Here is a 114,887-nt window from a genome sequence, read left to right on the forward strand (position 1 = left end):
TCCGGGTGCGGGTCCACCTCCGGCTCGCGACCACTACCAGCCGCGACAGTGACGTGGAGGTAGACCGTTGTGCCGTCGGCGCATCTGATCCTCAGCGCCGAGGGCGACAGCCACACCCCGGGAAGGTCGCACGTGTCCCACTCCGCGAACGCGGAGGGTCGTGCGAAGTCGAGTAGCCGGGTAGTGAAGGCGAGCATCCGGATTGCCCGCTGAGCGGGGGGCGGCATCTCCGCCGGCAGGGGCACCGACTTCGGTGCCGGGCGCGGCGATGACGTCGCGGCCAGCAGAGCTGACGAGCCGGATCGGTGGGTGACCCGTACTCCGGGGGGGAGACTGTTCACCAGCGGTCTTGTCCCGCCCGTACCGCTCCACCGCCTCGTGGTCCGGGTGATCACTGGCGCGATACAGGGTCGCCAGGACGTCCAGAACTTCGGTCACCTGCATTCCGTCTCCGATCTCCACTGCTCAAGCCGGGCCAAGTCTAGGCGCGCTCGGCGGCGGCGCCCTTGCCCTGCACACGTTCAACGACATCACCCTGCCCCTGGATGAGTGGCCAGCTCAGCGGCGGGGCTCTCGCTTAGACCGCACCAGCGCGGACAGACCGGATCTGCCGGGCCAGCAGGAGTTTGTGATTCCACGGGGTGCCTCCTCGTCTTGGTCGATCGGATGGTTGATCCATCGCATAAACCGATCGTTGAGCGCGGCGAGATCGGGAGTGAAGCCGAGCGCGACGATGTCGGCCACGGCATCCCGCATCGAAAGCGCGAGGTAGAAGACAATCGCCAACGTGTGGCCCGCGTACTCGTGGAGAAGAGCCAACTTCGCCGGGCTGCACGGCCAGTGTGCCCCGCAGGCGCGGCACCGCCAGAGTGGCCGACTGGGAACGTGCTCGCGGCTCACGATGCACGCCCCAGGCCGCGCAGGGTCTGACCGAGGGTCCTCAGATCCCCGGCCTGGTCCCAGATGATCTGCGTCGAATCGTCCCCTGGCCGCGGCGGGAGCCGAGCGGCCAGGCCGCCCTCCCTGTCACGCTGATGTGAGACAGCCCGTCTACCAGGGGATACTCTTCCTGGACGGCCCTGAGGAGAGCACATCAGCATGACGTCGAGGCCCCATGAGAGTCTGGATCCGGACGCCCGGCCCCAGCGGCGGACATTCACCGCGGAGTTCAAGGCGAGGATTCTGGACGAGTACGAGTCGGTGCCGGATGCGGCGGCTCGCGGGGCGATTCTGCGCCGGGAACGGCTGTACGGTTCACACCTTCTCGACTGGCGCAAGGCGCGGGATGCCGGAGCCGCGGCCGGCCTGACGGACCGGCGGCAATCGGCTGCGCGGGCGGCGAAGAAGGCCGAGAACGCTGAACTTTCCCGTCTTCAGCGGGAGAACGCCCGCCTGCAGGCCGAGTTGAACAAGACCCAGACCGCGTTGTCGATCATGGGAAAAGCTCACGCGCTCTTGGAACTGCTCTCCGAGAGCGCGGATGCCGTGGCGATGCCGAACTCGTCCTCGCCGAGGCGCAGGCGGCGCTGACGCCGTTGTGGGGCATCGCGCCCGCGTGCCGGCTGACCGGCCTGTCCAGGGCGACGCTGTATCGCCGTAGTGCCCCGCCGCTGGTCTCCCGGCCGAGAGCACCGCGTAAGCCGCCGCCGTCCGCGCTGACCGAGCCTGAACGCCGGCAGGTCCTGGACCTGCTCAACAGCCCGCCATACGTGGATCTGGCCCCGGCGCAGGTGTGGGCCCGCGAACTCGACGAGGGCCGCTGGTGGTGCTCGGAGTCCACGATGTACCGGATCCTGCGGGCCGCCGGGCAGACCGGCGAACGCCGCAGCCAGGCCACCCATCCGGCCCGGACCAAACCCGAACTGGTCGCCGACGCCGCGAATCAGGTGTGGTCGTGGGACATCACGAAGCTGCGCGGCCCGGTCAAGGGCGTCTGGTTCCACCTTTACACGGTGATCGACATCTGGTCCCGCTACGTCGTCGGGCACATGGTCGCCGCCCACGAGGACGGCCAACTCGCCGAAGCGCTGATCGCCGACGCCGCCGCCCGCGAACGCGTGAACCCCGATCAGCTGACCGTGCACGCCGACCGCGGCGCCGCGATGACCAGCAAGACCGTCACCCAGCTGCTGACCGATCTCAAAATCGGCCGCAGCCACAGCCGGCCCAAGACCTCCAACGACAACCCGTACATCGAGGCCAGCTTCAAGACACTCAAGTACGACCCCACGTTCCCAGAGCGGTTCGGATCGATCCAGCACGCCCGACAGCACTGCGAAGCGTTCTACAGCTACTACAACCACGAACACCGGCACTCCGGGATCGGCCTGCACACCCCGGCATCGGTCCACCACGGCACCGCCGGACAGATCCGTGAACAGCGGCAACGCACCCTCGACGCCGCCTGGGCCGCACATCCCGAACGGTTCGGACGCCGCCGTCCCCAACCACCCCGGCTACCGGACCGGGCATGGATCAACAAACCCGACAACAGCCACCCGGAACAGGCCGTGACCTCGGCCGGAGCCCCTCTTCCACCAGCACAAAGCTAAACAAAATCAAGAAATTGTCTCAGTTGACTTGACAGGTTCCGCCGGGTGCACGACTCGGCGTCAGGACCGGGCCGGGGACCGCGCTGTCGGGCCGCTGCCGCACACGCGTCGGTGTGCACCTGTCACAGACGCAGGCGCGCCCGCGTCTGCGCCGATGACGACCCGACATGATGCCCCCTCGATCACTTGAGGAGGGGCACCCCCGACCGTGCCGACGACCGGGGGCACCCCCTCGACGAACGCGACCGCCGGTTCGGGTGTGCCCACCGGTCGCGCCGCCCTGAAGACACACTGCCAACCAGTAACGGGACCAGTACACGACGTTCATCTATTCTCAGAGGACGTTCGGGACGTCGATGTTGGAGGCGGGATGAACCATGCACTTCGGGCAGCCATGGCCGAGGCTGGCGTTACGGCCGAACAATTGGCAGCCCAGACTGGTGTGGATCCCAAGACCGCATCGCGCTGGATCTCCCCAGGACGTGTACCGCAACCACGTCGGCGCAGCACGATCGCATCGATGCTTGGCCGGGACGTTGGGGACCTATGGCCTGACGTCCTGAAGCGCAGCGAGCCACAATGGCTACGCGATTGGGTCGACTGGGAGCGGGAGGCAGTTGCCATCCGCTGGTTCGAACACTGCTGGGTGCCGGGCCTGCTCCAGACCGAGGCGTATGCGCGGGCCACGCTGGCGGATGAGGCGCTCACGCCGAGCGAGGTCGATAACCTCGTTGCGTCGCGCATGAACCGGCAGGCGATCCTGCGCCGGGAACGCCCGCCCCTGCTGGTCGCAGTCATCCACGAGCATGTGCTCTACCAGTCGGCGTACGGTGACCGCAGTCTGATGCGCGAGCAATGCGAGCATCTCGCCGCCTGTGCTGAACTGCCGCACGTCAAAGTGCTCATTGTTCCCCGTGACCTCGGCATGTATCCCGGTCTGGGCGGTGGATTCATCATCGTCGAGTTGCCGGATGGCGAGCATGTCGCACATGTCGATAGCCAGGGACCAGCGCAGATAGTTAAGGACGCTGCGTCGGTTGCTACCCTCAGTGGGAGGTGGGAACGCATCAGTAGCGAAGCCCTATCCCGTCCCCAATCACTGGACCTGATCAGGAAAGCGGCAGGATCATGGACATGACCGGCGCGCGGTGGCGCAAGAGCACGAAGAGTGGCAACAACGGCGGATCGTGCGTCGAGGTGGCCGACAACCTGCCCGGTGTCGTTCTGGTCCGCGACACCAAGGACCGCGACGGCGGCACCCTCCACTTCAGCCCGCACAACTGGCACGGGTTCGTCAACCTGGCCAAGCAGATCGGCCCCCTGGGCTGACCCGTACGCAGAAGCCCCCAGCGCGATGCTGGGGGCTTCTTCATGCGCCCCCGCCTCCCTTGGGCAACAGCGTGGCAGCGTAGCTGTTCGACACGCCGGGCCTGGAGCAGTTGCACTGCCACGATCCCGGCAGTGCCGACCACCGTCGTTAGTCGACTGGGTCGGTGCGTCAGCTCGGGCGGGAGGTGGATTCGGCCTCGCGGATGGCCTCGGCGTGGGCGAGGGTGGCGCGGCGCAGGGCGGTCTCCGGGTCCAGGCCGGCGTCGCGGGCCTCGGACACGGCGGTCAGCAGGGCGGTGCCCAGGACCGCCTCGGCGTCCGGCTGGGCCTGCGGCGACGGGAGCGGCACACCGAGCCCGGCCCGGGTGGCGCGTTCCAGGATCTTGGCGGCCAGGGCCAGCGCGGGCTGGCTCACCGCGATGCCGTCGAGCACCGAGTCCCGGGACTTCTCGGCCTGCTTGATCCGCTCCCAGCTCGCGGTGATCTCCTCCAGGCTGCCCGCCTGGGCGTCCGCGAAGACGTGCGGGTTACGCCGGACCATCTTGTCGACCAGCCCACCGGCCACGTCGTCCACGGTCCACCGCTCGCCCTCGGGCAGTTCCTCGGCCAGCCGGGCGTGCAGCACCACCTGGAGCAGAACGTCACCCAGTTCCTCGCGCAACGCGTCGGTGTCCCCTGCGGCGATCGCGTCGTACGCCTCGTAGCACTCCTCCAGCAGGAACCCGGCCAGACTCCGGTGGGTCTGCGCCCGCTTCCACGGATCGCCGCCCGGCGAGAGCAGTCGGTCCAGCACCGCCACCGCGTCGAGCAGCCGGGCCCCGGGCGGATCCCAGGAGCCGTACATCAGCTCCAGCTCCGCCTGCCCCGGTTCGCGGGCCAGCCGCAGCCCCAACTCCCGGGCCAGCGACTCGTCGCCGGCCGGGCCGGCCAACCACACCACGGTCTTGTGCGCCGCCGCCGCGTCCAGCAGCGCGGGCACCGCCGGGCCGTCGGGCACCCGCACCTCGGCGCCTGCCACACGCAGCGCCGTGACCAACTCGCTCTCCGCCCCGGCGAGCACCGGCGCGGCGCGTACGACGTCCCAGGCGGTCGCCGTCAGCAGACCGGCCGGCAACCGGGGTGAGGTCACCAGCAGGACGATCCGGGGCACGGTCAGCCGTCGGCCGGGCCGGTCTGTGCCGGCCTCGGGGTGGACACTTCGGTGACCGCGTCGGAGCCCCGCTCACCCAGCGGCACACCCACCGCGACCGCCTGACCGGCGAAGCTGAGCACCGGGAACTCCAGCGGACGGTAGCGCGGGTTGACCGTCACGTCGTACGTCTCGACCGCCTCGGCCAGGGCGTTCCGGGTGGCCAGGGCGGACCGGAGCTGTTCGCCGTCGAGCTGCGGGGCGGCCTGCTCGACGGTCACGTCGGCGGGTACGGCACCGGCCCGCTTGCCCGCCGCCACGAGATCGGCCAGCTCCTGCTCGGTCGGCACCACGGGTGAGCCGACCGGGATGCCGGACAGGCAGGTGTACATCTCGGCGACCTGGCGCGCGTACGTCGCCTCCGGGCTGATGCCGAGCTGCTGGGCCACCTGCGCCGCCTCGGCCTGCCCCTGGGGGCGGTAGCCCTCGGCGGCGGAGACCCGCTCGCAGACCTGACCGAGCACCAGGGTGCTCACCACCTCGCTGCGTCCGGGCAGTCGAACCTGCTGGCCGGGCACCGGCTCGGTCGCCTCGGTCGGCGCCGGGTTCTTGGCCCGGGCGTCGTCGATGACCTCGGTGACGGCGTCCTCGGTGATCCGGTGGTCACCGACGTACGCGGCGACACCGGGCTCGGAACGGCAACCGGAGAGGGCGACGAGGCCGACCGCCACGCTGGCGACGGCGACAAGACGGCGAGCACGCATGCCCGTCACTCTCTCATGCCCCCTACCCACCGGTGCCACCAGCACCCACGGCCACCGCAGGGGTGCCGAGGACGTCGGAGAGCAACTGCGCGCACCACTCCAGCAGCGCCTGGTCGCGCAGCGGCTCGCCACCGATCCGACGGGTCGTCGGCCGGGGCACGCTGACCTGATCGAGCGCGGCCTTGTAGACCGAGTCCGGGTGGTAGCGCTTGAGCCGCATCTGCTTCGAGTCGGGCAGCGGCAGCGGCCCGAAGCGCAGGTGCTTGCCCTGCATGCTGACGTCGGTGAGCCCGTACCGCCGGGCCAGCAGCCGGAACCGGGCCACCGCGATCAGGTTCTGCACCGGCGCGGGCGGCTCACCGTAGCGGTCGGTCATCTCGGCCGCCACCTCGCGCAACCGTTCCTCGTCGCGCGCCTCGGCGAGCTTGCGGTACATCTCCAGGCGCAGCCGCTCCACGCCGACGTAGTCGTGCGGCAGGTGCGCGTCCACCGGAAGGTCGATCTTGACGTCCGTCTCCTCCTCGGGGCGTTCGCCCTTGAACGCCTGCACCGCCTCGCCGACCATCCGGACGTAGAGGTCGAACCCGACGCCCTCGATGTGCCCGGACTGCTCGCCGCCGAGCAGGTTGCCGGCGCCCCGGATCTCCAGGTCCTTCATCGCCACGTACATGCCGGCGCCCAACTCGGTGTGCTGGGCGATGGTGGCCAGCCGCTCGTGCGCGTGCTCGGTGAGCGGCTTCTCCGGCGGATAGAGGAAGTACGCGTACGCCCGCTCCCGACCCCGGCCCACCCGGCCCCGGATCTGGTGCAACTGGGCCAGGCCGAGCAGGTCGGCCCGCTCCACGATCAGCGTGTTGGCGTTCGGGATGTCGATGCCGGACTCCACGATCGTGGTGCAGACCAGGACGTCGAACTCCTTCTCCCAGAAGCCGACCATGACCTTCTCCAGGGCGTCCTCGCCCATCTGGCCGTGCGCCACCGCGACCCGGGACTCGGGCACCAGCTCACGCAGCCGCCGGGCCGCCCGCTCGATCGACTCGACCCGGTTGTGCAGATAGAAGACCTGCCCGTCGCGCAGCAGCTCGCGATGGATGGCGGCGGCCACCTGCCGGTCGTCCTGCGCCCCGACGGCGGTGAGCACCGGGTGCCGCTCCTCCGGCGGGGTGGCGATGGTGGACATCTCCCGGATGCCGGTGATCGCCATCTCCAGGGTGCGCGGGATCGGGGTCGCCGACATGCTCAGCACGTCGACGGCGGCCCGCATCGACTTGAGGTGCTCCTTGTGCTCGACGCCGAACCGCTGCTCCTCGTCGACGATGACCAGCCCGAGGGACTTGAAGCGGGTGGCGGCCGCCAGCAGCCGGTGGGTGCCGATGACGATGTCGGCGGTGCCGTCGGCGACCATCGCCAGCGTCTGCTCGGCCTCCTTGGGCGTCTGGAAGCGGGAGAGCTGCCGGATCGTCACCGGGAACTGGCTCATCCGCTCGGCGAACGTGTTGTAGTGCTGCTGCACCAGCAGGGTGGTGGGCACCAGCACGGCCACCTGCTTGCCGTCCTGGACCGCCTTGAACGCCGCGCGTACCGCGATCTCGGTCTTGCCGTAGCCGACGTCGCCGCAGATCAGCCGATCCATCGGGACGCTCTGCTCCATGTCCCGCTTGACCTCCTCGATGGCGGCGAGCTGGTCGGGCGTCTCCTGCCAGGGGAAGGCGTCCTCCAGTTCCCGCTGCCACGGGGTGTCCGGGCCGAAGGTGTGCCCCTTGGACGCCTTCCGGGCGGCGTAGAGCTGGATCAGCTGGGCGGCGATCTCCCGGACCGCCTTGCGGGCCCGCGCCTTGGACTTCTGCCAGTCCGAGCCGCCCATCTTGTGCAGCGTCGGCTGCTCACCACCGACATACCGGCTGAGCTGGTCGAGCTGGTCGGTGGGGACGAAGAGGCGGTCGCCGGGCTGGCCGCGCTTGCTCGCGGCGTACTCGATGACCAGGTACTCCCGGGACGCGCCGTTGACCGTACGCTGCACCAGCTCCACGTACCGGCCGATGCCGTGCTGCTCGTGCACCACGTGGTCGCCGGCCCGCAGCTCCAGCGGGTCGATGGTGTTGCGCCGCCGGCTCGGCATCTTGCGCATGTCCCGGGTGGAGACGCCCCGGCCACCGGTGACGTCGCTGCCGGTGAGCAGCACGAACCGGGCCGCCTCGTCGACGAAGCCGCCGGTGAGGCTGCCGCAGGTGACCAGCACGTCGCCCGGCGCGGGCGCGTCCGGGACCCGCTCGGTCATCCGGGCCCCCAGGCCACCGTCGCGGAGCACCTCCACGGCCCGCTGGGCGGGGCCGTGCCCCTCGAAGACCAGCGCGATCGACCAGCCCTCTCCGGTCCAGCGCGTCAGGTCGGCCACCACCCGGTCGGTCTCGCCGTGATAGAGCGGCGCGGGCTGGGCGCTCAGGCTCACCCCGATGGCGTCGTCGGGGGTGACGTCGACCGCCTCCGGCGCGTCCTCCCACGGCTGCCGGTCGGGGGCAGCGTCCGGCTCGGCCAGCCCGAACGGGGACAGCGTCCACCAGGGCCGGCGCTGGGTGGCGGCGGTCGCGCGGACGTCGGCCAGGGTGCGGAAAGCGGCCGCGCCGAGGTCGATCGGGGCCTGGCCGCCGACGGCCGCGGCGGCCCAGCTCGCCTGGAGGAACTCCTCCGAGGTACGCACCAGGTCGTGCGCCCGGGTGCGGATCCGCTCCGGGTCACAGAGCAGGACGTGGGTGCCCTCGGGCATGCAGTCCAGCAGCAGTTCCATCGAGTCGTCGCCGATCAGCACCGGGGCGAGGGACTCCATGCCCTCCACCGGTACGCCGCCGGCCAGCTTGTCCAGGATCTCGGCCAGCTCCGGGTGCTGCCCGGCCAGCGCGGCGGCCCGTTCCCGCACAGCCGGGGTGAGCAGCAGTTCCCGGCAGGGCGGCGCCCAGAGTTGGGGCACCTGGTCGATGGTGCGCTGGTCGGCGACGGCGAAGGTACGGATCTCCTCCACCTCGTCGCCCCAGAACTCGACCCGGGACGGGTGCTCGTCGGTGGGCGGGAAGACGTCCAGGATGCCGCCACGTACCGCGAACTCGCCCCGTTTGGTGACCAGGTCGACCCGCGCGTACGCCATGTCGGTCAACCGGCGCGCCACCTGCTCCAGGTCGGCCTCGTCCCGGGCGGACAGCCGCACCGGCTCCAGGTCGCCGAGCCCCTTGAGCTGCGGTTGCAGCATCGATCGGACCGGTGCCACGACCACCCGCAGCGGCCCGGTGCGCCCGTGCGCGTCCGCCGAGTCCGGGTGGGCCAGCCGGCGCAGCACGGCCAGCCGCCGGCCGACGGTGTCCGAGCGCGGCGAGAGCCGCTCGTGCGGCAGCGTCTCCCAGCTCGGGAAGATCGCCACCTGCTCGGCGGGCAGCAGCCCACCCAGCGCCGCGACCAGGTCCTCCGCCTCGCGGCTGGTGGCGGTGACCGCCAGCACCGGCCGCCCGGCACCGCCGGCCGCCGTGTCCCGCCCCTGGTCGGTGGGGTCCGCGGCGACGGCGGCGACCGCGAACGGGCGCAGCGCCGGTGGCGCGGTCAGGTCGAGGCCGTCGACCTGAGCCGCACCCGAGCGCGCCAGGTCGCGCACACGGGCCAGCCCCGGGTCGGCCAGGGCGGCGGCGAACAGTCCGGTGAGCGCAGTCATGATCACTTCCGCGGGTGAGGACACGACGATCACCCCGCGTCCGTCTGGACGGGGGGTTCCACCGGTCGACACTATCTCCCCGGCCCGACGGTCCACCGCCGTCCACGGCGGTCGCGGGTCCGGCCGCCTGGTCGGGCCAGCGGAGAGATCTTGACGGCTGTCCACCGCTGTGGTCGGCTCCCCGGCATGAACGGGGAATTTCGCGCGCAGTTCGACGCGGACGTCGCCTTTGCCAACGGCGGCGGGCTGCGTGCCGAAGGGTTCCGGCTGGACATTCCGGGCCAGACCATCACCGACGAGGACCTGGCGGCGCTCTTCGTCCGGCACCTCGGGCTGCTGATGGTGGCCGAGGTACGGATCGCCAACACCGGGACGTACCTGGACACGCCCGCGCACCGGTACGCCGACGGCAGCGACCTGGCCGGCGTCGGCCTGGACCGTCTGGTCGACCTGCCCGCGCTCGTGGTGCGCCTGCCCACCGGTGCCGAGGCACTTGTCGACGCCGGTGTCGCCCTGGTCGGCATCGACTCCGTCAACATCGACGACATGAGCCCGGCGGCGGGCGGTACCCGTCCCGCCCACAGCACCCTGCTGGCCGCCGGAGTGCCGATCGTGGAGCACCTGACCGGACTCGATCAGCTCCCGCCCGACGGCTTCCGATTCACCGCCGCCCCGCCGAAGGTCGCCGGCATGGGCACCTTCCCCGTCCGCGCCTACGCCCGTATCGACTGAGACCGGAGAACCGTGACCTACCCGCCCCCCGGATACCCGCCCCAGCCGCCGTACGGCGGTCAACCGCCGCAGCCGCCCTACGGCGGTCAACCGCCGGGTCCACCCCCGACCCCCGTCGTCAAGCGCATCCCCGAGGACCAGCCCTTCGTCGTACGCCCCAACCTCGTCAAGCGTGGTCTGCTCCTCGGCGGGGTCCTCCTGGCCGCCCTCGGCCCGATCATCTGCTGCGTCGGCCTCGGCCTCCTGGGCCCGATGACCGTGGAGGTGATCTCCAGCGACTTCCTCGGCTTGGTGATCATCCTGGGTTGCCTGATCGCCCTGATCGCCCTGCCGGTCGGCCTCCAGCTCTGGCTGATCGGCTCCGGTGGACCGGTACTCGCGCTGAGCTACGAGGGGCTCTGGATCCGGAGCCGCCCCACCCGGGGTCAGGCGATCTGGCTGCCGTGGGAGGCCGTCGCGCTGATCTCCCGCCGCCGGTGGAGCCTGGAGAAGATGCTGGTGATCAAGCCGCACAGCCCGGCGACCATGCCGAACCTCGGTGGCTACACGGCGTTCGACAGCGCGCCGTTGAACCTGCTGTACGGCTCCGGACTGGTCGCCACCCTAAACTTCGCCGACAAGCCCGAGGCGGAGATCCTGGCGGCCGTCGCCCACTACAGCGCCGGCCGCTGCCACCTCACCTGAGCGTCGACGGGGTGACGGGCCGCCCGCCACCCCGCGCTCGGACCGTCAGTAGCGGACCGAGATGCGGCGGTCGACCGCGTCGGGGGCGTACTCGGCGAACGCCCGGGTCACCGCGGCCCGCTGCTCCCGGGCGTGGCTTCGGCGGGTAGCGCAACGACGACATGGGCCGACGGTACCGCCCGCCGCAGCGTGGCCTTGATCACCGCAGCTGGGCGGGCTTACCCCCGCAATCGGCGTCTGCACCCGTCGCCACCAGCGCGGACACTCCCCACCCCACCCCCGGGTGTAAGGAGGGGACCCTTCCTATACAAAAGGCGATAACAAGGGTCCCCTCCTTACACCCGGGTGCGCGCGGATACGATCGGGGGAGTCGGACAGCGCTGTCCTTCGTACTCACGTAAGGAGCGCACGGTGACCGACCAGCACGATCACGACGGCCCCGACGCCGCCCTGCGCGCCGACATCCGCCGGCTGGGCACCCTGCTCGGGCAGACCCTGGCCCGCCAGGAGGGCCGCCCCCTGCTCGACCTCGTCGAGGAGATCCGCGCCCAGGTCCGTACCGACGCCCCCGCCGCCGCCCGGCGGTTGGGCGGGCTCGACGTGACCACCGGCACGAAACTGGCGCGCGCCTTCTCCACCTATTTCCACCTGGCCAACATCACCGAGCAGGTGCATCGGGCGCGGGACCTGCGACGCCGCCGCGCGGTGCAGGGCGGCTGGCTGGACCAGGCGGCCAAAATGATCGCCGAGCGCGGCGTACCGGCCGAGGAGATCGCGTCGGTGGCCCGCCGGCTGGCGGTACGCCCCGTCTTCACCGCCCACCCGACCGAGGCGGCCCGCCGCTCGATCCTGTCCAAGCTGCGCGCCATCGCCGACGAACTGGACACCGAGACGGCCAACGCGATCCTCTACGGGGCCAGCGACGAGGGCCCGGCCAACCGTCGGCTGGCCGAGCTGCTCGACCTGATGTGGCAGACCGACGAGCTGCGGCTGGACCGGCCGGACCCGACCGACGAGGCCCGCAACGCCATCTACTACCTGCGCGACCTGTACGCCGAGGCGGCCCCGCAGGTGCTCGACGACCTCGCCGAGACGCTGCGCACCCTCGGTGTGGAGACCTCGCCGACCGCCCGGCCACTGACCTTCGGCACCTGGATCGGCGGCGACCGCGACGGCAACCCCTTCGTCACCCCGACGGTGACCCGCGAGGTGTTGGCCATCCAGCACGAGCACGGGCTGACCGCCACCGAGGCGGCGATGGAGGAGCTGATCAACGAGGTCTCCGTCTCCCGTCGGCTGCGCAACGTGTCGCTGGACCTCTCCGCCAGCCTCGCCGCCGACCTGGACGCGCTGCCCGAGGTGGCTCCCCGGTTCCGCCGGGTGAACGCCGAGGAGCCGTACCGTCTCAAGGCCCGCTGCGTCCGCGCCAAGCTGGCCAACACGCGGGCCCGGCTGCGCCAGGGCACCCCGCACGTGCCGGGCCGCGACTACCGGGGTTCCGCCGAGCTGATCGCCGACCTGGAGCTGCTGCGCGCCTCGCTGGCCCGCAACTCCGGGCAGCTCACCGCCGTCGGCCGGCTCGCCTCGACCATCCGCACGGTCTCCGCGTTCGGCCTGCACCTGGCGACCATGGACGTCCGGGAGCACGCCGAGAAGCACCACGAGGTGCTGATCCAGCTCTATCGGGCGGTCGGCGAAGTCGAGGACTACCCGGCGTTGACCCGGTTGGAGCGCACCAAGCTGCTCGCCGACGAGTTGACCGGACGCCGGCCGCTCTCCACCGCCGACACCCCGTTGACCGACTCGGCACGCAAGACGTTCGACGTGTTCGGTGCCATCCGCGAGGCGCAGGACCGGTTCGGCACCGAGGTGATCGAGTCGTACATCATCTCGATGACCCTCGGCGTGGACGACGTCCTCGCCGCCGTGGTGCTGGCCCGCGAGGCCGGTCTGGTCGACGTGCACAGCGGCCGGGCGCGGATCGGGTTCGTGCCGCTGCTGGAGACTCCGGCCGAGCTGAACTCCGGCGGCGAGTTGCTCGACGAGCTGCTGTCGCTGCCCGCGTACCGGGCGCTGGTGGCCGCCCGGGGTGACGTGCAGGAGGTGATGCTGGGCTACTCCGACTCCAACAAGGAGGCCGGCATCACCACCAGCCAGTGGTCCATCCACCGGGCGCAGCGGGCGCTGCGGGACGTGGCGGCCCGGCACGGGGTACACCTGCGGCTGTTCCACGGGCGGGGCGGCACGGTGGGGCGTGGCGGTGGGCCGACGCACGACGCCGTCCTGGCCCAGCCGTACGGCACGCTCGACGGCGCGATCAAGGTGACCGAGCAGGGTGAGGTCATCTCCGACAAGTACACGCTGCCCGCGCTGGCGCGGGAGAACCTGGAGCTGACCGTGGCCGCGGTGCTCCAGGCGACCCTGCTGCACACCGCGCCCCGGCAGCCCGCCGAGATGCTGGAGCGCTGGGACGCGGCGATGGACGTGGTCTCCGAGTCGGCGTTCCGGTCCTACCGGTCGCTGGTGGAGGACCCGGACCTGCCGGCGTACTTCTGGGCGTCCACCCCGACCGAGTTGCTCGGCGCGTTGAACATCGGTTCCCGGCCGGCGAAGCGCCCGAACACCGGCGCCGGGCTGGGCGGGCTGCGGGCCATTCCGTGGGTGTTCGGCTGGACCCAGACCCGGCAGATCGTGCCCGGCTGGTTCGGGGTGGGGTCAGGTCTGGCCGCCGCCAGGGAGGCCGGCTTGGCCGACGTGCTGTCCGAGATGCACCGCAACTGGCACTTCTTCCGCACGTTCCTGTCGAACGTCGAGATGATGCTGACCAAGACCGACCTCGGCATCGCCCGCCGGTACGTGGAGACCCTCGTGCCGAAGAAGCTGCACCCGATCTTCACCAAGATCGAGGAGGAGTACGAGTTGACCCGGCGGGAGGTGCTGGCGGTCACCGACTCGCCGGACCTGCTGGAGAACTCCCCCGTGCTGCAACGCACCCTGGCGGTCCGCGACACCTACCTGGAACCGCTGCACCACCTTCAGGTGGCGCTGTTGCAGCAGTACCGCGACTCCGGTGCCGCCATTCGGGCGGTGGCCACCGCGCCGGGCGGCCGACGGGCCCCGGGTGACGGTACGGTGCTGGAGCGCGCCCTGCTCACCACCGTCAACGGCATCGCCGCCGGGATGCGCAACACCGGCTGACCGCCGCGAGGTTTGGGAAGCGCTGAAAGGAAGGGTCCCCTCCTAACGCCTGGTGTATAGGAGGGGACCCTTCCTAACATCTGCGGGCGCTGCCACGACACATCTGCGGGCGCTGCCGCGATGTCAGAACGCGACGTCAGAAGTCGCCGCCGCCGAAATCACCACCACCGAAGTCGCCGCCGCCGAAATCACCACCACCGAAGTCGCCGCCGCCGAAATCACCACCGCCGTAGTCACCACCACCGAAGTCGCCACCGTCGCTGCCGTCGCCGCCGTCGCCACCGAAGTCGCCGCCCTGGTCGTCCAGGCCCGCCGCCGCACCGGCGTCGTAGCCGGGGTCGCCGAACGAGGGCGAGAAGAGGGCGTCGGCGATCAGCATGCCGCCGAGCACGCCGACCCCGGCTCCCAGCGCCGTCTTCCACCAGGGGGTGGAGTACCAGCCGGCCGGTACCGGCCGGCCCTGCATCCGCCCGCCCGGGTAGTAGTACGGCGTGTCGCCGCCCGGCTGCGGGCCGGCCTTGAACGTCTGGCCCTGCACCTGGACCTGGCGCGGCACCGTCAGCTCGCCGGCACCGCTCGCGGCTGCCAGCGGCGGCAGCGGTGGCCCGGGGTCGATGCCGAGCGCCGTCCGGGCCGCCCGGACGTAGGTCAGTCCCTCCACCGCGGTCTCCCGGGCCAGCCGGTACTGCGTGATGCTCCGGGCCTGCTCCAACTGCGAGCCGGCCGCGTGATAGCGCTCGGCCGCGTCGGCCAGCGACTGGCGGACCGCCGGATCGTCGCCACTGAGCGTCATCACCTGCCCACCGAGGCGTTCGTACCAGCGTCGGGCGTCGGCTTGGACATCGGCGAGGTTCCGGGCGTCCCGCGCGGCGCGCTCCCGCTGCCACCAGACGAACGCGCCGACGAGACCTGCGACAAGGAGTACGACCAGCAGAAATTCCACCACTCCAACGTACCCGCCAGCTGCCAGCGACCCACCTCGTGACGAGGTCGAACGCGGCACGCGGTACCGGTCGAGGCGCGAAGCGCTCATCTTTGGCAAGCTCGTCAGGATGGAGCTTTCGACCCTGGCCGTTGTCGTCGTCTGTCTCGGTGCCGGCGGTGCGGTGGGCTGGTTCGCCGCGCGGGCCCGTTCGGCGACCGAGATCGCCCGGCTGGACGCCACCCTGCGCGCCACCCGTGAGGGCGAGGGGCGGCTGGAGCAGTCGATGCGGGCGTTGAGCTACGAGGCGACGGCCCAGTCCCAGGAGGCGGTGGCCCGGGCGGTGGCACCGCTGCACGACACGTTGCGCCGCTACGAGCAGCGGGTGGCCGAGTTGGAGCGGGACCGCGTCGACGCGTACGCGGAGCTGCGCGAACAGGTGCGGTCGATGAGCACGGTCTCCGGTGAGCTGCGTACCGAGACCAAGCAGTTGGTGGCGGCGCTGCGCGCTCCGCAGGTACGCGGCCGGTGGGGCGAGCACCAGTTGCGGCGGATCGTGGAGGCTGCCGGGATGCTGGAGCACTGCGACTTCTCCGAGCAGGTCACCGCCGCCACCGACCACCAGACGGTCCGTCCCGACATGGTGGTCCGGCTGCACGGTGGCCGGAGTGTGGTGGTGGACGCGAAGGTGCCGTTCGACGCGTACCTGACCGCGATGGAGGCGCGCGACGAGCGGGGGCGGGACACCCATCTCGACCTGCACGCCAAGCACCTGCGGGCACATGTGGACGCGCTGGCGGCCAAGTCGTACTGGGCGGCCTTCGAGTCCACCCCGGAATTCGTGGTCCTCTTCGTACCTGCCGACCCGTTCCTGGACATGGCGTTGCAGCGCGATCCCACGCTGCTGGAGCACGCGTTCACCCGCAACGTCGTGCTGGCCACGCCGGCCACCCTGGTCGCGCTGCTGCGTACGGTGGCCTGGTCGTGGCGGCAGGAGCAGCTCGCCCGCAACGCCCTGGCGGTCCACACGCTGGCCCGGGAGCTGTACGGTCGGCTGTCCACACTCGGCGACCACGTCGGCAAGCTCGGCGCGTCGCTGGGCGGCGCGGTGACCGCGTACAACCGGGCGGTGGGTTCGCTGGAGGCGCGGGTGCTGGTCAGCGCGCGCAAGCTGGCCGAACTGGGCGTTTCCGACCAGGAGCTGGCAGTGCCGCATCAGGTGGAACTGGCGCCCCGGCAACCGCAGGCGCCGGAACTGATCGGCGATGGTCCCACAACAGACGGTCGATCTCGACCGGACTAATCAGACTCTTACCACCTTCGATGTGACATTGCGCGTCTCGCGTATCACGAGATGGTCACAACGTACCTGCCGGTAGTGACATCGATGGTCGGCACCACGAAGGATTCGCCTCACGCGTGCCCTGCATCTGAGGGCGCCTGAGTTCTCTGGAGGAAAGAGAACGTGAGTAAACCCCGAATCCTGAGCCGGCGTACCTCCGCCGCGCTCTTCGCCTCGGTCATGGCGGCCGGCGCCGTGACCGTGGTGGGCGGTACCGCCACCGCGAGCGCCGCCCCTGCCGGATCCGACACCGCGCAGGCCACCCCCGCCGAGGTGCTCGGCGACCACGACGCCAAGCTGCTCTCCGAGGCGGAGGCGAAGAAGGCCCCCACCGTCACGATGATCGTCGCCACCGACAAGGGCAAGGCGAAGGACGTCGCGGACGACCTCAAGGACCTCGGTGCTGCGGTCACCGAGCGCTACGACACCATCGGCTACGTGCTGGCGAAGGTGCCGACCGGCAAGGCGGTCAAGGCCGCCATGCTGCCCGGCGTCGCCGAGGTCGACCTGGACGAGACGATCCAGTTGCCCGACCCGAAGCCGGAGGTCGTCCAGGGCGCCAAGAAGGCCGCCAGACAGGGCGCGACGCTCAGCGGCCCCGGCGCTGGGACGCCCGCCGACAACCCCTACATGCCGTCCGGCGAGATCGGTGCGGTCAAGTTCGTCAAGCAGAACCCCACGTGGGACGGGCGCGGCGTCACCATCGGCATCATGGACACCGGTGTGGACCTGGAGCACCCGGCGCTACAGGTGACCACCACCGGCGAACGCAAGATCGTCGACTCGGTGACCGCCACCGACCCGTTCGAGGACCCCACCTGGCGGCCGATGATCACCCAGGTCACCGGGCCGACGTTCACCGTCGCCGGTCGCACCTGGACCGCACCGGCCGGCACGTACCGGTTCAACCTGTTCAGCGAGAGCATCACCGCCAACAGCGAGCCGGCCGGTGACGTCAACCGCGACGGCGACACCACCGACCAGTTCGGCATCCTCTTCGACCCGGCGACCAACAACGTCTGGGTGGACACCGACCAGGACGGCGACTTCACCGACGAGGCCCTGATGCGGCCGTACAAGGAGAAGTTCGACGTCGGGTACTTCGGCACCGACGATCCGGCGACTCCGGTCACCGAGCGGATGTCGTTCGTGGTCGAGTACCGCAAGAACGTCGACACCACCCCGCTCGGCGGCCCCGGCCTGGTCGACTACGTCAACATCGGCATCATCGAGGGCGCGCACGGCACGCACGTCGCCGGCATCACCGCCGCGAACAGCATGCTGGGCAACAGCGCCTTCAACGGCGCCGCCCCCGGCGCCAAGATCGTTTCCTCGCGCGCCTGCTCCTGGGGCGGCGGCTGCACGTACGCCGCGCTCACCACCGGCATGGCCGACCTGGTGATCAACCGCGGCGTCGACGTGATCAACATGTCGATCGGTGGCCTGCCGGCGCTCAACGACGGCAACAACGCCCGCGCCACCCTCTACAACAACCTGATCACCACCTACGGTGTCCAGATGTTCATCTCGGCCGGCAACTCCGGCCCGGGTGTGAACACCATCGGCGACCCGTCGGCGTCGAGCAACGTGGTCAGCGTGGCGGCCAGCATCAGCAAGGACACCTGGCTGGCCAACTACGGCTCGGTGGTGAAGAAGAAGAACGCGTTGTTCAACTTCTCCTCGCGCGGCCCGCGTGAGGACGGCGGCGCCAAGCCGAACATCGCCGCGCCGGGTTCGGCCATCTCCGCCACCCCGGTCTGGCAGGCCGGCAGCCCGGTGCCCGAGGCCGGCTACACCCTCCCGCCGGGCTACGGCATGTTCAACGGTACGTCGATGGCCTCCCCGCAGGCCGCCGGTGGTGCCGCGCTGCTGCTCTCGGCCGCCAAGGCCACCGACAAGGGCGTGACGCCCGCCGCGCTGCGTCGGGCGATCTACAGCTCGGCCAAGCCGATCGCGGACACCCCGACCTTCGGGCAGGGCTACGGCATGTTCAATGTGCCGGGTGCCTGGAAGCTGCTGCGCAAGAGCAGCGAGCCGAACGACTACACCTCCGAGGCCCCGGTCTGCACGGTGCTTTCCAACCAGCTCGCCACGCCCAACCGCGGCACCGGTGTCTACAACCGGTGTGCCGCAGCCGACGGCGGTCACAGGATCAACCAGTCGAAGTCGTACCAGGTCAAGCTGACCCGGACCAGCGGCCCGACCGGCAACGTGCGGCACAACATCGGCCTGCACGGCAACAACGGCACGTTCAAGGCGCCGAAGAACGTCACGCTGCCGCTGAACAAGACCGTCACCATCACGGTGACCGCCAAGCCGAAGACCGCCGGGGCGCACGGCACGATCGTCACGGTCGACGACCCGAGCACCAACACGATCGACTTCGAGTTCTCCGCAGTCGTGGTGGCCTCGAACGACGTGAGCAAGCCCGCCTTCGCCTACTCGGCACGGGGCACGGTGGATCGCAACAACACCACCTCGTACTTCGTGACGGTGCCGCCGGGTGCCGGTGCGCTGCAGGTGAACCTCTCCGGCATCGCCACCGGGTCACAGACCCGCTTCATCGCCATCAACCCGTACGGCGTCCCGGTGGAGAGCACCTCCAGCCTGGCCTGCTACACCAACTTCGCCAGCACGGTCGTCTGCAACGCGTTCGAGCGTGACTACCAGAACCCGCTGCCGGGTGTCTGGGAGATCGAGGTGGAGTCGCGGCGGACCTCGCCAGCGCTGAACAACCCGTACCAGCTCCAGGCACGGGTGCAGGGCATCACGGTCGAGCCGGCCGTGGTCGAGCTGCCGGCGGTCACCGCCGGTGTCCCGACCCCGGTGACCTGGTCGCTGAAGAACGCCTTCGGCCCGGTCTCGGTGACCGGCCAGGGTGGCCCGCTGTCCAGCGTGCACACGGAGCGGCCGACCATCGTCGAGCTGGCCCAGCAGGAGTTCACCGTCGAGGTGCCGGCGGGCGCCACCAGCTTCACCGCCCGCATCGGCAACCCGTCGAACGCCAGTGCCGACCTGGACCTGTTCATCTACCGGGGCACCACCCTGGTCGGGCAGCAGGCCGACGGTGACTCGGAGGAGGCGGTGACCCTGACCAACCCGGTCGCGGGCACCTACCGGGTCGTCGTGGACGCGTACGCGGTGGACGGCGCCGGTGGCAGCACCGCGTACGACTACCGGGACTCGTTCTCGTCCCCGTCGCTCGGCACCCTCTCCGCGTCGGGCGGCACGCTCACCCTGAACAACGGCGCCACCGGCAGCCTCTCGGGCTCGGTGACCGCCCAGTCCGCCCCGCCCGCGGGCCGGGCGCTCTACGGTGAGCTGGCCGTGGTGACCACGGAAGGCGCGGTCGTCGGCCGCGGCGCGGTCTCCGTCGGCGCAGTGAACTGACACCACCACCGCACCACCAGGAAGCCCGTCTCCGGTCCACCCGGAGGCGGGCTTCCGCCTTCCTAGCCGGAGGACGGCACGCGGTTACTGGTCAGACCGGCGACGAGCAGGAGGTATGCGGCCAGCTCCACGGCGGCCGGCAGCGCCGGCACCGGCGCCGGCAGGGACGTGGTGGCGCCGATCGCGGTGAAGATGCTCCCGCGATCCGCCGAATAGGGCAACGGCACCATGCCGAGGGCCGCGTCCAGGTGCAGCAGGGCGGCCGGTGCCAGCAGGGCGACACCGACGGCGGCGAGCCGGTACCCGCGCCCGAACAGCAACGCGGCCAACACGATCGCACCCAGCGCGAGCACGAGCGGAGGCAACGCGACGACGAGCAGTTCCGTGACGGCTTACCGGTCGTCCCGGGGCCGGAGCGACTCGGAGTCCCGCACGGCGAGATGAACCTGCACCACCGAGGTTGACATCCGATGGGCCCGGCCGGAACACCTGCCACAACCTGCCGGTGGGCTCGGCGGGCATCGTGCGGTACGCGTCGACGACCGGCGCGACGAGGGCCAGCGGTACGGCCCAGCGAGCCACCCGCGCACCTGCCAGCAGCGCGTACGCCACCAGGAGCGCCAGCGCAGTCAGTTCGGCGTGCCGGAGGATCGGCACGCCGGTGAGCACACCGAGGACGTGGAGTACGGCGAGAACAGCCGTGGCGGCGAGGAGTATCGGCCGGAAACGCACCCGGCGCATCCTGCCAGCAATCGATCTTCGCCGTGGTCCCCTCGGTCGCTCACCACCGCGCCGATGATGGAGTTCTGGCGAGCGTTCAGGCGCGCTTGGCGGTGGCCACCTCGAAGGGGATGCCCTGCTGGCACGTCGTCATCAGGGTCGCGTTGGGGCGGCCGGTCACGATGACCGAGGCACCGGCGCTGAGCACGTCACGTGCGCCGCCCACCAGCAGGTAGCCGTCGAGCAGCAGGCAGCCGGCCTCCACGCCGGCCTCGATCCGGCCGGTGAGCGTCATCTCCCCCGTCGTGGTCGGAGGCGAGGTCGGTACGCCCCGGGTCTTGCCGGGCGGCGGCGGGCTGGCCGGAGCCGTCGGGTCCACCGGGTCGGAGGGCGGGGGCACGGGGCCGGTCGGATCCGGGGTCGGCAGCTCGGTCACGGGTGACGCTCCCGTCGGGGTGGGTGCGGCGGGGCCGTTGCCGGCGTCCTGACCGCCGCAGGCGACGAGCGCCGTGCAGACGATCAGCGCGGTGGCGACGATCCGAATGGTCCTCATGCCAGCTCTGACGTGTCCGGAAGGTCAACCGTTCCATCGGCGCGGGCCGACGGATCAGCTCCGGGCCGCCGCGGCGGCCTTCATGTCGCGCTTGAGTTCCTGCGGCAGCGAGAAGGTGAGCCGCTCGTTGGCGGTCACCACCTCCTCGACGTCGCCGAAACCGCGCTCGGCGAGGTACGCCAGCACCTCCTGGACCAGCTCATCCGGCACGCTCGCGCCGGAGGTGAGGCCCACCGTGCGGGCGTCGGCCAGCCAGGCGTCGTCGATCTCGTGGGCGAAGTCGACCAGGTGTCCGGCGCGGGCGCCGGCGTCCAGGGCCACCTCGACCAGCCGTACCGAGTTGGATGAGTTGCGCGACCCGACCACGATCACCACGTCGCACTCGGCCGCGATCTCCTTGACCACGTGCTGCCGGTTGCTGGTGGCGTAGCAGATGTCGTCGCTGGGCGGCGACTGGAGCAGCGGCAGCCGCTTCTTGAGCCGGGCCACGGTCTCCAGGGTCTCGTCGACCGAGAGCGTGGTCTGCGACAGCCAGACGACCTTGCTCGGGTCGCGCACCGTGACGCCGTCGGCGTCCTCGGGGCCGTCCACAAGCTGGATGTGGTCGGGGGCCTCGCCGGAGGTGCCGATGACCTCCTCGTGGCCCTCATGGCCGATGAGCAGGATGTCGTAGTCCTCGGCGGCGAACCGCTTGGCCTCCTGGTGCACCTTGGTCACCAGCGGGCAGGTCGCGTCGATCGCCTTGAGCGACCGCTCCTTCGCCTGCTCGTGGACCTCGGGCGCCACGCCGTGCGCCGAGAAGATGACGGTGGCTCCCTCCGGAACCTCCTCGTTCTCCTCGACGAAGATCGCGCCCTGCCCCTCCAGCGTCCGCACCACGTGCTTGTTGTGCACGATCTCCTTGCGGACGTAGATCGGGGCACCGTAGAGCTTGAGCGCCTCCTCGACGGTCTGCACCGCCCGGTCGACGCCCGCGCAGTAGCCACGGGGCTTCGCCAACAGCACGCGCTTACCGGTCCCGGAAGTCCTCTCGCTCTCAGTCACGCCCCCCATCGTACGTGCCGCCCGCGCACCCGGCAGCGACCGCGCCCCTGCGCCGGGCCCGTCGATCATGCGGCCGCCGCGTGTCGTGGAGACAGACGCCGCCGCCCGGGTCATGATCAGCGAAGCGGTGGGTGGATGGGCTTAGGGTGGGCGGGTGAGTACGGGTGGGGGGACGGCGACGGGGAGCGGAACGGCTGCCGGCACAGCGGCCAGCACGGCGGAGGAGCCGTGGCCGGTGCGGGTGGTCAGCCAGAAGATCGGCGCCTGGGTGGCGCGTCTGGGCTGGGTCTGGGTCGACGGGCAGGTGGCGCAGATCAGCCGGCGGCCGGGCGCCAGCACCGTGTTCCTCACGCTGCGTGACCCGTCGGCCGACCTGAGCCTGACCGTCACCACCAATCGGGACGTGCTCGACACCGGCGCACCGGAGTTGCGCGAGGGTGCCCGCGTGGTGCTGCACGCCAAGCCGGAGTTCTACGCCGCCCGGGGCACGCTCAGCCTGCGCGCCGACGAGATCCGCCAGGTCGGTCTCGGCGAGTTGCTGGCCCGGCTGGAGAAGCTCAAGAAGCTGCTCGCCGCCGAGGGGCTGTTCGACCGGTCCCGCAAGCGCCGACCGCCGTTCCTGCCGCAGCGGATCGGGCTGATCACCGGCCGGGCCAGCGCCGCCGAGCGGGACGTGCTGACCAATGCCCGTCGCCGCTGGCCGGCGGTGGAGTTCCGGACGGTGAACGTGGCCGTGCAGGGTTCCGGTGCCGTGCCGCAGATCGTCGACGCGCTCAAGGTGCTGGACGGCGACCCGAGCATCGACGTGATCATCCTGGCCCGGGGCGGCGGCGGCATCGAGGACCTGCTGCCCTTCTCCGACGAGGCCCTGTGCCGGGCGGTGTTCGCCTGCCGTACGCCCGTGGTCAGCGCGATCGGCCACGAGACGGACGCGCCGTTGGTCGACTACGTGGCCGACGTCCGCGCGTCGACTCCCACCGACGCCGCCAAGCGGGTGGTGCCCGACCTGGCCGACGAGGTACGCCTGATCGGCCAGGCCCAGCACCGGCTGCGGCGCGCGGTGCACAACCTGGTCGACCGCGAGTCGCACCGGATCGAGGCCCTGCGCTCCCGACCGGCGCTGGCCCGCCCGCAGGCGATGGTGGAGCAGCGGGCCGTCGACCTGGCCGCCCTGCGCCAGCGGGCCGCGCGCTGCCTGGACCACCGCATCGCCGCCGCCGACGACGACCTGCGGCACACCCTGGCCCGGCTGCGCGCGCTCTCGCCGGCCGCCACCCTGGACCGCGGGTACGCGATCGTGCAGCGCGCCGACGGTCACGTGGTCCGCGCCGCCACCGACGTCGCGCCCGGTGACCCGCTGCGGGTACGCGTCGCCGACGGTGAGCTGTCGGCCACCGTGAACCCCTGACCGTGCCGGCCCTGTGGAGAGGGAAGCGATGACTGACGAGAAGACCGACGGGTCGGACGAGCGGCTCAGCTACGAGCAGGCCCGCGCCGAGCTGGCGTCGGTGGTGGAGCGGCTGGAGGCCGGTGGCACGTCGCTGGAGGAGTCGCTGGCCCTGTGGGAGCGCGGCGAGGCGTTGGCCGTGATCTGCCAGCGTCGGCTCGACGGCGCCCGCGCCCGGATCGACGCCACCCGCCAGGAGTCGACGAACTGACGTCGTACGTGCCCGGACACGGCGCGGCGGGAGCCTCCAGGCTCCCGCCGCGTCTCGTCGTCCCTGCGGAGACCGCTTACCTGAACAGGTTGTACAACTCCGGCGGCGCCTCGACGACCTGGTCGGCCGGCGGCTTCTGCGCGGCGGTCGCGCTGCCGTAGTCGCTGTACGTCATCTTGATCTCCTGGCCGGCGGCCTGCCCGGTCGGCGGCATCCGCAGCACCAGTTCGGTGAGTCGGCCCTGCTCGTCGGTGGTGGCGGTGAAGGGCACCGCGTTGGCCTCGGGGCCGAGCGCGGTGATCACGCCCTGGTCCAGCGAGCCGGCCTCGGCGGCCTTGGAGGCGTCGATGGTGCCGGCGAAGTTGCCGTCGCCGGTGCGCTGCACCTCGGTGACGGCCTGGGTGAGCACGGCGCTCCCGGCCGGGTCGACCTGGTCGAAGTCGAAGCCGAGGGTACGGTCGCCCTGGATCCGGTTCTGGTCGAGGTGCTGGAACTTGCCGAGGTTCAGCCGGTCGAGTCCGGGCACGCTGGTCGCCGCGCTTCCCTTCAGGTCCACCTTGACCCAGCTGTCCGGCTTGGCGTGGATCAGGTCGAGGCTGATCGCCAAATCGTCGGTCGGCTCGCCGAGGCGTACCCGGATCTCGGCGCTCTGGCTCGGTTGGTGCACCTGTCCCTCGGCGGTCGAGCCGACGCCGGACATGGTGAACCGGAAGTTGCCGTTGCTGATCTCCTTGGTCGAGTCCAGCAGCGCCTGCTTGGCCTCGGAGTCGGCGGCGGGTGCGCCGGAGCCGGTGGCGGACGGTGTGGCGGTGGTGGTGGGTCCGGCGTCACCGGAAGTTGTGCAGGCGGCGACTCCAGGCGTGAGCAAGGCGGCGGCCATGAGACCGGCGCTCAGTCTTCGGATGGTCATCGGTGTCTCCCAGCAGGGTCACCCGACGCTTTCCGCGCCGGTGGCTCCCCTCTCCTGTTCCCTGCCGACGCCACTCGCAATCATCAGTCGACGGCGCTGGCCATCTCGCGCAGCTCGTTGTCCCGGGCGTCGCCGACCACGATCACGGTCCGCTCCGGTTCGAGCAGCACCAACGCCTGCTCGTTGCCCCGCCCGGTGTACCGCTGCCAGGCGCCGGAACCGAGGTCGGCCTGCCCCTGCGGCCGTCCCTCCCCGGTCAACTCGGTGGGCAGCAGCCGCTCCGGCGGCACGTTGCTCTGCACGAGTTGCAGACCCCGGCCCTCGGGAGTGAGATAGCCCACCCGCAGGGTCGCGCCGTCCTCGGTGGTCCGGTACGTCGCGCGTACAGTCTTCCAGCCGTCGGGCAGCCCGGCCGGTTCGGTCACCGGGAAGGCGGCGGCCGAGCGCGCCTGCTCGAAGGTGGGCGTCGGGTCGACCGTGCTCGGCTCGTCCCCGCCGAGGAAGCCCCGGGAGAAGGCGATCAGCAGGGCGATCGGGACCAGCAGCACCAGCAGCGAGACGGCCATGTCCCGAGGTCGGCGCTCGGACCGGCCGGGCGCGGCCTCGGCCGTCGACGGCTGGTCTGCGGGTACGCGGTCGGCAGGCTGTGCGGGTTCCACCCGGCCATTCTCGCAGCCGCCCGACCGGCGGTATCCGGCCCATCACCGCCCCGCCCCGGTCACGCGTCCGCCATCGTGTGAGGATCAGGAACGAAGCCGGTAGCGCCGGCCCGGTCAACCCCGCACCGCCGCGAGGAGGAGCCGTTCATGACGACCACCAGGACGCGTACCCCACAGAACCTCGACCGCAACATCGCCCTCGACCTGGTCCGGGTGACCGAGGCTGCGGCCATGGCCGCCGGTCGCTGGGTCGGCCGGGGCGACAAGGAGGGCGGTGACGGCGCCGCCGTCGACGCCATGCGCAAGCTGATCAACTCGATCCCGATGAAGGGTGTCGTGGTGATCGGCGAGGGCGAGAAGGACAACGCCCCGATGCTCTTCAACGGTGAGGAGGTCGGTGACGGCACCGGTCCGGAGGTGGACGTCGCGGTCGACCCGATCGACGGCACCACGCTGATGAGCAAGGGCATGCCGAACGCGCTCGCGGTGCTGGCGGTCGCCGAACGGGGTGCGATGTTCGACCCGAGCGCCGTGTTCTACATGGAAAAGCTGGCGGTCGGCCCCGCGTACGCGGACGTGATCGACATCAACGCCGGGGTGGCCGACAACCTGCGCCGCATCGCCAAGGTCAAGGGCACCGGCCTCGACGAGGTGACGGTCTGCGTCCTCGACCGGTCCCGGCACGACAGTCTGGTGGAGGAGATCCGGCGTACCGGGGCGGGCATCCGGTTCATCTCCGACGGCGACATCGCCGGTGCCATCGCCGCCGCCCGGGGCGAGTCCGACGTCGACGTGCTGATGGGCATCGGCGGCACCCCGGAGGGGATCACCGCCGCCTGCGCGCTCAAGTGCATGGGCGGGATGATGCAGGCCAAGCTCTGGCCGCGGGACGACGCCGAGCGGGAGAAGGCGCTCGCCGCCGGGCACGACCTGGACCGGGTCCTCACCACCGACGACCTGGTCACCGGGGACAACTGCTTTTTCGTGGCGACCGGTGTCACCTCCGGTGACCTGCTGCGCGGCGTGCGCTACCGCTCGGGTGGGGCGTACACGCAGTCGATCGTGATGCGGTCCAAGAGCGGCACCATCCGGGTGATCGACTCGTACCACCGGTTGGAGAAGCTGGCGCTCTACTCGGCGGTGGACTTCGACGGTCGGCCGCTGGACGAGCAGGATTGAGTCAGGGGGCGACGGCGACCGGGCCGACGGTGTCGGCCGGTCGGCGGGCCGGCGCGGTGGCGCTGGGTGCCGTCGCCGGGGTCGCCGTCGCCGTCCAGTCCCGGATCAACGGCGAGCTGGGCGTACGACTCGACGACGGGGTCGCCGCCGCGCTGGTCTCGTTCGGCCTGGGGCTGCTGGTGCTGGTGGTCCTGGGGGTCGCCACCGCGACCGGGCGCCGGGGCCTGGCCGCGCTGCGCGCCGCGCTCGGCTCGGGCAGGCTGCGGCTCTGGCAGTGCCTCGGCGGGGTCTGCGGGGCGTTCCTCGTCTTCACCCAGAGCGCCACGGTCGGTGCGCTCGGCGTCGCCGTGTTCACCGTGGCGGTCGTCGCCGGTCAGTCCGGCAGCAGCCTGGCCGTCGACCGGGCCGGGGTCGGCCCGAGCGGGCGGCAGCCGGTGACTCCCGCCCGGCTCGCCGGTGCGGTGCTCACCGTGGCGGCGGTGCTGCTGGCCGTCGGGGACCGGCTGGCCGAGCCGGCCACCATCGGCCTGGCCCTGTTGCCGCTGCTGGCCGGGGTCGGGGTGGCCTGGCAGCAGGCGGTGAACGGGCGGGTCCGCGAGGCCACCCGGAGCACGCTGACCGCCACGCTGGTCAACTTCGCCGTCGGCACGGCGGCTCTGCTGGCCGTCTTCACGGTCAGCCTCGCCGTGCGCGGCGTGCCCTCCGGTGACCTGCCCGCCGAGCCGTGGCTCTATCTCGGTGGACCGATCGGGGTGGCCTTCATCGCGGTGGCCGCGGCGGTGGTCCGCCTCACCGGCGTACTGCTGCTCGGCCTGGCCACCGTCGCCGGCCAGGTCGTCGGCGCGGTCATGCTGGACGTGCTGCTCCCCTCGGTGGACACCCGCCCGGCCGCGAGCACGGTGCTCGGCGCGGCCCTCACCCTCGTCGCGGTGGTGATCGCCGCGCTCGGTGGGCGGGTCGGCGCGACCGCACGGGTCCGGCGGCGGCGCGGCGAAGCCGAGGTCAGGGCATCGTCATCGGCGACTCGGAGCGGTACGGCCCGTCGAGGTCGGACCGGCGGCGACGGAAGATGATCGCGGCCACGATGCCGCCGAGCAGCCCGAACAGGTGCCCCTGCCAGGAGATCCGCTCGTCGGTGGGCAGGACGCCGACCAACTGGCCGCCGTAGAGCAGACCGACCAGCAGGAAGACGGCGAAGTTCCACCAACTCCGCTCGAAGATGCCCCGGGTCAGCAGGATGCCGAGATAGCCGAAGATGACGCCGCTGGCGCCCACCACGATCGTGTTGGGCGAGCCGGTGAACCACACTCCCAACCCGCTGACCAGCACGATCACCAGGGTCGACCAGAGGAACCGCCGGGCGCCCGCGGCCAGCACGAAGGTGCCGAGCAGGATCAGCGGGATGCTGTTGCTGTACAGGTGGTCGAAGCCGTGGTGCAGGAACGGTGAGAAGAAGACGCCGTCCAGCCCGTCGATGCGCTGCGGGATGATGCCGGCGGCGGCGTCGAAGCCGGCGCCGAGCCACTGGTCGAGGCCCTCGATCAGGAAGAGGACCGGCACCACCGCGCACATGGCGACGAAGGCTCGGCCGATGGAGGCGTAGAAGGCATCGGTGCCGAACCGGTGAGGGTCGCCGCTTCCGGGCTGCAGGGTCACCTGTCAACAGCTATCAGCTATCGCGGGCAGCCGCCACTTTTCGCCCACCACCGAGACGACGGCGGCGGTACGCGAGTGCCGTGTACCGCCGCCGTCGAGGTGCTCAGGTGGGATTCAGTAGTAGCCCGAACTCTGCGACTTCGCCCAGGCGCCGCAGGGGTTGCTGTACCGGCCCTTGATGTAGCCGAGCCCCCAGGTGATCTGGGTGACCGGGTTGGTCTGCCAGTCGGAGCCGACCGAGGCCATCTTGTTGCCCGGGTACGCCTGCGGGATGCCGTACGCGCCGGAGGAGGGGTTGCGGGCCTTGTGGTTCCAGCCGCTCTCCTTGTTCCACAGCTTGTCGAGGCAGGGGAACTGGTCGATCTTGAAGCCTGCGTCGATCATCATCGCGCAACCGACCTTGCGGTTGCCGCTGTACTCCGCGCACGAGGCGGGGATGGGGCCGTCGTAGGGCCGTGCGGCACGAGCCGCCGCAGCCTCCTCCCGGGCCTTCCGCTCCTCCTCGGCCTTCTTGCGCGCCGCCTCTTCGGCCTTGCGGGCCTTCTCGGCGGCGGCACGGGCCCGCTTCCTGGTCTCGGTGGCCTGTTCCCGAGCGGCGCGCACCTGACGGGAGACCTGCTGCGGCTCCTGCCGGTACTCGACGTCGATCTCGGTGACACTTCCGGCCACCTGCGCGCCTGGGCCCTGGCGCTGAGACTGGCGGTCCTCGCTGAGGTAGAAACCGCCGGCCACGCCCATGCTCAACAGCGCGACGGCTGTGGCGCGGGCGGTGAACCGGCTCCATGGCCGACTCACGTGGTGATCCCTTCGTCGGGGTCAGGGACGTGGCGTGACCTACAGCCGTACCGGGCCGAGGCGCGCCGCGAGCGCCCGCCGCCGGTGAGCGCCCGCTGGACACCATCGCGCACGGTGTGGCTGATGGGAAACCGCCAGCCTCAATTGTGACATGGGTCACGGTAAATAACAGCCTTAAAACTCCCTAAACGGGTGTCATTGGGGGACATCCTCCAGCAGGTCGGTCACCATCGCGGCGATCGGAGATCGCTCCGAACGGCTGAGCGTGACGTGCGCGAACAGGTGATGATCCTTGAGCGCCTCGATCACGGCGGTGACACCGTCGTGCCGGCCGACGCGGAGGTTGTCCCGCTGCGCGACGTCGTGGGTCAGCACCACGCGGGAGCCCTGGCCGATCCGGGACAGCACGGTCAACAGGACGCCGCGCTCCAGCGACTGCGCCTCGTCCACGATGACGAACGCGTCGTGCAGGCTCCGGCCCCGGATGTGGGTCAGCGGCAGCACCTCGAGCAACCCCCGGGAGGTGACCTCCTCCAGCACGTTCTCGTGCACCACGGCACCGAGCGTGTCGAAGACCGCCTGCGCCCAGGGCGACATCTTCTCCGACTCCGAACCCGGCAGGTAGCCCAGCTCCTGGCCGCCGACGGCGTACAGCGGGCGGAAGACGACCACCTTCTTGTGCCGGCGGCGCTCCATCACCGCCTCCAGCCCGGCGCAGAGCGCGAGAGCGGACTTGCCGGTGCCGGCCCGACCACCGAGCGAGACGATGCCGATCGACTCGTCGAGCAACAGGTCGAGGGCGATCCGCTGCTCCGCCGAGCGCCCGTGCACCCCGAACGCCTCACGGTCGCCACGCACCAGCCGTACGGTCTTGTCGGGTAGCACGCGGGCAAGCGCCGAACCCCGGGCGGAGTGCAGCACCAGACCGGTGTGACAGGGCAGGCCGGCGGCGTCGTCCACGTCGATGGTCTCGCCGCCGTAGAGCCGGGCGATGTCGTCCTCGCCCAACTCCAGCTCCGCCATCCCGGTCCAGGTCGGGTCGCTCGCCTGGCCGTGCCGGTACTCGTCGGCCCGCAGCCCGACCGAGGCGGCCTTGACCCGCAACGGCATGTCCTTGCTGACCAGCGTCACCTCCCGCCCCTCGGCGGCGAGATTCAACGCGACGGAGAGGATCCGGGCGTCATTGGACTCGTTGCGGAAGCCGGGCGGCAGCACCCCGTCGTCGGTGTGGTTCAGCTCCACCCGCAGCGTGCCGCCGACGTCGTTGGCGGGCACCGGCCGGTCCAACCGGCCGTGGCGCACCCGCAACTCGTCCAGCGTGCGCAGCGACTGTCGGGCGAACCAGCCCAACTCGGGGTGGTGTCGTTTGCCCTCGAGCTCGGAGATCACCACCAGCGGCAGCACCACCTCGTGCTCGGCGAAGCGGTGGAACGCCGCAGGGTCGCTGAGCAGGACTGAGGTGTCCAGGACGAAGGATTGGCCCGCTGGTCGGGGCTCCCTGGTGTCCGCCGACCCGGCCGCGACGGTACGGCGGCTGCGGGTGGTGCGGCGAGTCGTGGCAGTCGAGGCCGGGGTCTGGTCAGCACCGGCGGTCGTACGGCGAGTCGTCACAGGCCTGCTCCGGCGGATGGGCACCCGGCCACCCGCGGTCCGCCTCCTCCGGTGCCCGACTGACACGGGGTCGGATGCGGGCCCCGTGTGCGAGGTCGCAGGCCGGGCGGGCCGGCTGGCCCGGGACAATCCCGCGCCATGCCTAGACGCTAGCCGCCCGCACCCGTCCCGGCTAGTGGCCTTTCGTTGACTGCTGGTGCCGTGAGCACGGTCGGCGGGCCGGTATCGGCGGACCGGCCGGGATGCATGCCCCCTGCGCGCATCCCGGCCGGTGGGCCACCGCGACCGGTCTCAGCCGGTTCGCCGGACCAGGGCGCCGGTCGGGTGCCGCCCGACGACCGAGGCGGCCGGCTCCGTGAACGACGATCCGGTGTACGTGGTGCCAGAGCGGACCACCGTGGCGGAGACCCGCTTGGCGGGTGCGGTGACCGCGAGGGCGGAGGCGATCGCCGCCTGCGCGTCCCGGCGGCGCCGGTTCCAGGCTCCCCGGTCACCGTCGAAGTACCCCTGCCGGTAGCCGAAGCGGTAGCCGATCCGGTAGCTGAGCTGCCCGTGCAGCCGGCCGGCGGCGTAGCTGGTCGCGGCCAGCGCCAGGACGAGGAAGATCGCGAGGGACGGGCTCATCCGGCGGCTCCGGTCCCTCGCCCGCGCGTCATTTCTCCTCCGGTTCGACAGTGGTGGGATCGGCGACCAGCAACCGGTCGAGATCGTCGGTGCCGATCTCCTCGACCAGCTCGACACTGATCCGGCAGCCGTCCATGACCACCTCGGCCACCGAGGACCGGCGGATCTCCCCACCGGCGTCGTAGACCCGGACACTGAGTTCCGGGCAGCCGAGGTGGGTCCGCCAGGCGTTCCACTCGGCCCGGTCGCCGACGGACAGCGACAGGTAGCGACAGCCCCGGGCGAGATAGAGCCGCCACGGCGCGATCAGTCCGGCGGCGACCCCCTCCGCGATCAGACCGAACGCCTGGGCACGGGTCGCGAGTTCGGTCACCACTCCTCCCTCGCACCGAGCGCGTGACGCAGCTGAGCACCAATCGTCTCATTCACGTGACACACCGTAGGTTGTCCCATGGGCGTGACAGTATCAGCTTTTCGTTCGTTTGCCTCCGCTCCCACGGACATCTATCCTGCGCAGGTGACACCCCTCAGGAGCGGCGCTTCATCCCGTATCGCCCGGTCGACATCAGCGTCACGCAAGCGTGACAGGAGCGCGCCCGGGACTCCCCTCAGGACACATTCGCCGTACGGTCACGAGGTGACCGAGACGGCCAACGCGCGGAAGATCGCCTTCGCCACCTTCGTCCGACGAGCCCTCGATGAGGCCCGGGCCACCCGGGCGTGGAGCGGCACTGAGGTCTCCCGGCGCACCGGCGTCTCGCGCCAGACCATCAACCGCTGGGTCCGCGGTGACTGGGCCAGCGACCCGGAGGCGGAACGCGTGGTGGCGTTCTGCGAAGGTCTCGGGCTCGACCCGGCCGCGGCCTTCGCGGCGCTCGGCTGGGACCGTACGGCGTCGCGTCGGGCTGCCCCGGCTCCGCCGCCGATGGACCCCGACGTCGAGGCGCTCCTGCGTCGCCTGGTCGACCCGGAGGTCTCCGACGCGGAGAAGTTCCACATTAGAGAAACCATTCGTTATCTCGCATATCGCCCGACCCTGCCGGCCGGTGACCGAAAACGAGGCGACGCCGCCAGCTAGTTCCTCAGATGGCGAAAGAACGCCAGGTCAGCCTCATTCGTTTCGCTACGGGGCCGGAACGGGCGCGCTAGCGTCCGTATTCGTACTGCTTGGGCTCGTCGTCGGCGGGGGGACGGGACAAGGCCGAACCCAGCCCTGCGGGACAGAAGGGGGTCTGTCATGACCCTGAAATGGATGGCGGTCGTGGTCGCGACGGTCTCGTTGACGCTGTGCGTCACCGGGAACGCGGTCACCCTGGCTCTGAACGGCGGGCAGCTTCCCCTGCTCGTGAACCTCTTCGCACTCGCCACTGCGGCCACCGCGATCGTCCTGGCCGTCCTCGCCGAACTGCACGACCGGCTCGACGACCGGCTCACCGCGCTCACCGAGTTCCTGGTGGAGCGGCTCCGGGAGATCGAGGCGCACACCGGCGACCGGAACACCGGTTTCGTGGAGGGCTACCTGCTCAGCCACGGCCAGGAAGCCGCCGTGGTGCCCTTCGTACGCCGGGGACGGGGAGCCGCCGAACGCTGACCCCGACCGGCGACCGCGCCGGATCCACGCCAGGATTGACCGGCCGAACGCGGGGTACGCTGACGCGCGTGCCACCGTTGAATCTGGGCAACCAGCCGCCGAAGACCCCGTTGAACGCCGACCAGGCCTGGCAGACGACCGCCGACCGGGCAGCCGAGACCATCCTCTTCTTCGACTTCGACGGCACACTCGCGCCAGTGGCCGACGATCCCACGCAGGTACAAGCCGCGCCGAAGGTGCTGGCCGCGATCGAGACGCTCGCCCCGGTCGTCCAACGGATCGCGATCGTCTCCGCGCGACCGGTGGAGTTCCTGCGCGAGCACTTCGGCGGGCTCACCGGCGTCGACCTCTACGGGCTGTACGGCCTGGAGCACAGCCACTCGGGCGGCGAGACCGTCACCGAGCCGGCCGCCCTGCCCTGGGTGCCGACCATGGCCGAACTCGCCGACCTGGCCCGCGCCGAGCTGCCGTCGGGTGCCCTCGTCGAGTACAAGCGGCTGTCCGTGGCGCTGCACTGGCGTACCGCCCCGCAGTTGGCCGCCACCGTCGAGGAGTGGGGTCGCGCCCAGGCCGAGCGCCTCGGCCTGCGGTTGCAGGTGGGACGGATGGTGCTGGAGATCAAACCGCCGGTCGACCGGGACAAGGGCATGGTGATCGGCGAGCTGGTGCAGGGCGCCGGCGGCGCCTGGTACTTCGGCGACGACGTCTCCGACATCAAGGCCTTCGCCGCGCTGCGGGCCCGCACCGCCGACGACCCCGACTTCCTGGGCGTCTGCGTCGCGGTGGCCAACCCGGAGACCGGTGCCGAGGTCGCCGAGGCCGCCGACCTCACCATCGACTCCCCCGCCGCGTTGGGCGACTTCCTCACCCAGGCCACCCACCACCTCACGTAGGGCCTGAGGCGGTACGGCGGTCAGACGCCGTACCGCCGCTGCCGGGTGGCGTACGAGCGCAGGGCGCGGAGGAAGTCGACGCGACGGAAGTCCGGCCAGTTGAGTTCGCAGAAGTAGAACTCCGAGTGCGCCGACTGCCAGAGCATGAAGCCCGACATGCGCTGCTCGCCGCTGGTCCGGATGATCAGATCCGGGTCCGGCAGCCCTCGGGTGTAGAGATGCTCGGAGATGTCGTCGACGTCCAACGAGCCGGCCAGGTCCTCCAGCGTGCCGCCGTTCGCCGCGTGCTCCAGCAGCAGCGAGCGCACCGCGTCGGTGATCTCCCGCCGGCCGCCGTACCCGACCGCGATGTTGACCTGGGCACCGCCGCTGCGCTCCCGGGTCCGCTCCTCGGCGGCCTTGAGCGCGGCGGCGTGTTGCGCGGGCAGCACGTCCAGCGCGCCGACCATCCGTAGCCGCCACGGGTTGCCCTGCTCGGCCAGTTCGGTGGTCAGGTCCTCGATGATCTGGAGCAACGGGTCGAGCTGCTCCGCCGGTCGAGAGAGGTTGTCGGTGGAGAGCAGCCAGAGCGTCACGTGCCCGACACCGGCGGCGTCGCACCAGCGCAGCAGTTCCTTAATGCGCTCCGCGCCCTTCCGGTGCCCGTCGTTCGGGTCGACCAACCCCATCTCCCGGGCCCACCTGCGGTTGCCGTCGCACATCACACCCACGTGCCGGGGCACGGGACAGTCCGCGAGCTTGGCGGTGAGCCGCCGCTCGTAGACGGAGTAGAGAATTTTCCGCAGAGTCATCACCTTGCAGGGTAGCGAGCCCTCTCCCGGATCCGGGTGCCGGTGGCCGACACGCGGCGAACGGGCATCAGGTCGGGGGTGCCGGGGCGGGGACCCGGGCGGCCCGGCGTACGCCGTAGACGGCGAGGACGGCGGCGGCGACCAGTGGTGTGCCGTCCCGGACCAGGCCGTCGACGCCGAGCAGCCACCAGCACAGGGGCAGGTCGACGGCGAGTACGGCGACGGTGACCACGATGAGCAGGGTGCCCGCCCAGCGTTTGCCCCGCAGCAGGAAGGCGGTGCAGAACAGCACCAGGTAGCTGGTCGCGATGCCGGCACCCAGCCAGAGCAACACCGCAGGCACGGCGAGCAACCGGCCGTCGAGGATGCCGGCGGTGGCGACCAGGGCGGGCACCAGCATCAGCGGGCTGTAGGTGAACGCGGCGACCCGGCTGGTCAGCAGCCATGCGTTCGCCTCCGGCCGGCGCGGCGGCGCCTCCCGCCAGGAGATACCGGACCGGTCGATCACCAGCCGGGAACGGTGCCGCACCAGGTGGCCGGCGATCGCCGGGGACCGGTACAGCAGCCAGACCACGGTCGCGCAGAGCGCGGTGAGCAGGGCGAAGCCCAGCAGGCCGGGCAGGGGTGGCACGCCCTGCCGGGGCACGACCAACCGGCCCACCGCGAAGACAGTGGTGATCGCCAGGATCAGGCCGAGCGGGCGGGCCACCGTACGGCCCCGGCGTACGTGGCCGATCAGCAGCAGGAAGCCGAAGGCACGCAGCATCGCCCAACCGGTACGCACCGCCAGGCCGAAGCCCTGCTCCGGCGCGTACCACCAGTTGAGCACCTCGACCACGACGGTGGCCGCGGCGGTCACGGCGAGCAGTGCGGTCAGCGCCCGGACGGCGGACGGCCGCCGGATCTCGGTCTCGGCGGCCGTCCTCATGGGATCCGATGATGCCCGGATCCGGCGTCGATCACACCCCGCGCTGCGGCTGCTCCGCGTCGAGTCGGGCGCGCAGGGCGTCCAACTCGGCCCACAGGACGCCGGGCAGCTTGTCGCCGAACTTCTCGAACCACTCGGTGACCATCGGCAGTTCGTCACGCCACTCCGCCGGGTCCACCTTCAACGCGATCCGCACGTCCTCCGGCGTCATGTCCAGGCCGTCGACGTCGAGCGCGTCCGGTGCCGGGACCATGCCGATCGGGGTCTCGACGGCGTCGGCCCGACCCTCGATCCGCTCGATGACCCACTTGAGTACGCGCGAGTTCTCGCCGAAGCCGGGCCAGAGGAAGTTGCCCTCCGGGTCCTTGCGGAACCAGTTGACGTAGTAGACACGGGGCAGCTTCGACTCGTCGCCGTCGGCGCCCTTGCCCATCTCGATCCAGTGCCGGAAGTAGTCGCCGGCGTGGTAGCCGATGAACGGCAGCATCGCCATCGGGTCACGCCGCACCACGCCGACCGCGCCGGAGGCGGCGGCGGTGGTCTCCGAGGAGAGCGTGGCGCCCATGTAGACGCCGTGCACCCAGTCGCGTGCCTCGGTCACCAGCGGGACGGTGTCCCGACGCCGACCGCCGAACAGGATCGCGTCGATCGGGACGCCGTTCGGGTCGAAGTAGTCGTCGGCGAGGATCGGGCACTGGGTGATCGGGGTGCAGAACCGGCTGTTCGCGTGCGAGGAGAGGTTCTCGCTCTCCGGCGTCCAGTCGTTGCCCTTCCAGTCGATCAGGTGCGCCGGCGGCTGGCCCAGGCCCTCCCACCAGACGTCGCCGTCGTCGGTCAGGGCCACGTTGGTGAAGACCGAGTTGCCCTGCTCCAGCGTCCGCATCGCGTTGGCGTTGGTCTTCCAGTCGGTGCCGGGCGCCACGCCGAACAGCCCGTACTCCGGGTTGACCGCGTAGAGCCGGCCGTCCGGGCCGAAGCGCATCCAGGCGATGTCGTCGCCGATCGTCTCGACCTTCCAGCCCGGGATGGTCGGCTCCAGCATGGCCAGGTTGGTCTTGCCGCAGGCCGACGGGAACGCGCCGGCGATGTGGTAGACCCGACCCTCCGGCGAGGTGATCTTGAGGATCAGCATGTGCTCGGCGAGCCAGCCCTCGTCGCGCCCCATCACGCTGGCGATCCGCAGCGAGTAGCACTTCTTGCCGAGCAGTGAGTTGCCGCCGTAGCCGGAGCCGTACGACCAGATCTCCCGGCTCTCCGGGAAGTGCGAGATGTACTTGGTCTCGTTGCACGGCCAGGCGACGTCCTGCTGGCCCGGGGCGAGCGGAGCGCCGATCGAGTGCAGCGCGTGGACGAAGTCCGCGTCGTCGCCCATCGCCTCCAGGATCTTGGCGCCCATCCGGGTCATGATCCGCATGGACGCGACCACGTACGGGCTGTCGGTGATCTCGACGCCGAACATGGGCTTCTCGGCCTCGACCGGGCCCATGACGAATGGGATGACGTACATCGTCCGCCCACGCATCGAACCGCGGTACAGCTGGATCATGGTCCGCTTCATCTCAGCGGGGGCCATCCAGTTGTTGGTGGGCCCGGCATCCGCTTCGTCCGCCGAGCAGATGAAGGTGCGTTCCTCGACCCGCGCGACATCCGTCGGGTCCGTACGGGCGTAGAACGAGTTGGGCTTCTTCTCGGGGTTCAACCGGATGAGCGTGCCGGCATCGACGAGCTCGTCGGTGAGGCGACGCCATTCCTGATCGGAGCCGTCCACCCAGACGACCTGCTCAGGGGTGGTCAGTTCAGCGACCTCACGGACCCAGGCGAGGAGTTTGGGGTGGGACGTCGGGGCCTGATCGATTCCCCTGACGGTGGCCGGAGCAACCATGACACATCTCCTTGGTGGTCGACGCTGACCGGTCTATGGAGTGCACGAGTCTCGGCGCCGCGTTGCGTCGCCTTCGTGGAAACATGGGATTGGGCTCAGCGTAAACCGATGTTCAGCCCCAGTCAGTGGGACTGGTTGTGAAGAACTGCACAAGGTGCGGCCACGCTGCGGCATCACGAGCCTTTACCCGCTTTCACGCGCAGTTTCACGCAAATCCTGCGGCGGACCTCAGGTCAACGACCCAGCGCCGAAGAGTCACAGGTCACTTTTCGACCTCATGAGCGGAAGAGAAAAACAACACCGGGTCGCAGCCGTCCGGTTACGCTCCGTTCGCGCCTGTCTGCGCCACCGCCTCGGTGGGCCCCGGTGGCCATCGCTACCCGATCGCCACCCCGGCAACCGGTACGCTCGCACGGTGGCCGCCACAATGACCGGGGAGCCCGGCTCCCCGCAGACCCGTACGGGTCTGGTCCACTCCCTGGTTGACCGTTTCGGTCACCTCGTGCGGGAGTTGAGCAAGTTCGCGACCGTGGGCGGCATCGCCTTCGTCATCGACTTCGCCCTGTTCAACTACCTGATCGGCCCGCAGAGCGTCGAGCAGGTCACCGCCAAGACCATCGCCACGGTCATCGCGGCTACCTTCGCCTTCCTCGGCAACCGGTTCTGGACCTGGCGGCACCGCAAACGCTCCAACCCGGCCCGCGAGTACGCGCTGTTCTTCTTCTTCAACGCGGTGGGCCTGGGCATCGCGGTGGCATGCCTGGCCATCAGCCGATACGGCCTGGGCAGCATCTGGCCGGAGATCTTCCAGACTCGACTGGCCGACAACATCGCCAGCTTCGTCGTCGGCACCGGGCTCGGGACGCTGTTCCGTTTCTGGTCGTACCGACGGTTCGTCTTCGTCGAAGCGGGAACCCCGATCGGTGCGGAAGCGAACCCGGACCGGGACGCGTGACCTGCCGCCCACCGGTCCGTCACAGTCAGCTGGTCCCGTCAGTGCCAGCCGCACCCAGCCTACTGCCCTAAGGTGTTGCCCATGCCTCTCGTCCGTCTGCTGCCTGAGCGCTGGCAGAAGTTCATCCACGAGGCGCTCAAGTTCGGCCTGGTCGGCGGCGTCAACACGGTCATCAACTACGCCGTGTTCAACGCGCTCGCACTCACCGTATTCGTCGATGGACAGTTGAAGGCGACCGTCGTGGCCACCGTGGTGGCCACGATCACGTCTTACCTGATGAATCGACACTGGACGTACCGTGATCGTCCAAAATCGGCCATGCAGCGCGAGTACGCCCTGTTCTTCCTCTTCAACGGCGTGGGCCTGCTGATCGAGCTGGGTGTGCTGGCCGCCGCCAAGTACGGGCTGGGCGTCACCGGCCTGCTCGCCCTGAACGTCGCCAAGACCGTCGGTGTGGTGCTGGCGACCCTGTTCCGCTTCTGGTCGTACCGCACCTTCGTCTTCCAGCCCGCACCGGCGGTCGAGCCCACGCAGACCCTGGCCGGGTTGCCACGCGACGAGTGGGACACGATGGCCGAGATGGACCCGGTGGCCGAGCTCGCCGAGGCCATGACGGAGTTGGAGGAGGAGGAACCACCGGCCGCGCCGCCACCCGTTCCTCCCCTGGCGGTGCAGTCCCGGCCGACGCCGATGACCAGCGAGGCCGAGCTCGCGGCGCTGGACAGGGAACTGGAGGACGAGTTGGCCCAGCTCCAGCCTGCTCCCGCGCCACGCCGGTTCCGGCGCCGCTGACCGGACGACGAGAACGCCCGCCGGCACTCGCCGACGGGCGTTCTTCATGCCGTCCGGTCACGGACCGCCTGGGGCAGCTCAGAGGCCGCCGCTCTTGTTGTCCCGCTCGGCGAGGATCTCGCGCAGTTCGCCGTCGCCGAGCGAGTGCTTGTCGTGGAACGCCTCGACGAGTTCGTAGAGCTTCGTCTGCACCCGGTCCACCTTCGGCACGTCGGGAAGCACGGACTGTCCGCGTTCACCGGCCGACTCGATGGTGAGCGTGCCGTAGCCGAGCAGCCGCCCGACGAACTGCTGGTTCATCGAGTGGTCGTTGACCCGGCTGAGCGGGATGTCCCGCCGCTCACGGGAGAAGACGCCGTGCTGGAGCACCACCCGCTCGTTGGTGAACAGGTAGTGCGTGGTGCGCCAACCGATCCACGGCCAGACCGCCAGCACCAGCACGGCCAGCAGCGCCAGGCCACCGATCACGGCGAGCGTGATCGAGCCGCCCCCACCGGTAGGCAGGAACAGCACACCGGCCGCCACCGCGGCGATGGCGAGCACCAGCACCACCACCGGACGGACCATCGTCTTCCAGTGCGGATGCAGGTGCAGCACGACGTGCTCGTCTTCGGTGAGCACGTCCTCGGGGAACGCCACGGAAACCTCCTCGCAGGAACGGACGCGCAGACCGTAACCCCCCGGCGCCACCCCCTCACATCCGCCACGCGGCCGACCCCGACGGCGTGCGTCGCCCCGGTCCGTGCCGGCGCGGAATCAGCGCAGGTGGAGGAGGTCGGCGGCGGCCAGGGGCCGTTCCCCGGCGGCGGTGGTGACCAGAAGCCGACCGTCGAGGTCCACCCCGGTGGCGATGCCGGTGAGCTCCGTGCCGTCGGGCAGGAAGGCCCGCACCTCGCGGCCCACGGTGCCGCACACCGCCAGGTACGCGTCCCGCAGACCACAGGCGGCCGCGTCCCCACCGGCGGCACGCCAGCGGGCGTACCAGTCGGCGATCGCCCGGAGCAGGGCCCGCAGCAGCGGATCCCGGTCGGTGGCCGCCGCGCCGGCCAGTTGCAGCGAGGTGGCCGGCAGGCCGGTCGGATGCTCCGGCAGCTCGTCAGCGCGCAGCGTGACGTTCAGCCCGACACCGAGCACGATCGCGGGCGGATCGTCCGGACCGGGTCCGGGCGCCGCCTCGGCGAGGATCCCGGCGCACTTGGCGTCCCCGATCAGCAGGTCGTTCGGCCACTTGAGCGTGGCGTCCAGCTCCGCCAGCCGGGTCACCGCCTCGACCAGCGCGACACCGGCCAGCAGCGGCAGCCAGCCGTACCCGGACGGTGGCGCCGGAGACCAGGCGCGGTCCGGCACGGCCCGGCCGGGCCGCAGCAGCACGCTGGTCGCGATGCCGGCGCGCGGCGGTGACTGCCAGGCCCGCCCGCGCCGCCCCCGCCCGGCGCTCTGCTGCTCGGCGACCACGACGAGACCCTCCGGCTCCCCCGTCCGGGCGGCCTCGGCGACGTCGGCGTTCGTGGAACCGGTCTCGGCACGGAGGTCCAGACGCGCCCACGGGCCGTACGGCGTCACCAACGCCCGGCGCAGCCGGGCCGCCGACAGCGGCGGACGATCGAGGTCGGTGTACGGCGAATCCGGCATCGGGCCAGCCTACGGGCCACCGGTGAGGCGAACTGCACAGCGGCGGTGACCTGAACCATCGTTATATTCCCAGGGTGACTACCGAGACCGGGACCAACATCCACAGCACCGCGGGCAAGCTGGCGGACCTGGAGCGACGGGTCGACGAGGCGGTACACGCCGGGTCGGCCCGCGCGGTCGAAAAGCAGCACGCCCGGGGCAAGAAGACCGCCCGGGAGCGGATCGAGATGCTGCTCGACGAGGGCTCCTTCGTCGAGCTGGACGAGTTCGCCCGGCACCGGTCCACCCACTTCGGCCTGGACCGCTCCCGCCCGTACGGCGACGGCGTGATCACCGGTTACGGCACCGTCGACGGCCGGCAGATCTGTGTCTTCGCCCAGGACTTCACGGTCTTCGGCGGCTCCCTCGGCGAGGTCTTCGGGCAGAAGATCGTCAAGGTGATGGACCTGGCCATGAAGATCGGTTGCCCGGTCGTCGGCATCAACGACTCCGGTGGCGCCCGCATCCAGGAGGGTGTGGTGTCGCTCGGCCTCTACGGCGAGATCTTCTTCCGCAACGTACGGGCCAGCGGCGTGATCCCGCAGATCTCGCTCATCATGGGCCCGTGCGCCGGTGGGGCGGTCTACTCCCCGGCGGTCACCGACTTCACCGTGATGGTCGACCAGACCTCGCACATGTTCATCACCGGTCCGGACGTGATCAAGACGGTCACCGGTGAGGACGTGGGCATGGAGGACCTCGGCGGGGCCCGCACCCACAACACCCGCAGCGGCAACGCGCACTACCTCGCCTCCGACGAGTCCGACGCGGTCGACTACGTCAAGGCGTTGCTGTCCCACCTGCCCGCCAACAACCTGGACGAGCCGCCGGTCTTCGACGCCCCGGCGGAGCTGTCCGTCACCGACGCGGACCGGGAACTCGACACGCTCATCCCGGACTCGGCCAACCAGCCGTACGACATGCGCCGGGTGCTCGAACACGTCCTCGACGACGGTGAGTTCCTGGAGGTCCAGCCGCTCTACGCGCAGAACATGGTGGTCGGCTTCGGCCGGGTCGAGGGCCGTCCGGTGGGCGTGGTCGCCAACCAGCCGATGCACTTCGCCGGCACGCTGGACATCGCGGCCAGCGAGAAGGCGGCCCGGTTCGTGCGTACCTGCGACGCCTTCAACATCCCGGTGCTGACCTTCGTGGACGTACCCGGGTTCCTGCCCGGCACCGGTCAGGAGTGGGACGGCATCATCCGCCGGGGCGCGAAGCTCATCTACGCGTACGCCGAGGCCACCGTGCCGAAGGTCACCGTGATCATCCGCAAGGCGTACGGCGGGGCGTACGACGTGATGGGTTCCAAGCACCTGGGGGCGGACCTCAACTTCGCGTGGCCGACCGCGCAGATCGCGGTGATGGGCGCCCAGGGTGCGGTGAACATCCTCTACCGGCAGGAGCTGGCCGCCGCCGAGGACCCGGCCGCGGTCCGCGCCGAGAAGATCGCCGAGTACGAGGACACCCTGGCCAACCCGTACGTCGCCGCCGAGCGAGGGTACATGGACGCGGTGATCCCGCCGCACGAGACGCGGACCCAGATCGTCCGCGCCCTGCGGGTCCTGCGCACCAAGCGCGAGACGCTCCCGCCCAAGAAGCACGGCAACATCCCGCTGTAGGGGTGAGATGAAAGGAAGGGTCCCCTGCTATCGCCTGGTGTATAGCAGGGGACCCTTCCTAACATCCGCGGCGCTCACCAGGGGACGATGCCGGCGTCGGTCAGCAGCGGGCCGGCCAGCATCCGGCCGCCCACCAGCAGCACGACGACGTTGACGATGCCGAAGAGGAGCACCCAGAAGAACGGCGGCAGCGGCGTGATGCCCGCCAACTGGTCGGCGTCGGAGGCCGGCATCCCGCGCCGGGTCCGCAGCCGCTGCAACTCCACCACCGGGCGTACGCCGCCGAGCAGCAGGAACCACACGCCGGTCCAGGCGAAGGCGGCCTGCACCTGCGGGCTGGCGTACCAGGAGATCGCGAGCACCGCGCCACCGGTGACCACAAGGGTGAGCGCCCCGTACACGTTGCGGATCATGATCAGCATCGCCAGCAGCAGGACCACCGCGAGCCAGAGCAGCAGCGTGATCCGGTTCCCAGCGAGCAGCCACGCCCCGCCCAGGCCGACCAGCGGCGGGGCCAGGTAACCGGCGAGCAGGGTGAGCACCATGCCCGGTCCGGTGGGACGCCCGGCCGTCAGCGTCAGGCCCGACGTGTCCGAGTGCAACCGGATGCCGTGCAGCCTGCGTCCGGTGAGCACGGCGGCCAGCGCGTGACCGCCCTCGTGCGCGATCGTGATCGCGTTGCGGGCGATCCGCCAGGGCAACCGGGTGCTGACCACCACCAGCGCGACCAGGCCGGTCAGCAGCACCAGCAGCGGAGGCGGGTCGGGCTGTGCGCCGAGCAGACGGTCCCAGAACGCGGTCATGCCCTCGATCGACACCATGGGGCGGCAGCCTACGCCCGCAGGCCGGGTCGGCCCCAGGGCGGGCCGTCTGCTTCGGCGTCGGTGCCGGGACACCCGCCCGTATCGTGTGAGACTGACCGGGTGGTGATCGGAGGTGAACGGCGGTGAGCGCGGCTCCCCTGGAACCCCATGTCGGCCTCTGGACGGAGGCCGACTACTTCGCCATGGGCGACACCCACGACCGGATCGAGCTGCTCGACGGGAGCCTGATCGTGAGCCCTGCCCCGAGCAAGCGACACCAACTGGTGTCGCGCCGGTTGGCGAACAGCATCGACGCGGCGGTCGAGCCGACGGGCCCGACGGTCTTCGAGGCGGTCAACCTTCGTCTCGGACCGGACCGGATCGCGATCCCTGACGTCGTCGTGGCGGACACCGACGACGAGGGCACGGTGATCGAAGCGGGGGAGGTGACGCTTGTGTGCGAGATCGTCTCACCCGGTAACGCCGCTGCGGACCGGGTGCTCAAGATGCAGCTCTACGCGATCGCCCGGATCCCCTGGTACCTGCTGGTCGAGCAGGACGGCGAGACGCATTCGCTACGGTTGCACCGGCTCGACGGCGACCACTACGTCGAGGACCGGGTGGCCAAGGCTGGCGAGACGCTCACTCTCACCGAGCCCTTCCGCTGGCAGGTCGACCCGGCCACCCTGCGTTGACCCGTCCCGCATAGAAAGTTTCCTTAGCCTCTCTTGCTTTGGCGGGCATTCACCTCCAAAGATGATTGTCTATCGACGGCGCGTGGTCGGCCGACAGCCGTACCCTCCCGGCGGCGCTGGACCTGGAGGCGAACCCGTACAGCGGCGGCTACTGCTACGGCCTGAGTACCACCGCGATGCGCAACTGGGTGCAGGACTTCCTGAACACCTACCGCTCGCGTACCGGCCGCTACGCGGTCATCTACACCACCACCAGCTTCTGGAACCAGTGCACCGGCAGTTGGACCGGCCCGTGGAACAACCACCCACTCTGGGCGGCCCGCTGGTCCTCCTCGGTCGGGGCGCTGCCGGCCGGCGCCCCGTTCTGGAGCTTCTGGCAGTACACCGACTCGGGCAGCGTCGCCGGCATCAGCGGCGCGGCCGACCGCAACCACTGGAACGGTAACCGTAGCCGGCCGATCGCCCTGGCCAACAACACCGCCTGAGACACGTCACGACGGCGGGTCGACGTCCACCGAGTTGATCGGGACGTCGGCCCGCCGCCGTAGCGCGACTACCGCCGGTTCAGGCCCGCGGCCGCGCGGCGAGTGTCACGGGTACGTCGACACCCACCATCGCGATCGTCCACAGTGCCAGTCGGGGTCGGGCATCCCTTGGTCGGTGACCCATCTCGGGCCGCCCTTCCATCCTTCGAGATCAGGTACCCCGAGCGACGGAAGGTCATGCCTCGCTCAGTCCTCGCGGTCCGGCACGAACTCCCGGAACAGCGTCTCGAAGTTCGGCAACTGCGCGTTCCACTCGCTGTTCGGCACCTCCCAGCGCAGGGCGAAGCCCCGGTTGCTGGCGGTGACGAAGCCTCGGTTGCGCACCCGCAGCTCAACCCCGTTGCGGGTCTGGTACCAGTCCCAGTCGGCGCAGGTCCGCCACTTGCAGTCGATGGTGGAGATGTCAATCCGCCGGTATCCCTGCACGCCACGGACGTTCTTCCGGCCCGGTTCGATGGCCCGCCAGGCGGCAGCCGCATCCCGCTGCGGCCGGTCGGTGCGGTCGATCGTCAGCTCGCTGACACCGTCCGGATCGCGGTACTTGACCCAGGTGCCACCCGCGCTACGCCGCCAGCCGTCCGGCACCGCGACCTTGAAGCCCACCGGGTCGTTCCGCATCGTCCAGCCCTCGGGCAGGCTGCCCGCCGCGCTCTCGGACGGGGTGGGCGACGGGGAGGCGCTGGGCGGTGCGGCGGAGGTCGGTGGTGGCACGGCCGGCGCGGAGGTCGGCGGCGCGGACGACTCGGACGTCCCGGCCGTGTCCTGCGGGGTGCTCCCGTCCTCGCCGTCACCGCTGGTGAGCAGCGGGACCGCCACCACCAAGCCGACGAGCAGCAGGGCGACCAGCGCGCCGACCAGCACGGCACGACGAGTGCGCTCGGATCGCAGTTGGCCGGTCTTGAAGACCGAACCGCGAGCCGGTGCCGCCGGGCTCACCGGTGCCGACGGCATCAGCGAGGTCGAAGCGGGCGCGACCCGGGTGGCGTCCTTCGCGGGAGCCGGTGGGTCGACCCGCCGGGTCGGCTCGCCCGAGTCGGACCGGTCAGGCGTGCCGCCCGCACTGGCGTCGGCCTTGGCGGTCGCCTCCACAGCGGGACCGTCGACCTTGGTGTCGTCGGCCGAGGCAGTGGCTGACCCGCTGGTGGTGGCGGACAAAACGGTCGCGTCGGACCCGTCCGGGGTCGTCGGCGTACCGGCCGTGGTGGTGCCCTCATCGGCCTGGTCGGCCGAGTCGTCGTCGCGGCTCGTCGCGGTGTCCGTGGCGGACGCGTCGGACCCGGCAGCCGGGCCGGTGTCCGACACGGACGACGCCGCATCCGTGCTCGACGCCGACTCCGCACCGGCGGCCCCGGCAGCGGTCGACGCCGCGTCCACCTTCGTCGTCGGGTCCGCGTCCGGACCAGCGTCCACCTTCGTGGTCGGATCGGCGTCCGCGCCCGTGGGCGCCGCGACCTTCGCCGTCGGCGCGGCGTCGGAGACCGGCGGCTTCCCGGTCGCCGGATCCGGACCGGAGCCTGAGGGACCGGAGCTGGCCGCACCGGCCGCTGCGGCACCCGCCGCGAGTGGCCCGACGGCCGGTGGCGTACGGGGCACGGGCGGGGCGACCGGCGGGGTGGGCTGCTCTCCCGACGGGCGGGGCGCGGGCACCAGCGGCTGACGGGGCTCACGCGGCCCGTTCGGCCCTGGCCGGCGTACGCCGTCGAGCAGCGAGATGCCCCGACTCCGCCGACCACTGGCCCGCCGCAGCATCCGCTCGGCAGACTCGGCGGTGATCCGCTCCTCGGGGTTCTTGCGCAGCAGCCCGGCCAGCACCTGCTTGAGCGGCCCGGCGTTACGGGCCGGCGGCACCGGTTCGGTGGCGAGCGCGGCCAGCGTGCTGATCGCCGACGGTCGCGCGAACGGCGACTTGCCCTCCACGGCGGCGTAGAGCGTGGCACCCAGCGACCACAGGTCCGCCTCCGGGCCGGCGGTGCCGTCCCGGGCGCGCTCGGGCGCGATGTACGCCGGAGAGCCGAGCACCATGCCGGTGCGCGTGACGTTGGGGTCGCCGGGGATCGTGGCCAGGCCGAAGTCGGTCAGCACCACCCGACCGTCAGTGCCGAGCAGCACGTTGCCGGGCTTGACGTCGCGGTGCATGATGCCGGCCTTGTGCGCCGCCTTCAGGGCGTTGAGCACGCCCAGCCCGATCTGCACCGCCTGGGCCGCCGGCACCGGACCGTCCTCGGCGAGGGTGTCCTGCAACGAGCGTGACGCCACGTACTCCATCACGATCCACGGGTCACCGTCGGTGCGGAGCACGTCGAAGATGCGTACCACGTTGATGTTGTTGAGGCGGGCGATGGCGCGCGCCTCCCGCAGCGAGCGTTCGCGCATCTCACGGCGCTCGTCGGTGGTCAGGCCCGGTGGCGGGACCAACTCCTTGATGGCGACGTCGCGGTGCAGCACCTCGTCGCGCGCCTTCCATACCCGACCCATGCCGCCCTGACCGAGCGGCGAGATGAGCCGGTACCGGTCGGCGACGAGTTGGGGGGAAGCGTCAGACATCGCTGAGACGGTACCCGGCAGCCCTGACGCTCACACCGTCGGCACGCCACCGTATGACGGAGGTCGAGCTCACAGCGCGTACGCTGGGCCCATGTCTGTCGAGGAGCCGCTGTTCCGGGTCGTCCGCGGCGTGCCGACCGCCGAGGACCTGGCCGCGCTGGTGGGCGCGATCGTCGTACGCTCCCGCCCGGCACCCGCGCCCGCCACCGCCCCGGTCTCGGCCTGGGCCCGCAGCGGCCGACCCGTGGGTGCCGCACTCTTGCCGGGCAGCGGCGCCTGGCGCGCCTCCGGTCTGCCCCGCTGACGCGGCCCGGCGCGGACCGGCACGGCTACGGACGGCGACCGGGGCTGCCGGGGAGGCGCTCAAGGATTAGCCTCACAGAGGGGAACCGGGCCGTTACAGTTTGGAGGGTCGATGATCCCTGAGGATGATCGACAGGCGTCCTGGTCACGCGGCCACCGCGGCGTCGAGGCGGACATCCGCCAGATGCGGGAATTCGCCGACATGCTCCGCGCCGAGGTGGACGGCAACTATGCGCCACACCTGCCACGCATCGCGGACGACATGCTGGCGAAGGTGCCCAACCCGGCGGACGCCTTCATCGAGTTGGTGCAGTTCATGCAGGCACACTGGGAGACCCAACAGGCCACCACGAACGCCGTCTGGGGCCACGGCCACACCACCGGCCACCTGGCGCACGCCGCCAGACAGGTGGCCGACCGGTACGCCGACACCGACGCGTTCTCCGCAGCCCGCGTCGCCGACGTCCAGCACGCGCTCGGGCGACCGGGAGACGTACCCGCCCAGCCCACACCCTCGCCGTCGCTCACCAATCCGACCGGCCCCGACAACGACGGGCCGGTGACGCTCCCGTGAGAGACCCCGGAGTCGGCCGCAGCGGCGGCCTCACCGACTGGTACCTGATGAACGTGGCCGACATGTGGGCGTGCCTACAGGACCATGACCCCGACAACCACTGGCGGCACGTCGCCGGCTGGCGCAAGATCTCCGAGTTGGCCGACCAGCACCTCCACCGCCTCCGGACGTACCGCCAGCGCCTCGCCCCGGCATGGCCACCCGAGACCAACGAGGCCGCCCGCGCCTACCTCGCCGAGTTGGACGACCTGATCGCGCAGGTGCAACGCACCCACGACGCCGCCAGCGCCAACCAGAGCGCACTCGCCGCCGCCACCCAGGCCCTCACCAGCACCCGCACCGAACTCAAGAAAATCCACGACGAGTACGCGGACAAGCTCCAACGGAAGCGCGGATGGGAACAGACAGCCGCCGACCCCAAAGCCGTCGCCGGCAGCCGCACCAGCCAACCGCCGGTGACCGACGCCGACCTGGAACAGTTGAACGTCAAGGCACGCGGCATCATGTACGGCCTGAGCAGCGACCTCCAACAGGCCCAAGTAACCCTCCGCCAACCTCCGCCAGCAATTCGTAGGCAGCCAGCGAGGGACCAGACAACTTCTGAGGTCCAAGTAGGCGATGGCACCCCCTTACCTGTAATTCCGCCCATCGTCCCTGTGCCAGCACGCCTATCAAATACACCGGGCACCATCCGGCAAGCCCGGCTCTCGCAGTCGGCGGTGACCCCCACAGGCATTAACCTGGGTCCGGTGCTAGGCAACGCCAACCCGGCCCCCACTCCGGCAAACCCAATGCCACCGTCCACAACGCCAGCAGCCGCCCCTGGCATAAACGTTCAGTCGATGCCCTCAGCGTCCTTCGTCACACGCCACCTCGCCTCGGAGCAAAGGCACATACAACCTGGCCAAGCAAAACAACCGGAAGCAGGCAGACCAAGCTCGACACCACGCCTGATGCCGCCCGGTGGAATAATTGGTGGACCTCCATTATCTGGCATCGGTCAGACCGCAGCAGGAACCGGTCAACCGCGCACAGTGAATCCAATTGGCGGCGTGATTGGGGGTGGCGCAGCCGGCACGGCACCCACCGGCGGAGCGGGCTCTCGCCCCGGTAGCGGCAGGGGGCTAGGCACCGGTCACGCATTCCCACCATTTGGCGGCTCTCCACACTCGGGGGTCTCGATTGCGCGCGGATCTCACGGGTCGCCTGAACGCTCGGGCCAGCCCGACTCCGAGCCAAAGCAGCCACGCCGCTGGGACCCAGAACACCCCTGGGAAATTGACCAGGGTGTTAGCCCTGTTGTAAGGCCGCCAGATGACGACGGACCTATCGATCCCGGACCAGCCATTGGCCTGAATCGGTGAGCTTATGCAGCCGGGCCATGTTGGCGGCGCTGCTACTTGCCACGACCTCTACACCAGCACCTAGCCACATGCTGGTTCGCCCTCCGGAGCCAGACGCCGGTCAGATCCGAAAGCTGCAGCGCCACCTTGACTACCTTGTCGTCAGCGAAGCGCATGCGACCAGCCGAGGAAAAGGGATTGTAGTTGCCATACTGGATACTGGCGTTGCACCTCACCTAGATCTCCGCAGGAACCTGCTGCCCGGCGTAGACCTTCTCGCGGATAGCACCAGGAACGGTTGGCAGGATGCGGATGGCCACGGAACGGCAATGGCAGGCTTAATCGCATCACATGGCCAGTCCTCGAATCGAGGCACACTCGGAATTGCGCCCGATGCCGAGATCCTTCCGGTCCGCTTCAAGTCAGCTGGGCAAGAGGGCACGGCTCGCGATCTGGCTCGCGCGATCGACTATGCAGTCAGCAACGGCGCCGATGTCATAAGCATCTCTTCCACCGGCGGCCCGGATGTTGGCCTTCAGGAGGCAATTCAGTCGGCGAAGCAAGCAGACGTTGTAATAGTGGCGGCCGCAGGCAATGCGCCAGACGACCAGGCTGTGGGCTTCCCTGCAGCCTATCCAGACGTAGTCGCCGTAGGCGGAGTCGACCAAAGAGGCGTGCGATCTGAGGTTTCAGTGTCTGGACGCGAAATCGACGTCGTTGCACCGGCAGTCGAAATTTTCAGCACCAACTTTGACGGCGGATACCGGGTAGGAACGGGCACCTCCGGAGCTACCGCCATTGTGGCTGGGGCGGCGGCTTTGGTTCGGGCCAAGTATCCGTATCTGCCGGCGGACGAGGTGGCGCATCGGTTGACGGCGACCGCGATTGACAAGGGGCCTCCCGGGCGGGACGACCAGTACGGCTACGGCGTGATCGATCTGGTGGCGGCGCTGACGGCAGACGTACCGCCCAGGGGTTTCGAGTCGACGCCGCAGACCGGGACTGGTCAGCGCACGACGGAGGCTGAGGGGCCGGAAGCCGACGAGAACGACACCGCGACGGTCCGCGGGATGGCTACTCTCGCCGTTTTGCTGGCGGCTGGCGGCTGTTGGGCGCTGATCGTCCGGCACCGCAGACGGTCTGATGACCCGCCGCCTCGCATTAGTCGCTGAACGAACTGCGGAGGTAACTGGATAGGTACGTATTCAGCTTGATATTGCCGGTTCGGGTAGCCATGGTCCGGTGGTGAAGAGTTGTTCGAGCACGGCGCCGTACTGCACCCGCCCGGACACCCCGCCGGGCGCCACCGGCTCGCTGACCTGCCCGCACCCGCCGCACTCAACCGCGACCAGTTGGTGCTCAACGACCACCGACCGCCGCTCGGGCAGCTCGATCACCTGCCGGCGCTGCCGCCCGTACTCACGCCCATCACCCAGCGGAGCCCCACAACCCGGATGGCCACACCGCTGTGGCCGGTGCTCGATGACCTCATCCGGATCCGCGACCAGTTCGAGGGTCCATCCCGGCGCTCCCGGCTGCTTGCCCCGCCGCCGCCCACTGCCTTTACCCGGCTGCCGGGCCGGACGGCCCGGACCGTCCAACGAGGGAGGCCTCGACGAGCTCGAGGAGTTCATCCCCAACCGGCGTTTCAGTTCAGCGTTCTCGGCTTCCAACCGATCAACCCGTTCCCGCAGCTCAACCAGCATCGCGACCAGATCCTCGTACAAGAGCGGGACCTGCGGGACGGACGACACCCCATGATCATGTCAGCCAATCGACCAGAGTGGACAACCGACCCCCGACTCACCTCAAGGGGTCTGATCCTCCACACCGAACACGCCCGGACCACCTGAAAGCGGGCACTACGCAACGTCACAGCCCGTTACGCGGAATGGCTCATTACCCGACGTCGTCATCAGCACCGGGATTCCGACACGGGCCTACCACGGCGACGGCTACAACAGCCTGGACCAGCACGGGCGTCCGCTAGACCTGCCAACCATCATTGACGTCAGCATCCACTGGTCCACCAAGCTTGATGCTCTCCGAGCACACGCATCGCAACCCATTCTCAACCATTTCGGGCCGATGGCGGAGGCGCTCGGGACTCTGCATGGCCGTCGGATCGTAACTGGATAGGTGCTGGAACATCGGGTATGCGTGTACGCCGATTTGCTCAGGTGGTGGCGGGGATCCAGGGGTTTCCGGTGACGGCTTGGATCAGGGCGTCGAGCATGTTGTTGCCTTGGCGGATGGCGGTGGCGGTGTAGCTGCGGATGGCGGCGAAGTGTTCGGCGCCGGTCATGGTGCGCATGCTTCCGGAGACCTTGATCCGTAGTTTCGGCATACGGATGGTCTGTTCGGCGGCGTTGTTGTCGAAGGGGACGGCCGGGTCGGTGACGAATCGTAGGTAGTCGTCGCGGCGGTCGCGGAGCCGGACGAACAGGGCGTGGTGTTTGCGCTGGAGTTTGCCGTCGCGGCCGGCGGTGGCCTGCGCGCCGAGCACGACGGCGGAGCGCAGCAGGTACTGCTGCTCGCGTAGGGCGTCCGGGTTCGCTGTGTCCTGCCCGGTGTGGGCGTCGTCGGCCAGGCGGTTGAGCCGGCGCAGCGCGTTGATGGCTTGGGTGGCGAGGTCGGCGGTGGGGCCGGTGGCGGTGTCGGTGACGTAGACCAGTTCACGCAGCACGTGGGCGTTGCACAGGGCGTGGTTGGCGCTGGTGTAGGTGTCGTATGGCGCCCACGCGTCGTGCACGGCGACACCGGTGAAGCCGGGCAGGACACCGGCGTCGTCAATGGCGGCGGCGCCGCGTCTGCGGTGCGCCGTGAGGAGCACGTCGGTGCCGGTGGACGCGGAGTGCAGCCAGGCCAGACGGCCTTCGACGCGCATCCCGGTCTCGTCGAAGTGCACGACCGGCGCCTGCCGGATCCGGTCGCGGATCACCGGCAGCACCTGCTCGATGATGCCGAGGGCGGTGCGTTTGACCCAGGCGGTGACCGTGGCCGCCGCGACCGGCAGGCCGAACAGGTCCCGCAGCGCGTCGGCGGTACGGCCGATCGACAGGAACTGCCCGTGCAACAGGTAGACCCCGATCGCGGCGATCCGCGGCCCGTACACGGCAGGCGCGGTGGCCTCGGCGGGCCCGATGCCGGTGGTGCGATGTCCACACGGGCAGGCGAGGGTGACGATCTGATGCTCGGTCACCACGACCGTCGGTTCCGGAATGTCGAACACCTGCCGCCGGGTCACGGACACTTCGGCCGCGCCGGCCAGATCGTTGTCGCAGCCCGCGCACACCTCGGGGGTGTGCCGCACGATGACGTCGGGGTCGGCGACCTGCTCCAGAGTGGCGCCGGGCTGCCCGGCCGGGCGCCCCGGCCCCCGCCCGGACCTACCGCGCAAAGATTTGGGTGCCGGCTTGGCCAGCCCGTCCGTCGACGGCGGTTTCGAGGAGTTCTTCGACGACTGCTTCAGCTGGGCTTCCAGATCAGCGATCCGGCACTTCGCCGTACTGAGGTCAGCCTCCAGCTCCGCGATCCGCCCGAGCGCCTGATCCAACCGGGCGAACAGGTCCGCGTTCAGCGCAAGCAGCTGCTCATACGACGGCTGCGAAGGATCGGCGGGCACGAACGGTCAACGACCCACCCCGGCCAAACACCTCTGAAAGATCAACGACACCTATCCAGTTACGTCGGATCAACGCCACGCGCGCCGAGGCGTTCCGCGCGATGCCGATTCTCGGTCGGCTGTTAGCGGTACCCAACCTTTGAATGCCGCCTCGCAATAGGTACGAGTGCACCGCCTACAACGGTGACCAGGTGAAGAATTACGAGGCATGGCTGAACGCTCCATTTGAGGGCGCCGGCTGGCTCATCTCGGAGCCGCTCGACCGGGCCTGGATCGAGGCAGAGGCCGCCAAGAACACGAGCTGGCCACTCGCAGTCGCCACGCTGCCACAGCTTCGAGCGATCCCCACATGATCCCAGGGCCAGGTTCTGGGTGGGCGACCGGGACCTGACCTTTCGGCACCCAGCCCCGGGGCGGTCGACCCGGTTGCTGCCGTTAGACACGGTAGCGCCGGGCCAGGCCGCCCCCGGGGCTGGTCGGCAGAGAGAGCGGCGTGGCAGAAGATCAGTCGCCTGTCAGCCGGTACCGTCGTCCGCGTGCCTGATGTGCTTCCGCTCCGCCTCGTGCTCGCCTCGGCGAGCCCTGCCCGCCGTAAGACTCTCCAGGCCGCCGGCATAGAGCCGGACGTGCTGGTCAGTGGCGTCGACGAGAGTCAGGTGGTGACCGATCGGGCGGAGGATCTCTGCCTGGAGTTGGCCCGACTCAAGGCGCAGGCCGTGCTGACCCGGTTGCAGCCCGGCGACGACCAGCGGACGCTGGTGCTGGGCTGCGATTCGGTGCTCGCCTTCGATGGCGAGACTTTCGGCAAGCCCGATGACGCGGCCGATGCCACCCGGCGCTGGGAGCGGATGCGGGGGCGCAGCGGTGTGCTGCACAGCGGCCACTGTCTGATCGACATCGTGGGCGGACGTCGGGCCGAGGCGGTGGCCTCCACGGTGGTGCACTTCGCCAATATCAGTAACCAGGAGATCGCCACCTACGTGGCCACCGGTGAGCCGCTCGCGGTGGCCGGCGCGTTCACGATCGACGGGTTGGGCGGGGCGTTCGTGGAGCGGATCGAGGGCGATCCGGGCACCGTGGTCGGGTTGTCCATGCCGTTGCTGCGGCGACTGCTCGCCGAACTGGACCTGCGGATCACCGATCTGTGGACAAAAGTCGCGCCCGGCAATCAGATTGTCGAGCCGCTCGGCTAGCGTCCGGGCATGACGCTCAAGTCGATTCCGCTCACCGATGAGCTGCACGCGTACCTCGTGGCGCACGGCTCGCCGCCGGACGAGATCGTCCGCGACCTGGCCGAGGAGACGCTCGCCGTCCTGCCGGAGCACGCTTCCATGCAGGTGGCGCCGGAGCAGGCCGCCTTCCTGACGTTCCTGACCCGGCTGCTCGGCGTACGCAACGCGGTGGAGGTGGGCACGTTCACCGGGCTATCCTCGCTGGCGATCGCCCGGGGCCTCGCCGACGGCGGGCGGCTGACCTGCTTCGACATCTCCGAGGAGTACACCGGCATCGCGCGCCGGTACTGGGCGCGAGCCGGTGTCGACGACCGGATCGAGCTGCGCATCGGCCCGGCCGGGGAGACGCTGCGCGAGCTGCCGCACGAGCGGCACCTGGACTTCGCCTTCATCGACGCCGACAAGACCAGCTATCCGCTGTACTGGAACGAGTTGGTGCCCCGGATGCGGCCGGGTGGCGTGATCGCCGTCGACAACGTGCTGCGGCACGGGCGGGTGGTGGCACCGGAGAGCGAGGCCGACCGGGCGATCGCCGCGTTCAACGAATACGTCCTCGCCGACGTGCGGGTGGACGCGGTGATGTTGCCGATCGCAGACGGCCTGACTCTCGCCCGGGTGCACTGACCGCCTCATCGGCACCGGTCGTCCCCCTGTTGCCAGGGGCTCAGACCGGTGCCGGTGCCCGACGGTCGACGGGCGTCGACAGGGCCTACCTGCGGGCCGTTAACACGGGGCCCCTGCTCTACCGCAGGCGTTAATAAGGTGCCCTTCCTTTCACCGACTCCGTCACCGGACGCTGCGGGCGAACTGGCGGGCCGCCCAATAGACCCCGGCGGTGGCGAGGATCGCGATGATGGTCAGCCCCTGCCAGACCCGGTCGTTGCCGATGTCGCCGTTGAACAGCGCGCGGGTGCCGTCCACCGCCCAGGAGAACGGATTCCACTTGGCGACGCCCTGCAACCAGCCGGGGGCGAAGGCGAGCGGGAGCAGGATGCCGGAGAGCAGCAGCACCGGCTGGGCGACCGTGTTCATCAGCGGAGCCAGGGCGTCCTCGCTCTTCACCTTGAGCGCGACGCCGTAGCTGACCGCCGAGGTCATCAGCGCGATCAGGGCGAGCATGAGGTACGCCAGCAGCAGGTCGCCGATGAAGACCCGCAGGTCGAACAGGAGCGCCAGGAGGGTGATGATGACCGCCTGCACCATCAGGGACACCACGTCGCGCAGCGAGCGGCCGAGCAGCAGGGCGAGCCGGCTGACCGGGGTGACCCGGGAACGCTCGATCACGCCGGCGCGCAGCTCCGCGATCAGGCCGAAGCCCTGGAACAGGCCGCCGAAGATGGCCAGCAGCACCAGCAGGCCGGGCACGAAGATCTTGTACGCCTCGGCCTGGGTCGGCGCGTTCAGCGCAGGCTTGAGCAGCGGGGCGAACAGGAGCAGATACATCACCGGCTGGAAGACGCCGACGAAGACCCACACGGGGTTGCGCAGCAGCAGATGGAACTGCCGCTGGAAGATCAGCCAGGTGTCGCGGGCGAGTTTCATGGGACTATCTCCTGGTCGGGTCAGGACTCGCGCAGCGAGCGGCCGGTCTTCGTGAGGAAGACGTCGTCGAGGCTCGGACGGTGCAGCTCGATCGACTTGAGGTCGAGACCGGCGCTGTCGACACGGCGCAGGATCTGCGGCATGGCCGTCGCGCCGTCGTCGACGAACAGGCGCAGGCCCCCCTCCTCCAGGCTCTCCAGCCGGTTCACGTACTCCTCGCCGTCGAGCAGCTTCTCCGCCTCGCCGGTGGCCACGATGTCGAGGCCGACCAGCACCACGTCACCGGAGATCTCCCGCTTGAGGTCGGTCGGCGTGCCCTCGACGACCACCTCGCCGTGGTCCATGATCGCGATGCGGTCGCAGAGCGCGTCGGCTTCGTCGAGGTAGTGGGTGGTGATGAAGACGGTCATCCCGTCGGTCCGCAGTCGCCGGATCTCGTCCCACATGTGTGCCCGGCTCTGCGGGTCGAGGCCGGTGGTGGGCTCGTCCAGGAAGACGATCTTCGGCTCGTGGATGATGCCGAGCGCGATCTCGACCCGCCGCCGCTGCCCACCGGAGTAGGTCTTGCACTTGCGGTCGGCGAACTCGGTGAGCTGGAACGCCTCCAGCGCGCGTACCGCCCGACGCTGGGCCTCGGCCTTGCCGATGCCGTACATCCGGGCCTGGAGCACCAGCTCCTCGCGGGCGGTCGACTCGTCCCAGGTGCTGCCGCCCTGGGCGACGTAGCCGATCCGTCGGCGCACCTCGCCCGGGTTCTTGAGCAGATCGGCACCGGCGATGGTGGCCTGGCCGCCGTCCGGCTCGATCAGTGTCGCCAGCATCCGCAACGTGGTGGTCTTGCCGGCGCCGTTCGGGCCCAGGAACCCGAATATCTCACCGGCCGGGACGTCCAGGTCGACGCCGCGTACCGCCTCGACGGTCTTCGTCTCCCGACCGGCCCGGCTGCGGAACGACTTCCGCAGCCCTCTGGTCTCGATCATTTCCGCTCCCCGCTCATGGCCGCACTCCGGCCACCATCGTCACGGCACTCCACCACATGGGTACGACACCACGCCGCCCACGACCTGGCCAGACAGTGCGTCATCCCACACTGAGCGATCGTTCGGGGCACCACGGTGAGCTATAAACTCCCGGTCAGTAACCCGCCAGGAGGAGCCCAAGGTGCGCAAGGTACTCATCGCCAACCGGGGCGAGATCGCCGTCCGGGTCATCCGCGCCTGCCAGGACGCCGGCCTGGGCAGTGTCGCGGTGTACGCGGACTCGGACCGGGATGCCCTGCACGCCATGCTCGCCGACGAAGCGTACGCCCTGGACGGCGACACCGCTGCGAATACCTACCTCCGTATCGACAAACTTATCGACGTCGCTGCCCGTGTCGGTGTCGACGCGGTGCACCCCGGGTACGGCTTCCTCTCCGAGAACGCCGACTTCGCCCAGGCGGTCATCGACGCACGCCTGACCTGGATCGGGCCCACCCCGCAGGCGATCCGCGACCTCGGTGACAAAATCACCGCCCGGCACATCGCCCAGCGGGCCGGCGCTCCCCTGGTGCCCGGCACCCCCGACCCGGTGGGCAGCCCGGACGAGGTGATGGCCTTCGCCGTCGACCACGGACTGCCGGTGGCGATCAAGGCTGCCTTCGGCGGCGGCGGGCGCGGCCTGAAGGTGGCCCGCACCATGGAGGAGATCCCGCACCTGTTCGAGTCGGCCACCCGCGAGGCGGTCGCCGCCTTCGGCCGGGGCGAGTGCTTCGTCGAGCGGTACCTCGACCAGCCGCGCCACGTCGAGGCGCAGGTTTTGGCCGACCAGCACGGCAACGTGATCGTCGCCGGCACCCGGGACTGCTCGTTGCAGCGCCGGCACCAGAAGCTGGTCGAGGAGGCACCGGCGCCGTTCCTCAGCGCCGAGCAGCGGACGCAGATCCACGAGAGCGCGAAGGCGATCTGCCGGGAGGCCGGTTACCACGGCGCGGGCACGGTGGAGTACCTGGTCGGCAACGACGGCACCATCTCCTTCCTGGAGGTCAACACCCGGCTCCAGGTGGAGCACCCGGTGACCGAGGAGACCGCCGGCATCGACCTGGTACGCGAGCAGTTCCGCATCGCCGACGGCGAGAAGCTGCGGCTCACCGAGGACCCGACGCCGCGCGGGCACTCCATCGAGTTCCGGATCAACGGCGAGGACCCGGGCCGGGGCTTCCTGCCCGCTCCCGGCACGGTGACCGCCCTGCGCCTGCCGACCGGTCCCGGCGTACGGGTGGACACCGGTATCTCGGCCGGCGACGTGATCGGCGGCAATTTCGACAGCCTGCTCGCCAAGGTCATCATCACCGGGGAGACCCGCATCGAGGCGTTGGAGCGGGCCCGGCGCGCCCTGGACGAGATAGTGATCGAGGGGATGGCCACCGCGCTGCCGTTCCATCGCCTGGTGGTCCGCGACCCGGCATTCACCGCCGAGCCGTCCGCGGTGCACACCCGCTGGATAGAGACCGAGTTCGACAACACCGTCCCGCCGTTCACCGCAGTGGCCGACGGCCCGGCCGCTCCGGCCGAGCGCGAGACGATCGTGGTCGAGGTGGGCGGCAAGCGGCTGGAGGTGCGCCTCCCCGCCGGGCTCGGTGCGGGTACAGCGAGCGCCGCACCGGCCGCGAAGAAGCCCACCCGTCGGGGCGGTGGTGCCACGGCCGGTGCGGCGGCGGGCGGTGACGCGCTCACCTCGCCGATGCAGGGCACGATCGTCAAGATCGCGGTCGCCGACGGGGACACCGTGGCCGAGGGCGACCTGGTCGTGGTGCTCGAGGCGATGAAGATGGAGCAGCCGTTGCACGCCCACAAGGCGGGCACGGTCAGCGGCCTCGCCGCCGAGGTCGGCGCGGTGATCACCGCCGGCGCCGCCATCTGCACCATCGCCTGAGGCGTTTGATGTGTAAGGAAGGGTCCCCTACTAACGCCTGGTGTATAGAAAGGGTCCCTTCCTTACATCCGCGGTCAGTGCAGGGACTCGGCGGCTACGGCGCAGACGGCGGCGGTCAGCGCGGTCAGCACCGGTGAGTCGAGTCGCCAGTGCTGCCAGTAGAGCGGGGTGTCCAGCACCCGGCCGGGGGCGATGTCGACACACCGACCGGCGGCCACGTCCGCGTCGGCGATCTGCTCCGCCACCAGTCCCCAGCCCAGGCCGAGTCGGATCGACTCGTTGAACGCCGGGACCGACGGCACGTAGTGCACCGGTGGGTCGAGCGCGTGCCCGGTCACCGTACGCAGGAAGCGGTGTTGGATCCGATCCTTGCGGTCGAAGACCACCGCCGGTGCGGCGGCGGCCGTGGCCCGGGTGAGGCCGTCGGCGAACCACCGTCGCGCCAGCGACGGCGCGGCCAGCGCCCGGTAGCGCATCGCGCCGAGACGGCGTACCCGGCAGCCCTGGACCGCCTCGCGTTGGGCGGTCACCGCAGCGGTCACCGCCCCGTCGCGGAGCAGGACGGCGGTGTGGTCCTGGTCGTCCTGCCGGATGTCGAAGGAGAGTTCCGGCTGGTCGGGCAGCCGGGCCAGGGCGGCGGGGAACCAGGTGGCGAGCGAGTCGGCGTTGACCACGATGGCGACCCGGGTACGGGCCCGGTCGCCGCCGAGCGATCCTCGGGCGTCAGTCAGCGCCTCGCGTTCGAGCAGGGCGAGCTGCCCGGCCAGGCGCAGCAGCGGTCGCCCGGCCTCGGTGGCGTCGCAGGGGCGGTGCCGCCGGACGAGCACCTGCCCGACGGTCTCCTCCAGTGCCTTGATACGCTGGCTGACCGCCGAGGGGGTGACGTGCAGCAGCCGCGCCGCCGCCTCGAAGCTGCCCTCGGCGACCACCGCGGCGAGCGTACGGAGCTGGGTGGAGTCCAGACCGCTCATGAAGCTGAGCTTAACCAGATGAAGAATCTTTAGCTGGACTGATCCGCCCCCGCACTCCTACCGTCGGCACCGTGCTCACCTCTGTCGTCGCCGGCTTCTCGCTGTCCATCGCCCTCATCGTCGCCATCGGCGCGCAGAACGCCTTCGTACTCCGCCAGGGCCTGCGCCGGGAACACGTGGTGCCGGTCGTGCTGACCTGCGCGATCTCCGACGCCCTGCTGATCGGTGTCGGCATCGCCGGGGTCGGGTCGATGGTCGCGGCCCGACCCGACCTGCTCACCGCGATCCGCTGGGGCGGGGCGGCCTTCCTGCTCGGGTACGCGGCCCTGGCCGCCCGCCGCGCGTGGCGTCCGAGCGCGCTCACTCCCGCCCAGCGGCCACCGGCCCGGCTCGGTGCGACGCTGCTGGCCTGCCTCGCCTTCACTTACCTCAACCCGCACGTCTACCTGGACACCGTGCTGCTGCTCGGTGGCATCGCGCAGCAGCAGCCGCACCGCTGGCTGTTCGGTCTCGGCGCGGCGGTGGCCAGCGTCGTCTGGTTCAGCGCGCTCGGCGCGGGGGCGTACCGGCTCGCGCCGATGCTCGCCCGGGCCCGGGTCTGGCAGGTCCTCGACGGCGTGATCGCGCTGGTGATGGTGGTGGTAGCGGTCGCGCTGCTGCTGGGCTGAGGGAATGATGGCCGGGTGCGGTTCCTCGATGGCGCGATTCCGGCGTACGACCTGACCTACAACGACGTCTTCATGGCCCCGGCCCGGTCGGAGGTGGGCTCGCGGCTGGACGTCGACCTGGCCACCGGCGACGGTACGGGTACCACGATCCCGCTGGTGGTGGCGAACATGACGGCGGTCGCCGGCCGGCGGATGGCCGAGACGGTGGCCCGGCGTGGCGGCATCGTGGTGATCCCCCAGGACATCCCGATCGAGGTGGTGGCCGAGGTCGTCGCCTGGATCAAGGAGCGGCACCTGGTGCACGACACGGCCATCGCGCTCGGTCCGACCGACACCGTCGGCGACGCGATCCACCTGTTGCCGAAGCGGGCGTACGGTGCGGTGATCGTGGTCGACGAGAACAGTCGCCCGATCGGGGTGGTGACCGAGGCGGACACGGTCGGCGTGGACCGGTTCGCCCAACTGCGTGACGTCATGTCGGCCGACCTGCACACCGTACCGGTGGACGCGGATCCGCGTACCGGCTTCGACCGGCTCAGCGGGGCGCGGCGGCGGCTGGCCCCGGTGGTGGACGGCGAGGGACGGCTGGTCGGGGTGCTCACCCGGCCGGGCGCGTTGCGGGCGACGCTCTACCGGCCTGCGGTGGACGCCCAGGGCCGGCTGCGCATCGCGGCGGCGGTGGGCATCAACGGCGACGTGGCGGGCAAGGCGTCGGCGCTGCTGGAGGCCGGGGTGGACACCCTGGTCGTGGACACCGCGCACGGCCACCAGGAACGGATGATCAGCGCGTTGCGGACCGTCCGGGGTCTCGACCCGGGCGTGCCGGTGGCGGCCGGCAACGTGGTCACCGCCGACGGCGTACGCGACCTGGTCGCGGCCGGCGCGGACATCATCAAGGTCGGCGTCGGACCCGGCGCGATGTGCACCACCCGGATGATGACCGGGGTGGGCCGGCCGCAGTTCTCGGCGGTGCTGGACTGTGCTGCGGCGGCCCGCGAGCTGGGTCGGCACGTCTGGGCCGACGGTGGGGTGCGGCACCCGCGCGACGTGGCGTTGGCGCTGGCCGCCGGTGCGGCGAACGTGATGATCGGCTCCTGGTTCGCCGGCACCTACGAGTCGCCCGGTGATCTCTACACCGACGAGGACGGCCGGCGGTACAAGGAGAGTTTCGGGATGGCCTCGGCTCGCGCGGTCAGCGCCCGCACCGGCGAGGACAGCCCCTACGACCGGGCCCGGAAGGCCATCTTCGAGGAGGGCATCTCGTCGGCCCGGATGTATCTGGACCCGACCCGGCCGGGGGTGGAGGACCTGATCGACGAGATCATCTCGGGGGTGCGCAGCGCCTTCACCTACGCCGGGGCGCGGAACCTGGACGAGTTCCACGAGCGGGTGCTGGTCGGGGTGCAGAGCACCGCCGGCTACACCGAGGGGATGCCGCTGTCGACGAGCTGGTGACGGCCGGCGTTCGGTCAGCCGGGATCCGCCGCCGGGGCGAAGAGGCGCCCGATCACCGTCCGGGCAACCTCTCGCGGGTCGTCACCCACACCGGGTGGTAGCGCGTCGGCCAGCCAGAGCGTGGCGAAGCCATGCACGATCGACCATGCGGCCAGGGCGTCACCAAGCGGCCCGTGCACGTCGCCCCGCCCGTCGCCAGCGTCCGCCGCAGCGGCAGTCAGTGCCGTCACCCCGGCATGCAGGGCGGCACCGGCACGGTCCCGGGCGGCCCGGACCTCGGCGGCATCGGATCGGTAGAGATCGGGGTGGAACATCACCTCGAAGTGGGCGCGGTGCCGCACGGCGAAGTCGACGTACGCCACGCCGAGGTCCAGCAGTTCGCCGCCCGCCGATTCCAGCGCCTCGGCGAGCAGGTCGAAGCCCTGCACCGCGAGCGCGGTGAAGAGGCCGGCCCGGTCGCCGAAGTGGTGGGCCGGGGCGGCGTGCGAGACGCCGGCGCGTCGGGCCAGGTCCCGCAGGCTCAGCGCCGCCGGGCCCGACTCCCTGATCGCCGCCTCCGCTGCGGCGAGCAGGGCGCGAGGCAGGTCGCCGTGGTGGTAGCCGCGGGTGCCGGTCATCACCCGATCCTATCTTGCCATTGACAAGATAGGCCATCACGAGCCAATCTTGTCGGCGACAAGATTGGTCTTCGAGGAGGTACCGATGACTCCGCTGATCGCCCTGGTGGCGGGCACCGCGCTCGCCCGACTGGCCGGCCTGGTCGGGGTTTCCGTGCTCGACGGCTGGCAGCCGGCCCTGCGGGTCGGGCTGGCCGTGATGTTCGTGCTGACCGGGATCGCACACTTCACCGGCCGGCGACGCGACCTGATCGAGATGGTCCCGCCCCGACTGCCCCGACCGGACCTGCTGGTCACGGTGACCGGCGTGCTGGAACTCGCGGGCGCGGTTGGCCTGCTGGCGCCGGCCACCGCCCGCTGGGCCGCCGCCGGACTGGCCGTACTGATGCTGGCGATGTTCCCGGCGAACGTCTCGGCCGCGCGCCGGAAACTCACCCTGGGCGGGCGCCCGGTCACCCCGCTCAACGTCCGTACCGCGCTCCAGGTCGCCTTCCTCGCCGCCGCCATCGCGGTCGCCGTCGGACCATGACCGGTCACGCCGCCGGGTCTACACCCCGTCATCAACGGTGGCGGCGGGCGGCGACGGACCACGATCGGAGCCACCCGACGAGTTGCCGATATGGAAACTCGGCCCTACAGTTTCCCTTATGGAAACAAGACCCACCCCTGATCAGGCCCGGGAGACGCTTCGACAGCTCACCGACGACGAGAACGCGGTCCGCTACCCCCCGATCCCGCGATGGTTCTTCGTCGCGATGTCGGCAGCCATGGCCGCCCTGCACCTGGTGCATCTCCTGCCCTCTGCCCACGTGGGCAAGGCGAGCCTCGCCGTGAACATCGCGGCCATCATGCTCGGCTGCCGGTACTGGCTGAGCCAGGACGGGGTCTCCTGGGCGGCGGTCAAGGCGGGCGACATCGCCCCGTTCCTGGCCGCCGTCCTCGGTTGCTTCGCCCTGACCTGGGCGCTGTCGGCACTCACCGACGCCCGCTGGATCTGGGTCATCGGCGCCGCCGTGTCCGCCGACATCGTGCTACGCACCGGCCGGGCGTACCGGCGGGAATTCGGCGATGCCTGAGACCCCGTTGTTCAACGAGAAGATCCACGCACCGCACCGGTTGCGAATCTGCGCCATGCTCAGCGCCGCCCACCGGGTGGAGTTCCAGCGCCTGCAGGATCATCTCGGGCTCTCCAAATCCGCCCTCAGCAAGCACCTGACGCAGCTCGTGGACGCCGGCTACGTCCGGCAGGACCGCGCCACACGGGACGCGCACAGCAGGCTGTGGCTCTCCCTCACCCCCGAGGGCGCGAGCGCGTACGCCGACCACGTGAAGGCGCTCCGCGAAATCGTCGGCGCCTGACCCGCCGCACGTCACTCCGCGTCACCGCGACGACCGGGCCGGGAGGTGGCCGGGCCGCTGGCACGGGACCTGCCAGCGGCCCGGCGGCGGCCCGGGCGTCAGGAGCGGGGGCCCCGACGCCACGCCGGGCCGCGCGCCGACAACGGTACGCGTCCCGAGCCCGATCCCGCGACCGTCGATCGGCGACGACTCTGCCCGATGTCCCTGATAGTGGCACCGAAGCTTGCCGTTGACCCCGTCCCGGGACACGTGTGGCTGGTCATCACGGCCGCCGACCGACGGGGTGATGTCGGACACTCCGTCACTCTCGGTATGTTCCGGTCAACTCGCCCACTGGCACTCGGCAGCCACAACTCCATGATCGACGGGGGCTCAGCAGGCGGGGTGGGTGAGGACGGGGGACACATCGGGCGCGGGGTGAGGGGGTGGGGGTTACTCCAGTTCGTGGAGCATCAGTTGGCGGGCGGCTTCGGTTATCGAGCCGGAGAGGCTGGGGTAGATCGTGATGGTCTGGGCCAACTCGTTGACGGTGAGGTTGTTCTCCACCGCCATGGTGATCGGCAGGATCAGCTCGCTGGCCTTCGGCGCCACCACCACGCCACCGATCACCTGGCCGCTGGCCGGACGGCAGAACAGCTTGACGAACCCGTCGGCAACCTCGTCCATCTTCGCCCGGGCGTTACCGGCCAGCGGCAGCATCACCTGCCGGGCCGGCACCTTGCCGGCGTCCATCTCGTCCTGCGACACACCCACGGTGGCCAACTCGGGGTCGGTGAACACGTTCGCCGATACGGTACGCAGCCGCAGCGGCCGGACCGCCTCACCGAGCGCGTGCCACATGGCGATCCGGCCCTGCATCGCGGCGACGCTGGCCAGCGGCAGGACGCCGGTGCAGTCGCCGGCCGCGTAGATGCCGGGAACGTTGGTGCGGGAGACCCGGTCCACCGTCACGTACCCGCCCCGGGCCAGCGCCACGCCGTACTCGGCCAGGCACAGCTCCTCGGTATTGGGGATCGAACCGACCGCGATCAGCGCGTGTGAGCCGTACACCTTGCGGCCGTCGGAGAGGGCGACCTCGACGCCGTCGGCGGTACGGCGGACCCCCTCGGCGCGGGAGTTGTTCAGGATGCTCATGCCCCGGGCGCGGAAGACCCGCTCGATCGCCTGCGCGGCGTCGGCGTCCTCGTGCGGCATCACCCGGTCCCGGCTGGAGACCAGGGTCACCTCGACGCCCATCGCCAGGTAGGCGCTGGCGAACTCGGCGCCGGTCACGCCGGAGCCGACCACGATCAGGTGTTCGGGCAGCTCGGGCAGGTCGTACACCTGCCGCCAGGTGAGGATGCGTTCGCCGTCGGGCACGGCGGTGGGCAGTTGGCGCGGGGTGGCGCCGGTGGCGACCAGCACCGTCGAGGCACTGATCGAGTACGGCGCCTCGCCGCCGTCCGGCGTGACGATCACCCGGTGGGTGTGGCCCAGGGTGTCCTCACCCAGCCGGGCCTGCCCGGAGACGAAGGTGACCCCGGCCTTGAGCAGCTTGGCTTGGATGTCGGAGGACTGCGCCAGGGCGAGCCGCTTGACCCGCTCGTGGACCGCCTGGGCGTCGACGGTGACCGCCTCCAGGCCGTCGGAGTGCACCCCGAACACCTCGGTGTCGCGGTACCCGGTCACCACCTCGGAGCTGGCGATGAACGTCTTCGACGGTACGCAGTCGGAAAGCACGCACGCCCCGCCCGCGCCGTCGGCCTCCACCACGGTGACGTCGGCGTCCAGTTGAGCGGCGACCAGCGCGGCCTCGTAACCGGCCGGCCCCCCGCCGATGATCACGATCTGGCTCACCACGACCGCCCTTCGTCCATGCTCACAGTGACTTTCTTCTCCCCGACGCGTCCGACACGCACCGCCGTATTCTCCCCCACGCGCCCGTCGGGCTATCGTCATCGCCGTGCGTCTTTACGCCGCCTACGGCTCGAACCTGGACCCTGCCCGAATGCGTGCCTACTGCCCGCATTCCCCGATGGTGGGCAGCGGCTGGCTGGAGGGCTGGCGGCTGACCTTCGCCGGTGAGGACGTCATCGGTTGGGAAGGTGCCGTCAGCACCGTGGTCGAATCGCCCGGCGACCGGGTCTTCGTGGCGCTCTACGACATCCATCCGTACGACGCGGCCCAGCTCGACGAGATCGAGGGCGTCACCTCCGGCACGTACCGGAAGCTGACCGTCCGGATCTCGACCCTGGACGGCGACGTGACGGCCTGGGTCTACGTCTTCGACGGCTACGAGGGCGGCCTGCCCACCTCGTGGTACGTCTCGGAGATCGCGAACGCCGCCGAGAAGGCGGGCGCGCCGGACGACTACGTCATCGAGCTGCGGTCCCGCCCCACCGGCACGGCGTCGGCCTAGCGCGTCTCCCACACCCCCAGTCTGCTACCGGCCGGCATCACCCCGCCCGGCACCCCCGCCCGGCACCCCCGCCCGGCACCCCCGCCCGGCACCCCCGCCGAGCCGGACGCCGGTCACAGCCCGGAACGTCCCGTCAGCCCTGCGTGTGTGCCCGCGCCTCGGCCAACAGCTCGACCAGTTCGGCGCCGTCGGCCGGGCCGAGAGCGGCGAAGGCGGGCGCGACCAGCCGGTCGGTCACCGCCTCGGCCCAGAGCCGGCGGCGCACCAGCGGCCCGACCGGCGGGTACGGCGGCGGCCATCCGCAGGCCATCGCCCCGCTCTCGCCCTCCGGCCCGGCCAGCACCGCCTCCAGCGGCGTCATCCCGCAGGCGCGTACGGCCACCAGGTGCGCGCCGGTGAAGTGCTCGCGGAGCAGGCGCAGCCCGGCGGCGGCCCGGGCACCCGGGCTCCCCGGCTCGGACGGCACGGCCCGCCAGGCGGCGAAGAGCGGCATGGCGCTGGCGTCGGCCGCCGCGACGGCGCGTTCCACCAGCGTGGCGAGCCGGTCGACGCGGGGCAGAGCGGCCAGCCGGTCCTCGCCCCAGCGGCAGCACTCGGCCAGGCTGGCGGCGGCCACCTCGGAGGGGCGTACGGTCCGGGAGGCGCCGTCCCAGCCGTCGGCGACGGCGTCGGGGGCGATGAACCCGAGCGCGGCGGCGACCGTCTCGGCCCGTACGTCACCCAGCGCCCCGGCCCGACCGGTGACGTAGAAGGCCCAGCCGGAGATGCCGAGCAGCCGGGCCCGACGCAGGGTGGTGGGGCACCTGCCGTACGCCTCGCCGAGCGCGAGCACCGCTGGCTTGCTCGCCGCCGCCACCTGTTCCGGGGTCATGCCGTCCCGCCCGGAGCGGATGCGTCCGAGGGTCCGTCCACGAAGGATCCGACCGAAGGTCCGTCCATGACGGATCAGTCTGCCGCGCCGCCGCCCCGGTCGGCATCCCCCTCCTCGGCGGTCAGCGCCTCCATCGCGGCCTCCACCTCACCGGTACGCCGCCGGGCGGCGGCGGCAGCGCGTTCGGCCGCCCGGCGGGCCAGCCGGGACCGGCTCAGTTCCTGCTCGGCGACGGCCCGACGGCGTTCCAGTTCGGCCAGTTCCGTCTCGACCGTGTCCAGGGCGGCTGTCCCGTCACGCTCGGCGGTCTGCGCGGCGTCGAGGTCCGTCTCGGCCCGTTCCTGGTCGGTACGCGTCCGGGCCAGCTCCTTCTCCAGCGCCTTGCGGCGGCCGGCCAGCTCGGCACGGGCGGCACGTCGGGCCTGGTCGGCGCGGAGCGTGCTGCGGTCCGCCCGGCGCGTCGGTGTCGCCGGTGCGGGCGGCTCCTCCCCGCCGGTGACCAGCCGCAACTGTGGCCGGGGCACCTCGCCGAACCCGGCGTAGTGGGCCGGGCGCAGCAGCCGACCGGACCGCACCTGCTCGGCCACGTCGGGGTCGGCGAGGGCCGCGTTCAGGGTCGCCTCGACCTCGGCCAACGGCAGCTTCCCGGCCGACGGGGCCCCCGGCACGTCGGCGGCGAGCCGGCGTGCCTCGGCGACCAGGGCGGCGACCACGGACCGCCGCTGCGCGGACAGCTCCCGCAGGCGCGGGCCGCGCAGCTCGCGCTGGGCGTTCCGCAGCGCGTCGGCCAACTGCGCCAGCTCGCCCACCAGCTCGGGACGCTCGATGGCGAGCAGGTTGACCAGCCAGGCCGCCACCGTGGGGCGGCGCAGGCGGGCGATCTCCTTGGCTTCCCGCACGTCCCCGGCGCGCCGGGCCTGCGCCACCGCGGCGTCCCGGGCGGCAACGAACCGGTCCGGTGGCGTGCGGTAGAGCTGCGCCACCGGGTCGGACGGCGGATCGGGCATCGACTCAGCCGTCGATCCGGCCGCCCGGCTCCAGCCGTCGGTACTCGCTGCCGGACAGGGCGGTGTACTGCCGGTCGAGCACCGCGAGGCCATGGTTGTTGAGCAGGGCGTCGTGTAGCGCGAAGACCCGGCGCGGGGACACCGCCCGGATGAAGTCGACCACCTCGGAGAACTTCGACCAGGGCGCGTGTATCGGGGCGAAGAGGGTGTCGACCTGGATGTCGTCCGGCACGAACAGCGCGTCTCCGGGGTGGTAGACCACGTCGTCGAGCAGGTACCCGAGGTTGTCGACGAGCGGGATGTCGGGGTGGATCACCGCGTGCCGGCCGCCGTAGGCGCGTACCGGGACACCGGCGGCGGTGAACGAGTCACCGGGGGCGACCGGGCGCAGCGCCTCGGCCGCGTCGCCGAGCGGTCCGGCCACCGAGGCCGGTCCGTGGATCGTGAACGGCCCTCGGGCCAGCTGCCGGTTGATCGCCTCGGTGTCCACGTGGTCGTGGTGCTCGTGGGTGATCAGGACCGCGTCGGCCCCGTCCAGGGCCACGGCGGCCTCGCTGAATCCTCCCGGATCGACGACCAGCACTCCCCCGTCGTGCTCTACCCGCAGGCACGAGTGGGCGTACTTGGTGATCCGCATCGTGATGCCTCCCATACCGAATCGTGACGTACTGAGCGCAGTCTGCCGGAACCCGGGAGGCGGCGCTCGACGTCCGAGCTATCACCCGCTCAGTGGAGAAGAAGGGAACGGGATGATTCCGACAAGAGCCCGCCGTCACGGGGCGACGGGAATGGCTGCGCTGGTCGTGCTGCTGATGGTGACCGGCTGCGGCAGCGGCGACAGTGGCGGCGACCGCGCGGCGATCTCCGAGGCAGGCCGGGGCGACGTGCCGCAGGCGGTGGACGGCGCCGGTCCGGCGGCCGAGCGGGGCGGCGCCGGTCCGGCGGCCGAGCGGGGCGGCGCCGGTCCGGCGGCGGACACCCGGGTTGACCAGCGGTCCATCGTCTACACCGGGTCCATCCGGGTACAGGTCGACGACGTGGAGGCCGCAGCGCGGGCGGCGACCGGCGCGGCCACCCGCGCTGGTGGCTTCGTCGGCGGCGACCAGCGCCGCAGCTCCGACGCGGACGCAGTCGCGGAACTGACGCTACGGGTACCGGCGGACCGGTTCTATCCGGTGGTCGAGGAGCTGGCGGGTCTCGGTCGCCAGGAACGCCGGCAGATCGACACCGAGGACGTCACCGAGGAGACTGTCGACCTCGACGCGCGGATCATCACCCAGCGGGCCCGGGTGGAGAGCGCCCGTCGGCTGCTCGACCGGGCCGACTCGATCAGCGACCTGATCAGCTTGGAGAACGAGTTGGCCCGCCGGGAGGCCGACCTCGCCTCGCTGGAGGCGAAGAAGCGGCGGTTGGCCGACCTGACCGCGCTCTCCACGATCACCGTGACGCTGGTGGGGCCGGACGTCAGCACCGCCGACGAGGAGCGGGAGATCGGCTTCCTGGCCGGGCTGAGCGGCGGCTGGACGGTCTTCCTCGCCTCGATGACGGTCCTGCTCACCGTGCTCGGTGCGGTGTTGCCCTGGCTGTTGGTTCTCGGCGTACCGCTGGGCGCGCTGTGGTGGCTCAGTCGCCGCCGACGCCGCCGGGTCCGCCCCGAGCCGGCGCTGGTCGCGCCCGTCGGCACGCCGCCACCGCCCGGGGCGGACCTGACGTCGTCCAAGGTCAGCGAGTCGCCGCCAGTGCCTGGAGCGCGGTCTGCACCATGAGTCGTACGCCCGCCGGGATGGACCGTTCGTCCACGTCGAACGACGCCCGGTGCAGGTCCACGTTCGGCCCGGAGCGGCCGACCCCGAGCCTGGCCAGCGCGCCGGGGACGTACTCCAGGTACCAGGAGAAGTCCTCGCCGCCCATGCTCTGCGGGGTCTCGGCGACGCCCTCCGGGCCGAGCGCGGAGACGGTGGCCGAGGTCAGCACCTTGATGGCCGCCGCGTCGTTGCAGACCGGCGGGCGTCCACGCAGGTACTCCAGGTCGACCGTGGCCCCAGTCGGGGCGATCACGTCCCGGACCACCTGGGAGACGATCTTCGGAGCCTCTTCCCAGGCAACTCGGTCCATCACCCGCAGCGTGCCGGAGGCGGACGCCTCGGAGGGGATGACGTTGTAGCGGGTGCCGGCGGAGGCGTGCCCGAAGACCAGCAGCAGCCCGCTGTTGGCCGGCACCCGGCGACTGATCAGCGCGGGCACCTCGGTGATCAGCCGGCCGAGCGCGTCCACCATGTCGACGGTCAGGTGCGGGCGGGCGGTGTGCCCGCCCGGTCCGGTCAGCCGGACCGTGACGTTGTCGGCGGCAGCGGTGATCGGGCCGACCCGCAGGCCGACCTTGCCGACCGGCTGGTTCGGGTCGCAGTGCAGCGCGAAGATCTGCACCACGTCGTCCAGGCCGCCGGCCTCGATCACTTCGAGCGACCCGCATGGCAGGATCTCCTCGGCCGGCTGGAAGATCAACCGGACCCGGCCCGGCAGCTTGCCCAGGTCGGCGAGCTGGGCGAGCAGCATGCCGACACCGAGCAGGATCGTGGTGTGTACGTCGTGGCCGCAGGCGTGGCAGACCCCGTCCACGGTGGAGCGGTACGGCACGTCCTTGACGTCGGTCAGCGGCAGCGCGTCGATGTCGGCGCGCAGCGCGATCACCGGTCCGTCCGGGCGGCCGTTGACGTCGCAGATGACCCCGTTGCCCTTGGGCAGCATCCGGGGACTGAGCCCGGCCAGGGTGAGTTCCCGGGCGATCAGGGCGGCGGTGTCGAACTCCTGACCGGACAGCTCCGGATGCGCGTGAATGTGACGGCGCGTGGCGATCAGGCCCGGTACCCGGAGGGCGAGCAGGTGATCCAGCTCGGACGGCAGGGGCTGGCCACCGGCCGGTGGCGCCTCGGGCCAGGACGCCGCCAATTGCTCGCCGGCCGGCATGGTCAACGCACTTGTCACGTCGAATTCTCGATCACTAGAAATGGATGGATCATCGGGGACAGCAGACAGCGTAGACCCCCGACGGTAACTCTGCGCAACCTCGTTCCGGTGATGATCGGACCGCGCAGCGTCACATATGCCCTGCTTGGGATGCCCGTAGACGGGCGGGACAGCAGGTAGATCGCGTTCATACACCGTCATCCGCCCCCCCCACCTCCTACAACGCGTAATCGGGATCGCGGGCCGAGAATCTCCTCGAAACTCGTCGCCCGTCGTTCCGAATTGTCGCATTAGTCGGTGCAATGAACTGACGGTACGACAATTACCCGACCACCCACAGCGATCGGCACCGGTGGACGTTCACACGTCCGGACGGCCCCCGACCGCACACGGTGTGCGTCAGCGAGATCATTCGGGCGGAGTACCCGGGGACGGCCGCCTCGACACGCACAGCGACCGTGAGAGTGGCGAACGGCTCAGAACCGGTCGGTCGGGCGGTACACGCCCCACACCTCGCGCAGCGCGCCGCACACCTCGCCGACGGTGGCCCGCTCGCGCAGGGCGGCCTTCATCGGGTACAGCACGTTGCTGGTGCCCGAGGCGGCCTCCCGCAGCTCGGCCAGGGCCCGCTGAACGACCGCGTCGTCCCGCCCGGCACGCAACTTGGCCAGCCGCTCGCCCTGCGCCGCCTCGATCGCCGGGTCGACCCGCAGCGGCTCGTACGGCTCCTCGGCGTCGATGGTGAACCGGTTGAGCCCGACCACCACCCGCTCGCCCGAGTCGATCTCCCGCGCGATCTGGTACGCGGACTGCTCGATCTCGCGCTTCTGGAAGCCCGCCTCGATGGCGTCCACCGACGACCCGTACTCGAAGACCCGGCCCATCAGCGCGTCCGCCGCCGCCTCGATCTCGGCGGTCATCGCCTCCACCACGTACGAGCCGGCGAACGGGTCCACCGTGGCGGTCAGGTCCGTCTCGTACGCGAGCACCTGCTGGGTACGCAGCGCCAGCCGGGCCGCCTTCTCGGTGGGCAGCGCGATCGCCTCGTCGAAGCTGTTGGTGTGCAGCGACTGGGTGCCGCCGAGCACCGCGCCCAGTCCCTGCACGGCGACCCGGACCAGGTTGACCTCGGGCTGCTGGGCGGTCAGCTGCACGCCCGCCGTCTGGGTGTGGAAGCGCAGCATCATCGACTTCGGGTTCTTCGCCCCGAACTCGTCGCGCATCAGGCGGGCCCAGATCCGCCGGGCCGCGCGGAACTTCGCGACCTCCTCCAGCAGCGTGGTGCGGGCGACGAAGAAGAACGACAGCCGGGGCGCGAAGTCGTCCACGCCTCGGCCATGTGTGTCGATGGCCACCCCGACCTTGCCGACCTCGCCGTGCGCGATCGGGTCGTCGGAGTCGTAGCCCATCTGGGTGGGCAGGTCGAAGGCGACGGAGAGACCCATCGTGCCGGCGCGCAACAACTGGTGGTACCGCGCGTTGGACTCGGTGGCGGTGCCGAAGCCGGCGTACTGGCGCATGGTCCACGGGCGGGAGGTGTACATGGTGGGATAGACCCCACGGGTGTACGGATACTCGCCCGGAGCGCCCAGCCGGGAGTCCAGCTCACCCGGCAGGTGCGCCGCGGTGTAGACGCCCTCGATCGGGTAGCCGGACTCGCTTGACCGCCGCCGTTCGCTCATACCGGATGGTAGGACGAATGGGCTGGTCACAGGGTGAGGGATAGCGCAAACCCGACCCCGTCCGGCCACGCCACCGGAAGTGAGGGCTCGCACACGTACCGTTCCGCACGGTAAACGTCCGCCGCGCCGGGTTTCGCATCGGGCGTCTGAACCAGCAAGATAGGGAGGTTGTGTCCCAGCCCCCTCGACTTCCCCCGGTGGCTTTTCTGTGACTCAGATCCCGACGTGGAGCGGCGGACCAGTCAGCACCCCCACCAACGGCCGCGCGACACCCGGCACCGTCATCGGTGACCGGTACTCGTTGCGCTCGACGGTGGGCAACGGTGGCATGGGCACGGTCTGGCGGGCCACAGACACACTTCTGCGGCGCGACGTGGCGGTCAAGGAGGTCGTCCTGCCGCCCGGCCTGGCACCCAGCGACCGCGACGCGATGTACGAACGCACACTGCGCGAGGCCCGCGCGGCAGCCGCCATCGCCCACCCGGCGGTGGTCCAGGTGTACGACGTGGTCACCGAGGCCGGGCGCCCGTGGATCGTGATGGAGCTGCTGGACGCCCGCAGCCTCGCCGACATGGTGATCGAGGACGGGCCGATCGCCCAGCGGGTGGTCGCCAAGATCGGCATCGCGCTGCTCGGCGCGCTGGAGGTGGCCCACGCCATCGGGGTGCTGCACCGCGACGTCAAGCCGGCCAACGTGCTGATCTGCTCCGACGGGCGCTGCGTGCTGACCGACTTCGGTGTCGCCCGGATGCCCACCGACGTGCAGCTCACCACGCCGGGGATGGTGTTGGGCTCGCCGCACTTCATCTCGCCCGAGCGGGCCATGGGGCAGGAGTTCGGCCCGCCCAGCGACCTGTTCTCCCTCGGTGTGACGCTCTACACCGCCGTGGAGGGCCGGCCGCCCTTCGACCGGGGCGACCCCATCGAGACCATGCACGCGGTGGTCGAGGACCCACCGGCCCCGCCGCAGCGCAGCGGCCCGCTGACCCGGGTGCTGATGGGCCTGCTGGAGAAGGACCCGGCCCGCCGGCTCGACGTGCACACCGCCCGCGCCATGCTGCGCGAACTGCTCGCCGGGCCACTGAGCAGCACCGCCGCCGCGGTCAACTCGATGACCGACCCGTACTCCGTGGTGCCGGTGCCGCAGCAGCCCGCACCGATCACCGCGCCGGCCGCCCCGGCGAAGAAGTCCACGTCCGCCAGTGAGATCGGCGGCCGGGCGATGCTCGCCCCCGGTGAGTCGCTGACCGACCGACTGGCCGCGCTGCGCCGGGGCGAGCGCCCCGGCAAGGCCGCCACCGCCAGCGCCGACGCGATGGAGGACACCAGCGCCGACGCGCTGGCCCGCCCGGGCCAGCAGAACGCCGCCTCGTCCGCCGGTCGCACCTACGGCGGCGGGGCCGAGGCCACCCAGCGCATCGGCGGCGCGGACGCCACCCAGCGCATCGGCGGCGCGGACGCCACCCAGCGGATCGGAGCCGACGCCACCCAGCACATCGGCGCGGACGCGACGCAGCACATCGGCGCGGACGCGACGCAGCACATCGGCGCGGACGCGACGCAGCACATCGGCGCCGGGGCGTACGGGTTCGGTGCCCGGCCGGAGGCCACCCAGCAGCTCGGCGGCGACTACGGCGGCCGTTGGCCCGCCGCGCCCCGCCAGCCGTACGGCGCACCGCCACCATCGCCCGCCGATGGTGGCGGCAGCCCGCTCGACAAGGCCAAGGTCGCGGGCGCCCGCGCGGTCGAGACCGTGAAGGGCTGGCCCCGCAAGGTCCAGCTCGCGGCGGCCGGCGGCCTGGTGCTGGTCCTGCTGATCGGCGCGGTGGCGCTCTCCGGCGGCGGCGACCCGCCCGTCACCGACCCGGTCGCCGCGCCAGGCAACTCCTCGGACGAGGGGGACCTGGTCGAGATGCAGGAGCACTCGGCGCGCGGCGTGCAGATGCTGGTGCCGAAGGGCTGGAAGCGGACCGCTCCCGCCGGAGCCGTCTACATCGACTACACCGACCCGGACGACAGCGGTCGTCGGGTCCGCATCCTCAACGAGCGGTGGGCCGGCAGCTCGACCCGCTGGGCGCAGAGCGCGGAGAACAACCTCAAGACCCGGTCGAACTCCTGCGCCAAGCCGTACACCCAGATCTCGATGGCGGACAAGGAACTGGCCGGCAAGGTGTCGGCCGAGTTCGAGTACACCTGCGGCGACGGCGAGGCCAGGCGGCACGGCGTCTGGCACGGGGTGGCCCACGAGGGCCGGATCTACTCCTTCTACCTGACCGTCAGCGACGCGCGGTTCGACGAGAGCAAGCCGATCTACGACGAGATGGTCAAGTCGTTCCAGCTCACCTCCGCCGGCTGAGAGCGAGCAGACGTACGCGGTGGTCCGCCGCCGTGCTATCAAGAGGCAATGGCGGCGGAGACCACTGACATCGACACCATCCGCGAGCAGGCTCAGCGCTGGCTCGCCGACGACCCCGACCCGGCCGACCAGGCGGAACTGCGGGCGGTGCTCGACCGACTGCCGGACAGCGCCGCCGAGCTGGCCGACCGCTTCGCCGGGCCGCTGACCTTCGGCACCGCCGGGCTGCGCGGCCCGCTGCGCGCCGGCCCCAACGGCATGAACCTCGCCGTGGTCACCCAGGCCGCCGCCGGGCTGGTCGCCTGGCTCGCCGCCGAGGGCGGCACCGGCCCGCTGGTGATCGGGTACGACGCCCGGCGCGGCTCCCGGGCGTTCGCCGAGCAGACCGCCCGGGTGGCCACCGGGGCGGGACGTCCGGCCCTGCTGCTCCCCCGCCCGCTGCCCACCCCCGTGCTCGCCTACGCGGTACGGCGACTGGGCGCGGTCGCCGGGGTGATGGTCACGGCGAGCCACAACCCGCCACAGGACAACGGCTACAAGGTCTATCTCGGTGCCGAACTGGGCGGCGACTCCGGCGCCGGGGCGCAGATCGTGCCGCCGGCCGACACCGGCATCGAGGCCGCCATCCGGGCGGTCGGCCTTCTGACCCGGGTGCCCCTCGGTCCCGCCGGCCAGGTGCTCGGTGACGACCTGGTGGCCGCGTACGTGGCGCGGGCGGTGCAGGTGGCGCCGCCCGGCGGCCCCCGGGACCTGACGGTGGCGTACACCCCGCTGCACGGCGTCGGCGCGACGGTCCTCACCGCCGCCTTCGCCTCCGCCGGTTTCCCGACCCCCGGCGTGGTGCCGGAGCAGGCCGAACCGGACGCCGAATTCCCGACGGTGAGCTTCCCCAACCCGGAGGAGCCGGGCGCGATGGACCTGCTGGTCGCGCTCGCCGACACCACCGGCGCGGACCTCGCCATCGCCAACGACCCCGACGCCGACCGCTGCGCCGTAGCGGTCCGTTGTGCGGGCGGTTCGGGCTGGCGGATGCTGCGGGGGGACGAGGTGGGGGTGCTGCTCGCCGACCACCTGATGCGGCGTGGCGTGACCGGCCTGTATGCCACCACCATCGTCTCGTCGTCGCTGCTGCGGGCGATGTGCGCCGCCCGGAACCTGCCCTACGGCGAGACGCTGACCGGGTTCAAGTGGATCGTGCGGGCCGGGGACGGCTCCGCGCCGCTGGTGTTCGGCTACGAGGAGGCGCTCGGCTACTGCGTCGCCCCCGACCACGTACGCGACAAGGACGGCATCACCGCCGCGCTGACCGTGGCCGAGTTGGCCGCCGACCTCAGGGCCCAGGGCCGTACGCTCACCGACCGGCTGGACGAACTGGCCACCGAGTTCGGCGTCCACCACACCGATCAGCTCTCGGTACGCGTCGACGACCTGCGGCTGATCGCCGACGCGATGGCCCGGATCCGGGCGGCCACCCCGATCACGCTGCTCGGTGCGCCGGTCACCGAGGCACAGGACCTGCTTCCCGAGGCGGACGTGGTGATCCTGCGTACCGGGGCGGCCCGGGTCGTGATCCGCCCCTCCGGCACCGAGCCGAAGCTCAAGGCGTACCTGGAGGTGGTGGAACAGGTCGCCGACGGTGACGTCGCGGCGGCCCGGACCCGCGCGGAGGGTGCCGTCGGAGAGTTGCGGCTGGAGGTTGCTCGGGCTTTAGGGATGTAAGGAAGGGCACCTTATAAACGCCTCGTGCATAGCAGGGGTCCCCTCCTAACATCCGAGCACGAACACCGAGCGAGTGACCTGACCGGCGCACAGTGGCGCACCAGCACCCGCAGCGGCACCAACGGCGGCGACTGCGTCGAGGTCGCCGACAACCTGCCCGGCGTCGTCGGCATCCGCGACAGCAAGGACCCGACCGGCCCGGCCCTCACCGTGACGCCCACCGCCTGGTCCGCCTTCGTCACCGCCGTCCGCACCACCCGCCTGCCCCACTGACCCTCACCCCTCACACCCCCGCCCACCCCCGGGACCCGCGCCGGGCACCGGGCCGCCCGGCGCCGAACATGGAGTTGTGGCGGTCGCAAATGTGGACGCATCAACACGAAACAGCGACCACAACTCCATGACCGACGCGCAGGACAACGGCGGAGCGGGGCGAGGGCGGCGGGCAGGGGAGGACGGGAGCCAGGGAGGGCGGGGACGGGCAGGTCAGCGGCGGGGGCCGAGGGCGGCCTGGACGGCGCGGCCGAGGGCGGCGACCACCAGGCCGACCGAGGGGCGGACCACGGAGCTTTCCAGGCTCACCTCACCGGAGAAGCCCGCACCGCTGGCGATCGCCTCCAACCGGCGGCGGGCCTCGGTGGCAGCCTCGCCGGTCACTCCCAGCGCCGATTCCATCCGGAGCACGGCGACCAGTGTCGCCAGGGCGGCGGTCCGCTCGTCGGGAGCGTCGCCGGTGAGCGCGGCGACGAGCCGTTGGCGGGTCTCCGCCTCCACCGAGGGGTCCAGCACCGGATAGCGGTGCACGTGGATGAAGCCCAGCTCCGTCTCGTCGACGTCCCGGACCACCCCGTGCGCGCACAGGTCACCGAGGACCTTGTCGCGCAGGCCGTGCCGGAGCCGCTGCACCCAGGAGGACGGGCTGTGCGGCGTGTCCGCCGCGATCCGGGCCAGGATGTCGTCGGTGACCGGCTCGCCCGTCGGTGTCGCGTCGACCACCGTCAGGGCACCCTCGGCGTACGCGATCCGGCCCGCCAGGGCCAGCTCGATCAACACTGCGGCGGCCATGCCCAGGTCGAGGCTGATCCGGGGCATGGTCGCCTTGCCGGACTCGTCGTCGTGCGCGAGCAGGAGCAGTTCCTCGGCGAGTGGAACACCAGTCATGGCCCGAGACGGTAGCCGCTCGACGCCAGCGCCCGCAGGACAAACCCGCCACGACGAGCGTGGGACGACGACGGACGGATCAGAACCGGGGCATGCCGCCGAACTGGCGGTCCCCGGCGTCGCCGAGACCCGGCACGATGAACATGCTGTCGTTGAGGCCCTCGTCGATCGACGCGGTGACCAGACGCAGCGGCAGGCCGGACCGCTCCAGCCGGGCGATGCCGGCCGGTGCGGCGAGTACGCAGAGCACCGTGATGTCGGTGCAGCCGCGCTCGGCCAGCAGCCGGCAGCAGTGCTCCAACGAGCCGCCGGTGGCCAGCATCGGGTCCAGGACCAGCACCGGCAGGCCGCTCAGGTCGCGGGGCAGCGACTCCATGTAGGCGCGCGGCTCGAAGGTCTCCTCGTCGCGGGCCAGCCCGACGAAGCCCATCGACGACTCCGGCAGCAGTCCCAGCGCGGCGTCGGCCATGCCGAGCCCGGCCCGCAGCACCGGCACCAGCAGCGGCGGGTTGGCCAGCCGCGTGCCCTCGGTGCCGGTCACCGGGGTCCGCACCGGGTACCGCTCGATCGGGAAGGAGCGCGCGGCCTCGTACACCAGCATGGTGGTGAGTTCGTGCAGCGCCGCCCGGAACGAGGCGGAGTCGGTCCGTTCGTCCCGCATGGCGGTCAGCCGGGACTGGGCGAGCGGATGGTCAATGACGAGTACGTCCACGATCGCTCAACCTACCCGCCCCGGACCCCGACGCACGGACCCCGGCCCCGAGCAGGGACATCGCTCACCCGGGACGCTCCACCCGCTGCCATGATCAGAATCACGCACGACAGGCTGCGTAGACTTCGGCGCATGACGGCAACGACGACGTCGGCCCGGTCGGACCTCTCCGAGCTGGGACGATCCGAGACCGCTCTGCGGACCTTCCTGCACGGCCTACCAGGCGTGGACCAGGTCGGCGCGGAGCAGCGGGCAGCCCAACTCGGCACCCGCTCCATCAAGACCACCGCCAAGGCGCAGGCGATCGACCTCGCGATCCGAATGGTCGATCTCACCACGCTGGAAGGCGCGGACACCCCCGGCAAGGTACGCGCGCTCGCCGCCAAGGCGCTGCGCCCCGACCCGGCGGACCCGTCCTGCCCGCACGTCGGCGCGGTCTGCGTCTACCCCGCGATGGTTCCGTACGTGGCCGAGGTGCTGCGCGGATCCGGCGTGCACCTGGCCAGCGTGGCGACCGCGTTCCCGTCCGGTCAGGCGCCACTGGAGATCAAGCTCGCCGACACCCGGGCCGCCGTCGAGGCCGGTGCCGACGAGATCGACATGGTGATCAACCGGGGCGCGTTCCTGGCCGGTCGCTACGCCGAGGTGTACGACGAAATCGTAGCGACCAAGGAAGCTTGCGGGGACGCCCACCTCAAGGTGATCCTGGAGACCGGCGAGCTGGCCACCTACGACAACGTACGCCGTGCCTCCTGGCTGGCGATGCTGGCCGGCGGCGACTTCATCAAGACCTCCACCGGCAAGGTCCCGGTCGCGGCCACCCTGCCGGTGACGCTGGTCATGCTGGAGGCGGTCCGCGACTTCCGCGCCGCCACCGGCCGACAGGTCGGCGTGAAGCCGGCCGGCGGCATCAAGACCACCAAGGACGCCGTCAAGTACCTGGTCATGGTCAACGAGACCGTCGGGCCGGACTGGCTGGGCCCGGACTGGTTCCGCTTCGGCGCGTCCAGCCTCCTCAACGACCTGCTCATGCAGCGCACCAAGCTGACGACCGGTGTCTACGCCGGCCCCGACTACTTCACCCTGGACTGAACGCGATGTTCGAATACGCACCCGCCCCCGAGTCGCGCTCGGTGGTGGACATCAAGGGCTCGTACGGGCTGTTCATCGACGGCGCCTTCGTCGACCCGGCCGACGGCGGCAGCTTCAAGTCGATCAGCCCCTCCTCGGAGGAGGTGCTCGCCGAGATCGCCGACGGCGGCAGCCAGGACGTGGACCGTGCGGTCCGCGCCGCCCGGAAGGCGTCCGAAAAGGTCTGGGGTCCGATGCCCGGCCGGGACCGGGCCAAGTACCTGTTCCGGATCGCCCGCATCATCCAGGAACGCTCGCGTGAGCTGGCCGTACTGGAGTCGCTGGACAACGGCAAGCCGATCAAGGAGTCGCGCGACGTCGACCTGCCGCTGGTCGCCGCACACTTCTTCTACTACGCCGGCTGGGCCGACAAGCTGGAGCACGCCGGGTTCGGCGCGAACCCGCAGCCTCTCGGCGTTGCCGCGCAGGTCATCCCGTGGAACTTCCCGCTGCTGATGCTGGCCTGGAAGATCGCCCCGGCCCTCGCCGCCGGCAACACGGTGGTCCTCAAGCCCGCCGAGACCACCCCGCTGACCGCACTGCTGTTCGCCGAGATCTGCCAGCAGGCCGACCTGCCGGCGGGCGTGGTCAACATCGTCACCGGTGCCGGTGAGACGGGTCGGGCCCTGGTCGAACACGCCGGCGTCGACAAGGTCGCGTTCACCGGCTCCACCGACGTCGGCCGGGCCATCGCCCGCGCCGTCGCCGGCAGCCGCAAGAAGCTCACCCTGGAACTCGGCGGCAAGGCCGCCAACATCGTCTTCGACGACGCCCCCGTCGACCAGGCGGTCGAGGGCATCGTCAACGGCATCTTCTTCAACCAGGGGCACGTCTGCTGCGCCGGTTCCCGGCTGCTGGTCCAGGAGTCCGTCGCCGAGCAGGTGCTGGAATCGCTCAAGCGCCGGATGGCACTGCTGCGCGTCGGCGACCCGCTGGACAAGAACACCGACATCGGCGCCATCAACTCCGCCGCCCAGCTCGCCCGCATCCACGAGCTGACCGAGGCCGGCGCCGCCGAGGGCGCGCAGCGCTGGTCGCCGCCGTGCGAACTCCCGGACCGTGGCTTCTGGTTCACGCCGACCATCTTCACCGGCGTCACCCAGGCACACCGGATCGCCCGCGAGGAGATCTTCGGCCCGGTGCTGTCCGTGCTGACCTTCCGCACCCCGGCCGAGGCCGTGGAGAAGGCCAACAACACGCCGTACGGGCTCAGCGCCGGAATCTGGACCGACAAGGGTTCCCGCATCCTGTGGATGGCCGACCGGCTGCGCGCCGGAGTCGTCTGGGCCAACACGTTCAACAGGTTCGACCCGACCTCGCCGTTCGGCGGCTACAAGGAGTCGGGCTACGGCCGCGAGGGCGGCCGGCACGGGCTGGAGGCGTACCTCAATGTCTGAGCGGGTCGCGGTACGCAAGACGTACAAGCTCTTCATCGGCGGGAAGTTCCCGCGTAGCGAGTCGGGACGGTCGTATCTCGTGCAGGACTCCAACGTGTCGCTGGCCTCCCGCAAGGACGCCCGGGACGCCGTGGTCGCCGCCCGCGCCGCCGTCAAGGGCTGGGCCGGGGCGACCGCGTACAACCGGGGTCAGATCCTCTACCGCGTCGCCGAGATGCTGGAGGGCCGCCGCGACCAGTTCATCGGTCTCGGCGTACCCGCCGACGAGGTCGACGCCGCCACCGACCGCTGGGTCTGGTACGCGGGCTGGTCCGACAAGCTGCCACAGGTGTACGGCGGCGCGAACCCGGTCGCCGGGCCCTACTTCAACCTCTCCGCACCCGAGCCGACGGGTGTGGTGGCGGTGGTGGCTCCCGAAGCGCCGGCGCTGCTGGGCCTGGTCAGCGTGATCGCCCCGGCGATCGTCACCGGTAACACCGTGGTGGTGGCCGCCTCCCCGGCGGCACCGCTGGCCGCCGTCACCCTCGCCGAGGTACTCGCCACCTCCGACCTGCCCGGCGGCGTCGTCAACATCCTCACCGGCCGGCTGCCGGAGACCGTGCCCACGCTGGCCGCGCACATGGACGTCAACGCGATCGACCTGACCGGGGTCATTGACCCCGACCTGGCGGTCGACCTGGAGATCAAAGCCGCGGAGAACCTCAAGCGGGTGCTCCGACCGGTGCCGGCGGATCACGACTGGTCGGCGGATCCGGGGCTCGGGCGGATGACGGCGTTGCTGGAGACGAAGACTGTGTGGCATCCGAAGGGGGCTTGAATCCTCCTCGCTGTGGGGTTTCCGGGGGGTGGTGCGGGGGCGGGGGGTCTACTACGGGGGGTAGGATTTACGGGTGACTCGGCTGGGGGATCTTGAGCGTGCGGTGATGGACGTGCTGTGGGACACCGTTCCCGCCACGTCCGGCGGGGTGACGGTGCGCGAGGTCGCCGACGCGCTGGCCGGGCGCGAGTTGGCCTACACGACGGTGATGACGGTGCTGGACCGGCTCGCCGGCAAGGGCATGGTGCAGCGCGAGCGGGAGGGGCGGGCCTGGCGCTACCGGGCTGCGGCCAGCCGCGAGGCGTACATCGCCCAGATCATGCTCGATGCCCTGGACCTGGGTGGCAGCCGCGACGCGGCGCTGGTCCGGTTCGCCCGGTCGGTGACGGGTACCGAGGCGGACGTCCTGCGGGCCGCGCTCACCGCCGAGGCGGGGCTCGGGTCGAACGCGCCGGACGGGCCGGGTGACGGCGCGGCGTTGACCGATCAGGTCGAGGCGCCCGCGCCGGACCGGGCGACCCGGCCAGGTCGGGCCGGCGAGACCGCGGAGCGGTAGGGTCTACGACGTGGCGCAGAGCGTGCACTTCGCCGCCGCGATGCTGGCCTGCTGGCTGATCGCGCAGGTACTCGCCCGCTCCACCTGGACCTGGCGTACCCCCCGGGTCGCGATCCTGTGCTGGCAGGCGGTCGGTCTGGCGGCCGGTCTGTCCGCGATGGGCCTGCCGATCGCGATCGGGCTGGCCGCGTACGACCGGGGCACCGGCAGCGCACTGCTCGCGCTCGCGAACGACCTGCGGCACAGCACGCTCCCGGTGGGCGTCGGCGCGGTGCACCTCGGGCTGGTCGGCGTCGGTCTCGGCATCGGCGCGGTGCTGTTGACCACGACGGTACGCAGCATCCACGGCACGGTCCGCGCCCAGCGTCGGCACCGGGACCTGCTCGCGCTGGTGGCCCGGCGGGACCCCACGGTGCCCGGGGCGCTGGTGCTGGACCACCCGAGCGCGGCGGCGTACTGCCTGCCGGGGGTGAAGCCCCGGGTGGTGGTCAGCGCCGGCACGTTGAGCCTGCTCGACCGGGCCGAGTTGGCGGCGGTGCTGACGCACGAGCGGGCGCACGCCGAGGAGCGGCACGACCTGGTGCTGCTGCCGTTCACCGCGTTGTGCCAGGCATTGCCCTGGCTGCGCTGGGTGCACGAGGCGCACGCGCGGGTGTCGCTGCTGGTCGAGATGCGCGCCGACGACAAGGCTCGCGAGCTGCATGCGGAGGCCCCGCTGGCCGGTGCGCTGCGGCGGTTCGCCGCCGCCGGCAACCGCATCACGCCGGCCGGAACTCTCGGGCTCGGCGACCGGGACCTGGACGTACGGGTGCAGCGGCTGCTGGTTGCGGAGCGCCCGGCCCGGCTGATCGGTGCCGCCGCGCTGTCCGTGGCCACGACCGTGGCCGCCCTGCCCGTCTCACTGTTCCTGAGCTGACCCTGAGCTGCCCTGATCACCGCACCCTGAACCAACCCTGATCGTGCCGGCTGAAGGTTCGCACGGCCCCATAAGTAGCTTTCCTACGCGTAGGCTCCCTATCTGCATCGACCGCCGCCACAGGAGAGCCGGCCATGGACACCCTGCTCCTCCCCCGTCTGCAGTTCGCAGCCACCGCCTCGATCCACTTCCTCTTCGTGGCCGTCACCCTCGGCCTGGTCACGCTGCTCGTCGGGCTACAGACCGCATGGCTGGTCACCGGCAACCCGCGCTACGCGCGACTGACCCGGTTCTGGGGCCAGCTCTACGTGATCAACTACGTGCTCGGCATCGCCACCGGCATCGTGATGGAGTTCCAGTTGGGGCCGAACTGGAGCGGCCTGTCGCGCTACGTCGGCAACGTCTTCGGCGCCCCGTTGGCCATCGAGACCCTGGTCGCCTTCTTCCTGGAGTCGACCTTCCTCGGAATGTGGATCTTCGGCTGGCACCGGCTGCGTCGGGGTGTCCACCTCGCCCTGCTGTACGGCGTCGCGCTCACCGCGTACGCCTCGGCCTTCTGGTGGCCGCGGTCAGCTCCTGGCACCTGATCCGGCGCACCCCCGACCACGCTCTGTTCCGCACCTCCCTGCGGATCGGGGTGGTCACCGCCGCCGTCGCGATCACCTTCGTGCAGGGGTTCGGCTTCGCCCAGTTCGGGCCGGTCTCCGCCGTCCAGCCGACCAAGCTCGGCAGCGACACCCCGCAGGCCGAGGCGCTGGTCGCCGAGTGGACCGCCCGCTTCGGCCCGGGCGACTACCTGCCGCCCGTACTGGCCGACGTCGGCCTCGGCTTCATGATCCTCATCGGTTTCGCCCTCGGTCTGCTCTGGCTGCTGGTGCCCCTGCTCTGGCGGGACTGGATCATCCGGCTCCGGTTCCCGCTCTGGCTGCTCCTGCTCCTGCTGCCGCTGCCCTTCGTGGCGTTGATACTCGGCTGGATCTCCCGCGAGGTCGGCCGCCAGCCCTGGGTCGCGTACGGGCTGCTGCGGGTGGACCCGGCCGTCTCACCGATCAGTCCCTGGTTGATGGGTGCCTCGTTGCTCTTCTTCACCCTGCTGCTCGGCACCCTCGCCGTCACGAACTGGGTGCTGATGGCCCGGCACGCCGCCCGGGGCGCCGCCGACCCCGCCCTCGGCCGTGCACCGGCCCAGCCCTCGGCCGACGACGACAACCGCCCCGAGCCCGCCTTCGCCTGAGGAGCAGTCATGGAACTCGCCTGGTACGCCCTGCTCGGCCTCTTCTTCACCGGCTACCTGGTGCTCGGTGGCTACGACTACGGCGTCGGCCTGCTGCTCGCCCGGGGCACCGACCAGGCCCACCGCCGGGCCGCCCTCAACGCGGTCGGGCTGTTCTTCCTCGGCAACGAGGTGTGGCTGGTGGCCGCCGCCGGCATCCTGTTCGGCGCGTTCCCGGTGCTGGAGGGCGAGCTGCTGGCCGGCAGCTACCCGGCCGTCGTCGCCGCGCTGGCCGGCGTGATCCTGGTGACCGCCGGGGCGCAACTGCGCAGCCGCCCGCAGGCCACGTGGACCCGCGCCGGCTGGGACCGGGTGATCGTGGTCGGCAGCCTGCTCGCCGCGCTCGGCTGGGGCGTGGTCCTCGCCGGGCTGCTCCAGGGCGTACCGCTGCATGCCGACGGGCACGTGGCCGGGGTGACGCACCTGTTCACCCCGTTCGCCGCCGCCACCGGGTTGGCCATGGTGGCGCTGGTCGCGGCGCATGGTGCGACCTTCCTCACGCTGCGCCTGCCGGCCGCCGAGGGCGACCGGCTCCGGCCGTTGGCCCGGCGGCTCGTGGTCGCCGCGATCAGCGCGGTCGGCACGGCCAGCGTCGTCGGCCTGCTCTCCGACCGGGTACGCGCCGCCGCGCAGCGCCCCGCGATCGGCGTACTGTTGGCGATCGTGCTGGTGATGGCCCTGCTGGGGGCATGGGCGGCGCTCCGCCGACGGCGGCCCGGGGTGGCCTTCGCCGCGACCGCCACCGCGCTGGCGGCACCTGTGCTGCTGGTCGGGGCGACCCTCTGGCCCTACGTGCTGGTGTCCACGGTGGCGCCGGAACTGTCACTGACGCTGGCCGACGCGGCGGCCAGCGCGCCGACTCTGCGTCTGCTGGGCTGGCTGGCGCTGCCGCTCGTTCCGGCCCTACTAGGCTTTCAGGCGATGTGCTGGTGGATTTTCCGAGGACGGACAGACGGTAGGGCACCGGTGTACTGGTGAACCGACGCCCCTTCGACCCGCGACTACTACGCCGGGTCCCCGCAGCCCGACGTGACCTCACCCTGCTCGCGCTGCTCGGTGTGCTCGCCGCCGGGCTGGTCGTGGCGCAGGCCACCGCCCTGGCGGCGCTGCTGGCAACCGCGTTCACCGGGCGGCTGGACCGCGTCGCGCTGGCCGGTCTGGTGGCCGCCGTCGCGGCCCGCGCACTGGTGGTGTGGGCACAGGGCGCTGTCTCGGCGCGGGCGGCGGCCACGGTGAAGGCGGCCCTACGGGCCGACCTGCTGGGCGCGGTCGCCCGGCACGGGCCAGGCTGGGTCGCCGGCCAGCGGGCCGGGCAGTTGGCCACCCTGGCCGGTCGTGGGCTGGACGCGCTCGACGCCTATTTCACCGGGTACCTCCCCCAGCTCGTGCTGAGCGTCACCGTGCCGGTGGCGGTGCTCGGCCGGGTGCTCTTCGCCGACTGGAGTTCGGCGGTGATCATCGCGTTGACCCTGCCGCTCATCCCGATCTTCGGGGCGCTGCTCGGCTGGCAGGCCCAGGCCGCCACCGAGCGGCAGTGGCGGCGACTGTCCCGGCTCGGCGGGCACTTCCTGGACATGGTGGCCGGGCTGCCCACGCTGCGGGCGTTCGGTCGGGCCCGGGCGCAGACCGACGCGGTCCGACGGATGGCCGACGGTCACCGGGTCGCCACCATGCAGACCCTACGCATCGCCTTCCTCTCCGCCCTGGTGCTGGAACTGGTGGCCACCCTGTCGGTGGCGCTGGTCGCGGTGCCGGTCGGCCTCCGCCTGCTCGACGGCGGGCTGGTGCTCCAGACCGCGCTGCTGGTGCTGCTGCTCACCCCGGAGGCGTACCTGCCGCTGCGGGCCGCCGGCAGCCGGTTCCACGCGAGCATGGAGGGGCTGACCGCGCTGGACGAGGCGCTCACCCTCTCCGGCTCCGCGCCGACGCCGGCGCACCGCGCCGGTGCGCTGCCCGACGGGCGGGGCGAGATCCGGTTCGAGGCGGTGACCGTCACGTACGAGCGCACCACCGCGCTGCGGGACGTGTCGCTGACCGTCCGGCCCGGCGAACGAATCGCGATCATCGGCCCGAGCGGTGCCGGCAAGAGCACCCTGCTCGGCCTGCTGCTCGGCTTCGTCGCGCCGACCTCCGGCCGGGTCACCGCCGGCGGGATCGACCTGGCCGACGCCGACGCCGACGGCTGGCGCCGGCAGGTGGCCTGGGTGCCGCAGCGGGCCCACCTGTTCGCCGCGTCCCTGGTCGACAACGTCCGGCTCGGCAGTCCCGACGCCGCAGCGGAGGCGGTGGCCGCAGCGGTCCGCGACGCGGCCCTCGACGACGTGGTCGCCGCACTGCCCGACGGGCTGGACACCCCGCTCGGCGAGCGCGGGCACGGCCTGTCCAGCGGTCAGCGGCAGCGGGTGGCGTTGGCCCGGGCGTTCCTGCGAGACGCGCCCGTGGTGCTGCTCGACGAGCCGACCGCCCGACTGGACGCCGCCGCCGAGGCGACGGTGCTGTCGGCCACCCGCCGGCTGGTGGCCGGGCGGACCGCGCTGCTGGTCGCACACCGGCCCGCGCTGCTGGAGGACGCCGACCGCATCCTGCGGGTCGAGGACGGCCGGGTCACCGAACTGACCCCGGAAACGGCCGGTGAGGCCCGATGAGCGCCACCCGGGCCGCCACGACCGGCCGCCTCGGCCGCGCGCCCGAGGTGACCGTACTCCGGCTGGCCCGACCGTACCTGCGCCGGCTGGTCGGCGCGGGACTGCTCGCGGCGGCCACCGAGTTCGCCGCCCTCGCCCTGATGGCCACCGCGACCTGGCTGCTGATGGCCGCCGCCGGCCAACCGCCACTGGACCGGCTGACCGTGGCGATCGTCGCCGTACGCGCGCTCGCGGTCAGCCGGGGCGTGCTGCGCTACACCGAACGGCTCGCCGGGCACGACGCGGTGCTCCGGCTCGTCACCGACGTCCGAGCCCGGGTCTTCGGCACCCTGGCCGCCCGGCGGGGTGCGCCGCCGCGTACCGGGGACGCGTTGAGCCGGCTGGTCTCCGACGTGGAGGCCGTGCAGGACCTGCTGCTGCGGGTGCTCGTGCCGGGCGCGGCGGCCGGGACGGTGGGCCTGCTGGCCGTCGGGCTGACCGCGCTGGTCTCGCCGCCGGCCGCGCTGGCCCTCGCCGCCGGCCTGCTGGTCGCCGGGGTGGGCCTGCCGGCCCTGGCCACCGCGCTGACCCGGCGGGCCGGCGCCGAGATGGCGCCGCTGCGCGGTGCGCTCGCCGCCGACGCGGTCGACCTGACCCACGGCGCGGCCGACCTGGCCGCCTTCGGTGCCACCGCCGAGGCGTTGGACACGGCCGGGCGGCGGGCGCGGCGGCTGGCCCGGCTGGAGCGGCGGCTCGCCGCGCTCGGCTTCGCCGTCGACGCCCTCGGGGTGCTGGTGGCCGGGCTCACCACCGGTGCCGTGGTGGTCGTCGCGCTCCGGGCCGACGTGGACGGGGTGCTGGTCGGCGTGTTGGCGGTCGGCACCCTCGCCGCGGTGGAGATCGCCCTCGCGCTGGTCGGTGCCGCACGGCAATGGACCGGGCTGCGCTCCGGCCTGGCGCGCGTCGCCCAACTCGTGACGCCCATCTCCACTGCCGGTCCCGACGCCGAACCGGGTGACGCGGCCCGCCCGGCCGCAGCGGGATCCGGTGTGGTAGCGGGCGGAGCCGGCCCGGCGGCCGGCGCGGTCGAGGTGCGATTCGAGAAGGTGACCGTCCGTTACCGGGCCGGGGCACCCGCCGCACTCGACGGGTTCAGCCTCGACCTGCCGCCCGGCCGCCGGATCGCGGTCGTCGGCCCCAGCGGCGCGGGCAAGAGCACCCTGGCCGCCGTCCTGACCGGCGCGGTACGCCCGGACACCGGCCGGGTCACGCTGGACGGCCGGGACGTGTCCGGGCACCCGCCCGAGGAGTTGCCCCGGGCCGTAGGTGGATTGCTCGCCGAGGCGTACGTCTTCCACGCCACCGTCCGGGACAACCTGCTCCTGGGCCGCCCCGACGCCGACGAGACGGCGCTGGTCGCCGCCACCACGGCGGCCGGGCTGGTGGACTGGGTACGGTCCCAGCCGGACGGCTGGGACACCGTGGTCGGCGAGGAGGGCGCCCAACTCTCCGGTGGCCAGCGGCAGCGGCTCGCGCTGGCCCGTGCGCTGCTCGCCACGCCGGGGGTGCTGGTGCTGGACGAGCCGACCGAGGGCCTCGACCCGGTCGCCGCCGACGAGGTGCTCGCCTCGGCCCTCGCCGCCACCCCCGCCGGACATTCGGTACTGCTGATCACCCACCGGCTCAGCGGCCTCGGCGGGCTCGACGAGATCGTGGTGTTGGACGCCGGCCGGGTCGTCCAGCGGGGCCGGCACGCGGACCTGGTCGCCGCCGACGGCTGGTACCGCGACCAGTGGGTGCTGCAACAGGCCGCCGAGCACGGCTACCTCGCGCTCTCCGGCCAGGGCCGACCCTGACCGGGGCCACCTCCGGGGTTTCTCGGACGCCGGGACACCGCCCGCCGTGACAAGGTGGGGCCATGCCGGGCGGGGATGACGTGTTGGTCGAGGAGCACCTGCGGCAACTGGCCGGCCGGTTGCACGGGCCCCGCCGGCTCCGGACCGACCTGCTGACCGAGGCGCGGCACGGGTTGCTGGACGCCGTCGAGGCGTACCGGGACGGCGGGCTGCCGGGCCGGGAGGCCAGCCGGCAGGCGGTCGCCGATTTCGGTACGCCGGACCAGCTCGCGCCCGCGTACCAGGCGGAGCTGGCGGTGGGCGCGTTGCGCGGGCTGTCGCTGCGGGTCGTCGCCTTCGCCGGTGCCGCCTCGGTTGCCGGCGATCTCACCTGGCGCGGTTCGAGCTGGAGCGAGCACGGCCCGCGACCGCCCGCCGGCTATCTACTGTTGTCACAGTCGGTGAACTGGATCTGGGCGGGCGCGCTCCTGCTCGGCTTGGCGGGGCTGGTGCTGGTGGCGGCCACCGCGCGGTCGGCGCACCCGGTGCTCACCCGGCTGGCCCGTGTGGTGGGCACCGCGTTGACCGGGGCTGCCGCGGTGGGCACGCTGGCCGGGGTGGGACTGTTCGCGTGGTCGCTGCTGATGTGGGAGGCAGCCCTCACCTGGCCCCCGATGATCATCGGAATGCTCGCCCTCGGTGCGGCGCAGGTCTGGCTGGTCCGGGCCGCCCACACCTGGCTGCGCGCGACCCGTCGGCTGGCTGACGGGTGACTCCGGCACGACGGCCACGGGGGCCGACCCGTGTGGTGGCAGTTCTCACCCGATCCCGGCCTCGGGGGTCGGGGTCAGGGGTCGGTTCAGCCGGAGGTCGCCGGCGTGCTGCCGGGGTCGAGGAATCGCCCGACCGTCGCGCTGAAATCCCGCCACCCCGACCGCTGGTCGGCTAGCGCCCGCCGGCCCGCGTCGGTCAGCTCGTAGGTGCGCCGCTCCCGCCCGTTGACGGTGCTCCAGGCGCTCGCCACGTGCCCGGCCCGCTCCAGGCGGCGCAGCGCCGGGTAGACCGATCCGGTGGGCAGGTCGAGGCTCCCGTCGCTGCGTACCCGCAACGCCTCGATAATGGCGTAGCCGTGCAGGGCGCTCCGCTCCAGCACGGCGAGCAGCAGGGCATCAAGGTGTCCGTGCAGCGCCTGCGCGTTCATAGGTAGAAACGCTACTCGTCAGGCTGTCGACGCCGCCACCGGGGTGCGGGCACCGATTACCCAGAGCAGCCCATTAGGGTATGTGCCCAGAGTCACTCACCGGCATCGAGCCGGTGAGTGGGCAGCCCGACGCACACGGAGGTCACCGTGGCCCGCCAGTCGCCTCAACGGCCGGACGCCGACGAGCCCAAGCTCGATGACACCACCGGCTCCGCCGAGCCGGACGCCACCGAGCCGGAGGCCGTCGCCGAGACGGACCCCGCCACGCGGGAGGCCGACGACGAGTCGCCGGACGCCGAGGAGGCGGACACCTCGTCGGCCCAGGCGTCCCGCGCACTCTGGGACGAGCTGCGGATCGACCCGATCGAGGTCGCTCTGCCCGCCGGCACCGGCTTCACCCTGCGGGCCTACCGCCCGGCCCGTGAGCTGACCCCCACCGACGTGGCGGAACGGGACGCCGACGATCCGTTCCTGGCCCGCCGGCAGGTCGCCGAGACCGACGAGGAGGACGACGAGGACGTCGTCATCCTCGACGAGGACGTCGCCCGTGAGTTCGCCGAGAGCGACGAGGACGAAAAGCAGGACAAGGACGAGGACTCGGGCAAGAACGCCTCGGGCAAGAACGTTTCGAAGAAGGGCGACGACACCGACGACGAGGACGCCGACGAGAAGGCTGAGGACGACGCCGGCGACGAGGAAGTGCCGGTCTTCCTGAGTCACCGGGGACGGCTGCTGCTGTTCAAGACCCCGGAATCCCTGGTCAGCTTCGTCCGTTCCGGTGCGCCCAACGATCTGTCTCAGCTGGACAGCTGGAATGAATTGTCCGAACGGGTGGAACCGGCGGACATCGCCCCGCTCGACGAGGACGTGTACGAACTCGACCTGGTGGTGGAGAACCTCCGGGGCGGGCACGACACCTGGGATCCGACGCTGCTCATCGAGGCCGGCGAAGTCGCTCGCGATCTGTCGTACGCGCTGCGCCTGCCCGCCGTGCTCGACATGCTGTCCAGCGGTTCCAGCCTCGACGACCTGGACGAGGCCCTACGTGCCTCGGCCAAGGGCGGGATCGGCGGATTCTTCGGTCGACGTAAGCTGAAGAAAATTGGGGCACAAACCGCAAGTCTCGGTTGGCGAACCATTGTCGGAAAGATCTCTGCGGTCGTGGACTGGCGCGACTGACGCGCACCAGGGAGCATCAGTCTCTGGCAGAGAATTCCCTGTGTCCCGGGAGGAGGACGACGCCGTGGCGCTCGTGCGCGTGTACTGCGGTCTGGCCTCGGCGGATCCGGCCGGCCGACCGGTCTCGGCCGGTTCGACGCTGACGTCCGCTGTGGTCGACGACGCAGGCCGTCTGCTGCATGTCTGCGAGGTGAGCGACGACCCGGCGGGTTACGCCCGGCTGGTCATGCTGCTGGTGGAGCGCTCAGGCGGGCCGAGCGGTGCGGCGATAGCCGCCGACAGCGACGACCACACCGTCACCTCACTGCTCAGCGCCGCCGGTCGTCCGCTGGCGATCGCCGACGACGACTCGGTCGACGATTTCGCCGAACGGTTCGCCGACGACGACTCGCTGGAAGAGATGCAGGCGCCACCGGCCGTACGACGCGCCGTCGGGCTGGCCCGCGCCCTCCAGGCGGGCGCCCTGTCGGCGGTGACGTTGCCGGCCCCCCGGGACCTCGCCGGCTACAAGCAGGTGCTCGCGGCGCACGCCGCACTGGCCACCGGCCGGCACTCCGCCGCGGGCGCGCTGCGCGAGGTGCTGCGTGAGCTCTACCCGGCCGCGTTGCGCGCCTATCCGGATCCGGCCGAGTCGATCCCGCTGGCGGTGTTGGACGCCCTGCCCGAGCCGGGCATGCTGACCGACGCCGCGGCTCGCGGTCGGGACGCGGCGGTCACCGCCGACGCCGTCACCGCCCAGCTCGCGGCGGAAGGCGCGGGCGACGCGGAGGCGATCGACGAGGCGGTCACCGCGCTGCGGGTCGCGATCTCCGAGACGCCGCGTCGATCCACGGTCAACCGGGCCCTCACCTCCGCCGCAGCCGAGACGATCCGGCAGGCCGTCGCCTCGGTCCGGGCCTGCGACGCCGGCTGCGAGGCGCTGGTCGGTGCCCTGCACGCCCGCACCGGGGCCCCCGCGCCGACCGCCGGCCGCCGGGCCGCTGCTCGGCGCGGCGAGCCCGTGGGCGAGCTGGCACCCACCGCCGTCGCACCCGCTCCCACCACCGGTCTCCGCCCGGTCCGACCCACCGGCCCTGAGCCGGCCGGCGGTGGCCGCCGAAGCCGGCCGGAGCCGCAGCCCGGCAACGGCCCCGCGGCACCCCGTCCGCTCGGCCCGCCTCCCGTGGCCCCGGCACCGGTCGCGCCGCCGCCCGTCGCGCCCATGCCGATGGCCCCGGCCGCGATGGCGGGCCCGCCCGTCTCCGCGCCACCGACGCACACCGAGCCCGCCCCGTCCCGGATCGACGGCCCCACCAACCGTCCGATCTCGACACCACCGCCGCCGCCCGGCATCACCCCCATCGCGCCCTCGCAGCGCGGCACGGTCCCACCCGCCGAGGCCGGCGAGCCGTTCCGGCCGACGCTCACCACCGCGGCGATCGCCAGCGCGCGGGCCGAGCGGCAGCGCACGATCATCCCGCCCCGCCCGAAGACCACCGGCGAACCGCCGACCGGTGGATTCAGCGCCACCGACCTCAGCGTTCCGGTGCCGACGCCCCGGCCTGGTCCGGAGCCGGCGGCTCCCCCGGGGTCGCGGGCCAACTGGCCGCTGGTGAACAACCCGGAGAACCCGGCGGACACCTCGCCGCTCAACCCGGTGGTCGGCTCCTACGACGACCGGAACCGACACCAGGCTCCGGAGCCGCCCGTCGACCCTGCTGCCGAGCGTCGGGTGACCCCGCCGTGGCTCGCCGACGACCTGCCTCCGGAGCCGCCGGTGCTGCGGCTGGTCGAGCCGCCGCCGCTGGCCGACCGTGCCCTGCGCAACTCCGCCGAGCCGGCCCAGGAGAACCCGCCGCTGCGGCTGGTCGACCGGGGTGCCCCGGCACGTGGCGACCGGCCGGTGGAGCGGCTGGACCTCACCCCGCAGGTGCGCCGGGCGGAACCGCCGGTGGAGCACCGGCCGCCACCGGTCCCCGACGAGGGCGACGGCGACCTGCTGATCTTCGCCCAGGCCAGGTCCGCCTGGTTCGTCGGGCACGGCGAGAGCGCCGACCTGGAGTGGTCCAGCCTGGCCGACACCGGGTGGGAGGCCGCCGAACAGGCCGCCCGGCCGGCCGTCGGTGCCGAGACCGGGGCGGGGCTGCCCAAGCGGGTGCCCCAGGCCAACCTCGTGCCCGGCTCACCGCTGCGCGAGGAGCGTCCGCTGCGCATCGTCCGGGACGCGGCCAGCCTGGCGGAGAACACCACCGGCTACTTCCGCGGCTGGCGTCGCGGGCAGGAGATCGGCGGTTTCGCGGTCGGTGGCCGACCGGGCCGGGAGTCCGCCGGTGGCTGGGACTTCACTCGGGACACCGGTGAGCGCGACGACGACCGGGAGTACGAGTACCGCTCCGCCGGCTACCGGTCCTGACCCCTGCCGCATCCCGCTCACGCGGCCACACTCAACGACCAGACGCCCGACCCGGGTCGGCAGACCGCCGCACCCGGGTCGGTGTGAAAGAATGCGCGCCCTGCGTACCCGACAGAGACCGCGATGCCGGTCATCGGGGTGGCCGTACCTCGCCGGAAGCGGTGCCGCCGGGGCACGCGTGTCCGCGACCAGCCGGGCTACGAACAGCATTGCGCGCCCGGTGTCGACCAAGGCGACACCGGGCGCGACAGCCGATCGTCAGGCGGGAGCGACGGCCCGGGTACGACGCATCGTGAGCACGTACTCGACCAGCGAGATCAGCACGTGCTTCGTCGACTCGCGGTTCCGGGCGTCACAGGCCACCACCGGCACGTCGCTGGAGATCGCGAGCGCCTCCCGGACGTCCTGCGGATCGTGGTACTGCATGCCGTCGAAGCAGTTGATGGCCACCAGGTACGGCAGCCGCCGGTGCTCGAAGAAGTCGATCGCCGCGAAGCAGTCCGCCAAGCGGCGGGTGTCGACGAGCACGACCGCGCCGATCGCGCCCCGGACCAGTTCATCCCACATGAACCAGAAACGGGTCTGACCCGGCGTACCGAACAGGTACAGGATCAGGTCACGATCGATCGAGATACGACCGAAGTCCATGGCCACCGTGGTCGTCGTCTTACCCGGCACCTGCCGGGTGTCGTCGACGCCGACACCGGCGGACGTCATGATGGCCTCGGTGGTCAGCGGCGTGATCTCCGAGACCGAGCCGACGAGCGTCGTCTTGCCGACGCCGAATCCACCGGCGATAACGATCTTCGCCGACGTCACGCGCCCGCTCGGGGTCGGCGGACGGTGCGACATGTCAGAGCCTGCGAAGTCCACTCAGCACCCTCTCCAGCAATTCAGTGCCCACCGCGTCGTCCGAGTCGTCCAGGATGGTCGGCTCGTGGACCGCGACCAGGCCGTCCGTCGCCATGTCGGCGATGAGCACCCGGGCCACGCCGAGCGGAAGCTGCATCCGCGCCGCGATCTCGGCGAGCGACTGCACGCGTCCGTCACACAGCGCGGCGATGTACTGGTGCTCACGGCCTTGCCCACCATTGCCAGTGGCAACGGCACGACCGCGCACCGTGGTCTCGACGAGCGCCTCCAAGGCGATGTCGAGCCGGGGCCGGGTACGACCGCGGGTCACGGCGTATGGACGGACCAAAGCACCGGTCGGCTCGTCACGATCGGCCATGTCGCCGCTCACCTCCTTCGTACCCGGCACCGGCTCGCGCCGGTGCTACTCCTCGTATGTAGTGTTCGCGCCCTGCCCGCCCCACCGGCTGGCGCGACGATCAGCCCATCATCCCGACAGCGGTACGTGGCACCGGGGTGAGCGCGTCACCCACTCGGTCGACCAGCAGGGCCATCTCGTATCCGACCTGCCCGACGTCGCTGGCGCGCGCGGCGAGGACCGCGAACGACGAACCGTCGGAGATCGACATCAGGAACAGGAAGCCATTGTCCATCTCGACCACGGTCTGCAACACGGCCCCTCCCTCGAAACACCGGGCGGCGCCCTGGGTCAGGCTGACCAGGCCGGAGGCGATCGCCGCCAGCTGGTCTGCCCGGTCCCGCGGAAGGTCTCGTGACGACGCCAGGAGCAGGCCGTCCGCGGAGACGGCGACCGCGTGCGCGACACCGGGTACCCGATCGGCGAAGTTGGCCAGCAGCCAACCGAGATCCTGCGTACTAGTCATCCTTCTTGCTCCTTCTGCCCGCTCCCGGCCACCGGGCCTGAGCCAGACTGCGAGGACTGCTGCCCGCCCAGAGTTTCCTCCGGGCCGGTCGGGTTGCTGTCCGACGGGTGGTTACGTCCCCGCTGGACACCCCGGTGGTAGGCGGAGAGCAGACCGCGCACCGACTCGGGGTTGCGTCGCTGCACCGCAGCCGCCGGCTTCTCCACCGCACCCGGCACGAGCTGGGCCATCGGCGTACGCTTCGGCAGCCCGGTCTGGGTGGTCGCGGCGGCGGCCGGCGCCTGGCTGGCCGCGCTGGCGGCCCGCCAACCGTCGTCGGCTGCGGTCTGCCACACACTATCCTGCGGTGCGGGCCGGTACGAGGGCCTGTTCTCGCCGCCGGGACGGGACCCACCGCTCGCGCCGTTCCCGCCGGACGCGCCTGCGGCCGTCGGAGTGTCTGCCATCGGTGCGTTACCTGTCGTCGCGGTCGGGGTCTGCGGTGCGGGCCGACCCGTGGTGTCGATCGCGGTGATCTGCTGGGTCGTGGCACCGTTGGCCGCTACGGGCTGGCGTGCACCGGCCGACTCCTCCGGCCCCGGACGCCGGGTGCGGAACCACGCGGATTCCAGCTCCCGGAAGATCGGCAGCTCCATCGTCTCGTCCGCGTACCGCTGCCGGTTCTGGGCCTGCTGCGGCGCGGGCGTGGTCGGCTGGGGCTGCGGTGCCGAGGCAGGCCAGGCGGACGGCGTCTGCTGCGGCGCCTGACGCGATACTCGGGGCAGCTCGGTGGTCATGTCCAGCGCGGCGGCCAGCCGCTCGGGCACTGCCGGGGCAGCGGACTCCCCGGCCACCGGCGGCCAGGCCGGCGGTGCCGAGGGCTGCTGGTACCCGGTGCCGGGCGAGACGGGCCGCTGCGGCAATCCGCCGGGCGAACCCGAGAACGGCGAACCGGAGACCGGGGCGCCGGAAACCGGCGGTGCGGAGTACGGCGTACCCGAGACGGGCGGTGACGAGACCGGCGGCACCGGCGGGGCGGAGACCGCGGGCGGCGTGTAGGGGGCCGCCTCCGGGCTGCTCGGGAGCTGGCGCGGGATGTTCGGCTGGTGCCCCGGACCGGTCGGCTCGTCGGTGTGGCGGCGCTGCGGCAGCGGGTCGTGCGGCGACTCGTTGGACGTGCGCGGCGCGAAGTTGTTGCCGCCGGGGACGCCGCTGGCACCGGTCAGGTCCGACCAGGCGGGCAGGTTACCCGCGCCGGCCATGCTGCCCGGCGTACCGGCACCGTTGCGGCTGGCCGGGTCGAAGGGCCGACCGCCCAGGGTCACCTGGTTGCCGGAGCCACCGGAACGCGGGGCGGGGGCGGCCGGCATGGCCGGGGCGTTGCCGTTGCCCATCGGAGGCAGACCGCCGAACGCGGGAGCCGGGCCGGACGGCGGGGCGGCGGGAGGCAGCGCGGCGGGCTGCTGCCCACGGCCGGACAGCGCACGCGGCACGAGTACGTTCGGCGGCAGCGTGACGTCGGCGACAGTGCCCCGGTCGTTGCCAGGGCGCAGCTCCACCCGGACGTCGTGCCGGGACGCCAACCGGGCGACCACGACCAGGCCCATCATCCGGGAGACCGCGACGTCCACCTGGGGCGGCGTGGCGAGGCGCTCGTTGAGGTCGGTCAGCTGCTCCGCGCTGATGCCGATGCCCCGGTCCTCGACGTACAGCGTGGCGCGGTCACCGACCCGGCGGGCCTCCACCAGCACCTGGGAGTCCGGCGGCGAGAACGCGGTGGCGTTGTCGAACAGCTCGGCGACCAGGTGGACCAGGTCGTTGACGGCGTGCGCGGAGACCTCGATGTCCCGGTCGATAACGCCGAACTCGATCCGGGTGTAGTGCTCGACCTCGGACTGGGCGGCCCGGAGCACGTCGATCAGCGCGGCCGGCTCCCGCTGCACACGAGTGGAGTCGGCACCGGCGAGGACCAGGAGGTTCTCGTCGTTGCGGCGCATCCGGGTGGCCAGGTGGTCGAGCTGGAACAGCTCGGCCAGCCGGTCCGGGTCCTCCTCGCCGCGCTCCAACCGGTCGAGGTGACCGATCAGCCGGTCGACCAGGATCTGGGAACGGCGGGCCAGGTTGACGAACATGGTGGCGACGGACGCCCGCAGGGCGGCCTGTTCGGCGGCGGTCCGGACCGCCTCCAGGTGGACGGCGTTGAACGCCTCGGTCACCTGCCCGAACTCGTCCCTGCTGCGGACCGGCAGTGGCTCGGCGATCTGGTTGGCCAACTGCATCGGCGAGAGCTGGCCGGTGACCTGCGGGTCGCGCAGCCGGGCCACCGCCTGAGGCAGTCCGTACTGGGCGATGGAGAGCGCGCCCTGACGAAGTTCCCGCAGCGAGCGGGCCATCGACCGCGCCACCAGGAACGCCAGGAAGATGGCGAACAACAGCGTGGTCAGCAGCAGGCCGGTCTCCAGGAACACCTGCCGCTGCACGTCCGAGCGGAGGTTGGCGGCCTGGGTGGAGACGTCCGAGTCGAACTTGGACTCGACCGACCGGATCAGTGCGCCGTTGGCGACCAGCGCCGCGTCCCACTCCTGCGGGGTGAAGGAGATGCCGGCGAGGTCTGTGGAGGTGTCGGCGTTGACCTGACTGATGTAGATCGTCGCCTGCCGCCGGTCACCGCCACCAATGGTCTGGGCGTGGAACTCCGCCTCGGCCTCGGTGGCGACCGCGTTGAAGCTCTGCTGCGCCTGCTGCTGGCCGGTCTCGCTGGCGATGTAGTCCGTCCGCAGGGTCGAGGTCATCTGGCCCGCGATCAGGGCGCGGTGCACGACCACCCGACGGATGGAGAGCCACTCCTTCTCCCGCGCCACGGCGGCGGAGGCTCGCATCTGGTCGCTCAGGTCGTTGTCACCGGCGAGCTGACTGGCCGAGTCCCGCACGGAGATCAGTTGGTTGATCAACTCGTCGTAGGACTGGAGCGTATCGGTGATCTTGAACCTGCCGTTGATCACCTGGCTCCGCGCGCCCGGCAGGTCACCGAGGCGCTCGTCGATCTGCGTCAACAACTCCTGGAGGCTGGGCGGCAGGTCGGTCAGCTCGGACCGCTGCGACGAGTACGGCACCGCAGCCCGGTCGACCCGGCCGGAGACCTCGCCGTAGAGCGCAGATGCGTTCTTCTTCTCCTCCGACTCGGCCTGCTCGGCCGGCGTCGGATTCACCCCCAGAAGCAGAACGGCAGCGGTCCGCTCGTCCTGCAGACCGTCCACCAACTCACCGGAGTGCCCGATGAGTTCGGCGAGGTCGCCGGCCCGGTTGGCGTCGCTGAGCGAATCCAGGTGGTCGACCAGACCGCTGGTGCCCACGACGACCGTGGCGATGGTCGGCACGATCATGATGAGACCGAGCTTGGACCAGATCGGCATGTCGCGAAGCCGACCGACCGGTCGACCCATACGCGACAGGAAGGAGCCTGCCGTCTTCGGTCGTTTGCTCACGTCACCGCCCTCGTGATTGCAGCGTCCGCGCTGCCCTGAGGACAACGCCCAGCAGCCGACCCGGCGGGTCGGACCATCCGAGATTCCATCACGCCTCCCCGGAAAGAGAAAGCCCAGGCTGGCCGCAGCCAAAGGTGTGATGAGATGTTGACGCAATTTGATCGCGGTCCGTCTGTTCGGAGTCACTGAATGTAATGGAACCCCGCACCGAGTCGTCCTACCTCGCCGGCCCCTCCGGCTCCGGAAAGTCGTACGTAGCACGACAAACCGGTCTGCCGGTGCTCTGTTTGGACGATTTCTACAAGAATGGCGATGACCCATCGCTACCACGCCGGGACGGCCAGATCAACTGGGAGTCACCCGCTTCCTGGGACGCCGAAACGGCCGTGGAGGTCATAACCCGACTGGCGCGACACGGTCGGGCGGATGTCCCCGTGTACGCCATCAATGAGGATCGACGGGTGACCACTCGGCCATTCGAGCTGGCTGATTCGCCACTTTTCGTGGCCGAAGGGATCTTCGCTGCCGAGATCGTCGAAGAATGCCGAGTTCGGGGCCTACTCGCCGGGGCGTACGCGTTGCGTCGGCCGCGCGGGGCGACCTTCCTCCGTCGGCTTGCTCGCGACCTCGCCGAGCAGCGCAAGGGCCCCCACGTGCTGCTGCGCCGGGGCGTGACGCTGCTCCGGGCCGAGCCGGCGGTGCTGCGCCGCCAGACCGGGCTCGGCGCGGAGGCCGCCCGCGCCCGGGAGATCCTGCGGCAGGTCGCCGGCCTGCACCGCCCCGGCCACCCACCGACCCGGTGAACCGGTGCCGGGCACTCAGGCCAGCAGCTTGGCGTACGCCGGCTTGATCACCTCGTCGATGATCCGGAGCCGCTCGTCGAACGGGATGAAGGAACTCTTCATCGCGTTGATGGTGAACCACTGCACCTCGCGCCAGCCGTAGTCGAACGCCTCGCAGAGCAGCGCCATCTCACGGGACACCGAGGTGCCGCTCATCAGCCGGTTGTCGGTGTTCACCGTGACCCGGAACCGCAGGTCACGCAGCAGCCCGATGGGGTGCTCGGCGATCGACGCGGCGGCACCGGTCTGCACGTTGGACGACGGGCAGAGCTCCAACGGGATCCGCTTGTCCCGCACGTACGCGGCCAGCCGGCCGAGCACCGGCTCAGCCCCGACGGTGATGTCGTCCACGATGCGTACGCCGTGGCCCAGCCGGTCGGCCCCGCACCACTGGATCGCCTGCCAGATGGAGGGCAGCCCGAACGCCTCACCGGCGTGGATCGTGAAGTGGAAGTTCTCCCGTTGCAGGTACTCGAAGGCGTCCAGGTGCCGGGTGGGCGGGAAACCCGCCTCGGCGCCGGCGATGTCGAACCCCACCACCCCGTGGTCGCGATGCCGGACCGCCAGCTCCGCGATCTCCTGCGAGCGCGCCGCGTGCCGCATCGCGGTGAGCAGCGTGCCGACCCGGATCGGCGTGCCGGCCTCGGCGGCGAGCGCGCTGCCCTCGACGAACCCGGCCAGCACCGCCTCGACCACCTCGTCCAGGCTCAGGTTGCTTTCCAGGTGCTGCTCCGGGGCGAAGCGCACCTCCGCGTAGACCACCCCGTCGGAGGCCAGGTCCAGCGCGCACTCCCGGGCCACCCGCCGCAGCGCCGGTGCGGTCTGCATCACGGCGACGGTGTGCGCGAAGGTCTCCAGGTAGCGCTCCAGCGAACCCGAGTCGGCCGACGCCACGAACCAGCGTCCCAGCTCCGCCGGGTCGGTGGTGGGCAGCTCGTGACCGACCTCGGCGGCCAGCTCGACGATCGTCGCGGGCCGCAGACCGCCGTCCAGGTGATCGTGCAGCAACGCCTTCGGCGCCTTGACGATGTCCTCGTACCCGATGTTCGCGGCCATGACCAGACCCTAGTCCGCAGCGGGCCGCTGGGTACGCTCGGGAGCGTGGATCTGGCCTGCGACCTGGTGCGGTGATGGATCGTCGCGTCGTCGAGCGGCTGCGCTGCCCGGTCTGTGGAGAGCCACTGGGCGAGGTGGCCGCCGGTGCGCTACGGTGCCCGCGCCGGCACAGCTTCGACATCGCCCGGCAGGGCTACGTCAACCTGCTCGCCGGCCGTGCCCCGCACGGCGGGGACACCACGGAGATGGTCGCCGCACGGTCGGACTTCCTCTCCGCCGGTCACTACGACCTGATCTCCGCCGCCCTCGCCGACGCCGGCACCCGCGTCACCGAGGAGGCCGCCGCCCCGCACTTAGGTTCCCCGACCGGCGCCGCCGGGGCGTACCCGTTGGTGGTGGATGCGGGCGCGGGCACCGGCCGGCACCTCGCGGCGGTGCTGGCGGCCGTGCCGGCGGCGATCGGTCTCGCCCTGGACGTCTCCAAGCCGGCGCTGCGCCGGGCCGCCCGGGCGCACCCCCGGATCACCGCGGCGGTCGCCGACACCTGGCAGCGCCTGCCGCTGGCGGACGCCTCGACGGCGCTGCTGCTGAACGTCTTCGCGCCCCGCAACGGCGCCGAGTTCCACCGGGTCCTCGCACCGACCGGGCGGCTGCTGGTGGTGACGCCGGTCGTCGACCACCTCACCGAGTTGGTCGACACGCTCGGCCTGCTCCGGGTCGACCCGGCCAAGGCGGACCGGGTCGCCACCGGCCTCGGCGGGCACTTCGTCGAAGAGTCGCACACCGAGCACCGGCAGGAGCTGAGCCTGGCCGGGCCGGAGGTGACCACGCTCGTCGGCATGGGTCCGAGCGCCTGGCACACCGCCCCGGACGGGCTGGCCGCCCGGATCACCGCCCTCGGCGAGCCGGTCCGGGCGACCGTCGCGGTCCGTCTCGGCGTGTACCGCCCGCGTCCCAGGTCCTAGGTGGAGAGGTCGACCTCTTCCCAGCCGGGCGGCTCGTCGTGGTACGGCCCGCGCAGCATCACCGCCCACTCCAGGGCCCAGCGACGCTGGCCGATGGCGTTGGCGTCCACCAGCCCCGGCAACAACCGCCCGGCCCGGCTCACCTCCAGGTACGCCCAGTCCAGGCAGTAGTGCAGGTCGAGCAGGGCGGCGGCGTCGGCCGGATGCTGCGGTGCGGTCAGGATGCGGGCCTGCCAGCGCCGGAAGGTCTCCCCCTCGACGATGTTCGGCAGGCGCGCCACCAGCCGCTCGTCCACCGGCAGCGTGGGGTCGAGCTGTTTGGTCAGGCCGAGTACCCAGGTCAGGGCGAACAGCGCGTCGTGATGCAGCACGAACGAGCGGTGGTCGCCCTTGGCGCCGGTGACGAACTGGAACTCCGGCGGGGTGACCATCTCCAGCAGGTGCGACGCCAGCAACCAGCTCATCGCCGCCTGCGGCGGCATGCCGAAGCAGCGCGCCTGGATCAGGTGCAGCACGGCGATCCGCGCCTCGACCTCCGGGGTCGGCCGCAACTCGATCTCGTCACCGGGCTCCCACACGAGCGGGAACTGCGGCGGCGGCAGTGGCAGTCGCAGCCGGGACAGCTCCTCCAGGCTCGCTTCACGCACCTCGCGGGGGTCGGGAGCAGGCACGATCACGGCAACATCCCTGTCTGGTCATGATGTCTCGGGCGCCGAGTAGTCCCCCCTGGCCTGCGAGGATAGCGGCCGGACCGGCCCGGCACCATGGGGCTCGACCAGGGCGGACTCACTCCACCCGTTCGATCACCAGCGGAACGGGTGCCGGCGCCCTCGCCGCGAGGGTCACCGCCCGGGCCGCTTCCGCCAGCGCCGCCGGAATCCTCTCCGTACTCTCGGACCGCAGCTCGTAGAGGGGGTCACCGGCCCGGACCGGGTCACCGGGCCGCTTGTGCAACACCACACCGGCGGGCACGCTGACCGGGTCCTCCTTGCGGGCCCGGCCGGCACCGAGCCGCCACGCGGCCACCCCCATGGCGTACGCGTCGACGGCCGCGACGTAGCCGTCCGTCTCGGCGCGTACCACCTCGACCTCGGCCGCCGTGGGCATCGGCGCGTCGGGGTCACCGCCCTGCGCGCGGATCATCGACCGCCACACGTCCATCGCCCGTCCGTCGCGTAGCGCGGCGGCGGGATCGGCGTCGGGCAGCCCGGCGGCATCGAGCATCTCCCGGGCCAGCGCCAGCGTCAGTTCTACCACGTCGGGCGGACCACCGCCGGCCAGCACCTCGACCGACTCCGTGACCTCGACCCCGTTGCCGATGGCCAGGCCGAGCGGCGTCGACATGTCGGTGAGCAGGGCGACCGTGCGTACGCCGTGCGCGCCGCCCAGCTCCACCATGGTCCGGGCCAGCTCGCGGGCGTCGTCGACCGACTTCATGAACGCGCCGGAGCCGACCTTCACGTCGAGAACCAGCGCGCCGGTGCCCTCGGCGATCTTCTTGCTCATGATCGAGCTGGCGATCAGCGGGATCGCCTCGACCGTGCCGGTGACGTCGCGCAACGCGTACAGCTTGCGGTCGGCCGGGGCCAGCCCCGACCCGGCGGCGCAGATCACCGCCCCGAGATCGCGCAGTTGGGCGGTGAACTCGTCGTTGCTCAGCGCGGCCCGCCAGCCCGGGATCGACTCCAACTTGTCCAGCGTGCCGCCGGTGTGGCCGAGGCCGCGCCCGGAGAGCTGCGGCACCGCCGCGCCGCAGGCGGCCACCAGCGGGGTGAGCGGCAGGGTGATCTTGTCACCGACGCCGCCGGTCGAGTGCTTGTCCACCGTCGGCCGGGACACCGACGACAGGTCCAGCCGCTCGCCGCTGGCGATCATCGCCGCCGTCCACCGGGCGATCTCCGGCCCCGTCATCCCGTTCAGCAGGATCGCCATGGCCAGCGCCGACATCTGCTCGTCGGCCACCGCCCCCCGGGTGTACGCGTCCACCACCCAGTCGATCTGCGCGTCGGAGAGCACTCCCCCGTCCCGCTTCACCCGAATCACATCAACCGCAGCAAACACACTCATCTTCGAGTCCCCTCCCTCCACATGTCACCACCGCGCACCCACACCGCGGTCGCCCCCGCCGATCCCACTCACCCCGTCGTCCCGCAGCACACGCACAAGCCGTACGCCCGTCGGGCCGGGGGCCGACCGTGCCCGGCGCAGGGATCAAGCCTGACCGCCCGGAGCCGGGCACGGTCGGCCCCCGGCCCCAAGCTCAACCACCCCAGCGAACCGGAATCTCCGCCGGCGGCTCACCCTCACCGGCCCAGAAGATCGTGCCCGACGCGTCCACCACCACGACCCGGGGCGTACGCGCCAACCCCCAGGTGATCGCCTCCGCCGAGTCGTCCCAGCTCGGCCCCTCCTCCAGCACCCCGGTCTCGGCGCCCGCGTCGTCGCCGGCCGACCGTTCCCAGTAGGCCGTCCAGATCTGCTGGCCGGCGGAGAGGTCGGGGTGCACGAAGACGGTGCCGCGTCCCCGCCAGGCGGCCAGCCGGTCGGGGACCACCGGCACCGGCCGTTCCCGGGTCACCGCGTCGAGGTCGGCCACGTCGAAGGCGTGCGGCAGCAGTTCGGCCATCCGCAGCGGGCCGCCCCTGGCCTCGATCAGGCAGTCCGGCCCGCCCTGTTCCCAGAGCAGTTGCCGGCAGCGCCCGCACGGCATCAGCGGCTCGCCGGTGGCGTCGACACAGGACAGCGCGACGATCCGGCCGCCGCCGGTGGCGTGCAGCGAGGAGACCACGCCGCACTCGGCGCAGAGCACCACGCCGTACGCGGCGTTCTCCACGTTGCAGCCGACCACGACCCGGCCGTCGTCGACGAGTGCCGCCGCGCCCACCGGGAACTTCGAGTACGGCACGTACGCGTGCCGCATGACCTCGGTGGCGGCGGCGCGCAACCGCGCCCAGTCGATCTCCATGCTGCGCTCCCTGGATCAGCCCTTGATGTACGGCTTGCCGTCGGCGGCGGGTGCCCGGACCCGGCCGACCAGCCCGGCCACCGCCAGGATCGTCGCCAGGTACGGCAGCATGGCCAGGAACTGGCCGGGGATGATGCTGTTGATCGCGCCCAGGTAGGTGGCCAACTGGTCGGCGAAGCCGAAGAAGAGCGCGGCGAGCAGCGCTCCCGTCGGGCTCCATCGACCGAAGATCAACGCGGCCAGGGCGATGAAGCCCTTGCCACCGATCATGTTCTTGGTGAACGAGTAGAGCGCCAGCGTGTACGACGCGCCGCCGATGCCGGCGACCACTCCGGCCAGCAGCACGTTGCGGTAGCGCACCCGCAACACCTTTACGCCCAGGGTGTCCGCCGCCGTCGGGTGCTCGCCGACCGAGCGGGTCCGCAGGCCCCACCGGGTACGGAACAGCGCGATGTGGATCACGAGCACCAGCAGCAGGGCCAGGTAGAGGAAGATGTTGGCCCGGAACAGCGCCGGCCCGAGGACCGGGATGTCGGAGAGCAGCGGGATCTCCCAGTTGCTGAACCGGGGAGCGCTGTTGTAGCGCTCCGCCTCGGTCTGCATCAGCCGCTCGTAGAGGAAGCCGGTGATGCCGACCGCGAGCAGGTTCAGCACGATGCCCATGACCACCTGGTCGACCAGGTAGCGGATGCAGAACACGGCGAGCAGCAGGGAGATGAACGCTCCGCCCATCGCGGCGGCGACCAGACCCACCCAGACGCTGCCGCTGATGCTGCCGAACAGCGCGCCGCTGAACGCGCCCATCAGCAACTGCCCCTCGATGGCCACGTTGACCACGCCGGAGCGTTCACAGAGCACACCGGCCAGCGCACCGAAGATCAGCGGTAGGGCGAGCAGGAACGTGCCGCGCACGATGTTGACCAGCGGCATGAAGTTCTGCCCGGTCGGTGCGGCGGAGACCTGCCAGCAGAGGAAGGAGAGCACGAAGCCGACCAGACCGACGGCGAGCACCGGGACGAACCAGCGTTTCGGCAGGCCGGCCAGCATCGCCGCCCCGGCAGCCAGCGCAATCAGTCCGAACAGGATCGCGCCGACCGTCCCGTGGATCTCCAGCGCGGCCCCGGCGGAGTCCTCGCTGAGCGTGAAGCGGGCCTGCTCACCGGTGGCGAGCGCGCCGAACAGCACGGTCGCCAGCAGGCCGAGCGCCAGCAGCACCAGGCCCACCCTGCGGGTACGGGTCCAGAAGCCCTCGTCGACCTGCGCGACCGCGACGTCGGGGACTGCCATGGTGGACATGCCTCACCAGCCCTTCGCGAGGCTCGTCTGCAACCGGGCGGCCCGAGCCGCCCGGAGCTGGAAGATCGCCTTCACCAGGGCCGGCGCGGCGATGAAGATGACGATCAACGCCTGGAGCACGGTGACCAGTTCCAGCGAGATCCCCGAGTACGACTGCATCCGGTTGCCGCCGGCCTGCAACGCGCCGAACAGCAGCGCGGCCAGCGCCACTCCCCACGGTTTCACCCGGCCGAGCAGGGCGACCAGGATGCCGTCGAAGCCGATCTGCGCGACCACCAGCGGGGTCAGCGCGGCGGCGGTGGTGCCCAGCACCATCTGCGAGCCGCCCAACCCGGCCAGCGCCCCGGCGAAAACCATGATCAGCACGTACGTCCGGGTGATGCTGATGCCGGCGGTGCGGGCGGCGTCCGGGTTGGCGCCCACCGCGCGCAGCTCGAAGCCGAGCGTGGAGCGGTTGAGCAGCCAGGCGACCGCCAGGGTGGCCAGCACGGCGAGGACGATCCCGGCGTGCGCCCGCAGCCCGTCCCCGAACAGGCGCGGCAGTTGGGCGGAGGCGTCCACCGGCCGGCTGATCGCGTCGGTACGGTTCGGGTCCTGCACGCCGTTCTGCACGATCAGCCAGGTCAGGAAGTAGACCGCGATGTAGTTGAGCATGATCGTGTTGATCACCTCGTGCGCACCGGTCCGCGCCTTGAGGATGCCGGGGATGAAACCCCAGATCGCGCCGCCGACCGCACCGGCCAGGACCGCGACCAGCAGGTGCAGTCCGGGCGGCAGCGGGAGCAGGAAGCCGGCCAGCGCGGCCAGGATCACGCCCATGGTGGCCTGCCCCTGGGCGCCGATGTTGAACAGGCCGCCCCGGAAGGCCAGCGCCACCGACAGGCCGGTGAAGACCAGCGGCGCGGTGTAGGTGAGCGTCTCCGAGATCGGGCTCAGCGCCGCGTTGACCGTGGTGGCGGCCGGGTCGAAGACGCTGCCCTTGAGCAGGTTCGCGTACGCCTCGCTGACCAGCGTCCAGCTCGCGTTGATCGCGTCCGACGGGCGGGCCGTGATGTAGGAGTAGGTGGCCAGCACGTCCGGATCGGAGATGATCATCAGGACGGCGCCGACCATCATCGCCAGCACCAGCGACAGCAGGGTCACCGTGAACGTGTTGGCGGCCCACAGGTTCTCCAGGAACAGCCGGCCCAGGGTGGGGCGTTCCTGCGGGGATTCGGCGGTGGTGGCCGTCTCGGCGCGCTCGGTGTTGCCGATCGCCGTCCGGTTGGCCTGTTCCTCGCTCGCCGGTTCCTTGTCCGGCGAACCTGGCTGGGAAGAAGTGGTCATGCCGGCACTCCGCTTCGCTCCGTGCCGACACAGGGCGCACTGAGCCTGATGATTCGCTCGCTGGGCTCGCTCATGCCTTGCCGTCCTCGTTGCCGGGACCTCCGGGGGGCGGGGCCACGCCGTCGGTGGTGGCCGTGACGTCGCGGTCGGTGGTCGCGGTCGTACCGTCGGCGGACACCGTCTCCGCGTCGGTCACCGCCGGTTCGTCCCGGTCGCTGGTCGCCACGGCGGTGCCGTCGGCGGCCGCGGTGCTGTCCGGGGAGCCGCCGGTCGCGTCGGGACTGATGCCCGCCATCAGCAGGCCGATCTCCTCGCGTGGCGTGTCCGGGCCGACGATGCCGATGATCCGTCCGCGGTACATCACGGCGATCCGGTCGGCCAGCCCGATCACCTCGTCGAGTTCGCTGGAGACCACCAGCACGGCGGTGCCGACGTCGCGCTCACGGATGACCTGACTGTGGATGAACTCGATCGAGCCGACGTCCACGCCCCGGGTGGGCTGGGCGGCGATGAAGAGCTTCAGCGGCCGGGACAGCTCCCGCGCCACGATCACCTTCTGCTGGTTGCCGCCGGAGAGGGTACCCACCGGCGCCTGGGCCGAGGAGGTCCGGACGTCGAACTGGTCGATCCGCTCCTGCGCCGACTTCGCAATCGCGTCCGGCTTGAGCGACAGGCCACTGCCGAAGGGCGGCCGGTCGTAGATGTCCAGCACCAGGTTCTCCGCGACGCTGAACTCCTTGACCAGGCCGTCGACGCTGCGGTCCTCGGGGACGTAGCCGACCCCGGCGCGCAGCACCTTCTTGGTGCTCCAGCCGTCGACCCGCTGGCCGTCGAGGCTGATCGTGCCGGCGAGCACCGGGCGCAGCCCCATGACCGCCTCGATCAGTTCGGTCTGCCCGTTGCCCTGCACACCCGCGACACCGAGCACCTCGCCCGCGCGTACGGTCAGGTCGACGCCGTCCACCGCGCGGATCTGCCGGTCGTCGTCGACGACCAGGCCGGAAACCTCCAGCACCGGCTCGCCCGGCGTGGCCGGAGCCTTCTCCACGGTGAGTCGTACGCTGCGGCCGACCATCAGCGCGGCCAGCTCGTCCCGGCTGGCCTCGGGCGACGCCGTACCCACGGTCTTGCCGCGCCGGATCACCGTGATCCGGTCGGCGATCGCCTTGACCTCGCCGAGCTTGTGGGTGATGAAGACGATCGACTTGCCGGCGGCCTTGAGCGACCGCATCACGGTGAGCAGTTCCTCGGTCTCCTGCGGAGTGAGCACCGCGGTGGGCTCGTCCAGGATGAGCAGGTCGACGTCGCGGGTCAGGGCCTTGACGATCTCGACCCGCTGCTGGACGCCGACCGGCAGGTCCTCGATCACCGCATCCGGGTCGACCCGCAGGTTGTAGCGCTGCGAGACCTCGGCGACCTCGCGACGGGCGCGACGCCGGTCCAGGAATCCGGCGATGCCGCCGCGCACCTGTTCGGCGCCGAGCATGATGTTCTCGGTGACGGTGAAGACCGGTACGAGCATGAAGTGCTGGTGCACCATGCCGATGCCGGCCGCGATCGCGTCGGAGGGGCCGCGCAGCTTGAGCGGCGTGCCGTCGACCAGGATCTCGCCCTCGTCGGGCTGGTAGAGCCCGTACAGGACGTTCATCAGGGTCGACTTGCCCGCGCCGTTCTCGCCGAGCAGGGCGTGGATCTCTCCAGGCTCCACCGTCAGGTCGATGTGGTCGTTGGCGACCAGATCACCGAACCGCTTGGTGATGCCGCGCAGTTCGAGTCTCAGCGCAACCTCCTGGAGTGCGAAGCGATGGTGCAGCGTAGCTGCTGGCGAGCGGATTGCGGCCAGGACCCGACCGGGGCGCGGACCGGCCGCCCCGAGCGCGGGTCTCCCCCGCGCCGGAGCGGCCGGATCATGGGCTCCGCGTACCGGTCGCCCCGGTGATCGTCTCACCGGGGCGACCGGTGACGAGTCACTTCGGCTGGGCGGCCGACTCGACCTTGACGGTGCCTGCGGCGATGTCCGCCTTGAGCTTCTCGACCTCGGCCTTGAGCTCGGCCGGGACCTTGCCATCGAACTCGTGGTACGGGGCGATCGAGACGCCCTCGTTGGCCAACGTGCCGACGAAGCCCTCGTCGGCGTTGAGCTTCTCGCCACCGGCGGCCTTGAGCACGGCCTCCTTGACGGCGCCCGGGATGTTCTTCACCACGGTGGTGATGATCGCCGAGCAGTCCGGCGTGCTCTCGCAGCCGTCGACGTCCACCCAGATGGTGTTGTATGCGCCGCCGGAGGCCTTGGCCGCACCGGTGGTGCCCAGGCCGGCGCCGCCGGCGACCGGCATGATGATGTCCGCGCCCTGGGCGACCAGCGCGTCGCTGACCTTCTTGCCCTCGTCCTGCTTGATGAAGTCGTTGGTGAAGGAGCCGTTCTGGGTCTCCTTGTTCCAACCCAGGGCCTGCACGTTCGCGCTCTTGGCCTGGTTGTAGTGCGCCACGCCGTCGACGAAGCCGTCCATGAAGATGGTCACCGGCGGGATCTTCATTCCGCCGTAGGTGCCCACCTTGCCGCTCTCGCTCATGCCGGCCGCGACGTAGCCGGCCAGGAAACCGGCCTGGGCGGTGTCGAACTCCATCGGGAAGACGTTGGCCACCCCGGGGTTGGCGTCGACGATCGCGAACTGCTGGTCCGTGTTCGCCTCGGCGATCTTCTTGGTGGCGTCGCCCATCAGGCCGCCGACGGCCAGGATGAAGTCGCAGTCCTGGTTCACGTACTGGGTGAGGTTCGGCTCGTAGTCGGCCTCGGCCTTGGACGCGACGTACTTGATGTCGATGTTGCTGTTCTCGGCCTTGGCCTCCTCGAGACCCTTCCAGGCCGAGGCGTTGAACGACTTGTCGTCGATGCCGCCGACGTCGGTGACCATACAGGCGGTGTACTTCTCGCCGCCGGAGCCGGCGTTGTTGTCCTCATCCGGGGCCTCGCCACAGGCGGCGGCGCTCAGTACGAGCCCACCCGCCGCGATGACCGAGGCGATCCGCATCCCACGCACCGAGCGCAAGACGTCTCCTTCCCACTGCACACCGCGTGGTTGCGGTGGCTGCCCTTGAACCGGCCTGCGCTGTGCCGCCGGCATCCCACGTTACGGACGCAGAGCGTACGCCCGCGCCCACCTGCCGAACGACAATCGTGCAGGACTGTTGGAGGCCTGTTACCGGTACGTAATGCGCCGGTGGGGCAGATCACTCAGGGTTGCGGCAGGCGGGCGGAGCCACGTCCGTTGAGTCCTTTTCTGGCAAGCGATCGGTGCGCTCGCCGCCTACCGCCAGAAGACCGCGACAGCGGCGTTGGCCAGGGTCAATCCCGCGATGGCGAGGAAGTGCCCCCGGTTGACCTCGTCCCGCTTGCGGGAGAAGAAGACCATCACGAAGATCATCAGCGCGAGCACCAGCTTCACACCGAGCTTCGCCGGGGCCGGCTCGTCGCCGTCACGCAGCGGAGCCGACAGGCCGATGCCGGTCGCCAGCTGGATCACCGCACCCCAGAGCATCGCGGCGTTGATCCGGATCTTGCCGGTGAGGTACTGGGCGATCGCACCGCCGAGCAGCAGCGCGAAGCCGATCAGGTGGCCGTAGAGGAGGATGAGTCGAAGTGCTTCCACCCGACCCATCCTGCCCTATCAACGACGAATTGTAGTAGAGGGCTTCCTGGTCAGCCCTTGGTGCCGCCCGCAGTCAGGCCGGACACCAGGTGCTTCTGGGCGAAGAAGAAGACCAGCCCGGCCGGGACGGTGACCAGGACGGCGGCGGCCGTCAGGTACTCCCACTGCGGGTTGAACTGCGGCACGAACTGCTGGAGCCCGTAGGCCAGGGTGAACTTGTTGTCGGTCTGGATGAAGGCCGACGCGTACGCCACCTCTCCCCACGCGGTGAGGAAGGTGTAGAACGCGGTGACCGCCACCGCCGGGCGGGCCAGCGGCAGCACCACCCGCCAGAAGGTGGCGAACGGACCGCATCCGTCCAGCGCCGCCGCCTCGTCCAGCGAGGTCGGGATGGAGTCGAAGTAGCCCTTCAACATCCAGGCGCAGAACGGCACCGCGATGGTCAGGTACGCGATGATCAACGCGGGCATGGTGTTGATCAGCCCGAGCCGCGCCATGATCGTGTAGATCGGCACGATCAGGATGGCCACCGGAAACATCTGAGTGACCAGGAAGACCATCATCAGCGGCCGGCGACCCGGGAAGTTGAACCGGGACACCGCGTAGCCGGTGGTGGCCGACAGGAAGATGCCGATCCCCATGGTGAACGCCGCGACGATCACCGAGTTGAGGAACCACCGGGGAAAGTTCGTACTGGTCAGCACGTAGCTGTAGTTGGCCAGCGTGGTGTCCCGGAACAGGGTCAGCTCGCTGCTCTGGATCGCGTACCCGGGCTTGAGCGACGACAGCAGCACCCAGGCGATCGGGCCGATCGCGATCAGCGAGGCCAGGATCAACGTCCCGTGCAGCAGGACCGACTTCACCGGGTTACGGCGGCTGCGACCGGGTCTGCGTGCCTGCGCCATCACCACACCTCGCCTTGCTTGCGCAGGGCCCGCCGGTAGAACACCGAGAACACCAGCAGGATCGACAGGATCAGTACGCCGTACGTGGAGGCGAGCGAGTAGTTGCGGATGCCCTCGAACGCCGCCCGGTAGGCACCGGTCACCAGGATCTCGCTCTGGCCCGCCGGCTGTCCCTCGGTCACCAGGAAGATGATCGGGAACATGTTGAAGGTCCAGATGGTGCCGAGCAGCACCACCGTCATGCTGACCGGACGCAGGCCGGGCAGGGTGATGTTGACGAACCGCTGCCACGGCGAGGCGCCGTCGATCTCGGCCGCCTCGTACAACTCGGACGGGATGGTCTGCATCCCGCCGAGCAGGGCCACCATCATGAACGGCACGCCGAGCCAGATGTTGGTGACGATGGCGGTCAGCAGTGCCGTCCACCGGTCGGCGAACCAGGAGACCGAATCGATCCCGATCGCCGAGAGCAGGGCGTTGGCCAGGCCGAAGCGCTCGTTGAAGATGAACTTCCAGGCGAAGGCGCTGACGAAGGCCGGCACCGCCCAGGGCAGCACCAGCAGCACCCGGTACATGCTCCGGCCCCACATCGGCCGGTTGAGCATGGTGGCCAGGCCGAGGCCGAGGCCGAAGTGGAAGGCCACGCAGACGAACGTCCAGATCAGCGTGACGCCGGTCCACTGCCAGAAGTCGCCGACCTGGCCGGTGAGGACGCGGACGTAGTTGTCGAGGCCGACGAACTCCCACTTGTTGGGGTTGTCCCGGCAGACCTCGCTGCCGGTGATCGACTTGGTGCAGATCTCGGCGACCTGATTGGCCTCGGTGAGATCGGTGAAGGAGAGCCAGATCCCGCGGAACAGCGGGTAGAAGATCAGCACCGCCAGGACGATCACGACGGGCAGCACCATCGCCCAGGCGTACCAGTGCTTGTCCCAACTGCGGCGCAGCCGGGACGTTCGAGCGGACCGGCCGGGCGGCGTCGTGGACGACGGCGCCGGGTCGGCTGTCACGGTGGTCATCAGCGCTCCCGAGGAGAGGTCCGGCAGGGGCGCGCGACCGCGACGGCCGCGCGACCCTGCCGGGTGCCGAAAGGTCACCGGCCGGAGCCGGCGCGGGCGGTCAGAGCCCGTAGCCGGGCACGACCTCGGCCTTGTACTTCCTGGCCACGGTGTCCAGCGCGGCCTTCGGGTCCTTGTTCTGGATCAGGACCTCGGTGGCCATCTGGTCGAGCGGGCCGAAGAACTGACCGGCCTCGGGGATCCACGGGCGGCCCACACCGGCCTCCACGACCGGCTGGAAGGCGGCCACGATCGGGTTGTTCTTGACCGGATCGAGGGCGTACGCGGAGGTGCGGGTCGGCAGCAGGCCGAGCTTCTCCGACAGGAACGCCTGGGACTCGGCGGAGCTCATGAACTTGACGAACGCGACGGCGGCCTCCACCTTCTCCTGCGGCATGCCGGACCAGATCACGTAGTTGTGGCCGCCGACCGGGCCACCGGCCCGCGCCGAGCCGCCCGGCACCGGGGCGATGCCCAGGTTCTCCAGGCCGCCGAAGCCGGGCGCCGACTTGACGTTGTTGACCTCCCACGGGCCGTTGATGATCATGGCGACCTTTTTCTCCTTGAAGAGGGTCATCATGGTGCCGTAGGCGTCGTTGGCGGACGGCTTGGCAGCCGCGCCGCTGGCGATCAGGTCCTTGGCGATCGCCAGCCCGGCCGCGTTCTGCTCCGAGTTGATGACGATCTTCTGGCTCGCGGGGTCGACCAGGTCGCCGCCCTCGCCGTACATGAAGGGCAGCATGAAGTAGCCGGCCGGGTTGACGTACACACCCTCGGCGCCGGTCTTCTCCTTGACGGCCTGCGCGGCCGTCTTCAGCTCCACCCAGGTCTTCGGCGGCGCGCTGACACCGGCCTGGCTCAGCAGCTCCTTGTTGTACATCAGCGCCAGGCTGTCGGTGACCTGCGGGACGCCGTACGTCTTGCCGTCGAACTTGTTGGAGGCCAGCGGCGTCTCCAGGAAGTCGGACTCGTCGGCGAGCAACTCGGAGCCGTCCAGCGCGTAGAGGTAACCCAGCGATGCGAACTCCGGCACCCACGCCACCTCGGCGCGGAGGATGTCCGGAGCGCCGCTCTTGGCCTGCGCGGCGGTCTTGAACTTGTTCTGCGCCTCACCGAACGGGACCGACTGGTAGTTGATCTTCACGTTCGGGTGGGTCTGGTTGAACTTGGCGATCAGTTCCTGGAACGCGGGGCCCTCGTTCTGCGGATCCGAGGTGTCCCACCAGGTCAGCTCTGCGGTGAGGGAAGCGGGGTCGACGGTGGACTGTCCATCAGCCGGGTTGTCCTCTTCGCCACCGCACGCGGCGACGGAGAGGGCGAGGGTGGCGGAGGCGAGTACGGCGATCCCCCTGGCTGTGCGACGCATGTTCGCTCCTAGATTGCCTGCCGGGTATCGGCGGGACAGTAGCAAGAACTTTCGTAACTCGAAACCCCTTGCGAACATCACTGCAACAACCGAGCCGAATCCGCAACCTCACCACTCCACAACTGCGGCTTTACCGGCATTTCGCAGGGGGCCTCCCGGGCCGCGAACAACGCCCGGATCACGCTGTGCACACCGGAAACGCACCCACGGTCCCCATGGTCGGGGCACGCGAGCCCGCGTTTGCGAGGGCGAACCACTACCTGGTGCTCGATTCTGCAAGTTCTTGCTGGCCACTGCGCAAGAAGTTGAGGGTGAGCTACAGTGCGCCCATGCGCGCTCGCCTGTCCGACATAGCCCAGCAGGCCGACGTCAGCGAGGCCACGGTGTCGCGGGTGCTCAACGACCGACCCGGCGTGGCACCCGAGACCCGGCAGGCCGTCCTGACCGCCCTCGACGTGCTCGGCTACGAGCGCCCCGCCCGGCTCCGCAAGCGCAGCGCCGGCCTGGTCGGCCTGGTGGTGCCGGAACTGGACAACCCGATCTTCCCCGCCTTCGCCCAGATCATCGAGTCGGCGCTGGCCCCGACCGGGTTCACCCCGGTGCTGTGC

At 71.2% G+C, this 114,887-nt stretch carries 106 protein-coding genes and 2 pseudogenes (1 of these 108 only partly in view); 54 read left to right on the forward strand and 54 right to left on the reverse strand.

Annotated features, from left to right (window positions below; translation table 11 throughout):
- Positions 1–558: 558 nt before the first annotated feature.
- Positions 559–786, reverse strand: coding sequence for a hypothetical protein (locus ID554_RS08385; protein ID WP_191088756.1), 228 nt, complete (start codon positions 784–786; stop codon positions 559–561).
- A 312-nt stretch (positions 787–1,098) separates the two neighbouring features.
- Here ID554_RS08385 and ID554_RS08390 point away from each other — a divergent pair, with 312 nt between their 5' ends.
- The 4 genes from ID554_RS08390 to ID554_RS08405 all read left to right on the forward strand — a co-directional run bounded on the left by ID554_RS08390 (position 1,099) and on the right by ID554_RS08405 (position 3,881).
- Positions 1,099–1,530 carry a hypothetical protein gene (locus ID554_RS08390; RefSeq protein ID WP_191088757.1) on the forward strand — a complete coding sequence of 144 codons (432 nt, stop codon included), beginning with the start codon at positions 1,099–1,101 and terminating at the stop codon, positions 1,528–1,530.
- 5 nt (positions 1,531–1,535) lie between these two features.
- Positions 1,536–2,552, forward strand: a complete 1,017-nt coding sequence (locus tag ID554_RS08395) for an IS3 family transposase (RefSeq protein WP_113974893.1) — start codon at positions 1,536–1,538, stop codon at positions 2,550–2,552.
- A 370-nt stretch (positions 2,553–2,922) separates the two neighbouring features.
- Positions 2,923–3,690, forward strand: coding sequence for a helix-turn-helix domain-containing protein (locus tag ID554_RS08400; protein WP_117230387.1), 768 nt, complete (start codon positions 2,923–2,925; stop codon positions 3,688–3,690).
- Positions 3,687–3,881, forward strand: a complete 195-nt coding sequence (locus ID554_RS08405) for a DUF397 domain-containing protein (RefSeq protein WP_117230424.1) — start codon at positions 3,687–3,689, stop codon at positions 3,879–3,881. The genes ID554_RS08400 and ID554_RS08405 overlap by 4 nt, the downstream gene beginning before the upstream one ends.
- Before the next feature lie 169 nt (positions 3,882–4,050).
- Here the strand turns inward: ID554_RS08405 and ID554_RS08410 are convergent, their stop codons facing one another.
- Genes ID554_RS08410 through mfd form a run of 3 tightly spaced genes read right to left on the reverse strand, consistent with a single transcriptional unit; the run spans position 4,051 to position 9,468 of the window.
- The gene (locus ID554_RS08410) at positions 4,051–5,031 is read right to left on the reverse strand and encodes a nucleoside triphosphate pyrophosphohydrolase (protein WP_117230388.1); all 981 of its coding nucleotides are present in this window, start codon (positions 5,029–5,031) and stop codon (positions 4,051–4,053) included.
- Positions 5,032–5,033: 2 nt separating this feature from the next.
- Entirely contained in the window at positions 5,034–5,774 is a 741-nt protein-coding gene (locus tag ID554_RS08415; protein WP_117230389.1) for a hypothetical protein, read from the reverse strand.
- A 22-nt stretch (positions 5,775–5,796) separates the two neighbouring features.
- Complete coding sequence (gene mfd / locus ID554_RS08420; RefSeq protein ID WP_117230425.1) at positions 5,797–9,468, reverse strand: transcription-repair coupling factor; 3,672 nt, start codon at positions 9,466–9,468, stop codon at positions 5,797–5,799.
- A gap of 186 nt (positions 9,469–9,654) precedes the next feature.
- On the opposite strand from mfd, the gene ID554_RS08425 reads away from it, so the two are divergent.
- The 3 genes from ID554_RS08425 (at position 9,655) to ppc (ending at position 14,082) form a co-directional block, all read left to right on the forward strand.
- The gene (locus ID554_RS08425; RefSeq protein WP_117230390.1) at positions 9,655–10,200 is read left to right on the forward strand and encodes a cyclase family protein; all 546 of its coding nucleotides are present in this window, start codon (positions 9,655–9,657) and stop codon (positions 10,198–10,200) included.
- A gap of 12 nt (positions 10,201–10,212) precedes the next feature.
- Complete coding sequence (locus tag ID554_RS08430; RefSeq protein WP_117230391.1) at positions 10,213–10,884, forward strand: hypothetical protein; 672 nt, start codon at positions 10,213–10,215, stop codon at positions 10,882–10,884.
- 411 nt (positions 10,885–11,295) lie between these two features.
- A complete protein-coding gene (ppc, locus tag ID554_RS08435) occupies positions 11,296–14,082 on the forward strand; it encodes a phosphoenolpyruvate carboxylase (protein ID WP_117230392.1) in 2,787 nt (928 codons plus the stop codon).
- A 136-nt stretch (positions 14,083–14,218) separates the two neighbouring features.
- On the opposite strand, the gene ID554_RS08440 is transcribed toward ppc, so the two are convergent.
- Entirely contained in the window at positions 14,219–15,025 is an 807-nt protein-coding gene (locus tag ID554_RS08440; protein WP_117230426.1) for a hypothetical protein, read from the reverse strand.
- Positions 15,026–15,134: 109 nt separating this feature from the next.
- On the opposite strand from ID554_RS08440, the gene ID554_RS08445 reads away from it, so the two are divergent.
- On the forward strand, positions 15,135–16,307 hold the full coding sequence (locus ID554_RS08445; protein ID WP_117230393.1) for a DNA recombination protein RmuC: 1,173 nt from the start codon (positions 15,135–15,137) through the stop codon (positions 16,305–16,307).
- Positions 16,308–16,469: 162 nt separating this feature from the next.
- Positions 16,470–19,736 carry a S8 family serine peptidase gene (locus ID554_RS08450; RefSeq protein ID WP_117230394.1) on the forward strand — a complete coding sequence of 1,089 codons (3,267 nt, stop codon included), beginning with the start codon at positions 16,470–16,472 and terminating at the stop codon, positions 19,734–19,736.
- Between the two features lie 62 nt (positions 19,737–19,798).
- Here ID554_RS08450 and ID554_RS31465 read toward each other — a convergent pair whose 3' ends face one another.
- The 3 genes from ID554_RS31465 to ID554_RS08465 form a co-directional block, all read right to left on the reverse strand.
- Positions 19,799–20,089: a hypothetical protein gene (locus ID554_RS31465; RefSeq protein WP_223884493.1), complete on the reverse strand. Its 291-nt coding sequence runs from the start codon at positions 20,087–20,089 to the stop codon at positions 19,799–19,801.
- Positions 20,090–20,553: 464 nt separating this feature from the next.
- Positions 20,554–21,009, reverse strand: coding sequence for a hypothetical protein (locus tag ID554_RS08460; protein WP_117230395.1), 456 nt, complete (start codon positions 21,007–21,009; stop codon positions 20,554–20,556).
- 54 nt (positions 21,010–21,063) lie between these two features.
- The gene (locus ID554_RS08465) at positions 21,064–22,053 is read right to left on the reverse strand and encodes a 4-hydroxy-3-methylbut-2-enyl diphosphate reductase (protein WP_117230396.1); all 990 of its coding nucleotides are present in this window, start codon (positions 22,051–22,053) and stop codon (positions 21,064–21,066) included.
- Between the two features lie 154 nt (positions 22,054–22,207).
- On the opposite strand from ID554_RS08465, the gene xseA reads away from it, so the two are divergent.
- Together xseA and ID554_RS08475 are read left to right on the forward strand one after the other, a co-directional pair.
- A complete protein-coding gene (gene xseA / locus ID554_RS08470) occupies positions 22,208–23,461 on the forward strand; it encodes an exodeoxyribonuclease VII large subunit (protein ID WP_117230397.1) in 1,254 nt (417 codons plus the stop codon).
- Between the two features lie 28 nt (positions 23,462–23,489).
- Positions 23,490–23,711 (forward strand): exodeoxyribonuclease VII small subunit, encoded by a 222-nt coding sequence (locus ID554_RS08475; RefSeq protein WP_117230398.1) that lies wholly within the window; start codon positions 23,490–23,492, stop codon positions 23,709–23,711.
- A gap of 76 nt (positions 23,712–23,787) precedes the next feature.
- On the opposite strand, the gene ID554_RS08480 is transcribed toward ID554_RS08475, so the two are convergent.
- Both ID554_RS08480 and ID554_RS08485 read right to left on the reverse strand, forming a co-directional pair.
- Positions 23,788–24,621: a hypothetical protein gene (locus tag ID554_RS08480; RefSeq protein WP_117230399.1), complete on the reverse strand. Its 834-nt coding sequence runs from the start codon at positions 24,619–24,621 to the stop codon at positions 23,788–23,790.
- An 83-nt stretch (positions 24,622–24,704) separates the two neighbouring features.
- Positions 24,705–25,280 (reverse strand): DUF4245 domain-containing protein, encoded by a 576-nt coding sequence (locus ID554_RS08485; protein WP_117230400.1) that lies wholly within the window; start codon positions 25,278–25,280, stop codon positions 24,705–24,707.
- A 147-nt stretch (positions 25,281–25,427) separates the two neighbouring features.
- Here ID554_RS08485 and glpX point away from each other — a divergent pair, with 147 nt between their 5' ends.
- Positions 25,428–26,459, forward strand: coding sequence for a class II fructose-bisphosphatase (gene glpX, locus ID554_RS08490; RefSeq protein WP_117230401.1), 1,032 nt, complete (start codon positions 25,428–25,430; stop codon positions 26,457–26,459).
- Positions 26,460–26,488: 29 nt separating this feature from the next.
- Positions 26,489–27,532: a DMT family transporter gene (locus ID554_RS08495; RefSeq protein ID WP_223884638.1), complete on the forward strand. Its 1,044-nt coding sequence runs from the start codon at positions 26,489–26,491 to the stop codon at positions 27,530–27,532.
- On the opposite strand, the gene ID554_RS08500 is transcribed toward ID554_RS08495, so the two are convergent.
- From ID554_RS08500 to ID554_RS08520, 5 genes are all read right to left on the reverse strand, one after another.
- Positions 27,462–28,115: a rhomboid family intramembrane serine protease gene (locus ID554_RS08500; RefSeq protein ID WP_117230402.1), complete on the reverse strand. Its 654-nt coding sequence runs from the start codon at positions 28,113–28,115 to the stop codon at positions 27,462–27,464. The genes ID554_RS08495 and ID554_RS08500 overlap by 71 nt on opposite strands.
- Positions 28,116–28,229: 114 nt before the next feature.
- Entirely contained in the window at positions 28,230–28,910 is a 681-nt protein-coding gene (locus ID554_RS08505) for an aggregation-promoting factor C-terminal-like domain-containing protein (protein WP_117230403.1), read from the reverse strand.
- Between the two features lie 195 nt (positions 28,911–29,105).
- Positions 29,106–30,521 (reverse strand): PhoH family protein, encoded by a 1,416-nt coding sequence (locus ID554_RS08510; protein ID WP_117230404.1) that lies wholly within the window; start codon positions 30,519–30,521, stop codon positions 29,106–29,108.
- Between the two features lie 291 nt (positions 30,522–30,812).
- Entirely contained in the window at positions 30,813–31,145 is a 333-nt protein-coding gene (locus tag ID554_RS08515; RefSeq protein ID WP_117230405.1) for a hypothetical protein, read from the reverse strand.
- Positions 31,146–31,173: 28 nt separating this feature from the next.
- Positions 31,174–31,518 (reverse strand): hypothetical protein, encoded by a 345-nt coding sequence (locus ID554_RS08520; protein ID WP_117230428.1) that lies wholly within the window; start codon positions 31,516–31,518, stop codon positions 31,174–31,176.
- A 264-nt stretch (positions 31,519–31,782) separates the two neighbouring features.
- Between ID554_RS08520 and ID554_RS08525 the strand changes: the two genes are divergently transcribed.
- From ID554_RS08525 to otsB, 3 genes are all read left to right on the forward strand, one after another.
- Positions 31,783–32,223: a helix-turn-helix domain-containing protein gene (locus ID554_RS08525; RefSeq protein WP_117230406.1), complete on the forward strand. Its 441-nt coding sequence runs from the start codon at positions 31,783–31,785 to the stop codon at positions 32,221–32,223.
- A gap of 159 nt (positions 32,224–32,382) precedes the next feature.
- A complete protein-coding gene (locus ID554_RS08530) occupies positions 32,383–32,736 on the forward strand; it encodes a hypothetical protein (RefSeq protein WP_117230407.1) in 354 nt (117 codons plus the stop codon).
- A 68-nt stretch (positions 32,737–32,804) separates the two neighbouring features.
- Positions 32,805–33,629 carry a trehalose-phosphatase gene (gene otsB, locus ID554_RS08535; RefSeq protein ID WP_117230408.1) on the forward strand — a complete coding sequence of 275 codons (825 nt, stop codon included), beginning with the start codon at positions 32,805–32,807 and terminating at the stop codon, positions 33,627–33,629.
- A 20-nt stretch (positions 33,630–33,649) separates the two neighbouring features.
- Here otsB and ID554_RS08540 read toward each other — a convergent pair whose 3' ends face one another.
- The 3 genes from ID554_RS08540 to ID554_RS08550 all read right to left on the reverse strand — a co-directional run bounded on the left by ID554_RS08540 (position 33,650) and on the right by ID554_RS08550 (position 37,230).
- A complete protein-coding gene (locus tag ID554_RS08540; protein WP_117230409.1) occupies positions 33,650–34,420 on the reverse strand; it encodes an isoprenyl transferase in 771 nt (256 codons plus the stop codon).
- A 67-nt stretch (positions 34,421–34,487) separates the two neighbouring features.
- Positions 34,488–35,348, reverse strand: coding sequence for a hypothetical protein (locus ID554_RS08545; protein ID WP_117230410.1), 861 nt, complete (start codon positions 35,346–35,348; stop codon positions 34,488–34,490).
- A gap of 31 nt (positions 35,349–35,379) precedes the next feature.
- Positions 35,380–37,230: a phosphoenolpyruvate carboxykinase (GTP) gene (locus ID554_RS08550; protein WP_117230411.1), complete on the reverse strand. Its 1,851-nt coding sequence runs from the start codon at positions 37,228–37,230 to the stop codon at positions 35,380–35,382.
- A 137-nt stretch (positions 37,231–37,367) separates the two neighbouring features.
- Here ID554_RS08550 and ID554_RS32990 point away from each other — a divergent pair.
- Together ID554_RS32990 and ID554_RS08560 are read left to right on the forward strand one after the other, a co-directional pair.
- A pseudogene (locus tag ID554_RS32990) lies at positions 37,368–38,185 on the forward strand (GtrA family protein).
- Between the two features lie 81 nt (positions 38,186–38,266).
- A complete protein-coding gene (locus ID554_RS08560; RefSeq protein WP_117230413.1) occupies positions 38,267–38,977 on the forward strand; it encodes a GtrA family protein in 711 nt (236 codons plus the stop codon).
- 78 nt (positions 38,978–39,055) lie between these two features.
- Here the strand turns inward: ID554_RS08560 and ID554_RS08565 are convergent, their stop codons facing one another.
- Both ID554_RS08565 and ID554_RS08570 read right to left on the reverse strand, forming a co-directional pair.
- Positions 39,056–39,616: a PH domain-containing protein gene (locus tag ID554_RS08565; RefSeq protein ID WP_117230414.1), complete on the reverse strand. Its 561-nt coding sequence runs from the start codon at positions 39,614–39,616 to the stop codon at positions 39,056–39,058.
- Between the two features lie 117 nt (positions 39,617–39,733).
- Positions 39,734–40,609 carry a biotin--[acetyl-CoA-carboxylase] ligase gene (locus tag ID554_RS08570; protein ID WP_117230415.1) on the reverse strand — a complete coding sequence of 292 codons (876 nt, stop codon included), beginning with the start codon at positions 40,607–40,609 and terminating at the stop codon, positions 39,734–39,736.
- A 74-nt stretch (positions 40,610–40,683) separates the two neighbouring features.
- Between ID554_RS08570 and ID554_RS08575 the strand changes: the two genes are divergently transcribed.
- Positions 40,684–42,267 carry an acyl-CoA carboxylase subunit beta gene (locus ID554_RS08575; RefSeq protein ID WP_117230416.1) on the forward strand — a complete coding sequence of 528 codons (1,584 nt, stop codon included), beginning with the start codon at positions 40,684–40,686 and terminating at the stop codon, positions 42,265–42,267.
- A 74-nt stretch (positions 42,268–42,341) separates the two neighbouring features.
- On the opposite strand, the gene ID554_RS08580 is transcribed toward ID554_RS08575, so the two are convergent.
- Positions 42,342–43,088, reverse strand: coding sequence for a M50 family metallopeptidase (locus tag ID554_RS08580; protein WP_117230417.1), 747 nt, complete (start codon positions 43,086–43,088; stop codon positions 42,342–42,344).
- A gap of 125 nt (positions 43,089–43,213) precedes the next feature.
- On the opposite strand from ID554_RS08580, the gene ID554_RS08585 reads away from it, so the two are divergent.
- Together ID554_RS08585 and ID554_RS08590 are read left to right on the forward strand one after the other, a co-directional pair.
- On the forward strand, positions 43,214–43,765 hold the full coding sequence (locus tag ID554_RS08585) for a Uma2 family endonuclease (protein WP_223884494.1): 552 nt from the start codon (positions 43,214–43,216) through the stop codon (positions 43,763–43,765).
- Between the two features lie 77 nt (positions 43,766–43,842).
- A pseudogene (locus ID554_RS08590) lies at positions 43,843–44,250 on the forward strand (GH25 family lysozyme); the annotation flags it as partial.
- A 246-nt stretch (positions 44,251–44,496) separates the two neighbouring features.
- Here the strand turns inward: ID554_RS08590 and ID554_RS32730 are convergent.
- Positions 44,497–46,854, reverse strand: coding sequence for a serine/threonine-protein kinase (locus ID554_RS32730; protein ID WP_117230418.1), 2,358 nt, complete (start codon positions 46,852–46,854; stop codon positions 44,497–44,499).
- A 91-nt stretch (positions 46,855–46,945) separates the two neighbouring features.
- Between ID554_RS32730 and ID554_RS08600 the strand changes: the two genes are divergently transcribed.
- Complete coding sequence (locus ID554_RS08600) at positions 46,946–47,158, forward strand: acyl-CoA carboxylase subunit epsilon (protein ID WP_117230419.1); 213 nt, start codon at positions 46,946–46,948, stop codon at positions 47,156–47,158.
- 111 nt (positions 47,159–47,269) lie between these two features.
- Entirely contained in the window at positions 47,270–47,731 is a 462-nt protein-coding gene (locus ID554_RS08605) for a hypothetical protein (RefSeq protein ID WP_117230420.1), read from the forward strand.
- A gap of 74 nt (positions 47,732–47,805) precedes the next feature.
- Here ID554_RS08605 and ID554_RS32735 read toward each other — a convergent pair whose 3' ends face one another.
- Entirely contained in the window at positions 47,806–48,270 is a 465-nt protein-coding gene (locus ID554_RS32735) for a hypothetical protein (protein ID WP_158573817.1), read from the reverse strand.
- 842 nt (positions 48,271–49,112) lie between these two features.
- On the opposite strand from ID554_RS32735, the gene mycP reads away from it, so the two are divergent.
- On the forward strand, positions 49,113–50,246 hold the full coding sequence (mycP, locus tag ID554_RS08615) for a type VII secretion-associated serine protease mycosin (protein WP_396888489.1): 1,134 nt from the start codon (positions 49,113–49,115) through the stop codon (positions 50,244–50,246).
- 33 nt (positions 50,247–50,279) lie between these two features.
- On the opposite strand, the gene ID554_RS08620 is transcribed toward mycP, so the two are convergent.
- Positions 50,280–50,828 carry a DUF6444 domain-containing protein gene (locus ID554_RS08620; RefSeq protein WP_117230422.1) on the reverse strand — a complete coding sequence of 183 codons (549 nt, stop codon included), beginning with the start codon at positions 50,826–50,828 and terminating at the stop codon, positions 50,280–50,282.
- A gap of 422 nt (positions 50,829–51,250) precedes the next feature.
- Positions 51,251–52,699 carry an IS66 family transposase gene (gene tnpC, locus ID554_RS08625; protein ID WP_191088556.1) on the reverse strand — a complete coding sequence of 483 codons (1,449 nt, stop codon included), beginning with the start codon at positions 52,697–52,699 and terminating at the stop codon, positions 51,251–51,253.
- A 191-nt stretch (positions 52,700–52,890) separates the two neighbouring features.
- Here tnpC and ID554_RS08630 point away from each other — a divergent pair, with 191 nt between their 5' ends.
- The 3 genes from ID554_RS08630 to ID554_RS08640 all read left to right on the forward strand — a co-directional run bounded on the left by ID554_RS08630 (position 52,891) and on the right by ID554_RS08640 (position 54,555).
- Complete coding sequence (locus ID554_RS08630) at positions 52,891–53,052, forward strand: hypothetical protein (protein ID WP_158573753.1); 162 nt, start codon at positions 52,891–52,893, stop codon at positions 53,050–53,052.
- Positions 53,053–53,235: 183 nt separating this feature from the next.
- Positions 53,236–53,892 (forward strand): Maf family protein, encoded by a 657-nt coding sequence (locus tag ID554_RS08635; protein ID WP_117228711.1) that lies wholly within the window; start codon positions 53,236–53,238, stop codon positions 53,890–53,892.
- Between the two features lie 9 nt (positions 53,893–53,901).
- Positions 53,902–54,555 (forward strand): O-methyltransferase, encoded by a 654-nt coding sequence (locus ID554_RS08640; RefSeq protein ID WP_117228710.1) that lies wholly within the window; start codon positions 53,902–53,904, stop codon positions 54,553–54,555.
- 162 nt (positions 54,556–54,717) lie between these two features.
- Here the strand turns inward: ID554_RS08640 and ID554_RS08645 are convergent, their stop codons facing one another.
- Both ID554_RS08645 and ID554_RS08650 read right to left on the reverse strand, forming a co-directional pair.
- The gene (locus ID554_RS08645) at positions 54,718–55,473 is read right to left on the reverse strand and encodes an ABC transporter permease (RefSeq protein ID WP_117228709.1); all 756 of its coding nucleotides are present in this window, start codon (positions 55,471–55,473) and stop codon (positions 54,718–54,720) included.
- A gap of 20 nt (positions 55,474–55,493) precedes the next feature.
- Positions 55,494–56,453 carry an ATP-binding cassette domain-containing protein gene (locus ID554_RS08650; RefSeq protein WP_117228708.1) on the reverse strand — a complete coding sequence of 320 codons (960 nt, stop codon included), beginning with the start codon at positions 56,451–56,453 and terminating at the stop codon, positions 55,494–55,496.
- 181 nt (positions 56,454–56,634) lie between these two features.
- Here ID554_RS08650 and ID554_RS08655 point away from each other — a divergent pair, with 181 nt between their 5' ends.
- Positions 56,635–58,386 carry an acetyl/propionyl/methylcrotonyl-CoA carboxylase subunit alpha gene (locus ID554_RS08655; RefSeq protein ID WP_117228707.1) on the forward strand — a complete coding sequence of 584 codons (1,752 nt, stop codon included), beginning with the start codon at positions 56,635–56,637 and terminating at the stop codon, positions 58,384–58,386.
- A gap of 74 nt (positions 58,387–58,460) precedes the next feature.
- On the opposite strand, the gene ID554_RS08660 is transcribed toward ID554_RS08655, so the two are convergent.
- On the reverse strand, positions 58,461–59,357 hold the full coding sequence (locus tag ID554_RS08660) for a LysR family transcriptional regulator ArgP (RefSeq protein WP_117228706.1): 897 nt from the start codon (positions 59,355–59,357) through the stop codon (positions 58,461–58,463).
- Between the two features lie 71 nt (positions 59,358–59,428).
- Here ID554_RS08660 and ID554_RS08665 point away from each other — a divergent pair, with 71 nt between their 5' ends.
- Both ID554_RS08665 and ID554_RS08670 read left to right on the forward strand, forming a co-directional pair.
- On the forward strand, positions 59,429–60,025 hold the full coding sequence (locus tag ID554_RS08665) for a LysE/ArgO family amino acid transporter (RefSeq protein ID WP_117228705.1): 597 nt from the start codon (positions 59,429–59,431) through the stop codon (positions 60,023–60,025).
- Between the two features lie 15 nt (positions 60,026–60,040).
- Entirely contained in the window at positions 60,041–61,480 is a 1,440-nt protein-coding gene (locus tag ID554_RS08670) for a GuaB1 family IMP dehydrogenase-related protein (protein ID WP_117228704.1), read from the forward strand.
- Positions 61,481–61,494: 14 nt separating this feature from the next.
- Here the strand turns inward: ID554_RS08670 and ID554_RS08675 are convergent, their stop codons facing one another.
- The gene (locus ID554_RS08675; RefSeq protein WP_117228703.1) at positions 61,495–62,097 is read right to left on the reverse strand and encodes a TetR/AcrR family transcriptional regulator; all 603 of its coding nucleotides are present in this window, start codon (positions 62,095–62,097) and stop codon (positions 61,495–61,497) included.
- 85 nt (positions 62,098–62,182) lie between these two features.
- Here ID554_RS08675 and ID554_RS08680 point away from each other — a divergent pair, with 85 nt between their 5' ends.
- The 3 genes from ID554_RS08680 to ID554_RS08690 all read left to right on the forward strand — a co-directional run bounded on the left by ID554_RS08680 (position 62,183) and on the right by ID554_RS08690 (position 63,456).
- Positions 62,183–62,626 (forward strand): DoxX family protein, encoded by a 444-nt coding sequence (locus ID554_RS08680; RefSeq protein WP_117228738.1) that lies wholly within the window; start codon positions 62,183–62,185, stop codon positions 62,624–62,626.
- Positions 62,627–62,744: 118 nt separating this feature from the next.
- Complete coding sequence (locus ID554_RS08685; protein ID WP_117228702.1) at positions 62,745–63,173, forward strand: hypothetical protein; 429 nt, start codon at positions 62,745–62,747, stop codon at positions 63,171–63,173.
- Complete coding sequence (locus ID554_RS08690; RefSeq protein ID WP_117228701.1) at positions 63,166–63,456, forward strand: transcriptional regulator; 291 nt, start codon at positions 63,166–63,168, stop codon at positions 63,454–63,456. The genes ID554_RS08685 and ID554_RS08690 overlap by 8 nt, the downstream gene beginning before the upstream one ends.
- A gap of 432 nt (positions 63,457–63,888) precedes the next feature.
- On the opposite strand, the gene ID554_RS08695 is transcribed toward ID554_RS08690, so the two are convergent.
- Positions 63,889–65,292: an NAD(P)H-quinone dehydrogenase gene (locus ID554_RS08695; RefSeq protein ID WP_117228737.1), complete on the reverse strand. Its 1,404-nt coding sequence runs from the start codon at positions 65,290–65,292 to the stop codon at positions 63,889–63,891.
- 106 nt (positions 65,293–65,398) lie between these two features.
- Here ID554_RS08695 and ID554_RS08700 point away from each other — a divergent pair, with 106 nt between their 5' ends.
- Complete coding sequence (locus ID554_RS08700; protein WP_117228700.1) at positions 65,399–65,854, forward strand: gamma-glutamylcyclotransferase; 456 nt, start codon at positions 65,399–65,401, stop codon at positions 65,852–65,854.
- Positions 65,855–65,987: 133 nt separating this feature from the next.
- On the opposite strand, the gene ID554_RS08705 is transcribed toward ID554_RS08700, so the two are convergent.
- The 3 genes from ID554_RS08705 to ID554_RS08715 all read right to left on the reverse strand — a co-directional run bounded on the left by ID554_RS08705 (position 65,988) and on the right by ID554_RS08715 (position 68,369).
- Positions 65,988–66,725 carry an SCO6745 family protein gene (locus tag ID554_RS08705; protein WP_117228699.1) on the reverse strand — a complete coding sequence of 246 codons (738 nt, stop codon included), beginning with the start codon at positions 66,723–66,725 and terminating at the stop codon, positions 65,988–65,990.
- Between the two features lie 74 nt (positions 66,726–66,799).
- A complete protein-coding gene (locus tag ID554_RS08710; RefSeq protein WP_117228698.1) occupies positions 66,800–67,732 on the reverse strand; it encodes a hypothetical protein in 933 nt (310 codons plus the stop codon).
- 4 nt (positions 67,733–67,736) lie between these two features.
- The gene (locus tag ID554_RS08715; RefSeq protein ID WP_117228736.1) at positions 67,737–68,369 is read right to left on the reverse strand and encodes an MBL fold metallo-hydrolase; all 633 of its coding nucleotides are present in this window, start codon (positions 68,367–68,369) and stop codon (positions 67,737–67,739) included.
- A 151-nt stretch (positions 68,370–68,520) separates the two neighbouring features.
- Between ID554_RS08715 and ID554_RS08720 the strand changes: the two genes are divergently transcribed.
- Positions 68,521–69,498, forward strand: coding sequence for a DUF4349 domain-containing protein (locus tag ID554_RS08720; protein WP_117228697.1), 978 nt, complete (start codon positions 68,521–68,523; stop codon positions 69,496–69,498).
- On the opposite strand, the gene ID554_RS08725 is transcribed toward ID554_RS08720, so the two are convergent.
- Positions 69,455–70,717, reverse strand: a complete 1,263-nt coding sequence (locus tag ID554_RS08725; RefSeq protein WP_117228696.1) for an amidohydrolase — start codon at positions 70,715–70,717, stop codon at positions 69,455–69,457. The genes ID554_RS08720 and ID554_RS08725 overlap by 44 nt on opposite strands.
- Before the next feature lie 458 nt (positions 70,718–71,175).
- Complete coding sequence (locus ID554_RS08730) at positions 71,176–72,381, reverse strand: methylmalonyl-CoA mutase family protein (protein WP_117228695.1); 1,206 nt, start codon at positions 72,379–72,381, stop codon at positions 71,176–71,178.
- A 208-nt stretch (positions 72,382–72,589) separates the two neighbouring features.
- Here ID554_RS08730 and ID554_RS08735 point away from each other — a divergent pair, with 208 nt between their 5' ends.
- The 3 genes from ID554_RS08735 to ID554_RS08745 are packed head-to-tail and all read left to right on the forward strand — an operon-like array spanning position 72,590 to position 76,729.
- Positions 72,590–74,737: a serine/threonine-protein kinase gene (locus ID554_RS08735; protein ID WP_117228694.1), complete on the forward strand. Its 2,148-nt coding sequence runs from the start codon at positions 72,590–72,592 to the stop codon at positions 74,735–74,737.
- A 48-nt stretch (positions 74,738–74,785) separates the two neighbouring features.
- Positions 74,786–76,456, forward strand: a complete 1,671-nt coding sequence (locus tag ID554_RS08740; protein WP_117228693.1) for a phospho-sugar mutase — start codon at positions 74,786–74,788, stop codon at positions 76,454–76,456.
- 24 nt (positions 76,457–76,480) lie between these two features.
- Positions 76,481–76,729, forward strand: coding sequence for a DUF397 domain-containing protein (locus ID554_RS08745; RefSeq protein ID WP_117228692.1), 249 nt, complete (start codon positions 76,481–76,483; stop codon positions 76,727–76,729).
- 213 nt (positions 76,730–76,942) lie between these two features.
- Here ID554_RS08745 and ID554_RS08750 read toward each other — a convergent pair whose 3' ends face one another.
- Both ID554_RS08750 and upp read right to left on the reverse strand, forming a co-directional pair.
- The gene (locus ID554_RS08750; protein WP_117228691.1) at positions 76,943–77,617 is read right to left on the reverse strand and encodes a GOLPH3/VPS74 family protein; all 675 of its coding nucleotides are present in this window, start codon (positions 77,615–77,617) and stop codon (positions 76,943–76,945) included.
- A 79-nt stretch (positions 77,618–77,696) separates the two neighbouring features.
- Entirely contained in the window at positions 77,697–78,329 is a 633-nt protein-coding gene (gene upp, locus ID554_RS08755) for a uracil phosphoribosyltransferase (protein WP_117228690.1), read from the reverse strand.
- A gap of 132 nt (positions 78,330–78,461) precedes the next feature.
- Here upp and deoC point away from each other — a divergent pair, with 132 nt between their 5' ends.
- The 11 genes from deoC to ID554_RS08805 all read left to right on the forward strand — a co-directional run bounded on the left by deoC (position 78,462) and on the right by ID554_RS08805 (position 89,651).
- Positions 78,462–79,421 (forward strand): deoxyribose-phosphate aldolase, encoded by a 960-nt coding sequence (gene deoC, locus ID554_RS08760; RefSeq protein WP_117228689.1) that lies wholly within the window; start codon positions 78,462–78,464, stop codon positions 79,419–79,421.
- 5 nt (positions 79,422–79,426) lie between these two features.
- On the forward strand, positions 79,427–80,857 hold the full coding sequence (locus tag ID554_RS08765; RefSeq protein ID WP_117228688.1) for an aldehyde dehydrogenase family protein: 1,431 nt from the start codon (positions 79,427–79,429) through the stop codon (positions 80,855–80,857).
- A complete protein-coding gene (locus ID554_RS08770) occupies positions 80,850–81,674 on the forward strand; it encodes an aldehyde dehydrogenase family protein (RefSeq protein ID WP_117228687.1) in 825 nt (274 codons plus the stop codon). The genes ID554_RS08765 and ID554_RS08770 overlap by 8 nt, the downstream gene beginning before the upstream one ends.
- 73 nt (positions 81,675–81,747) lie before the next feature.
- A complete protein-coding gene (locus tag ID554_RS08775) occupies positions 81,748–82,230 on the forward strand; it encodes a BlaI/MecI/CopY family transcriptional regulator (RefSeq protein ID WP_117228686.1) in 483 nt (160 codons plus the stop codon).
- A gap of 40 nt (positions 82,231–82,270) precedes the next feature.
- Positions 82,271–83,146, forward strand: a complete 876-nt coding sequence (locus ID554_RS08780; RefSeq protein WP_396888542.1) for a M56 family metallopeptidase — start codon at positions 82,271–82,273, stop codon at positions 83,144–83,146.
- Between the two features lie 134 nt (positions 83,147–83,280).
- Positions 83,281–83,733 carry a cytochrome ubiquinol oxidase subunit I gene (locus ID554_RS32995; RefSeq protein ID WP_223884496.1) on the forward strand — a complete coding sequence of 151 codons (453 nt, stop codon included), beginning with the start codon at positions 83,281–83,283 and terminating at the stop codon, positions 83,731–83,733.
- Positions 83,706–84,380, forward strand: coding sequence for a cytochrome ubiquinol oxidase subunit I (locus ID554_RS33000; RefSeq protein WP_223884497.1), 675 nt, complete (start codon positions 83,706–83,708; stop codon positions 84,378–84,380). Before ID554_RS32995 ends, ID554_RS33000 begins: the two co-directional genes overlap by 28 nt.
- Positions 84,381–84,389: 9 nt before the next feature.
- Complete coding sequence (locus ID554_RS08790; RefSeq protein WP_117228684.1) at positions 84,390–85,397, forward strand: cytochrome d ubiquinol oxidase subunit II; 1,008 nt, start codon at positions 84,390–84,392, stop codon at positions 85,395–85,397.
- The gene (cydD, locus tag ID554_RS08795; RefSeq protein WP_117228683.1) at positions 85,394–87,064 is read left to right on the forward strand and encodes a thiol reductant ABC exporter subunit CydD; all 1,671 of its coding nucleotides are present in this window, start codon (positions 85,394–85,396) and stop codon (positions 87,062–87,064) included. The genes ID554_RS08790 and cydD overlap by 4 nt, the downstream gene beginning before the upstream one ends.
- Positions 87,061–88,899 carry a thiol reductant ABC exporter subunit CydC gene (gene cydC / locus ID554_RS08800; protein ID WP_117228682.1) on the forward strand — a complete coding sequence of 613 codons (1,839 nt, stop codon included), beginning with the start codon at positions 87,061–87,063 and terminating at the stop codon, positions 88,897–88,899. Before cydD ends, cydC begins: the two co-directional genes overlap by 4 nt.
- Before the next feature lie 62 nt (positions 88,900–88,961).
- Positions 88,962–89,651 (forward strand): permease prefix domain 1-containing protein, encoded by a 690-nt coding sequence (locus tag ID554_RS08805; RefSeq protein ID WP_117228681.1) that lies wholly within the window; start codon positions 88,962–88,964, stop codon positions 89,649–89,651.
- 86 nt (positions 89,652–89,737) lie between these two features.
- Here the strand turns inward: ID554_RS08805 and ID554_RS08810 are convergent, their stop codons facing one another.
- On the reverse strand, positions 89,738–90,079 hold the full coding sequence (locus ID554_RS08810) for a PadR family transcriptional regulator (protein WP_117228680.1): 342 nt from the start codon (positions 90,077–90,079) through the stop codon (positions 89,738–89,740).
- A gap of 117 nt (positions 90,080–90,196) precedes the next feature.
- Here ID554_RS08810 and ID554_RS08815 point away from each other — a divergent pair, with 117 nt between their 5' ends.
- Positions 90,197–91,258, forward strand: a complete 1,062-nt coding sequence (locus ID554_RS08815) for a DNA primase (protein WP_117228679.1) — start codon at positions 90,197–90,199, stop codon at positions 91,256–91,258.
- Between the two features lie 40 nt (positions 91,259–91,298).
- The gene (locus ID554_RS08820) at positions 91,299–93,650 is read left to right on the forward strand and encodes a transposase (protein ID WP_117228678.1); all 2,352 of its coding nucleotides are present in this window, start codon (positions 91,299–91,301) and stop codon (positions 93,648–93,650) included.
- Between the two features lie 258 nt (positions 93,651–93,908).
- Here ID554_RS08820 and ID554_RS08825 read toward each other — a convergent pair whose 3' ends face one another.
- The 4 genes from ID554_RS08825 to ID554_RS08840 all read right to left on the reverse strand — a co-directional run bounded on the left by ID554_RS08825 (position 93,909) and on the right by ID554_RS08840 (position 98,850).
- The gene (locus ID554_RS08825) at positions 93,909–94,502 is read right to left on the reverse strand and encodes a GTP-binding protein (RefSeq protein ID WP_117228677.1); all 594 of its coding nucleotides are present in this window, start codon (positions 94,500–94,502) and stop codon (positions 93,909–93,911) included.
- A 1-nt stretch (position 94,503) separates the two neighbouring features.
- Positions 94,504–94,881 carry a DUF742 domain-containing protein gene (locus ID554_RS08830; RefSeq protein WP_091416218.1) on the reverse strand — a complete coding sequence of 126 codons (378 nt, stop codon included), beginning with the start codon at positions 94,879–94,881 and terminating at the stop codon, positions 94,504–94,506.
- A gap of 100 nt (positions 94,882–94,981) precedes the next feature.
- Positions 94,982–95,386 carry a roadblock/LC7 domain-containing protein gene (locus tag ID554_RS08835; protein ID WP_117228676.1) on the reverse strand — a complete coding sequence of 135 codons (405 nt, stop codon included), beginning with the start codon at positions 95,384–95,386 and terminating at the stop codon, positions 94,982–94,984.
- Entirely contained in the window at positions 95,383–98,850 is a 3,468-nt protein-coding gene (locus ID554_RS08840; RefSeq protein WP_117228675.1) for a sensor histidine kinase, read from the reverse strand. Before ID554_RS08840 ends, ID554_RS08835 begins: the two co-directional genes overlap by 4 nt.
- A 194-nt stretch (positions 98,851–99,044) precedes the next feature.
- On the opposite strand from ID554_RS08840, the gene ID554_RS08845 reads away from it, so the two are divergent.
- Positions 99,045–99,653: a uridine kinase family protein gene (locus ID554_RS08845; RefSeq protein WP_117228674.1), complete on the forward strand. Its 609-nt coding sequence runs from the start codon at positions 99,045–99,047 to the stop codon at positions 99,651–99,653.
- 15 nt (positions 99,654–99,668) lie between these two features.
- Here ID554_RS08845 and ID554_RS08850 read toward each other — a convergent pair whose 3' ends face one another.
- Positions 99,669–100,748 (reverse strand): adenosine deaminase, encoded by a 1,080-nt coding sequence (locus ID554_RS08850; protein ID WP_117228673.1) that lies wholly within the window; start codon positions 100,746–100,748, stop codon positions 99,669–99,671.
- Between the two features lie 74 nt (positions 100,749–100,822).
- On the opposite strand from ID554_RS08850, the gene ID554_RS08855 reads away from it, so the two are divergent.
- Positions 100,823–101,713 carry a putative RNA methyltransferase gene (locus ID554_RS08855; RefSeq protein ID WP_117228672.1) on the forward strand — a complete coding sequence of 297 codons (891 nt, stop codon included), beginning with the start codon at positions 100,823–100,825 and terminating at the stop codon, positions 101,711–101,713.
- On the opposite strand, the gene ID554_RS08860 is transcribed toward ID554_RS08855, so the two are convergent.
- From ID554_RS08860 to ID554_RS08910, 11 genes are all read right to left on the reverse strand, one after another.
- On the reverse strand, positions 101,710–102,390 hold the full coding sequence (locus tag ID554_RS08860; RefSeq protein WP_117228671.1) for a DUF4272 domain-containing protein: 681 nt from the start codon (positions 102,388–102,390) through the stop codon (positions 101,710–101,712). The genes ID554_RS08855 and ID554_RS08860 overlap by 4 nt on opposite strands.
- Before the next feature lie 109 nt (positions 102,391–102,499).
- Positions 102,500–103,780, reverse strand: a complete 1,281-nt coding sequence (locus ID554_RS08865) for a thymidine phosphorylase (protein WP_117228670.1) — start codon at positions 103,778–103,780, stop codon at positions 102,500–102,502.
- Between the two features lie 193 nt (positions 103,781–103,973).
- Positions 103,974–104,678: a cytidine deaminase gene (locus ID554_RS08870; protein ID WP_117228669.1), complete on the reverse strand. Its 705-nt coding sequence runs from the start codon at positions 104,676–104,678 to the stop codon at positions 103,974–103,976.
- A 15-nt stretch (positions 104,679–104,693) separates the two neighbouring features.
- Positions 104,694–105,974, reverse strand: coding sequence for an ABC transporter permease (locus ID554_RS08875; RefSeq protein WP_117228668.1), 1,281 nt, complete (start codon positions 105,972–105,974; stop codon positions 104,694–104,696).
- Positions 105,975–105,977: 3 nt separating this feature from the next.
- Positions 105,978–107,300 (reverse strand): ABC transporter permease, encoded by a 1,323-nt coding sequence (locus tag ID554_RS08880; protein WP_117228667.1) that lies wholly within the window; start codon positions 107,298–107,300, stop codon positions 105,978–105,980.
- Positions 107,301–107,370: 70 nt separating this feature from the next.
- A complete protein-coding gene (locus tag ID554_RS08885) occupies positions 107,371–109,248 on the reverse strand; it encodes an ABC transporter ATP-binding protein (RefSeq protein ID WP_317985218.1) in 1,878 nt (625 codons plus the stop codon).
- A 19-nt stretch (positions 109,249–109,267) separates the two neighbouring features.
- Positions 109,268–110,332 carry a BMP family lipoprotein gene (locus ID554_RS08890; RefSeq protein ID WP_117228666.1) on the reverse strand — a complete coding sequence of 355 codons (1,065 nt, stop codon included), beginning with the start codon at positions 110,330–110,332 and terminating at the stop codon, positions 109,268–109,270.
- Positions 110,333–110,608: 276 nt separating this feature from the next.
- Positions 110,609–110,950, reverse strand: coding sequence for a hypothetical protein (locus ID554_RS08895; protein WP_117228734.1), 342 nt, complete (start codon positions 110,948–110,950; stop codon positions 110,609–110,611).
- 50 nt (positions 110,951–111,000) lie between these two features.
- Positions 111,001–111,855: a sugar ABC transporter permease gene (locus ID554_RS08900; RefSeq protein WP_117228733.1), complete on the reverse strand. Its 855-nt coding sequence runs from the start codon at positions 111,853–111,855 to the stop codon at positions 111,001–111,003.
- The gene (locus tag ID554_RS08905; protein WP_117228665.1) at positions 111,855–112,874 is read right to left on the reverse strand and encodes a carbohydrate ABC transporter permease; all 1,020 of its coding nucleotides are present in this window, start codon (positions 112,872–112,874) and stop codon (positions 111,855–111,857) included. Before ID554_RS08905 ends, ID554_RS08900 begins: the two co-directional genes overlap by 1 nt.
- 100 nt (positions 112,875–112,974) lie before the next feature.
- Positions 112,975–114,279 carry an extracellular solute-binding protein gene (locus tag ID554_RS08910; protein WP_117228664.1) on the reverse strand — a complete coding sequence of 435 codons (1,305 nt, stop codon included), beginning with the start codon at positions 114,277–114,279 and terminating at the stop codon, positions 112,975–112,977.
- Positions 114,280–114,608: 329 nt separating this feature from the next.
- Here ID554_RS08910 and ID554_RS08915 point away from each other — a divergent pair, with 329 nt between their 5' ends.
- Positions 114,609–114,887: the start of a LacI family DNA-binding transcriptional regulator gene (locus ID554_RS08915; protein ID WP_191088758.1), read on the forward strand. 804 nt of this gene lie beyond the right edge of the window; the window shows 279 of its 1,083 coding nt (coding positions 1–279); the start codon lies at positions 114,609–114,611; the stop codon falls past the right edge of the window.

Source organism: Micromonospora craniellae, from assembly GCF_014764405.1.
GTDB lineage: Bacteria > Actinomycetota > Actinomycetes > Mycobacteriales > Micromonosporaceae > Micromonospora > Micromonospora craniellae.

Coding starts and splice junctions, on each gene's coding strand:
- ID554_RS08475 (WP_117230398.1), top strand. CDS start 23,490: ATGACTGACGAGAAGACCGACGGGTCGGACGAGCGGCTCAGCTACGAG.
- ID554_RS32730 (WP_117230418.1), bottom strand. CDS start 46,854: ATGTCTGACGCTTCCCCCCAACTCGTCGCCGACCGGTACCGGCTCATC.
- cydC (WP_117228682.1), top strand. CDS start 87,061: ATGAGCGCCACCCGGGCCGCCACGACCGGCCGCCTCGGCCGCGCGCCC.
- glpX (WP_117230401.1), top strand. CDS start 25,428: ATGACGACCACCAGGACGCGTACCCCACAGAACCTCGACCGCAACATC.
- ID554_RS08400 (WP_117230387.1), top strand. CDS start 2,923: ATGAACCATGCACTTCGGGCAGCCATGGCCGAGGCTGGCGTTACGGCC.
- ID554_RS08445 (WP_117230393.1), top strand. CDS start 15,135: ATGGAGCTTTCGACCCTGGCCGTTGTCGTCGTCTGTCTCGGTGCCGGC.
- ID554_RS08480 (WP_117230399.1), bottom strand. CDS start 24,621: ATGACCATCCGAAGACTGAGCGCCGGTCTCATGGCCGCCGCCTTGCTC.
- ID554_RS08570 (WP_117230415.1), bottom strand. CDS start 40,609: ATGCCGGATTCGCCGTACACCGACCTCGATCGTCCGCCGCTGTCGGCG.
- ID554_RS32995 (WP_223884496.1), top strand. CDS start 83,281: ATGGACACCCTGCTCCTCCCCCGTCTGCAGTTCGCAGCCACCGCCTCG.
- ID554_RS08645 (WP_117228709.1), bottom strand. CDS start 55,473: ATGAAACTCGCCCGCGACACCTGGCTGATCTTCCAGCGGCAGTTCCAT.
- ID554_RS08415 (WP_117230389.1), bottom strand. CDS start 5,774: ATGCGTGCTCGCCGTCTTGTCGCCGTCGCCAGCGTGGCGGTCGGCCTC.
- ID554_RS08405 (WP_117230424.1), top strand. CDS start 3,687: ATGACCGGCGCGCGGTGGCGCAAGAGCACGAAGAGTGGCAACAACGGC.
- ID554_RS08675 (WP_117228703.1), bottom strand. CDS start 62,097: ATGACCGGCACCCGCGGCTACCACCACGGCGACCTGCCTCGCGCCCTG.
- ID554_RS08805 (WP_117228681.1), top strand. CDS start 88,962: ATGCCGGGCGGGGATGACGTGTTGGTCGAGGAGCACCTGCGGCAACTG.
- ID554_RS08705 (WP_117228699.1), bottom strand. CDS start 66,725: ATGACCCCGGAACAGGTGGCGGCGGCGAGCAAGCCAGCGGTGCTCGCG.
- ID554_RS08875 (WP_117228668.1), bottom strand. CDS start 105,974: ATGTCCACCATGGCAGTCCCCGACGTCGCGGTCGCGCAGGTCGACGAG.
- ID554_RS08845 (WP_117228674.1), top strand. CDS start 99,045: ATGGAACCCCGCACCGAGTCGTCCTACCTCGCCGGCCCCTCCGGCTCC.
- ID554_RS08835 (WP_117228676.1), bottom strand. CDS start 95,386: ATGACTAGTACGCAGGATCTCGGTTGGCTGCTGGCCAACTTCGCCGAT.
- ID554_RS08825 (WP_117228677.1), bottom strand. CDS start 94,502: ATGTCGCACCGTCCGCCGACCCCGAGCGGGCGCGTGACGTCGGCGAAG.
- ID554_RS08870 (WP_117228669.1), bottom strand. CDS start 104,678: ATGGAGATCGACTGGGCGCGGTTGCGCGCCGCCGCCACCGAGGTCATG.
- ID554_RS08540 (WP_117230409.1), bottom strand. CDS start 34,420: ATGACTCTGCGGAAAATTCTCTACTCCGTCTACGAGCGGCGGCTCACC.
- ID554_RS08605 (WP_117230420.1), top strand. CDS start 47,270: ATGATCCCTGAGGATGATCGACAGGCGTCCTGGTCACGCGGCCACCGC.
- ID554_RS08660 (WP_117228706.1), bottom strand. CDS start 59,357: ATGAGCGGTCTGGACTCCACCCAGCTCCGTACGCTCGCCGCGGTGGTC.
- ID554_RS08600 (WP_117230419.1), top strand. CDS start 46,946: ATGTCTGTCGAGGAGCCGCTGTTCCGGGTCGTCCGCGGCGTGCCGACC.
- ID554_RS08690 (WP_117228701.1), top strand. CDS start 63,166: ATGCCTGAGACCCCGTTGTTCAACGAGAAGATCCACGCACCGCACCGG.
- ID554_RS08390 (WP_191088757.1), top strand. CDS start 1,099: ATGACGTCGAGGCCCCATGAGAGTCTGGATCCGGACGCCCGGCCCCAG.
- deoC (WP_117228689.1), top strand. CDS start 78,462: ATGACGGCAACGACGACGTCGGCCCGGTCGGACCTCTCCGAGCTGGGA.
- ID554_RS08720 (WP_117228697.1), top strand. CDS start 68,521: ATGGCTGCGCTGGTCGTGCTGCTGATGGTGACCGGCTGCGGCAGCGGC.
- ID554_RS08905 (WP_117228665.1), bottom strand. CDS start 112,874: ATGACCACCGTGACAGCCGACCCGGCGCCGTCGTCCACGACGCCGCCC.
- ID554_RS08715 (WP_117228736.1), bottom strand. CDS start 68,369: ATGCGGATCACCAAGTACGCCCACTCGTGCCTGCGGGTAGAGCACGAC.
- ID554_RS08750 (WP_117228691.1), bottom strand. CDS start 77,617: ATGACTGGTGTTCCACTCGCCGAGGAACTGCTCCTGCTCGCGCACGAC.
- ID554_RS08765 (WP_117228688.1), top strand. CDS start 79,427: ATGTTCGAATACGCACCCGCCCCCGAGTCGCGCTCGGTGGTGGACATC.
- ID554_RS08650 (WP_117228708.1), bottom strand. CDS start 56,453: ATGATCGAGACCAGAGGGCTGCGGAAGTCGTTCCGCAGCCGGGCCGGT.
- ID554_RS08810 (WP_117228680.1), bottom strand. CDS start 90,079: ATGAACGCGCAGGCGCTGCACGGACACCTTGATGCCCTGCTGCTCGCC.
- ID554_RS08910 (WP_117228664.1), bottom strand. CDS start 114,279: ATGCGTCGCACAGCCAGGGGGATCGCCGTACTCGCCTCCGCCACCCTC.
- ID554_RS08830 (WP_091416218.1), bottom strand. CDS start 94,881: ATGGCCGATCGTGACGAGCCGACCGGTGCTTTGGTCCGTCCATACGCC.
- ID554_RS08460 (WP_117230395.1), bottom strand. CDS start 21,009: ATGAGGACCATTCGGATCGTCGCCACCGCGCTGATCGTCTGCACGGCG.
- ID554_RS08680 (WP_117228738.1), top strand. CDS start 62,183: ATGACTCCGCTGATCGCCCTGGTGGCGGGCACCGCGCTCGCCCGACTG.
- ID554_RS08855 (WP_117228672.1), top strand. CDS start 100,823: ATGGATCGTCGCGTCGTCGAGCGGCTGCGCTGCCCGGTCTGTGGAGAG.
- ID554_RS08545 (WP_117230410.1), bottom strand. CDS start 35,348: ATGAGGACGGCCGCCGAGACCGAGATCCGGCGGCCGTCCGCCGTCCGG.
- ID554_RS08880 (WP_117228667.1), bottom strand. CDS start 107,300: ATGACCACTTCTTCCCAGCCAGGTTCGCCGGACAAGGAACCGGCGAGC.
- ID554_RS08560 (WP_117230413.1), top strand. CDS start 38,267: ATGCCTCTCGTCCGTCTGCTGCCTGAGCGCTGGCAGAAGTTCATCCAC.
- ID554_RS08685 (WP_117228702.1), top strand. CDS start 62,745: ATGGAAACAAGACCCACCCCTGATCAGGCCCGGGAGACGCTTCGACAG.
- ID554_RS08865 (WP_117228670.1), bottom strand. CDS start 103,780: ATGAGTGTGTTTGCTGCGGTTGATGTGATTCGGGTGAAGCGGGACGGG.
- ID554_RS08890 (WP_117228666.1), bottom strand. CDS start 110,332: ATGCGGATCGCCTCGGTCATCGCGGCGGGTGGGCTCGTACTGAGCGCC.
- ID554_RS08530 (WP_117230407.1), top strand. CDS start 32,383: ATGACCCTGAAATGGATGGCGGTCGTGGTCGCGACGGTCTCGTTGACG.
- ID554_RS08710 (WP_117228698.1), bottom strand. CDS start 67,732: ATGCCCGATCCGCCGTCCGACCCGGTGGCGCAGCTCTACCGCACGCCA.
- ID554_RS08770 (WP_117228687.1), top strand. CDS start 80,850: ATGTCTGAGCGGGTCGCGGTACGCAAGACGTACAAGCTCTTCATCGGC.
- ID554_RS08740 (WP_117228693.1), top strand. CDS start 74,786: ATGGCGGCGGAGACCACTGACATCGACACCATCCGCGAGCAGGCTCAG.
- ID554_RS08550 (WP_117230411.1), bottom strand. CDS start 37,230: ATGGTTGCTCCGGCCACCGTCAGGGGAATCGATCAGGCCCCGACGTCC.
- ID554_RS08640 (WP_117228710.1), top strand. CDS start 53,902: ATGACGCTCAAGTCGATTCCGCTCACCGATGAGCTGCACGCGTACCTC.
- mfd (WP_117230425.1), bottom strand. CDS start 9,468: ATGACTGCGCTCACCGGACTGTTCGCCGCCGCCCTGGCCGACCCGGGG.
- ID554_RS08580 (WP_117230417.1), bottom strand. CDS start 43,088: ATGGTGTCGATCGAGGGCATGACCGCGTTCTGGGACCGTCTGCTCGGC.
- ID554_RS08850 (WP_117228673.1), bottom strand. CDS start 100,748: ATGGCCGCGAACATCGGGTACGAGGACATCGTCAAGGCGCCGAAGGCG.
- ID554_RS08730 (WP_117228695.1), bottom strand. CDS start 72,381: ATGAGCGAACGGCGGCGGTCAAGCGAGTCCGGCTACCCGATCGAGGGC.
- ID554_RS08780 (WP_396888542.1), top strand. CDS start 82,271: ATGCTGGCCTGCTGGCTGATCGCGCAGGTACTCGCCCGCTCCACCTGG.
- mycP (WP_396888489.1), top strand. CDS start 49,113: ATGTTGGCGGCGCTGCTACTTGCCACGACCTCTACACCAGCACCTAGC.
- ID554_RS08790 (WP_117228684.1), top strand. CDS start 84,390: ATGGAACTCGCCTGGTACGCCCTGCTCGGCCTCTTCTTCACCGGCTAC.
- ID554_RS08425 (WP_117230390.1), top strand. CDS start 9,655: ATGAACGGGGAATTTCGCGCGCAGTTCGACGCGGACGTCGCCTTTGCC.
- ID554_RS08515 (WP_117230405.1), bottom strand. CDS start 31,145: ATGAGCCCGTCCCTCGCGATCTTCCTCGTCCTGGCGCTGGCCGCGACC.
- ID554_RS08900 (WP_117228733.1), bottom strand. CDS start 111,855: ATGGCGCAGGCACGCAGACCCGGTCGCAGCCGCCGTAACCCGGTGAAG.